The following is a 115343-nucleotide window of genomic DNA, read 5'->3' as shown; positions in this document are numbered from 1 at the left end:
CGCCTGCACGGGCGGCTTCAATTGCAGCGTTTAAAGCAAGTAAATTGGTTTGTTCTGCAATGCCATTTATCACATCAACCACTGAGCCGATGTTTTGGCTTTCGCCTTCAAGGTTAGTGAGGATATCAGCCGTATTCTCGATTTCTTCCATAAAGCTATTTAACAGTGATGAACTGCGCTGGCCAATGCTTCGGCCATCTTTACTGCGTGTTGTAGCTTGCTTGGCGGCTTCTTGGGCATCGTTGGTTGACTGAGCAATCTCTTGAATAGAGGCGGTCATCTCGTTCATGGCGGTTGCCACCTGGTCTGTTTCATTTTGCTGCTTTAATGTATTTTTGTTGGCTAAGTCTGATATGTTTGCCAAGCCTTTTGATGCATCTGACAGTTGTTTGCTGCTGCCATTGACTTCGCCCATTAGCATATTGATGCGTGACATCATTGTATTAAATACAGCGGTGGTTTGAGCTAATTCATCTTCACCTTTTATCGATATCTTTTGTGTGACATCTGAATCTTTTTCAATACTGTTCATGGTTAGGCTCATTTGATTGAGCGGCGTGGTGATAGACCTAGTGACAAGAACACTCGCGATGATTAATAATGTCGTCGCCAGTAACGTACCTAAAATATATGCCGCTGTTAAGGCGTCAGTTTGATCATGAACATCAATGCTGACTTGCTTTGCAACTTCAAGTTGTAAGTTAATAAGTTCGGTTATTTTGTCGCTAATGGGGTCAATTTGATCATAAAGGGTCCCATTAATATGGTTAAGCTTGTACTGAATTTTCCCGGTCTTACCTTTAAGAAAATCCTCTACTTTATGAATAGCGTTATTGGCTTCCGTAAAAAGGGGTTCAGCTTCACGCGCTAATCTTGCTTCTTCTGTTGTAAGTGTCGTTGCCAGATACTCTTTCCACGTTTTGGCGATTCTATCTTGTGCGGATATTAGATTTTTTTGGGCTTGCTCAACCGTCATACGACCTGTGTTGGTTTTATTAATGGTATCAATAATCAATACGGCGTAATCATCAGCAATGATTTTTAAATCACGCAGCGGAACAACTCGGTCTTTGTATAGGCTGTCTACGCCATTTTGAATGTTACCAAAGATACTAACAGCACTGGTAACCACTAAAATAAGAACGATAATAGGGAAAAAAGACGTAGCGATAAGCCGTGTTGATATCTTGAACCGTGAAAGCATGGCGTGAGCACTCAAAATTTCGTTATATTAAAAGTCTAGCCTAACCTTTAAAAAGTGCTTAATCGCGCCTAAAAAAATTTATTTTACGCTAGTTGATGGGTTTTTAAGTACTATCGACGACGAAAGCGACTGCGATAATCACTGGGGGTCACGCCTGTTTTACTTTTAAATAGCCGCCTAAAAGAGCTAGCGTCTTCATACCCTACGGTGTTCATTATGGTATCAATGTGCATGTCACTTTCTTCTAATAGCTTTTGTGCCCCTTCAACTCTTAAGCCTTGAATATACACATTCGGTGGCATATCAAGCGCTTGGTTAAACCGTCTTATTAAAGTGCGCTTTGATACGCTGAAACGTTGAGCTAAGTCGTCAATCGCAATACTGGTTGCGTAGTTTTGTGTCAGCCATTGCTGAACCTCTTTAATCAGGGTGTCTTTATGGGGCTTTGCTAGGCCCATCAGTGAGTAGGAAAGCTGGCTGTCTCTGCGGTAATCAATAACAAATGCTTTTGCGGTTTGAATGGCGGTTTCAAACCCCACAAAGCGTTCGATCATATGTAGGCCTAAATCAAACCAAGCAAGACCACCCCCTGCGCAATAAATATGCTCATCGCGGGTCAGCATGAATTCAGCGGTTAGGTTGACGTTAGGGTAGTGCTGTTTGAATTGATCTTTGAATCCCCAGTGGGTCGTGGCTTGCCGCCCATTTAAAATACCCGCTTGGGCCAGTAAAAAATTTCCCGTGCAGTTGCCTGCAATAATGCAGCGCTGGCGATCGGCGGCTTGAATTGCATTGATTAAGTCAGGATTACTCGCCAATACCTGTTCAATGGGGCCACCAATAGTGGGGATGATAAGAGCATCTGCGTTTTGTATTTCTGCAAAGCTAACATGAGCACCTAGGTTGATGCCGTTTATGCAGCGTATCGGTTCGCCATTTGCACTGGCTATTTTGACATCGAATATTGGGGTGGGCTCGCTACCTTGAATGCGGTTCCAAGTGACGCCCGCTAACGCAAAAAGATCTAATACACCTGTGATGGCGGATGCTAAGGCCTGATCAAAACCGAGTATGTAGATATTTTTCATGTTTGGCATAAATAGCTTTATTTGTGGCTATATTGACAATTACCGCGCTAAGTTACAAGGCTGATACTGAAGCTTAATGATACAAAGCCCGCTAAGGAGCCACCGTGGCCAATTTAATGAACCCTAAAGACATGGATTTTCTGCTGTATAACGTATTTGACGCGCAGGGGTTAACGCAAGCCGATCGCTTTCAAGACCATGATAAAACCACGTTTGATGAAGTGTTAAAAACCTCAGCACGTATTGCGGAAGAGCACTTTTTGCCCCACAACGCAAAAGCCGATAGCCAAGAACCTCAGTTTGACGGTGAAAAAGTGACCACCATTCCAGAAGTTAAAACGGCATGGCAGCACTTTGCACAATCCGGTTTGTTGTCCGCCCGCCATCAATATGAAGACGGCGGCATGCAGTTACCCGCGTTAATTCATGCGGCATGTAATGCCTATTTTATGTCGGCGAATCCATCGACGGCAGGCTATCCATTTTTAACCAGTGCGGCGGCTAATTTAATTCATGCATTTGGCGATCAAACACAAAAGCAAACGTACCTGCCGCATATGTTTAGCGGACGCTTCGCTGGCACCATGGCATTAACCGAGCCGGATGTGGGTTCGTCGTTGGGCGACTTAAATACGAAAGCACTTGCGCAGGCTGACGGCAGCTACCGCATTAAAGGCCAAAAAATGTATATCTCAGGTGGTGATCAAGATATCACCGAGAATATTGTGCATTTAGTGTTAGCACGTATTGATGGGGCGCCAAAAGGCGTAAAAGGCATTTCGTTATTTTTAGTACCGAAATTTTTAACCGAAGCGGATGGCACATTAGCCCAACGTAATGACGTTAATCTTGCAGGCCTATTACATAAAATGGGTTACCGCGGTACCACATCAACTGTTTTGAATTTTGGCGAAAAAGATAATTGTCATGGCTATTTAATTGGTGAAGCCAATAAAGGCCTGATGTACATGTTCAAAATGATGAACGAAGCGCGAATTGGCGTGGGTACAGGTGCCGCCATGATTGGTTACCGCGGGTATCTTGAATCATTAGACTACGCAAAAAATCGCCCGCAAGGCCGTGCGCCAGATGAAAAAAATTCGCAAAGCAAACCGCTTAATATTATTGAACATGCCGACGTTAAACGCATGTTGCTTGCGCAAAAAAGTTACGTTGAAGGGTCACTCGCTTTGTGTTTATTAGCCGCAAGGTTAGTTGATGAGCAAGAGGCGATGGGCAATGAAGACAGTGGCTTGTTACTGGATTTATTAACGCCTGTAGTGAAATCGTTCCCTTCTTCTTATGGATTAAAAGCAAACGATTTAGCAATTCAAGTATTAGCGGGTGCAGGTTACACCCGTGAATATCCGGTTGAGCAGTGTTATCGCGACAACCGTTTGAATCCTATACACGAAGGTACATATGGTATTCAGTCGCTTGATTTGCTTGGGCGTAAATTGTGGCAGGCCAATGGCAAAGGGCAGCAATTATTAATGGCTAAAGTGCAAACCACATTAAAAGGTGCCGGTAATAAGCCGCAATTAAAAGCGCTAGTGCTCATTTTTCAACAGCACTTGAATACATTTGTGCAAACCACGATGACATTGGGTAAAGTCTTACAAAGCGGCGATGTAAAAAAAGGATTGGCAAACTCTGCATTGTATTTAGATATGATGGGGAAAATAGTTATTTCGTGGTTATGGTTAGAAATGGCAGATAAAGCGATCGAGGCGTATACCGATTCGAACGATGAGTCCGATCACGCTTTTCTAGCCGGTAAGCTTCAAGCCGCACAGTATTTTATTAAATGGGAATTGCCAGAGATAGAACATTTGGCAGCATTGTTAAGTGGTTTTGATTCAACATGTTTAGATATGCAAGAAAATTGGTTTTAAAGGAGAGGTTGTTATGAGTGACAAAATAATTGTTGAAAGTCGTGATCATATATTAACCATTACGTTTAACCGACCAGAAAAATACAATGCACTAGACCCAGAGAGTTATCATATTCTGGCCAAAGCATTGTACCAATTACAAACGGATGATGATTTGCGTGTGGGTATCATTCAAGCCAACGGCGATCATTTTACATCGGGGTTAGAGCTTGATAAATGGGTGCCTATTTTTGCAAAAGGGGAGGCGCCTAAGTTACCGCCAGAGCACATAGACCCTTATGGTATTCAAGGTGAACAATTAACCAAGCCGGTTGTTTTGGCGGCACAAGGGTTGTGTTATACATCGGGTTTAGAGCTATTACTGAATACGGATATCCGCATTGCGACAAAAGATGCGCGCTTTGCTCAACTTGAAGTGCAGCGTGGTATTTATCCCTGCGGCGGCGGTACGATTCGCTTACCTGAAGAAATTGGCTGGGCCAATGCTCAGCGTTATTTATTAACAGGTGATGAGTTTTTTGCAGAGCAAGCTTTGCAATGGGGAATGCTACAAGAGATTGTTGATCGAGATCAGTTGCATATTCGCGCTCGCGAATTAGCGACAAAAATAGCCGATGCAGCGCCTCTTGGTGTACAAGCAGCGCTGCGTTCATCAAAGCTAGCACGCACGCAAGACCAAAACATTGCGTTACATTCGGTGTTTGATGACATGCCGAAGGTGATGCAAAGCGAAGATGCCAGCGAAGGTGTTCGTTCATTTTTAGAACGCCGTAAAGCACACTTCCAGGGTAAGTAAGTTCTTTGTGTTATGCGTCTATCATAAAGCGCTTAACCATGCATACCGCTTAAAGAGAAAGATAGAAACAAAATCGACTTGATTAAAGCCCGCTAAGCGGGCTTTTTTTTGCCTGATGTTAAGTGTGCGATAACGCATTTTATATGGTTTTAGGGCATAAAACTGTAAATAACAATCAATTTTTATCTTAATTCGATAATAATTGATTGTTTTTTAATGTCTAATGTGCCAATCTTCACCTACTCTCAAGCATGACTAAGGCGAAAGGCATATGAATAATAGATCCAGCGTTAAAAGATTTAGCTTATGGATACACAGGGCATTATCGGCAAGTTTTGTGATGACACCTGTGTATTATATCTTTTATTGGTTTTTGGTCGGTCACGATACCCGCTCTTTCGTGCTTGATACCTCAAACCCGGCTGCGGTTGGCTCTTATGAATTGCCACTTCAATTACAAATGGCGGGTTTCTTCTCAAGCTTATTTCCTATGATTATTCTTATGTGTGTGTTGTTTTATTTAAGAAAAATATTCTCATCCTATAAAGAAGGCATAATTTTTTCATTTGAGCACGTGGTCTTATTTAAAAAAATAGCCAAGTATTTAGCAATCTGGGTTCTTCTAACCGTTATATATGAAACGGTTAAGAGCGTATTGTTTTCATTAGGTAACCCAGTAGGGGAGCGTATGTTGACGGTCACTTTTGGCTCTGAAGAAATAACCGTAATATTGGTTTCTGTGTTTATCTACGTGATTGCCTGGGTAATGAATGAAGGTCGTGTGTTGGCTGAAGAAAACCAGATGACAATATAACGTGAGCTAATTATGACGATTAGAATTAATTTAGACCTTATGCTTGTTAAGCGAAAAATGAAGTCCAATGAGCTCGCAAAGTTGATTGGTATTTCTGAGCAAAACCTATCAATCTTGAAAAGAGAGAAAGCGAAAGCGATCCGAATCACAACACTGGATGCAATTTGTAAATATCTTGAATGCCAGCCAGGGGATATTTTAGAGTTCACAGACGAAGAGCTAACTGAGTAATATTATTTTACATTTATGTGCCTGAATAACATTAGGCCGCTGACAACTTAAAATATTTAAGCCCGCTGTGCGGGCTTTTTTTTGGCTGTTAATATATGGAATTTGACGAAACGGTCAGAAAAATATTAATTTACTGAAGCGAAAAAGTAATGACTTAGATCAGGGGTTGTTACAATGTTTGTCATGCATTCTCATACCGATCATCACGCCTGTAGCGATATTTTTCGTAGCCTTATTTTTACTGGATCAACTTATATTATTTGTAAGTTTTTGATATTACTCAATAATTATTATTTTTAGCTTTTTCTAGTTATTTTTTATGACTTTAACCGTCTAGTTTAAACGGCTTAGACCTAAAATGAGTCTGGTGCTTTAACTCTAAAGCAGTCTTTGATTTATTAAAATGATTCGATAACTATCTAAAACAGTTTGATGAGCTGCGTTTATTTTTTAATAATTATATGGCTGTCATATTAAGAACGGATATTTCAACAAAGGTGATATATGGAAGCATTAGAGAACAAAACCTACGATGAAATTGCACTGGGTGATCAGTGTGTTTATAAAAAAACATTAACCGAAGCCGATTTAATTTTGTTTGCTGTGGTCTCTGGTGATGTTAATCCAGTACACCTTGATGAAGAGTTTGCACGAAACTCTGTGTTTAAGGAGCGTATTGCACATGGTATGTGGTCGGGCTCATTGGTGTCCGCTACTTTGGCAACGGTTATGCCGGGGCCTGGTACTATTTATTTGAATCAATCTTTGAATTTCCTTCGCCCAGTAAAATTAGGCGATACCTTGTCGGTAAAGTTAACAGCCCAACAAAAAAATGATGAAAAGCATACGGTTGTATTTAATTGTGAAGTTGTAAATCAAGATGGCAAGCGTGTATTAGAAGGGGAGGCCAAAGTAATTGCCCCCACTAAAAAAATAATTATAGCCAAACCTGAGTTGCCAAAAATTACTATTGGTGGGCCAGTATTGAGCGAAATTGCATGAAAATAAATGTTGAATTTGATTTAACACCAGATGAGTTTCGTCAAGCAATGGGGTTGCCAGATGTGCAGGGATTGCACGAAGAGATCATCAGTACCATTGTTGAAAAAATGAAAAATGCTGAAGACGGATACGATGCTTTTTCATTGCTGAAGCCTTATTTAAATACCAGTATGCAAACAATGGAAAGTGCACAAAAAGGATTTTTTGACACACTATTTAATATGACCTCTAAGCACGAAAGTAAATGAATTTAAATTGATCTTGTTTTACTAAAACAAAGGACTGTCTTAGGGAGATCAATTTAAGCAATTAGGACTATTCTAAAAACCAACCTCAAGGAGAGGAAAATGCAAGAAAACATCATGAATGCGTTCACAGAGCAAGCAAAAAGCTTCTATTCACCACTTAATAAGCTGAGTGCTTTGATGGTTGAGAATATGGAGAAAATGACGGAGTTCCAATTGGAGTCAATTAAATCATATGCTGACATTACGATGTCACAAATGAAAAAAGCGGTTGATGTAAAAGATGCTGAATCATTACGCTCTTTTTCTACATCTCAAACGGAAGCAGCGGCTACCGTTAATAAAAAAATCATGGAAGATGCAAAATCATTGTCAGATTTAGCGAATGATTTTAAATCTCAAGTTGAAGCCGTTTGGCAAGAAGCGCGTCCTGCTTCAAAGCCGGCTGAGAAAAAAGCAACAAAAACAGCGTAAAGCAAATCAAGCCACATCTTTGATGTGGCTTTTCTTAATTAAATCAAGGATAGGGTATGTCACAGGAAAGTCTGAATATTGAAGAAACCGTTAATGATTTCATCGGTATGTCAGTGAAAGCAAGTGAGCAGTTCTCTGATATTTTAGAAAGTTTAACGTCTCGAAAAACATCAGAAGATGATCCTGCTGCTACCGTAATGTCTGATTTTAATGAGGCATTTTCTGAGTTTAGTGATAAGTTGATGCAAAACCCCGCTGCTATTGTCGGTCAACAAATGCAGCTAATGAATAAACAGATGGCGTTATGGCAACATACCGCATTAAAATTCATGGGGCAAGATTCTGAACCCGTCATTGAACCTGACTCTTCAGATCGCCGGTTTAAAGACGATGACTGGCGCTCAAATCCACTGTTTGATTACTTGAAGCAAAACTACCTGCTGCATGCTGATGCTATCCATAATATGGTTGATAGTGTTGATGACTTATCCGAATTAACCAAAAATAAAGTAGACTTTCTTGTTCGTCAGTATGTTAACGCCTTATCACCTAGTAACTTTGCAGGTACGAATCCAGAAGTCGTTCGCAAAACCATTGAAACTGGCGGCGCTAATTTATTGAAAGGTATGGAGCAGCTTTCCCATGATTTAAAAGACAGTTTTGGCGGTTTAAATATTGCAATGTCCGATAGCAGTGCATTTAAAGTTGGCCAGAATGTTGCAACAACGCCGGGATCTGTTGTTTATGAAAATGATTTAATTCAGCTCATTCAATATACACCAACCACAAAAAGCACATTCAAAACTCCGTTGTTAGTTATTCCACCTTTTATTAATAAATACTATATTTTAGATTTGCGGGAAAAAAATTCATTACTAAAATGGCTGGTTGATCAAGGTCATACTGTATTTTGCATTTCATGGGTTAATCCTGGTCCTAGCCTTAGAAACAAAGAATTCAACGATTACATGCAACAAGGACCACTAGCAGCACTAGACGCTATAAAACAAGCAACAGGTGAAGCTGAGGTAAACGCAGTGGGTTATTGTTTAGGCGGTACTTTGCTAGCGGCTACATTAGGCTATATGAAAAAAACTAACGATCATCGTATTAAATCGGCGACGTATTTAGCAACCCTCATTGATTTTTCTGACCCTGGCGAAATTGGTGTGTTTATTAATGAAACAGCAATCAGTGCATTAGAAAAACAAATGAATGCATTAGGCTATTACGATGGTCGTATGATGGCATTTAGTTTTAATTTGTTACGTGAAAATGATCTTTTCTGGTCGTTTTTTATTAATAACTATTTAAAGGGTGAGCGCCCAATGGCGTTTGACTTATTATACTGGAACACCGACGGTACAAACCTTCCTGCTACCATGCACAGCTTTTATTTACGTAATATGTATTTGCATAACAGACTAAAAGATAAAGATGGAATTCAATTAAATGGACAAGGGATTGACCTTTCTCAGGTGGATGTGCCGTCATACTTTCTCTCTTTAGCTCAGGATCATATTGCAAAATGGCACAACCACTTATAAAGGCGCTCAGCTTTTTAAAGGCGATGTTAAGTTTGTATTAGGTGGTTCCGGCCATATAGCGGGTGTAGTAAACCCACCAAGTGCCAATAAATATGAGTACTGGACCAATGATCAATTGGCCGCTAATTCATCAGAGTGGTTCAAGCAAGCTAAGCGTAACGAAGGTTCTTGGTGGGTGAATTGGCAAGAATGGGTTGCAAACAAAACAGAAGGCAATGTACCCGCGCGTACTCCGGGGCAAGGCGAAATTGACGTGATTGAGCCTGCGCCAGGACGTTACGTATCAAAACGTATTGTAGATGTTATAAACACATAATAAAAAGACATAATAAAAATTAGCAGTAGGCCTTTTTACCGAGCTTAATCAGCTCGGTTTTTTTATGTCTGTCGTTTAATTCACAGTTAAGGTACTTATTTTATTGAAAGTTAAAAAACCTCAATTGTTACTAATAGGTGCTATCTCTATCTAGGGCTAATCATTTACTAAGGAAGCGTTTTATGAAATAGGCGCTATAAAGTAGTCATTAAATGCCACCAAATTCTATGATGTGCTGTATTTAGCTGAACCCTTTAAAATGGTGGGTGCCTTTATGTAGGTTAATCATTAATTGATTTTCATGGTTAGAATAGGGCTTGCATCTATGTGTCAATGAAATGTGCCAGCATTATTTGCATAAATACAATGAGTTATTTGATTTGGTTGATATTGTGTCACTATTTTCATTTTTGATCAGTTTGACCTTAATGCCAAAATTGTCGATTATTGTGACGAGAGAGAAGCAATATAAAAGAGCGGAAAATGAAACGAGCGAGTATGATGCTCATTGTTTTATTGTAAAAAGCGCTGAAAGTTGTGATTCAGCTAGGACCAAACTCAAATTTTATATATTTAAAGGAAAACAAATGAAAATGTATTCGCTATTTATGTGTGCTTTATTAGTCTTGGCACCTAATGCCTTTGCAGATTGGACATTGCAAACTGAAGAATCACTGCTTAATTTTGTATCAATTAAGAAGGATGCAATCGCAGAAATTAGCCACTTTAAACAATTTAATGGCTCGATTGATGAAAAAGGTAAATTATCAGTATCGGTTGACCTCTCTAGTGTCGATACAAAAATAGGTATTCGTGATGAACGATTAAAAAATAATTTTTTCAATGTTTCTAAGTACGCGAATGCCATGTTAACAGGCAATGTTGAAATATCTCGTGCATCAAGCTTAGAGAATGGTGACTATTACACCGATTTAGTCAACTTAACGCTATCGCTTCATGGTGTTGATAAACAAGTTCAAGCCGAAGTGACCATTGTGAAACTAAATGAAAACAAATGGCTAGTGAGCTCGGCTAAGCCAGTTATTGTCAATGCAGGCGATTATAAGTTGGCAGAAGGTATCGAAACGTTAAAAAAATTAGCGGGACTACCGAACATCAGTTTAGCGGTGCCAGTTACCTTTGAACTTATATTTAAGAAATAACGCATATAAAAGCAGTGTTCAAATAAAGCACTGCTTTACTGATATTTATGAATGATCAATTTGAAAAAAATGGCTACATTTTATTAGAATCTTTTTTTTCTGATGATACGTTGGCTAGTATAAGAGAAATTCTTATATCTTTTCATGCAGCGTGGAAAAAGAAATACGAGAAATTCTATACAGAAAAAGCCATTAACTCGGCCTATATCACGAAACAAGGTGAGCTTGATGAGGCTTATCGGTTTGCTCTTTTTCAGTTTTTAACCAGTAACAAGTTTGCGTATGTCGTCAGGTCGATTTTTATTGAGCCTCCAATATTTATGAATACTCAATTGTTTTTTGATCCGTTTAATCATGGCCAAAAAAATTATTGGCATCGAGACCCGCAATATCACTTATCAATCGATGAGCAAAAAGCAGCCTTGTCAGGCCCAGAAGTCGTACACTTTCGCATTCCTTTGTTTAATGAGCCGGGTATCGAGTTGATTCCGAACACGCATAAACGTTGGGATTCCCCCCATGAGCAAGCGGTGAGGTTAGAAGAGTGTGGGCATAAGAGTAGCGAGAATTTAGGTGAGGGGCTTTCTATTGAGCTTAAGGCAGGTGATTTGCTTGTGTTCTCTGCCAATATGATTCATCGAGGCTTGTATGGCCAAGATCGGTTGTCATTGGATGTGTTATTTTGTGATAACCACCCAGATTTAATGGGCTTTATAGATAGGGATGGGTATCCAAAAGATGACGATTATGAGCGCCTTGATAATATATGGATGTTTATCCAGTAGTTGGGTAGAATGCCGAGAATAGGATATATGTTCTCAGGTAAGGGTTTGTCATGAGAGAAAGTTTAAAGAAAAAAATAATTGAAGTATGTGATAAAAAAATAGCATCAAAAGGGCCCACTGTCGGTCTTTCTTTTTATGCATTTTTTGCCAACAAGAATGACGACCCTGAGCTGTTGATGGAAGCAGCGACTTGGTGGATCATGACACACAAGTTAGACCATTTCGAAAAGGCGGTTAAAATCAAAAAAATGGTTCAAATTTAATTATCGGTTGATTCATAAAGCGGGCTTGTTAGGGCCCGCTTTGCTTTTTATTATCGTTGACTGTTATTTGTTAATACGCACCTAGTTTCTACCCCCCATAACACCACCATCAATGTCCCAAATAGCCCCCGTTACCCAGCTACTTTCTGCACTTAATAAAAAGGCTACAGTCATGGCGATATCTTTTGGCTGTCCAATGCGGCCAATAGGGTGAAACGAGTCAAAACCAGCTAAGGCTTCGTCAACGTCAGCTGGCTCAATAAACGCATTATAAATGGGTGTTTTTACAACCGCTGGCGATACCGCATTAACGCGAATATTGTGATCAGCGAGCTCCATTGCCATATGTTGAGTGAGGCTATGTAAGCCAGCTTTTGCCATTGAGTAGGCTGATGAGGGTGTTGCCTTAATGGCTTGCTGCGCCCACATAGAGCCAATATTAACAATGCTGCCACCACCGTTAGTGATCATATTTTTTGATACAGCTTGTGATATTTTGAATATGGCCTTATTTAGATCCATATAAATATCATAATCGAACTCAGAGTGGTCTAAGAATGGTTTAGGGTTGAAGTAGCCTGCTGCATTGACTAAATAATTGATAGAGCGTGATTCTTTGCCAATTTGGGATATAACGTGATTTAAATTTTCTTGTTTATGCAGGTCGGCTTTTATACCTTGAGTTTGTATGCCTTGAGCTTGGCCAATTTTATTGAGCGCGTCTAACGCGTCGTTTAGCTTATTTTGCTTGCTGCCCACAATAACAAGATTGATACCTTTGTGTGCAAGTTCAACTGCGGTGGCATACCCAATGCCGCTGGTACCGCCAATTATGTAAGCAACTTCTGATGTGTTCATTTTAATCTCCAAAATGACACCGCGATATTTGGTGACTATGGTAATCTTAAGGAAATGAACGTGTATTAAAACTGGGTACAAATCAGTGGGGTAGGTACTTTTTGGTTAGCAATGTGGATATACAAGAGAAAAAAATAATTCGTAAAGCGCCGCCTGAGCAAACAGCACGGATGGTCGAAACGATTTATGGTTGTAAGTGGTCTTTGACGGTTTATCAGTTGATTAGTAATGGTGTCAATCGGCCGGGGGAGATGGTGCGGCAAGTTGAAGGTCTTAGCACAAAGGTGCTCAATACTTGTTTAAAGCGTAATACTGATTTTGGCATTCTTGAAAAAGCAATTTATAACGAATTACCACCAAGAGTCGAGTATAGCGTAACAACCTTTGGTCAAAAATTTATTCGTATACTAGATGACATTGAAAAGCTACAGGCAGAACTTGATCAAGAACAGTTGGATTGAGGTAGTTCGAGTTAAGATGGTTTTCTAGTCAGTACCCACACAAAGCATAGTGGATGTGGGTACTGTTTCTAAAATTTAAAAGTAAGTGCTGCTGGTTTTATTGTGAACATCATTAAGGCCCAGTTGAATCTCATCAATAAATGCATGTAATTCATCTTGACCTAATTTTTCAGGTTCACTGGTTTCTAATGTCTTTCTCACAGACTGTACGCACGTAATAACACCTTCACCATTAGGCAACTCTTGTAAGCACTCTTCTACTTTTTTCAGAGTGTGGTTTAATGCCCGTGGGAACTTTAAATTTAATAATAAAAAGCGTAAAACATCTTGGCGTTTAATGCGTAAGCGCACTTCGCGGCGATACATTTGATAGCCTGTTAGCGATTTCAGAACACTCATCCATTGGATGTTTTCAAAAGGTGCTTGTTTATCTTCAATATCAGGCAGTAGGCTTGCTGAGCGTACGTCAATAATACGCGTTGTCATGTCAGCCCGTTCGATGTTACGCCCTAGTTGCAAAAACTCATAACCGTCATCATGTGTCATGGTGCCAGCCAAGATGCCTGTGATTGCTTGGTTACTTAAAATGATTTTATTTAAGTAAGAGTATCTGTGGCGTCTATTTAACGCATTGGCTTCACTCTCTTTTGCTAGTAAATACAGTGAGTTGATCTCTTCCCATGCTTCTCGTGGGATGATCTCTCGAATAGTGCGTGCGTTTTCACGAGCGCTATTGAGTGAGTTAAGAATAGAGCTAGGGTTATTTTTATCAGCAATAATGAAACGTGTCACATTTGCTTCATCTGCTGTTTCGTAATGCTCAAAGAAAGACTCGCCGGATGTATTAATGTCTAATATGGGCTTCCAGCCAAGCCTGATACTTTTAGGCAGGTCGAGTAATAAATTAGAGTTTACATTCATGATTCGAGCGGTGTTTTCAGCTCGCTCAAGATAACGGCCTAGCCAGTAGATATTATTCGCAACACGTGAAAGCATATTTATTCTGACTCCATATCGACAATCCAAGTATCCTTACTGCCACCACCTTGTGATGAATTGACAACAATAGATCCTTTGCGAAGCGCAACGCGGGTTAATCCGCCGGTTGTAACGGTTGTGTCTTTACCACTTAAAATAAATGGCCTTAGGTCCAAGTGACGCGGCTCTACATCGGTGCCTACAAGTGTTGGCGCGGTAGAGAGCATGAGCATAGGTTGGGCGATATAGTTTCTAGGGTCGGCTGTGACCAGTTTTTTAAATGCTTCATGTTCTTTTTTAGTCGCATGGGGACCAATTAGCATGCCGTAGCCACCTGACTCATTGGCCGGTTTTACAACCAGTTTTTCAATGTTGTTAACGACATATTCTAAGTCATCTGGGTTGATGCATTTATAAGTGGGTACGTTTGATAGGATGGGTTTTTCGTTTAGGTAGTACTCGATAATCTCTGGTACAAATGCATAAACCACTTTGTCATCTGCTACGCCAGAGCCGGGAGCGTTTGCCAGTGCCACTTTACCTGATTGCCAAGCTCGCATTAGGCCTGGTACGCCCAGTGTTGATTCAGGATCAAACACTTCAGGGTCAAGGAATGAATCATCAATACGACGGTAAATAACATCGACCTGTGATAGTCCATGAATGGTTCGCATGAATACAAAGTCGTTTTCGTCAACAATTAAGTCATCGCCGACAACTAACTCAGCGCCCATTTGTTGTGCAAGATAAGCGTGCTCAAAATAGGCTGAATTGTAAATGCCGGGTGTGAGTACGACGATTTCGGGCTCATCAATTTTTCTAGGGGATAATTGTGCCAGCATGTCATATAAGTCAGAAACATAATCATCAACGGGCAGAATGTTATAAGTGTCGAACATTTCAGGGAATACGCGTTTCATTACTTGTCTGTTTTCAAGCATGTAAGACACACCAGACGGCACACGCAAGTTATCTTCTAGGACATAAACAGTACCGTCATTATCTCGAACTAGGTCTGAGCCGCAAATGTGTGCCCATACACCGAAGGGCGGTGTGATGCCCTTACATTTAGGTAAAAAGTTTTTAGACTTTTCTAGTAAATTGGCTGGGAATACATCGTCTTTAATGATGTTTTGATCGTTATATAAGTCATTTATAAATAGGCTTAAGTGCTTTGGCCCTTTGCTTTAGGCCAACCTCAATGGTGTCCCATTCTTTTTTGTCAATCATACGAGGGATGATGTCAAACGGCCACGCTCGATCAATCGAGCCTTCTTCATCATTATACACTCGGAAGGTGATGCCCATGGTTTGAATAGCAAGATCGGATGCGGCTTTAAATTCGATGATTTCTTCGCTAGTAAGGCCCGCTAAAAACTCAGATAATTCTTTCGAAAAGGATCGAGGGTTGCCTGCCTTTTTGATCATTTCGTCGTGCAGGTTGTCAACCGTGTATTTTTCCCAGTTTATGGTCATCTATTCATACCTCACTGTATCCATGGAAATTCTATGACTGAATGCGTTTAAGCGTAAGAAGCATTGATGTGTGGTTTTATTCACAATTTTAATGCTGAATTCTTTATTACATTGTGCACAAATCGAAGTTTGTTTAATGCCGATATTGAAATCACAAAAGGATAAGCATCATCATGGCCCATGCTGCGGTTAATGGCATTGATTGCTTTTGTAAGTCGACACCAATCATCAAATAATTGTGTAAAACTGATAGCCGTGTACGTTGAGTCAACGTGATCGTATTTTACCAATGGGTTTTCTACATGTTGGTTTGAAATACTGAGCTTATAGTTATTGGCGGTTTCTAGTGTGTCCACCATGTGTAAATAGTGCGCCCAAGTCTCAGCCCAGTCTTCCCATGGGTGCATGCTGGCATATGCACTGATCCAAATGTCTTGCCAATTAAGATTCGGGCCGTTTCTATAATATTCATCTAGCGCAAATTTATAGCTTAAGCGGTCATCCCCAAAAAGCTCTCTGAATTCATCTATTAATGGAGTGTCTTGGATTAATAGATCCCAATAATAGTGCCCTGACTCATGGCGGAAGTGACCTATCAATGTGCGGTACTGTTCGTTCATTTGTTCTCGCATTTCAATGCGAGTACTGGGTTCAGCTTCGTTTAAATTGAGGGTGATTAAGCCAGAGCTATGACCCGTTACGACGTATTCCTTTACTGTGAGTTCGTTGCCGTATTCATCTTCTACTTGGTTTTCTAAAAACGAAAACCCTAGCCCTTTTCGTGGATCTGTACTGCGATCAATAACGGGTAGGTTTAATTTAAATAATGTGTAAAGCAAACGGCGTTTGGCTTGCTCCATGCGAAACCATAATTGGCTGTTTTCAGGTTTGTCTTGATTAGGGATGACAACATTCAGCCGACACGATGAGCATAGCTCGTTGTTGTCGTCAGCCGGAACCATCCAATTACAAACGTTATAAACCGTATAGTTTTTACACTTACGGTAAAGTTTTTTATTGGTTGAGTCATGATATAAGCCGTTACCAGCTGGGTAGACACTGCTTATTTTTAATACGTCAGGCAAAAAACCAAGTGTAGCGTTGCAGTTTACACAAACGCTGTTTTGAAAGTTAAGCGTATTACCACATTGACACGTGAACGTTTTCAAATAAATGCCCTGAAGCTTAAGTATTAGGGTGAAGCGTCTTCAATACTAACAGTAATTAGGGCTTTTGCTATAGAGAGTCGCATGTTTGGCTAAATTGAGAAAAAGGTCTGTTTATATAGGTATTTAAAGTCACAGTCAGGCTTATCTTGTATATGGAATGGTTGTCTTTACAATGAATTGTTCATTAAAGGGTACATTATGCTTACTTGGCTTTGGCAATACGTTAAACCTTATCGCGCGCGATTAACACTCGCTATCGTTGCGCTGATCGCAACTTCTGCGTTGACCTTGTCTATTGGTCAAGGTATTCGCTTAATGGTCGACGAGGGGTTTGGTGCGAAATCGTTTGAGGGTTTGGCTCAAGCACTTTCTTTATTTAGCGTGATTGTGGTGGCGTTAGCAACGGGAGCTTATTTTCGTTTTTATATGGTCTCGTGGATTGGTGAGCGGGTAGTAGCCGATATTCGTATTCGCTTGTATGAGCACCTAGTGAGTTTGCCACCTAGTTTTTTTGAAGACAATTTAGCGGGCGAAATTCAAAGCCGCGTCACAACCGATACCACACTATTGCAAACCGTTATCGGGTCGTCCTTTTCGTTTGCATTGCGTAATAGCCTTACGTTTATTGGTGGGCTAGGGCTTATGTTTGTGAGCAATATAAAGCTCAGTTTAATTGTTCTGACGGTTGTGCCATTTATCATATTTCCGCTGATTTATTTTGGTCGTAAAGTGAAAAAGCTGTCCCGCGAGAGCCAAGACAAAGTTGCCAGCGTGGGGGCTTGGGCTGGTGAAAGTTTACAGCATATAAAAGTGGTGCAAGCCTTTACACGTGAAGATTTAGTTATCGAGCAGTTTAGTTATTCTGCCGAGGGTGCGTTTGATGTTGCATTAAAACGTATACAGCAGCGTGCGATTTTAATTGCGTTGGTGATGGTTTTGGTAATGGGGGCTATTGCCGGCATGCTGTATGTGGGCGGTAACGATGTACTAACGGGTGAACTGTCGGCTGGTGAACTCTCTGCATTTGTATTTTATGCCATCATGGTGGCGGGATCATTGGCCGCTGTAACAGAGGTTTATGGTGAGGTGCAGCGTGCAGCCGGTGCCGCTGAGCGAATTCGAGAATTACTGGATACGCAGTCGGATATTCAATCACCTGAAAAAGGGCTTGAAAATGTTTTTGATGTCATTGATCAAGCCAATTTAATTGAATTCACAGAGGTCAACTATACCTATCCTTCTCGCCCTGATCACAAAGCGCTTTCTGGGTTAAATCTCACGGGAAAAGTGGGAGAGCGTATTGCCTTGGTTGGGCCTTCTGGGGCAGGTAAGTCGACACTTTTTGATTTGTTACTGCGCTTTCGCGACCCTCAGTCAGGGGCTATTTGTATCGCAGGGCAAAACATAAAGGATATGGACCTACAGCAATTACGTAACTTATTTGCTTTGGTGCCCCAGCAACCGGTCTTATTCAGTGCCAATGTTTGGGATAACCTGCGTTATGGGGCCCCAGATGCCACTGAAGATCAGGTGATTAAGGCGGCTGAAGCGGCTCATGCCCATGAATTTATCATGCAATTACCCAATGGTTATCAGTCATTTTTGGGGGAGCAAGGCGTAAAATTATCAGGTGGCCAGCGACAGCGTTTGGCCATTGCACGCGCCATTTTGCGAGACCCTAAAATCTTATTGCTAGATGAAGCCACCAGTGCACTCGATGCGCAAAGTGAGCACCTTGTACAGCAAGCGTTAAATGAGCTCATGAAAGATCGAACCACGTTAATTATTGCGCATCGATTGGCAACTGTGGTGCATGTCGATCGAATTATAGTGATGGATCATGGTGTGATTGTTGATCAAGGTACGCACCATCAATTGATGTCGTCGAGCAAGCTGTATCAGCGTTTAGCAAAATTACAATTTAACGTAGAGCACTTGAGTTAAGTGTTAATCACTTTATGCTTGATCATCGAGATGAGGTGTTTCCAAAAAAGCCAATTATCTCTAGTGGTGTGAATATATTTGATTGGGAACGATTTAACGCCCACGAAAATTTCACAGGCATTTTAGAGGGTATGGAGGTTGAGAAAAAATTAAGCTTAATTAAGCGTCTTCAACCAAAGGTGAATAAGGTTTTTTACTTGGTGGCATATCTGGCTTAAGTCTCAATATGGTCAATGAGACCAAAAAGATTAGAAGTACTTGGCCAGATAAAAACTTAACCATAGAGATATTGGACTCATTTTCCATGGCAGAGTTGTATGAGCGAGTCACACAATTACCCGCGACTACCGCCACTTTAATGCTAGCGATTCATAATGACTGCTTAGGCCACTATTTTTCATATTCGGATGATTTAAAAAAAACTGGCGAATAAAAGCGCGGTACCCATTTATGACATGTGGCGTGATGATGGGTAACGGTGTGATCGGAGGGTATATGAATGACCCTTACGAGCATGGTCAAGAGGTAGACTTTTTGGCGCTTGTGGTTTTAGCGTGTACGGCTATCAATGAAATTGAGGTGCAGGCCAAGTCAAAATTTATACCGATGTTCGATTTTAATGTGCTTGAGCGCTATCGGATTGACATGAGTGTTTTGCCTGACGATAGCGTGATCATAAATACCCCTACATCCACTTATCAAGCGGTATGTAATCGAATTCTGAAGGATCTCAGTCATCATGCGTTTGCCACAGTTGGGTTGGCTACAGTCAGTATTGGTGTATCTAGCTTAAATGGCACGGGTTCGAATGAGGAGCTGATTAATAGAGCGGATAAGCGCCTATATAAAGCCAAGGGAAATGGGCGTGATCAGGTGGTTGCAGGTGATTAATATACCTTATTTGGCCAGCTTTATATCTTATCTGGCCATTGTCTTAATTGGCCCCACAGATTGTCTTGTATTGTCATGATACTGTCTTATAACACTATCTACAATGATCTCAGCATAGCTATCACTGGCTATTAGAATGATAAAACATCGTGGATAAAATATGAAAATGCTTCGCTATCTTTTCTTAATGAGTCTGTTTGTTACAGCAAATGCTTTCTCAGAAAGCTATATGTACTTAACTAACAACACTCAAAAAACGTTAACCCTTCATACGATACAAACGGGTCATAACAATATTTCCCATGGCAATCAATGGGAGTTATTGGCTCGAGAAGTGCCGCCATTAGGTACGATAAAATTTTTGCGCTTTAATCGTGACAAAGGAATTAAATGGGGCAAGGAATATGAGTTTAATACGTATGTTTCTGGTTTAGATGAGCAAGTGGTTTTGCGCCAAAAATTACGCGGCACCATGACGTTCAGTAAAATGTGGTTGAGCGGCCAGCAAGATGCTTGGCATTATGATCGTGATATCCATAAAGTGAACCTAAATGGTACCCAAACACTGGCGTTCAAATCGCAATACGCACGTGCGTCAGGGGATGATATTCGTTATGTCATTCATGAGGACTTCCAAGTTCAAGAAAAAAGCCAGTATTCAAATGAGCTAAATGTTTTAACTTACAATACTTGGGCGTTGCTACCAGGAATAGAAGCCAAGAACACAGGTAACCGTTTAAATACCATCGCGCAATATATGAAAAACTATGATGTGATTGTATTCCAAGAAGTATTTGATCCTATTTTAACCGCACGCTTTAGAAAAAATATTTCAAAAGAATATCCATACCTAACTGAAATTCCTTGGAAGTTTGGCAAAATCTTAACCGGTGGTTCGTTCATCGCAAGTCGTTGGCCGATCGAAGCACAAGATGCGGTTGTCTATGACGCTTGCCGTGCGGATGGTTGTCTTGCCGGTAAGGGTGTGAATTACGCTAAAATCCGTAAGGGTAGTCATGCATACCATGTCTTTGGCACACACACTCATGCTTACACGGGTGCCGATGACATTGCTACGCGCTTTGCTCAGTTAGCGCAATTTAAAGCCTTAATTGATAGTAAAGACATTCCGTATGCAGAGCCTGTGATTATGGCTGGTGACTTTAATGTCGATAAGCTGCACTTCCCGCAAGAGCATGCTGATTTTTTAAGTTTGTTTGATGCTACTGAGCCTCAAGCGACAGGTGAATATCCGCATTCTTATGCCGGTCCTGTGAATGTGTATGCGGACGATGAGTACACTGAATACCTTGATTATATTTTATACAGTAACGCGCATTTAGCGCCGTATGATTCGAACAATGCACTGTTAACGCCAAGAAGCATTGCGTCAGAACATTGGGGTAGCTGGGATTTATCCGACCATTATCCCGTTAAAGCTGAACTGTCTTTCCCGCTACAACCTGAATACATGCCGTTTTAATACACTAAGATGCTTATTTTTTAAGCGTAATCTCTCTTTTATCCAACCCCGTAAGGGGTTGGATGCTTTTTCTTGCCTTATATTGCATTGTCATCAATACAAACCTCTAAAGCTTCGTTAAAATAGCCGCCTGTTCTCACAGTAATATAGGAAGGATATGACGGTACACATGAGTCGGCTCTTAGATATAAGAGCGGTAGATTCCATCAATGGGCTAAGTAAGGTATAACGGCCCAATGAAGATTCCAAAACGATTACAACCTCTTTATGAGGACGGTTTGATTGATGATGTTGTCAGTCAGCTAATGAGTGGTAAAGAAGCCACTGTTTATGTTGTGGCCAGCGGTGATGAAATTTTATGCGCCAAGGTTTATAAAGACGCGGACCAACGTAGCTTTAAACAAGCAGTGCAATATCAAGAGGGGCGAAAATCTAAAAATAGCCGTCGCCAGCGCGCCATGGAAAAAGGCAGTAAATATGGCCGTAAACAGCAAGAAGATGCGTGGCATAACGCTGAAGTTGATGCCTTATACAAACTAGACGCGGCCGATGTACGAGTGCCAACTCCGTATGGCTGTTTTGATGGTGTGCTTTTGATGGAGCTGGTCACCGATGACGAAGGCAATGTTGCGCCGCGTTTAAATGATGTAGGACTGAACGAAGCTCAGGCCGTTGAAGATCATGCCATGATGATGGAATACGTTAAACGCATGTTATGCGCGGGTATTGTCCATGGTGATTTATCTGAGTTTAACGTTTTAGTTGACGACTATGGCCCAGTGATCATTGATTTGCCTCAAGCTGTAGATGCGGCGGCTAACATGCATGCTAAATCTATGCTTGAACGTGACGTGAACAATATGCGTGATTATTACGCCCAATACGCACCACAACTTTTAAATACTAAGTATGCAAAAGAAATTTGGGCGTTATACGAAGACGGTGATTTAAAGCCGGATACGCCGATCACGGGTTTGTTTGAAGAAGACGAAAGCAGTGCTGATGTTGATTCTGTACTTGAAGAAATTAAAGCCGCTTTATTCGAAGAGCAAGAAAAACAAGCTCGCTTAAAAGAAGATGAAGAAGACGACTTTTAAACGACGTCTGGCTTCGAAAAAAACCATGGCTTTTAGTCATGGTTTTTTTGTTTTAGGCTCATGTTTTATAAGATAGTTTGATGACGTTCAAGTACCCAGCAGCGCTCGTTACGATTAAAACCAATGTGCTGGTAATATTCGTTAGCGGCGGGTGCCGAAATCAAAATCAACTTACATTTTTCATTTAACTTATTTTGAACACGAATTTGCAATTGCTTGCCTATGCCTTGTTTCTGGTAAGCCTCATCGACGGCTAAGTCAGATAAATAACAGGCATAGTGAAAATCAGTGACGCAGCGTGCAATACCAATAAGCTTGTTGTCATCCCATGCGGTGATGGTTAGGTTGGCGTGATCAAGCATGCCTTGCAGGCAAGCTCTATCTTCGATAGGGCGTCTGCGCGCCAAAGAAGAGTGCTCCAATAGCATCACAAATTGATCAACCGAAATAGGATGATTGATTTTATATTCAGCCTGCATAGTATTGTCCCTAATATATGTGCTGTTAAATTAGATGGGTGGCATAATATATCGGTTTTATGCGCGGTTATAAATCGTGCTTAGTTGTTTTTTCATTTTTTGATAATCGGATACGAAAATATGCAAGGCTATTTTGCAGGGCTGTCTTTGGGTTTTAGTTTGATTTTAGCAATTGGTGCGCAAAATGCCTTTGTATTGCGCCAAGGTTTAAAGCAACAGCATGTATTTTTAGTGTTTATAATTTGTGCGGTATCCGATGCATTACTCATCACCGCGGGTGTGGCAGGTTTCGCGAGTATTATTAAGCAGCTGCCATGGTTAGAGCCAGTGGCTCGCTATGGCGGTGTGGCTTTTTTAGCAGTATATGGTGCAAAGAGTTTATGGCAGGCTTTTAAAGCTCCCGAAAACTTAGTGGCCAGCGAAGAGGTGGTCACTTCTGCTACAAAAGTGGCCATGATGTGTTTAGCGTTTACGTGGTTAAACCCTCATGTGTATCTGGATACGGTTTTCTTGTTGGGTGCGATTTCGACACAGTACCCATTGCAGCAAGTTCAATTTGCATTAGGTGGCGTTACCGCTTCGTTTATATTTTTTGGCGCATTGGCTTATGGCGCAAGACTGCTGGCGCCAGTATTTGAGAAACCCACGGCTTGGCGTGTGTTTGATGTGATCATTGCATTGGTCATGTGGTTGATTGCACTTAAATTGTTATTGGTGTGATATTACAGGCAGCTTAATGCAGAGCTGCCATTAGGTGTTAAAGGCAAGATGAGAGTTCTGAATTGTAAGTACAATCGGGATTATAATTTTTTATTCAGCACTTAATTACGCGAACTCAATTCTGCTGAGTGATTTAGTTAGGCGTCTTCAAGATATTGTACATGGGGCGGTGCTAACTTTAAAAATACGCCTAAAGCCATTAATAAAAGGGCCGCACTGACTAAAATGGCAACAGGGTAATAAAGGTTGCCTGCTAAATCTAATTGGCTGTATTTAATTACCATGATTAGACCTTCTAGTGATAACGCAACGCACACTGTACCAATGAATCTAGGCAGTGTTCGGCGTAACATAATAATGACGTCATGATCGGCTTCTTGGCCATATTCTTTTCCAATAACCATTGCCAATTCAAACACCGCAATGGCGATGACGCTACCGTTAATGACTTTAATAATTATTTGAGTGATGTCGCCACCGCTTACAATTTCTTCAAACGCAACACCAATAGTAGACAGTAGAATGCTGGCAGCAAGAATATAAAAAACAAACGTGAATGCTTTGGCAAAGTATCGCTGAAAATTAATCGATAATATGGATTTCATCTGGTTACCTGTTACGACGATTTGATTGTCTATCTTCAATAAAATTGAATATAGATAAGATTCGACCGTAATTGTTGCAAAAGTTCAGGGGGGTGAAACGTGATGCGACAGGCTTCACAAAAGCCTGTCTAATATGAATGGTGGTTATTTGTTGGGCGCTTTAGGAGAGCTGGTTTGCCAAATTGATTCATTAGCGGGCTTTTTATCTGAGCTGTTTTTGTTGCTTGTTTTATCTTTTTTCAACGAAATAGTCGGGCGCTGTTTGGCTTTCTCTTCAGCGGGTTTGTCGTTTTCAAATTTAGGGTTTTTATAAACCACTTTCTCACTTTCTTTTTTCGGTTTTAGGTATGGCTTGGTATCTGGCTTGCCTTTATTCTTTTTGTACGATTCTTTTTTATTTTCGGTTTTGCTTTTGCTTACTTGGAATTCAGATTGTTTTTTGGCCGTAGAGTCGTTTGTGTGTTTCTTTTGCAAGCCTTGCAAGAAATTACGTAAGATTTGATCTTGGCATTCGCGGTAATGTCTGTGGTCAGGCTTACGGAAAAACGCCGTAAGTTCTGCTTTGCCCATTAAAAATTCAGCGCTTTCTAGTAAGTCTAAAATGTCTTGATCAATTAGATTAAGTGCAATTTTTAGCTTTCTAAAAATAATGTTGTTGTTGAGGCTAAATTCAGCCTTAGGGGCATCACCCTCTTTTTTACCGCGTTTTTCAATGATAAAGCCATTTAAGAATTGGGCCATTTCATGGTCTGAGCAACGCACGTAATCTGGGTCATCATCTTTTTTTAGCCAAGTATTAACAAGGGCAGGCGTTACGTCTAAACCACCGAGTGCACAAATGGCGACCATTTTTGGGTCATTGTAGTTGAAGGTGTAGCGTAAGCGTCGAAGAACGTAGTTATTGGTCACAAAAAGCCCAGATGAAATCGGATAAACAAAGCTTAATTCTAGCGGATTTTGCCGTAAATTTATTGGTAAATTTGCTTATGTTATCAATCGGTCTAACAAATCGCCCTAATTTAACCACTGTTTGCGTGCAGCGTGGCCATTATTGAAGCTTTTGTAGGAATTCTAGCCTGGCCTCATCTTGTGGGTCACTCCACGGGGTTGTGTCATATTGATTAAGAGCAAAGCCCTCAATTTTTTCTGCACTTATATTACTGTCGCCATAGCTTGTACGAATACCTGGGCGTTCGGGCAGTTTGGTGAGCGTCCAAGTATCAAGTATGTAGGGGCCTGGATTATTAGCGGCTCTTAGTACCTCGCTGTGTACTTGTAAGGTCCAAGTATTTTTGCCTTTTTTCAGATTTTGCTTGGCAGTTAGGTGGGCAATAGGGCTTTTGTCTTGGCTGAAAAAATTAGCCGTTAAGCGGTATCGTCCAGATTCATTGATATTGAGTTGTACGGGAATACTCAAATTTACCCCGTCTACATAAGCCTTGCTAATTGACAATATAGTGCCGTTATCCGGTGAGTATTTAATGGGCGATAAAATTGCCAATCGACCATGTTCTGCAAAATTAAATGTGGCTTTAATGTGTAAATCAACGGGCCAATCTTTGCCTTTTGAGTCCAATATTGCCAGATAGGCGTTATCTTTTTCAGTCACGCTAAATCGGCTGAGTGTCTTGTTGTTCTCAACTAGTTCGATGGAAACCTGAGTGGGTTGAATGCGCCCTGAAGACGAAAGGGTGGCTTTAATGATATCACCTTGCTTGTAGTTAAATTGTTCAGGTGACAGCTGTGCACTGTCATCAACATCTTTACCTAGGTTTAAGCTGACAGGTAGCGCTTTTAGTGGCTCTAAAAGATCGGTTTGGCCCTCATTAATGGGGGTAGAATAATGGGGGAAGCGAATATTTTGTTGGTAATGGCTAGCCAATACGGCCATTTGTTCGCCTAGTTCTTTTTCAAGTATTTTTACATCTGCTGCTGGCATATCTTGTTTCACCGCAGCAGTGGGCGTCGTTTGGGTGATGGACGCGGGTGTTGAATGCATTGAGTTGGACTCAATAATCCCAACGTCGCTTAACATAAACCCTAAAGTAGCCATCACTACGATGCCTATTATCCATAAACGCATATTGGACCTTTTAATGCTCGAAAACTTAAGGAGGCGCAAAGAAAAAGGCTAATGAGTATGACTTCATTAGCCTTTAGCTTCAGTGTAGATGACAGCTAGTTATTGAGTGTTTCGTATACTTTTTGGCTCATGGTCGAGTTTTTGCTGTTGGTCACATATAGGTAGTCAGCGAACCAGCCATCGTAGTACTCAGTTGAGAAGTCTACGTTGATGCCACCAGCATTGAAGTTGTTATCAACATAAGTCAATTGCACACCGGATTGATCACCGATGGTGCCGGTATGATGGGTTTTATTGCCCATTAATACCGCGAAGTGATTTGCGAACAGGTTGCTGGGTGCATTTGCATTGCCGTTTTTGATCTTGCCATTAAATTCGACATTTTTAGAGCAGCTATCGTACGCATTAGGTTGTACCGCACCGCAACTTGAGTGAGTTGGCACAACACCGTCGTCGGTACCCGTAATAAAGCCACCTGTGATGCCATAATATGCATTGCCGGCGCCAGCAAAACGTAAGCGCGGTACATTGCTAGGAGATGTGGCCAAGTTACGCGCCGCAGCCGGTTGTAGGTCGTAAAGAACACCTAGGTCTTGGTCACTTTCTATTTTGCCGCCCATAAACCATTCAACGGCTGATACAGCAACTGAAGAGGCTGAATTGTTGCTTGTGACGACGGATACCACGGTGTCGGCTATTTCAGTGCCACCACCGGCACCTGCAAAATCTAAAGAGGTAAGGATGTTTAATGGTGTATGGCCATTTGCTGACAGCCAATCCGCTTGGTTTTCGATAAAGTAGCGGGCGACTAAGTCACCGGTTGAGTGGGTTACGAGTACACAACCATCGTTGCATAGGCCAGAAAGCGATAAATCAACCGCTTTGTCGTATAAACGCTGTGCGGTCTCACCTTCGATTCGTTTAGATGAGTCCCAATCAAGTCGTGCTTCAGCACGTGAATTCCAGTAGTCAGACCAATAATCTTGGCCATTTTGAACGATTTCGGCGCTAGAGCCAGGTTGGTTTAAGACGTTGTCAGCTTGAAAGCCATGAACAAGAATAACATTGTGGCCGGCTAACTGCGCTTGGCTGCTAGCAGCAAGGCCTGTTAGAACCAAAGCGGAAAGGATCGTTTTAAATTTCATATGGGTGCCTACATGCATTATTTTTATTATTGCAAAGCTTGGGCATCCTTTTACCAAACTCAACGGCAAGCAAATTATCATAGGCGCACCATACGAAAATGAGTGTTTGCTCTAATTTGGCCAAATATGACATTTATAATACTTTAGCATGGTCAATGTTGGTCCATTTTTAATACATTTAGGGCCAAAATGGTACATGTGTATTGTAACTGACTGTTAAAGATGGCTTTAAAAGATGCGCTGAAACGGATGTTAGGCGGTTTGTGGTATTATTTGTCTACTTTTTACAGGTGTATTTATGACGTCTCAAGTAAACAATCCCCTTCACGGGGTGACATTGAAGCAGTTAGTAACCGACTTGGTTGATCATCTAGGGTTTGAAGAGATGGGGCGGATTGTGGATATTCGCTGTTTTACTCATGACCCAAGCATTAACTCAAGTCTTAAGTTTTTACGCAAAACACAGTGGGCCAGAGATAAAGTCGAAGGGTTGTACTTAGAGCATCAACGAGCGATTGAGCAGAAAAAGCAGATTTATACTCAAACTAAAGACGATTAAGCCTGCTCTGAATCGCTGTTGATGTCAGGCTGATTGCCGTCTTCTTCTAATTTAGCGCGATCCGCTTTAGAGACGTACTTCGGTTTGTGCTTAGGGTTCGCTTTTAAGTTCGACTTTTTTGCTTTTTGCGACAGTTTAGTAAAAATTTTCTTTTTGCGGTTCATATTAGCCTCGTTTACAGAGGTGCATTGTAACGGCTTTAGCCGTTATGTTCTATCTCAGGCATCGGCTAAGCGGCCAAGTGTTTTGATGGCCTGCTTCACTTCTGCATCAATCGGTATTGCGCAATTTAGGCGTATGTAGTGATCGAACTCATTTGTATTTGAAAACATTGCACCCGGGGCGATGTTAATCCCTTCTTTTAATGCATTTTTTTGCAGTGCCATAACATCGGTTTTTTCAGGTAACGCGACCCAAATAATAAAGCCCCCTTTGGGTTTGCTGATGCGGGTCCCTGCAGGGAAAAACTGCTTAACCAACTGTGAAATATCATCTATGTTTTGCTGGCATGTGGCTCGTATTTTTCGTAAATGTTTATCGTAGTGACCGCTTTCTAAGTAGCTGCTTAATGCATATTGCGACAAGCTAGAGGGCGAGAAAGATGAATAGGTTTGTGCCGCAATGATATTACTATGTTGCTTGCCAGCAATGCACCAACCAACTCGTAAGCCCGGTGATAGGGTTTTAGAAAAACTTGAGCAGTGCATGACACGCCCATCAGTATCAAAGGTTTTAATGACGGTGTTAATAGGTTGGTTAAAGCCAAGCTCGCCATAGATATCATCTTCTAAAATATGGGCATCGTATTTTTGCGCAAGTGTAAATAACTGTTGTTGTTTGTCGGATTGAATGGCCGCCCCGGTAGGGTTGCTAAATCGAGCACTGACGGCGATGAGTTTAATTGGCCATTGTTTGAGGGCCAGTGTTAATGCATCTAAGCTGATGCCATCTTGTGCATCGGTCGGAATCTCAATGACTTGTAAGCCTAATAAACCGGCTAATTGTAAAAAGCCATAATAGCAGGGGCTTTCTACGGCAATAATATCCCCTGTTTGGGTCACACTCTTTAAGCATAAGCTCAGTGCCTCAGAGCATCCCTGTGTAATGACAATATCGTTAGGGTGACATTTAACACCCACAGTGCGCATGCGTGTCGCAATTTGACGGCGCAGTGATTCAAGCCCAGGTGAGAACAAATAATTAAAAACCTGTGTGCTTTGAAAGCGTGAAACCTTATGGATGTGAGTTTGCAGAGCATGATGGGGCATAAGCGCTTCATGGGCGATGGCTGCGCCAAAATTAACCGATGTGTCTTTATGCACGGCGTGCAACATCATGGCAATAATGTCACTTTTTTTAAATTCGTTAGGTTTGCTGCCTTTTGATACCGGTGGTGACTCTATAGGGTCATTCGCCCCATCTTTTACGTAATAACCCGATTGCGGTTTTGCGGTGAGATAGCCCTGATCTTCCAGTAGCGCGTAAGCCTGAGATATTGTACTGATGCTAACGGTTTTCACTTTGGCTAGGTTGCGAACACTGGGTACTTTCTGCCCCGCGATGTACACCCCTTGGTGTATATCTGATGCAATATCGTTAGCTACTTTCTGATATAGGGTGCTCATGTTCGTCACATTCTTGAAGTCTGGGGTCTATCATAATGGCTAAACTGTATTGTAGTGCATAACAGTTAATCTGTAATGAACCAGTACAGATTATTTTGAGCGTTGAGGGCAGGCTTGGCAGTGAGTGTGTTGGGCTTTATTAGTGTGACTGGTTGTGAGGGGATGACGGTAGGGTCGGTTAAAATAATACGGTGGCGATTGATTGAGCTAATCAAACCTAGAGACAAGCCTTGTAGGGCTTATCTCTTTAGGTTGTTTTCAATTGTTGTTTCGATTTTTATGGTCTTATTTGTTAGGCGATTACTTACGATAGTGTATCGGCATTTTTACGTTTCTTGTGCCGCAACATCAGGGAAGCGTTTTTCCCACCCCGTAATTAATGCAGACTGATCAATGTCGTTGGGGTGAAAGTCTCGTCGAAAAAACTTTTTAACCCCATGAACATTTTCACGCAAAAGACCTTTTTTACCCCAGAAAAAATTTGTGGCCTCAAACCATTCTTTTGCACTTGGTAGGTGTTTGGTTTTCCACAGTATGCGTATTTGAAAAATGGCCAGGCGTGTAAATAATGACAGCATGGCCACGACCATGACGCGACGACGCATCCATTCATTATTAACCTGTTGGCGAAACACATTAAAAGCCACCGATTTGTGTTCAATTTCTTCAACGCTGTGCCAAAGCATCATTTGGCGAAAGCTTTCTGGGCCTTTATCTAAAATTTCTGGGTTCTCTAAAATGAATTCAGCCAAGCTGGCGGTAAAGTGTTCCATCGCGACGGTGAGTGCCAGTTGGCGAGCAGGGCTAAACCGTTTTTTTAACATTTTAACGCGGGCGGTCATGCCCTTTGATACCATTGTCATGGGGATGCCGAGTTTTTCTATTTCATCGTTGATCTCTTCATGACAACGACCGTGATGCGCTTCTTGCCCAATAAAGCCGCGTATATCTGCCAGCATTTTTGGATCGTCAATTGCTTTTTGATAGTGACGTACTGTGTGTATGAAAAAGCGTTCGCCTTCAGGAAACATAGCAGAAAGGGAATAAAAGAAAGTGCTGATTAATGAATTGTTTTCTATGGCAAATTGCGACATTTTCATGTCGTCTGTATTAAATTGCATACGGCGTGGTTTTATTGCACCATCGTTAGGCTTTGTCATCGTTTTGTCTCTTTTATTATTATGACTTAACTATGGCACATGGACGTTAGTTGCTATAGGTGAATTAGATGCAACTTTGGGTGTTTTGAGATCAGGTTTTAGGGGCCGTTCTATATGACGATACTGCCAATGAATGAAGCGACAAACATTAAAGTCGGTGACGGTAACCTTACGATCTCTTCTGATTATTTAATTTTATTGTTGGAATTAGGTGTTGAGCTTGGTTTAAAGCAAAGTGATTTGCTGTTGGGCAGCGAGCTTGATGCCAGCATTGTGATTCGCCCCGGTATTTTAGTGGGGCATCAATCTTTTTTAAAAGTGGTGTCTAATTTTAGGCAGCAGCAACCCGATATGTCATTAGCGGTTACCTATGGAAAACGCATGACTGTATCCAAGCATGGTGCGTTAGGGATTGCGGCTCGTCATAGCCGAACCACTAACGATGCAGCAAGTGCCGTGACGGCTTATATGAGTACACGGGAGCAATTATTCAGTGTGTACCGAGAACGTGATTCCGAAAGCCGTCGACTGTATGTTGATCTAGAAGTTGAAAGCAGCGACGAAATATATTTTTTGATTTTAGCGTACCTCACCAGCATTGAATTTATTATTCGGCAAATGCTGTCTTATCCCGATGAAATTAAAACCAAAATTGAGTTGCCCATTAGGCCTAATTTTTGGCAAGGGCAGCCATTGCTTGACGACAGTATTGACCTTGATAGTTTGGCCCCTGGCGCGATTATTCAGTTTTCTGCGCCGCGTTGTATGTTACTTTGGCCGTCGCAATTACTGGATGATTTATTGCCGCTATTTGATCAAGATTTAGTGAAAATGGCGCAAGAGGTGTGCGAAGATGAATTAAAATCCATGTCGCAATTTACCCGTGTGAGTCAGGCGGTGGCACTGGCATTTAAAAATGCCGAGGGCAGTTTACCAACGATTGATCGGATTTCAGCCTCGCTAAACATGTCATCGGCAACACTAAAGCGAAAACTTAAATCAGAAGGGCAAAGTTTTCGAGATATCAAAGACGAAATACTGCATAAAAAAGCCATAAAATTATTAAGAGAAACACCGCAATCAATCGAACGGATTGCTACTCAGTTGGGGTATAGTGATGCGAGTAATTTTGCCAAAGCCTTTAAAGGCTGGAGCGGTATGAGCCCTAGCGAGTTTAGACAAACGTTGTTATCGCATGAAGACAAAACCAGTTAGGAAAGATAGTGCCTGCGTATAAAAAATATTTAGTTGTTGTTTTTGTTGTTTTTTTACTCAGCTCTTATTACTTAGGGTACACACCTATAGCATTTTCGCTGATTGTTTTATGTTCGAGTATTTTTAGTTACTTGCTTTACGTAAAAGATAAAGCGGCTGCAAGGGATGATGCGTGGCGAGTACCTGAGAATACATTGCACCTGTCATCTTTGTTCTTCGGGTGGCCTGGTGCCATGATTGCTCAAGAGCGACTGCGACATAAAATGAAAAAACGGCGTTTTCTATTTGTCTTTTGGCTGACCGTTTTTATTAATACTAGCGCTATTTATATGTTACATACGCCTAAAGGCGCGCAGTTTATTCAATACTCAGTCAGCAGTGCTGAGAGTTTGATGAACCGTAATGCCAAATCTGATGACATGCATAACCTATTGTTAAGCCTGATTGAGCTACGCAACTAAGTACGCTTGAATATGCAGGCTTACATCGAATCCTTTTATCCTCTAACCGTTCTCTTTAGCGGGTAATTCGCCACCTTCTGCATACAACCATAAGGGCTTGTCATGAGCTCGTTGTGTCCTTACGCCTGTGTCAGGCGAGACTAACTGTATTGCATACATGACAGTTTGGCCTAAACAGTGCGGTACAGTTTTGTTTTTAAGGCAGATTGTACTGTATTTTAAGATGTGTACTGCTTCTACTTGCATGACAGTTATATTGGCAAAATGGACCTCAGATTAATAAGGAGGCCATTATGTCTTTATCCAGTAGTTCTACCCTTGATTCTCAAGACCTCAATAGTGCGCATATCTCAAAGCCTGTTATGCCAGCATGGCAGGGTTTGTTGGCGGTGGTGATTTTTAGTTTAACGGCACCGTTCACGGTTTTAGCACTTGATGCTTTTACGCCTGAGTTCATCGCATTTATGCGAGCCGTCGTAGCCGGTTTAGGCAGTATCGCGATGATATGGTGGTTTAAATGGCCAATGCCAAAAGCAAAAGATTTGATATGGCTTACGGCTGGTGGCGCTGGGATTAGCTTGCTGTTTCCGTATATGTTGGCGCAATCGCTGCAAAACTTTCAGGCTACCGATATTGGTATTGTGTTAGCGGGCTTGCCCTTAGTGACGGCATTAGTAGCGGTGGGGTTATTTAAAGAGACAACCACAAAACAATTTTGGATGAGTTTATGGGCGGGCACACTGTTACTTTTTTTCTTTGCTTATAGTCAATCTAATGGTGTGTTTCATTTATCTCTAATTGCGATGTTATTTGCTGCGGGTGTGGGTTATGCCATTGGTGGACACGTTGCAAAACGGTTAGGTGGTTTTCAAACAATTTGTTGGATGATGGCGTTGTATCTTCCCATTTCATTATTCGGTATGGGTTATAACGTAATGGATAATGCACAGGGGTTTAGGCTTGAAAATATCTCGGCGATACTTGCCCTTGGTTACCTTGCAGTGATGAGCCAGTGGATAGGATTCCGTTTTTGGTACGGCTCTATGGTAAAAATAGGCATTGCACAAACTGGACAGTTACAGTTGCTACAGCCTTTCTTTACACTCATGTTTGCTGTGTTACTGCTGGAAAGCACATTAACTGTAAACCATGTTGTGTTTGCATGCTTGGTAACAGGCAGTGTGTGGTTGGTGCGTAAATCACGTTAGGAGTGACAGTGTTTAGTAATAAGTCTTAAAACACGGTATATAAAATGTACCGTGTTTTAAGGTATTAAGCCGTTAAGAATTAAAAACCTTCTAATACAATTTTGCCGATGCTTTTATTGCTTTCAATTAATTGATGGGCAAGCTTTAAATTCTCAAGATTAATTTTCCCAAGGTTTTGCCCAAGTGTGGTGATAATTTTACCACTGTCGATTAGCTCGGCGATTTCATTAAAAACATGGTGTTGTTTAATCATGTCTTCGGTTGTAAACAGGCTGCGGGTAAACATGAATTCCCAGTGCAGGCTCACACTTTTACTTTTTAATAAATCAATATTAAGTGGCGCTGGCGGGTTATCGATTAAACAAATTTTACCTTGTGGTTTAATCACTTCAGCAAAGTCTTCAAAATGTAAATGGGTGTGAGTGATACTGGCAATATGACTTACATGAGTGATGCCGATTTTTTTAAGTTCACTTGCAATACCATTGTTATGGTTGATCACATGATCAGCGCCCATCTTTTTACACCAATCGAATGATTCCTCACGGCTGGCAGTTGCAATGATGGTGATCTCGGGATTGAGCACTTTGAGTAGCTGAATCATGATGCTGCCCACACCACCCGCGCCACCCGTAACTAAAACAGAGTTTTCAGTGCTTTGGTATTTATTTTTGATATCCACTTGTAAGCGATCAAACAGCATTTCATAAGCGGTGATAGCGGTTAATGGTAAAGCTGCGATTTCAGCATTAGAGATAGTTGAAGGCGCTTTACCCACGATACGTTCATCGACTAATTGATATTCTGCATTGCTACCTTGGCGGCTCATGTCACCGGCATAAAACACTTTATCGCCTACCTTAAAGAGCGAACATGCTTCGCCTACCGCGGTCACAATACCCACGGCATCATAACCTAATACCTTGGGTTCGCCTTTTTCTGGGCGCAAGCGCTGACGGAGTTTCGCGTCCACGGGGTTGATGCTAATAGCATCAACTTTCACTAATAAATCAGTGCCCGCTGCGTTGGGAATAGCTTGTTCAATGGCGATTAGGCTGTCGTTGTGTTCAATAGGCAAGCTGAGGTCAAAGGCGATGGCTTTCATAAGGAATAGAGCTCGTTTGATTTAGCAAAAAATAACGGGAAGAGTGTAGCGCAAATGACGCGGATGTACTGCCGCCTTGGATCAATAAGTATGTTCCGTTAGAATGTACTATCTTCTTTTTATCTCGGTGTTGCATGGCCCAATTGACCCCAGAGCAAATCTCAACCTTAGACCGGCAGCATGTATGGCATCCGTATTCATCTTTTACATCATCTTTGGCACCTTTTCCGGTGGCCAGTACATCCGGTGTGCGCATTAAACTGGCAGATGGTCGCGAATTAATCGATGGTATGGCGTCATGGTGGTCGGCGGTGCATGGTTATGGCCATCCTAAATTAAAGCAAGCGGCCCATGATCAAATTGAAACCATGAGTCACGTCATGTTTGGCGGTTTGACCCATGAACCTGCGGTTACCTTATGTGAAAAACTCGTCAAGCTTACACCTCAAGGTTTAAATAAAGTATTCATTAGTGATAGTGGTTCGGTGGCGGTTGAAGTGGCGATCAAAATGGCCTTTCAATACAGCTTGAGCCAAGGCAACAAACAAAAAAATAAACTGTTAACGGTTAAAAATGGCTATCACGGCGATACGTTTGCCACTATGGCGGCGTGTGACCCGGTGAATGGTATGCACCATATGTTTGAAAACGTATTGAGTAAGCATATTTTTGCCGAAGCACCACAATGTTTATTGGGTGAACAATTTGAAGAGCATCATATTGCCGACGTTAAGCATAAGCTTGAAACTCAACATGAAACGATCGCCGCTATTATTTTAGAACCCATTGTACAAGGTGCAGGCGGTATGCGCTTTTATAGCCCTGACTATTTAAAGCGAATACGTGAATTGTGTGATGAATTTAAGGTGTTATTAATCGCAGATGAAATCGCCACGGGCTTTGGTCGCACAGGCAAAATGTTTGCTTGCGAGCACGCCGGTATTTCACCGGATATTTTATGTGTGGGTAAAGCCTTGACCGGCGGTTTTATGAGTTTGGCCGCGACCTTATGTACCGACAAAGTAGCAAAGGGCATTTGTGAAGGGGAGGCTGGCGTATTTATGCATGGCCCAACTTTTATGGGGAATCCATTAGCATGCGCCGTGGCCAATGCCAGCTTGGACGTATTGATGGAAGATAAGTGGCCACAACAAGTAGCCAACATAGAAGCAGGATTAGAAAAAGGATTGGCACCCGCTCGTGAATTATCACCAGTGAAAGACGTTCGAATTTTAGGTGCTATCGGCGTCATTGAATTACACGAACCCGTTCATATGCCTACCGTGCAACCCATGTTTGTAGAAGAAGGCGTATGGGTGCGACCATTTGGGAAGCTGGTTTATGTATTGCCGCCGTTTGTTATTAATGATGATGATTTGGCTTTTTTGACTAATGCTATGGTGAGTGTGGTGTCTAAGCTTTAGTTTGGTTTGGTCGGGCGCGGGGCACCATCGTACTGAGTGTAATTGTAGGAGGGTGCCCCGCGCCCGAAAAATAAAACGACCTTGAAAAGGATTTCAATGATGAAAGTAGGTAAAGGCTATTCTGCTCTCAAGAAGGGGCGTTATTCTCAAATTGGTTTTGTTTACCACTTGGTGATGTCTACGATAGATCGCGAGCCTGTTTTTAATAACTTTGATCACGCTAGATGTATCATTCGAATTATAAAAGCAGATGAAGATTTAGGTTTCACTAAAACTTTATCGTTTGTAGTAATGCCAGACCATATTCACTGGTTGGTAACGTTAGAAAAAGGTGACATATCGCAAGCTGTACAGCGAGTTAAGTCCCTGTTTACAAAATATTCTGGCTTAAATGTTTGGAATGTTGGTTTCTATGACCATGCTATCCGCACTGATGAAGCTTTGATTGATGTTGCACGTTATATTGTTGCCAACCCTTTGAGGGCTGGTTTGTGTGAATCGATTAAAGAATACCCTTACTGGGATTCGGTTTGGTTGGAATAAGTAAGATTGGGTTATCGGGCGCGGGGCACCCTCGTACGATGTTTAGATTGTTTGGTGTGGGGCTCTCGCTTGGTGTTGATGCCTTGAACATTATTAAGATGAATTGTAGGAGGGTGCCCTGCGCCCGAACAGCAGAATGCAAAAATGGTCAAAGGGTGTATCCAGTGCATTCACTGAGTTCATGGGGGGATAACACCCCGCGCCCGAAAAAATATGAGTTTTAAAAATGAATGAGTCAAAAGTTAGTATTGGGTTAATTAACCCAAAAGATGCACAAAATGTAGGATCGGTATTGCGCGCGATTGGTTGTTATCAAGCTGATGATATTTATTACACCGGGAATCGCTATGCTTATGCGTTAAAGCATAATACGGACACCCACAATATTCAGTCGCAAACTCATATTACAAAAGTAGATGATTTGTTGCATGTGCCTAAAGAGCACATGAGTGAAAATACAAAAATTATTTGTATAGAGTTGGTAGAAGGCGCAACCCCGTTACCTGACTTCGAGCACCCAGAAAGCGCCCTTTATATTTTTGGCCCAGAAGACGGGAATATTTCCCAAAAAATAATCAATCAAGCGGATGAGGTCGTTTACATCCCCACCATTGGTTGTATGAACTTAGCGGCTACTGCGAATGTGGTGCTATATGATCGCATGGCTAAGTCCCATAGAGGCCAGGCACTAATTGAGCAGGGTGATACGCTAATTCGATCAAGTCGCGATGGTAATAATCACTTGCGTGTTAAAGAGTGACTCATATTTGTGGGGTGAGGTTTGGTAAGGTGGTAGGTTTTTTGTATGCTTTTTAGCAACAGGGATACCGTTTTAAAAAAATAAAAAAGGCGCTTGTGCGCCTTTTTTTATATTTAAAATTGGCCGTTTACGATACTTAAATGTGCCAATACTTCTTCAATTTCATGCTTTGCTTGGTGCCATTCTTTTTCTGTTTTAATGCCAATGCGCGCCATGGCCTGAACGGTAGCAGGGTGAACCAGTAAATCTTTCGCATGGTAGCAGTTAGAATCTTTAAGGGCGGGCAATAAACCGTCAGCATGATAACCAGATTCGATTTCTGCTAATGTTAAGTCTGCCATTGTGTCAGCCGCATTTGATAGTGCGGTAAAATATTCAGTGCATTGAGGTAAGCTTTTGTTCACAGATTTAATGATATCTTTGCTGATGTTAACCAGTTTTTGAGACTGCTTCTCAATGTTTTTAGTGTCTTTTTTTTCTAGTTGCCCAAGCAATACATTCGCTTCGGTTTTGTATTGCTTGATTGATGTGTTGTCTTCTTTGGCTTGGCTTGCTGCTGCACCTAAAGCCAGTGAGATGCTGCATATTATAGTAATAATTTTCATGCGGATTCCAAATTTGAAAGGATTGAAGGGTTAGGCTGTTGTATGTTTTTTTTGTGATTTTAGCGCGATATATTGCTCTCTAAATAAAAAGCAGTCGTAAAATAATATCCCCAAAAATAGGGGTGAGCATTGCCTGCGGATCTTTAACTGAGACGTAGGTGGTATGCATATGGTTGCGGATAATAGTACAGTAAAAAACTAAGTGCAAATAATAAGTATTAGCGTTTGTGTTGATTGAGGATGGAGGTGCTCTAGAGTAGAGCACCTAAATTGCAGCATTGTAATGGTTAAGCTTAAAGCTTAACGATTAATTTGCCTTTGTTACCGCCCGTAAAGAAAAGATTTAATCCGGTCATCGCGCTTTCTAATCCATCTAAAGTGTGTGTGCGGTGTTTGATTTTACCTTGCATCACATACGGCGCTAGCTTGCCAATTAATTGCGGTACTTCACCAAAGTGATCCGGCATGGTGTAACCCTGAATGGTTAAGCGTTTTTTAATGATTTGCATCCAGTTAGGGCCCGGAGCTGGGGTTTCGCTGGTGTAGTCAGCAATCATGCCACACACCGCAACGCGCCCATGGGCATTCATGCGTGCAAATATATGCTGCTGTATTGGGCCGCCTGTATTTTCAAAAAACGCATCGATGCCATTGGGTGTTAGCTCGGTTAATTTTGCTTCAAGGTCGTCAGTTTTATAGTTGATAGCGCCATCAAACCCGAGCGTGTTTACGATCCAATCGGCTTTTTCATCACTGCCCACTACGCCAATTACGCGCATGCCATCAGCTTTGGCCAATTGACCAACGATAGAGCCAACAGAACCTGCCGCACCTGTTACAACAAGCGTTTCACCTGTTTTAGGTTTGATGATTGTCATGCCTTGCGTGGCTGTTAAGCCTGGTAATGCGAAGATAGAAAGAGCCGTTTCTGCGTCTACACCGTCCATTACTTTATTAAAACCTTGGCCGTTGCTGACAATGTATTCTGCCCAGCCTGTCATGCCCATGACGCGGTCGCCCACTTTGAAATCTGGATTGTTTGACTCAACCACTTCACCTAAACCGCTTGAGCGCATAACGGTGCCGAGATCAACTGGAGGAATGTAGCTTTCAGTATCTGGGCTCATCCAGCCCATCATGGCTGGGTCCAATGACATGTGGGTTTGCTTGATGAGGATTTCATTTGGTCCGGCAGAAGGGACGTCTTTGTTAACCACTTCAAACATATGCGGGCCAATTGGGCTGCCATCAGGGCGTTTGGTTAGATTGATTTCGGTATATTGGGTCATCGTGTGGTTCCTTTATTTTAATTTGCGAAATAAGGCGCTAATCAAGTTAAGCGGTACGGCCATATTACCCAGATAAATTGTGAGATATAGTCCGCTATTTGCTAATCTTTATTGTCTTTATGACATTAATAGGGTGTTTATGGATCAGTTAAAGGCGATTCGCTATTTTATTAGTGTGGTTGAAGCGGGGAGCTTTTCAGCGGCCGCCAGTCAGTTTGATGTACCGGCATCGTCTATTTCACGGCGTATTAGTGATTTAGAAGTCAGCCTTGGTGCTCAACTATTAAAGCGTTCAACACGTCTGGTGAGCCTGACTGAAATTGGGCAGACTTACTACGGCGAAGTAAAAGATATCCTCATTCAGTTAGAACGCAGTGATCAAGTGGTGCGCAGTTACCAAACGCAGCCCATGGGTCGCTTAAAGATCAGCTCAATGGTGGGTTTTGGTGAAAATATATTAATCCCCTTAATGGATGAATTTAAACAAACGTACCCTGATATTGTGTTAGATGTTGTATTGAGTGATGAGTTATCTAGCTTGTCGCGGGATGATGTAGATATAGCTATACGTGGCGGTTATGCACCTAACGAGCGAGTACTGGCGGTAAAGCTCATGTCCAATCAGTTTGTCCCTGTGGCTGCGCCCAGTTACTTAAAGCAATACGGTACACCTAAAAGTACCGAGCAACTTAGGCAACATAAAGGGCTGTTTTTCAAAACCCCGATGGGACCAACACCTTGGCTTAGTGAGATTAATGGCCAGTGGCAAGACGTGACAGCGCCTGCTGAGCTTATTTCCAATAATGGTAAGTGGCTGGTGCAAGAAGCCATTGCAGGCAAAGGTATTTTGATGATACCAGTATGGGTTGTTCAGCCATATTTAGAGCGTGGTGAACTTATGCAGTTGGAATTTGAGCAGCCTTTAAATATTACAGAAAACGCTAACTTTGCGATTTATATGCTGTATCAAAAATTGGCCTACAGTACGCCCAAAGTGAAAGCCGCTGTGGATTTTATCAGTGTAAAAGTAAAAGAGCTGATGAGTGAGGGTGAATAGGTGGCCCGAACACTATTTACTCATTATGATGTTCACTGTGATGGTATGTTTTATATTTTAAGTAGGGATCGCTATGAGCATAACAAGGATTAATGAATTTAAATCGACTGCTGGTAAAGAAGATGAGTTATTTGAATTTTTAAAATCGTTAAAGACATATATCCAGTCATCAGATGGTTGCCTATCTTGTGAGGTTTTACAAAAAGATGAGGGTACTGGGTTCTTTGTTGTGATTGAAAAGTGGGAAACAAAGGAAAGCCATAAGCAGTCAATCGAATCATATCCGCAAGATCAAATGGCCAGCGTTATGCCGTTACTTGGTCAGCCGCCTAAAGGTGCTTTCTATCACGGATAGTTGTGGCTAATAATAGGGATAATGAGGGCGGAAATGAACGTACTTTACATACACAAAGCGTTGCATGAAGTATTGGGTGAAAAACAGACGGTAATTGAGGTTGTTATCACCATACTGTTTGCCCTATTGGGAGCACTGCTGATTTATTGGTTGTTGTTTCCCAAAGACAGTGGGGTTGCTTTGTGGGCATTAATATTCGGTTTTGTATTGGTTGGGGATGTGCTGGCGGGTTGTATTGCTAATGTTACGAAAGGCACCAACGATTATTACGCTGCACGAGCAATGTCACGCTGGGTGTTTATTGGTCTTCATTTTCACCTTGTCTTAATAGCATGGCTGCTTGATGGGCCGCTGGAATATTCGTGTATTATTTGGTTTTTTACTATTTCTTCTACTGTCTTGGTTAACTTATTGAGTGCACACTTTTTGCAATTATTTGTTTCTGCAAATTTATTATGCGTTGGCATATTAATAGCGGCAATTTTAGCACTGCCAGCGTGGTTTATGGTTGTGAGTGTCTTTTTTATGTTGAAACTCATATTAAGCTTTGCCGTTGATCATCATAAAACCAGTAGAGACTAATTCTATATTTATGTACCAAATTTTGAGATTTATATCATGAAAAAAATGTGTTTAATCGCCGTGCTTATTTCGTTAGTGGCTTGTGGCGGAGGTGGCGGATCAAATGATGCCGAAACAACGGTGCTGTGCAGTCTTATAGCCGATAACCTTGAATTTAATGATGTAGATCCTGCTGTTGGTAAAATAAGTGGGCAGCTATTGATTAGCATGCCAAATAATTGCAATGCCACTGCGTTGCTTGGGCGATGGACAGATGCGCAAGGTGATTTTATCGACACCGAACGTTTAATGGTTGATGTGAGGAGTAACACTCTGGTTACTCTTGAAATACCAGCAGAAACACCTGTTGCGACTGAAGGTATGCACCTACTCATAACGCCTGTAATTAATGAGAGCATGGGGATTTCAGTTCAATATGCTATTCAAGATATGGTTCATGTAACTGGCCCCGGTGGTACATATTTAACCCCTTGGGAATATGGCGATGAGCGCCCTCCGTTAGCGTTAACCGCTCAGAGACGTGGGGATCAAACTATATGTGTGTTCGATAATGGTAATGTATTGGTTCATGATTCAGGTTTTGAAGAGTACACCTCTCCAGCAGGCCAACCAAATACCCCTGATGATTTATTGTATCGACCATATGAATTTGACTGCACGACGTCACAGAGAAATGAACACAGAAAAACGCTAACAGAAGATGACGACGGCAATGAAGTTGTTCATAACTATTCAGCAATTAACGATGCAATGTACTATGGCAATGTCGTATTTGATATGTATGAAAAACTACTGGGTGTCAGGCCGTTAGATAAACTGAGAATTCGTGCACATTATGGTTATGAGTCAGATTACCGGTTGTCTGGCTTTTGGGATGGGGCCTATGTAAATTTAAATGATGACGTGTTTGAATCACTCGGTCTTGCCAACCTTGAAACCATTAGCCACGAAACAACCCATGCTATTTTGAATCAACACTCGGCACTTATTTATGTTACCGATGCGCAATATCACTCTGATGCACTCATGTTACATGAGGCATTTTCAGATATGTCTACGGTTATGGCGTATTACTCTTTGTATGGTGAATTGAACTGGGTGTATGGTGATGAAAATAACTCATCCCGTAAACGCTATCTTGATCGAGTCGAAACAGAAGATGGGGCGATTCCTAGCTACTTTGATTATGATGAGGCGGGCGCTAATTTTTATAAGCGTATGGGTATGATGACATATCCATTTTATTTGCTGACGCAGCAGTGGGGCGTAGAAAAAGCATTTGGTTTATTTTTAGAATCCGCTAGGTCTTGCTGGCAGCCTAGTAGTGAAATACAAGAATCTGCGTATTGTGTGTTACAAACAGCGCAGTCAAAAGGGTATGAAAGTGACACTGTTATAGAAGCCTTTCGCAGTGTGAAAATCAAATTAAAAAATAAAGATACTTTTTCACATTACCAAGTGAGTTCAGAAAAGCTACGCACACAATTTACGGCCAATCCTCAATCTGACAATACCGTTGTTTCGTATTATTGGGAGCTTGGTGACGGACAAACAAGCAATGAAGCATCACCTTATCATGAGTATGACGTTAAGGGGGTTTACACACCCAAGCTAACAATTGAAGATGATCAAGGTTTGACAGACAGTTTTTCTAGAAGCCATTCGGTTACGGATGAGTACTGTGCGCCGGGAAGTTTAGCCGTTAAGAAAAGAGAGTTTGATTCTGTCACCATTAATGGCGTAAATATTAACTTTGATGCCGATCGTTATGATTATTCTGACTTGGCTGCCATTGATGTGACAGCTGGCCAAGCCTTCACTATTAATGTTTCAGGTAGGGTGTTGAATACACAAAAATCTAAAACAACATGGTATGTGCGTGTGGACATAAATGATGATGGTAAGTATTCGTTTGACACTGGCACTGAAGAAGAGTTACTAAAGCTAGAGCAGGATGATAACGCCTACAGTTTTAATCAAGCAATTACGATTCCAGCAGGGTCTTCAGGTAAAACATTACACATGCGTTTGAGTGGCGATACACTGGGTAGTTTTAGTGCGTGCAGTGTTTATTTGGGTACGGTGGCCGATGTAAGGCTTAATGTACTTTAGTTTATGGTTTTGGCGCCTGTTTATATGATATGTAGAAACAGGCTGTCAGTATGAGCGCATATCTTGATGTATTTTTATTAACGAATCACATCGGCTAAAAAAGCAGATTGTTGTCGCAGAGTGATAAGTCGGTTTCATTAACCATTAGATCATTTTGGGACACCCAATGATGCAACGTCTTTCTTTTTTGTTTTTTCTTATATGCAGTTTAACCGCATGCAATAGTATGACAGCAATTAATCACCAACCTAAAGGTGATGAAAGCACGGCTAAAAATCTGGCTGTGTTTTTAGATGGCACGGCAAACAGCGAGTCCTCTTATACCAATGTTGCAAAATTATATAATTTAACAACCTTGCAAAATAATACCAACATACGTACTAGCTATATAAAAGGGGTTGGCACCGACGGCAAGGTATTGGGCATGGCCATGGGTTGGGGGGTAGGTCATGACGTAAGAGAAGCCTATTTATTTTTGGTAAACAATTATCAGCATACAAGGCATGACGAGATATATGTATTTGGTTTTAGCCGAGGCGCGTATGCGGCTCGTATTTTAGCTGCGTTAGTTTATGTGGCGGGTATACCTGACTTGTCATCACTAAAAAATGATAAAGAACGATACAACCTGATTAATGATATTTATGATGCATATAAAGGTGATAAGACATTGCAAGAGCGCCGAGACGCGGTTGCAAGTGTATTAAAATATCGCCCAGTGCCTCGTGATATTACGTTTTTAGGTATTTGGGATACAGTAGAGGCGCTGGGAACGCCGGATTATACCGAAAACTATAAAGAGCCAAATGCAAGGTATGAAGACCAGCTGTGTAATGTTAAAAAAGCGGCTCATGCTTTAGCAATTGATGATGATCGTGCGCGAATTTTTACGCCAATATTATTAACCAGCCAGCATTTAGTTAGTACATGTGATTTTATTGTAATCAATGATGTAGTTGATGAGGTATGGTTTTCTGGTGCCCATGCGGATGTGGGTGGCGGGTATGATGATACCAATATTAGTGGCGAATCATTAAACTGGATGATTACTAAACTTAAAAAATATGACTTATTACCAGAAGGTTCTAGCGTTTACGCCGACTACCTAGGTAAAACGCATGACCCTGAGGCAGGTCTATTTTCATTGGTGTATCGCCAGCGTAGTCGTGATTTAAGTGGCTATGTAGAGCACACCCCTTATTATAAAAATAAATTAAACATACATAGGTCGGTACTCAAAAGACTTGAACATAAAAAGCCCCAAGATTTTGAATTTCAGTGGATGGATAAACCCAGCTTTAAGAATTGCTTTACTCAAACAAGCTGTGGTTTAAATTATAAGCCAGAGTCCGAGTGTTTTAACATAATAGGCAATGAGACTGATTAATATAACTGGTTTAGTACGTCTAGATGTTAGCGTTTCAATTTACGTTTGAACACTAAAGGCTTGGTTTAAAAATAGTCGTTTTATATTCAAATGCTCCTAGGCTACCGGTTACGGCACCATCGCCTTCGTTTGCGGTGGTGTAATAATCAGTGATGGCTAACACGACGAATACAGCATTGCCTAATGGTAGTGCCGCGAATGGAAACAGCCCAGAGCTAAAGTTGTTTTGCGAGTAGGGTCTGTGCTAGTAGGAAGTGTCATTGCTTCATGACCTTGCATGATAGCGGGTAGCTGTCAGTGCTATGGTGATCCTTTTATCCGTGCTTATTTGAATACATGAACGTTAATTTCACTAGAAATTGAAGTGGGTGTTAGGCTGAAGTTCTTTTTTGTTGAGCGAGAGAAATGTGCTGCATCAGCAAAGCCTGCCTGCAAGCTGGCATCCGTAAAGGGTACGCCTTCTAGTGTTAGTAGTAAGGCCTTCCGCATTTTTTCTAATAAAATATAGTTCTTAATGGATACATCAAATGACTCGCGGAAAAGGTGAGATAGGCGATCAGAAGATAGATTGAGTTCTTCTGCGTAAACGGACAGCGGACTAACATTCGGCAATTCTTTTCGAATACGCTGAGCGATACATAACGCACGGCTGTCGAATTTTTTATTACTCACACGATAATCCTCTATCAATGTAAGAAGTTTGCCACAACCTTTTATCAATTGGCTGCTGTCGGCAATTCCCTTACGCGCAGTATGTATCCATGACTGCTCAGATAAATCCGTCTTAAATGAAATCGGGCGTATGCTCTCCCCGGCTAATAATTGGTTTAATGCATGGTATTCCATTGATACTGGGAAATATTGCAAGGCAATAAAATCCCCGTCGCTATGGATTATTATAGGCTGTGTGCGCTTTATTACCGCATAAGTCGCGGCTTCGTGTTCGCCAGATTCTTGTTCTAAGATGATTTTTGCTTCGTCTAGGGCAATCAATACCGTGATACGTGCTTTTGATTCATTGTGGTACGAGCCTGAAGAAAATACTCCAAAATAGAAGTCTTCCCAGACATAAACCTGACTCGGACTATTGTGCATCGTGACGGTATTCCTGATTTGGGTCTAGGTGCGGCTATTCATCTATCTTTATAAAGAATAGCCGTGTTTACAATGAATAGCCGTTGTTTGTCGAGATAAAATTATTTAGCAGGGTCAAGCAAGCGTGCTTTGATCATTGCATAGCATAAGGGGTTTCCTTGGATGTGATGAGTTAACCCAGAATCTGAACCTTGTGGTACTTGTACTAGCGTAGCCACATCAATAACGGGTACGGTGATACCCTTACTTTGAAAATATTGCTCTGCTTTTTCGGTGTTAAAGAAAGGCACTGTCCCATCTTCACTGCTGCCGCACATGATCATGGGGGCTTTAGGTACGAAATCATCCAATACTTCGTTCTTACGTAATGCAATGCGGAATCTATGATTAGCATTTTCAATAAAGGTGTTTAGATAATCTGGTTGTAGATATTGGTCTGCGGTTGTTGGAAAAATACCGCCCAAAATTAATTCAAAAACGCCACTATCGCCGGGGAATTTTGTGCTCACTACGTTGCTGTATTGAGGGCGAAATGTGTCGTCTAGGTCATGGTAAATGTTGTTGTAAATGTTCTGGTAAGATTGAATCGTATAAGACAGTAACGTACCGGCTGCGATATTGTGAATGTCGGGATTAACGCCATTTAAAAATGTCTCCTCTAATTTATAAGGCCCTGACATCGGGGCGCTCGCGACTAAATTAAATTCTTCGGCATAACTTGCCTCAATCAAACGTTGTGTCGCCATGACGGTATGGCCGCCTTGAGAATAGCCAGCGAGCATCACTTTACCTGAAAGCTCAACTTCATTATTTAGCTTACTAATCGTGGTCCGTGCAGCGCGAATGGCATCAATCATTGATTGTGCTTCGGTATCACGGTGCAAGTAGGGGTGGTAACTATAATCTGATTCGCCTAGGCCTAGGTAATCTGGGCTAATAACAACATAGCCGTGTGCTGCGAAAAAGCCATGGTCAGCAATGGCGTTGCCGATATCTGCTTCAGTATGGGTCGCTAAGGTTCGAGTTCCGTGACCTTTTGCTAACAATGGAAAAGGGCCTTGGCAGTCAGGGCCAGATGGAATAGATAAGGCTGCTGAAAGCATGACTGCCTCTCCATTTACGCCTTTACTAGGGTAAGTCACTTGATGAAGCTCTACGTCGCAAGCCGCTAAGCCGGTAAGGGTGATAATGCCTTTGTCCGTCATAGCGCTGTCAATTTGCTGCTGGGTTACAGTCGCTACTAATTCACTTGTTGTGGTGTCGCGAGCCGTTTGAGTCGTATTTGAGCGGCTCTTATTGTCACTGCCACAAGCACTCAGCATTATTATGCTGGCGATAATGCCGGTAGATAGTACATGCGATGGTTTAATACTGGCTTTCATACCGTGATACCTTTTTTATTATAAGATTGAGTAGGGTATCGGAGGTTGTAAAATATCTCTTGAATCTAGCTGCTAAAATGAATGTAGTGCCAGTTAAATGTGCAATTTAATGAGCCGGTATCTATGTACTCAACTTAGCTAAATAGCGATTTAATGCATTCGAAAAGCTCTATTTATCTTTTGCGTTCGCCGCAGCTTGGTCACCACTATGCTAGCCTGAGCTGCGCATGGTATTCATGAAGTTGCGCATGTTCAGTTTTGTTTGATGTTGCATTATCAAAATATCACTAGAGCGGTAATAACTTGTGCGCAATGTCTAGTTAATTGCACTGAGTGATTACGGAATTTGTACGGGGCTTATTTAGTGGACTTTATAAAACATGATTGGGTTGGTTTAAGTGAGTGGCTTTAAGCATCATTGCCCATGTTTACGTCAATATCAGATTCTAAATCAGTTTCAATTAGTGTGGGTTCATTAAGCCAAGAGGCTCTGATGCTTTCTATTTGTTGATTGAATTCGCTGTCTTCGCATTTGCCTTGTTTTTCAATCCAAAAAACAAAGTTACCAATCACCATGAATGAGCCCGATACCACAACGGTACCTGCACCAAAAATCGCGCCGCCGACTAAGCAATCTAACGTGCCGCAAGTTTGTCTAAGTGCGATGGCTTTTAGACGGTAGCGTTTGGTGATGAGGTCACACTGCTTATAACTGTTTTGGTGTATGACTTGAGGGTAAGCCACGCAACCACTTAACAATATTAATACACATATTGTTAAAATTTATTTCATCTTAGTTCCTTTGAGATAAAGGTGGTTAATGTTTGTGGTTGGTTAAAAAGAAAAAAACCTCAATTGAGGCTTTTTCTTTTATGCTTTATCTGCCTATTGTTTAAGCCTAGGCTTCTTCAGATGTCAGCAAATATTCCATTAACGCTTTTTGCGCATGCAGGCGGTTTTCGGCTTCATCCCAAACAACAGCACGCGGGTCATCTAACATGTCATGGCTGATTTCTTCACCACGGTGCGCCGGAAGGCAATGCATGAAGATGGCCTCTTTATCTGCAAGGTCCATCACGTCAGGGCTTACTTGATAAGATTTAAATACTTTTTCACGGGCTTTTTGCTCGTCTTCTTGGCCCATTGACGCCCAAACGTCAGTGACTAATAGATGTGCACCTTTAGCGGATTCTTTTGTGTCACGCACAATGCGTACGCGATCCTTGTTGGCTTCCATTAGCTCTGGCATTGGGTCAAAACCTTCAGGGCAGTTGACAACCAAATTGAAATCAAATTGGCGTGCCGCATTAATGTAGCTGTGACACATGTTATTACCATCACCCACCCAAACGACGGTTTTACCTTGAATACTGCCGCGGTGCTCTAAATACGTTTGCATGTCGGCTAACAGCTGACACGGATGATAGTCATCCGTTAGTGCATTGATTACAGGTACACGAGAATTTTTAGAAAATGTTTCGACAATGTCATGACCAAAGGTACGAATCATAATAATGTCGCACATGCGTGATAATACTTTGGCGCTATCTTCAATTGGCTCGCCACGACCCAGTTGCGTATCGCGAGACGATAAGAAAATCGCTTGGCCACCTAATTGTGCAATACCCGCTTCAAAGCTAACACGGGTGCGCGTTGATGACTTTTCAAAAATCATACCCAGAGTTTTATTTTTTAAAGGCTCGTATACTTCACCGCGTTGTTGAATGGCTTTTAATTCAACGGCGCGGTTAATAAGCATCTCTAATTCAGAGGGTGTGAAATCTAATAATGTTAAAAAGTGACGTACTGCCATAGTCTTGGCCTTTTTATTTTTGTGCGTCGAAGTAAGCAATGATTTGCTGTGCGGTTTTTTGTGCAATTAAATCCGCTTCTTCGTCGGTTAAAACAAATGGTGGTAATAAACGCACCACATTGCCGGCAGTTACGTTTAACAATAAACCTGCCTCTAAAGCAGACTTCATAATGCCTGCTGCGTTTTCCTCGGTATTAATCGCAATACCAATCATTAAACCTTTACCACGGTATTCTTTAACATAACCGGTTTGGTCAAGGTGTTTTTTAAGTTGCTCACGAATACGATCACCCAGTTGGGTAATGCGTGCGCATAAATTTTCTTGTGTAATGGTATCGATCACTGCGCAACCCGCGGCACAAGCCAGTGGGTTGCCACCATAGGTGCTGCCGTGTGAACCTGGTTGCAAAACCTCGGCGGCTTTACCTTTAGCCAAGCAGGCACCAATCGGTACGCCGTTGCCCAAGCCTTTGGCGGTGGTTAATACATCTGGGTGCCAATCAAAGTGCTGAAACGCAAAATATTCGCCAGTACGGCCATTACCCGTTTGGATTTCATCGAGCATTAATAGTGCATCATGCTTGTCGCACAATGCACGTAAGCCGTTCATAAATTCATCTGTGGCTGCGGTAACACCGCCTTCACCTTGAACAGGCTCAACCAGTATGGCCACAATATTCGAATTGTTGGCTAAAGCATGGGTTGCAGCATCTAAATCGTTGTAGTCAATACGCTCAAAGCCATCAAGCAGTGGGCCAAAACCCGCTTGCGCGGCTTTATTTGCGGTAGCGGTTAGGGTGGCCAAGGTACGACCATGAAACGCGTTCTCCATCACCAAAATGGTTGGTAACTCGACGCCTTTGTTGTGGCCGTATTTACGGGCAATTTTAATCGCCGCTTCGTTGGCTTCTGCACCTGAATTACTGAAGAAGACATTATCCATGCCGCTTACGCGGGTCAGCTTCTCGGCAAGTTCTTGTTGGCGACCGATACCGTATAAGTTGGAGGTATGTACAAGGTTACCTGCTTGTGCACAAATGGCTTCAGTAATAGCAGGGTGGCCGTGGCCTAAGCCACACACAGCGATGCCGCTTAACGCATCTAAATAAGCGCGGTCATCTGCATCGTAAACGTAAGCGCCTTTGCCTTTAGTAAAGGTGGCCGCTAAACGTCCGTAGGTGTTCATAATAGGTTGCATATCATTCCCCGGCAGCCTAAACGCAAAAAGGCAGCGATGTATGCCCAAACCCTTTAAATAAGGGGGCTTACTTAGATGCTGCCAAAAATTCAAGGCAAGCATAATACATAACTGGTCAATGAATACAAGCAGGCCCAAGGGGGTTTGGCTTCAATGTTGTTGATTATTTGATCGGATTAAATGCGACAAATGTCATCAGGTTTGCTTTTGATTAAACCTGTCCATTTAGTTAGGTTTTTGGTTTTAAAGCATATAGACAGGGCAGAGTGTGCTGCTACATGAGTGGCTTAGAGTTATAGACACTTAATGGGATTTTAAAAAATGACTGTACATGTGGAATATAGGAATGGGTGATGAAAGTGACTCCCGCATTTTGCTAATTTAATACAATCATCAGTTCAACGTAACACAACGTCATTCCCTCGAACGAGGGAATTCAACCCTAAGCTGCTTAAAGCAAAACCTTTTAATACACAAGACGTCTGATATGGGCTCTCATTCACGGGCTTCGACCTATGGGAGTGATGGTGTGATTTAATACGAATTACTGCGATTGGCCCAACTGTAACCAAGCGCGCCTGTGTTAGTAGCTTTCATTGGTATTAGCTCAATGCAGTACAAAATACAGAACGATATGCAGTAATAATAGGGCGTGGATTTAAGACTGGCCTGTTCCTTCCTTGGTCTAGGTGTGACTTTCTCCTTTCGATTGTAATTTATAAAAATGATCTGCTTGCTTGATCTAGCAGTATTTTCTTATCAAATATTTGGATATACGCCACTCGACATATATCCAAGAATTTAAGGTCACGTGACGGTGTATTAAGATAAATGGTCGCATGACGTATATCCCCGAAATTATGTATAAATATGGTGATAATCAGCTAAAAGTAGTCGTTACAAAAAAGACAAATAAATGAAGGAGTTATAGATGTACAAATGTTCTACCGTGACGTAAAAAAGGACAATTGGAATTGACGCCAGTGGGCTGAGTAGCCCATGATTACTGCCATATAAAAAATGAGTGGCGTAAAGAGCCCCGGCAAACACGTCACCGATAAAAAACGTCATGCGACGTTGAATAAACTGTTATGTTGTTGCATTGCTAATTACAAGTGAGGCTTATCGATACCAGATCCCAACAGTATCGTGGTATTATAATGCCTAATTTTAGTTACTTTTCGAGGTTCTGGTTATGTCGGGTATTAGTATTTGGCAATTGATTATTCTTCTGGTTTTAATTCCATTGGCTTTCCTGCCAACAATTATTGCACTGAAAAAAAATCACCCTTATAAGATTCCAATCATTTTTATTAATGTTTTCGGCGGTTTGGTATGGGGAGTTGGTTGGTTAATAGCTTTAATCTGGTGTTTTATTGTCCCAGAAAAGAAAGTGCTTTCAGTCGGCAGTGTTGCTGATGAAGTTGAAAAACTTCATGCTCTTAAAGAAAAAGGAGTTATTTCTGAAGCTGAATTTGGATTCAAAAAGAAAGAATTGATGCAATTGTAAATAATGAATGGGGGGTAATTACTTCTGAATTAGAATGCTTTTCCATAATTTAATATTATGTTTTTAAAAGCTGAAGACTAGGAGTCTAAATATGAAGAATAAGTTATTTATTGGGTTATTAACAATCTGTCTGTCGACTATTTCTCAGGCGGAGAGTATTTCGAAAGAAATACTGGCTAGCATAAAAGCGCCAATTGTGGCTCGCTATCCAGATAATTACTCAATGCAAAAAACTCTAATAAACAATCAGATAGATTCGTATTCATTTTTGAAAAATTATTCGCCTAAAAATATTAATAGTGAAACGCTTAAAAAAATAAAAGCCCCAATTACTTCACGTTACCCAAATAATTATTCAATGCAAAAAACTTTGATAAAAAATCAAGTTGAAGCATATGGCTATTTGAAAACATATTCTCCAGAAACAGTTCCAAAGGATGTTTTAGATAGAATAAAATCAAAGATTAAAGCTAGATATCCCTACAATTTTTCTATGCAAAAAACACTAATAGAAAACCAGGTCCAATCATACATAGAATTGTATGGATAAACATAACAATTAGTTGGTGTTCGCACCTGCGGTGCTGGGACGGTTACACTTCGCTCGTTCCTCACTGCGTTTCACCGCCCCACAACAAAAGCGTTACATGTATTTGGTGAGTAAATGTTAAAACTATTAAAAATAGTAGGATCAGTTTTTTTTGTTTTCGTCATAATTATTGCTAGTTTTGGATATTACTCTTTCCAAAAGGCAGCTAAATACGAAACTACAGCAGTCCCATATATTAAAGAGGTATTACCAAAGCTTTCATTCTGGGATGTTGATACATTTAAAATGTATTCTACTCCCGAATCAAATAGCTTAAATACTGATGAGGAGCTAGCTAAATTACTTAAATTTATGTCTAAGTTGGGTTCTTATAAAGGTATCAATGATATTCAAATTAAAACCATCTCAAACGGGTACTTGATAACTTATATCGTTAAGGTTCAATACGAAAACGGAGAAGCTACGATTACGATGCAGTTAGAAGACAAAGATGGCCACTTCTTAGTCAATCAATTTTATATGGACTCATGGGCCTTACTTGAATGACACGTAACAATGCAAGGCACAACCGCACAGCAAGCTGTGCTGGACTCGCTACGCTCGCCCGTGCTTGCAAGCGTTATGTGTAATAAATTATGAAATACGAAAACCTATCTGAAACTGAGAAAGATCAATATGCCAAAGATATTGAGAAAAGGTTATCGCTTTTAATTAACTCGCTTGAAGATACTATTGCAAATAAAACCATTAAAGAGGCGAAGCATTACCTTAAACATAGAGAATGGAAATTGTGCCTCCAGAACCTTGGTTACGATTATATTGAGCCAAAGATTCCGATTAGTGAGCATTCTTATAATGAAATGGTTTCATTATGCATCACGATGGGAATACCAAATGATGGCGGTGATAGCTGGTTTTACGAGAAGCTTCTCGAAAGGCACTCACAACAATAACGAAAAACACATAACAAGGCGCTCAAGCTATGGACGCAATAAATTGCGCCGCTTAGCATGAGTGCTATTTGTCAAGGAAGAGTCTGGTGAAGTTGATGATATTAGAGTTTTTGTTCCTAGTCAGGATTACGGAATATCCCAATCCTTTTATCAAGCATTAGGTTTTCAAATGGATTATATTACTGAGAACTTATCTGTATTTGAAAGCGGTAGTGTAGTTTTTCCCTACAAAGATTTTATAATGACGATCTAGCTAAAAATTGAATGTTCCAACTTTCTGTTTTAGATATAAATGAGGCTTTTGAAGTAATTTCTAATCTTGATGGTTTCGGCATAAAATACGAACCGATAAAAATAGAGAGTTGGGGTAAAGTTGTTTATTTGTGGGGGCTCTCAGGAGAGCTTTGGCATGTCACAGAGTTTAGCAGCTAACAAAAAAACAGGGCTAAAAACCGTGGACTGTTCGGTCAGCTCTATTTTAGTCCAATATTTTTAGCCCATTACTTGGGCGCTAGTGTTGCAATCAAACGATGGAGTGTAAAATGGAATTAGGTGCATTTTCAGTAAGTTTATCGGTTAATAACATCGAAGAGTCGAAAATTTTTTATCAACAAATAGGTTTCGAGATAGTTGGTGGGGATCAATCTCAAAACTGGTTGATACTTCGAAATGGTGATCACACAATAGGAATATTTCAGGGTATGTTTGAAGGTAATATCATGACGTTTAATCCTGGCTGGGATAACAAATGTCAGCCATTAGAATCATATACTGATGTCAGAGCGCTTTTAAAAGAATTTGAAGCTCAAGGTGTCAATATAATCCAAAATTCTATTAGTGGTGAAACTGGTCCTTCGAGTTTTTCTATTAAAGATCCGGATGGTAATTTGATTCTTATTGACCAGCATGTGTAAGCAGCACTAGCAAGTCATTTAAGCAGGACAAGAAAACAGTTGGCTTTTTTGTCTTTGTCGATTATTTTAGCCAATTATTTTTTGTCTCTTAAATGAGGTGTTAGCCATCAAGGAAAGTACTGTGCAATTTGATATAGATGTAGATTCAAAACATAAAGAACTCTTTTTAAACGCTAGGGAGTTTTTGCTCACATTTAGTCTTATTGAAACCAAAGAAAGAGCGAATCACAACATATTCTGATAAAAACGGTGGGATCTGTCATATGAGAACTATGCCGCATGGAATAGATATAGGCTTTTTAAAGGGCGCTCGAATGGAAGATCAGTTTGATGCTCTCACAGGCACAGGCAAAGTAATGCGAGTCCTTCCATTAACGTCAATAAACAAAGAAAAAATTGAGTACTACCTCAAGCAAGCACTGGCAATAAACGAAAAATGAAACTTGAAGACGTTATAAAAAGGCTTGAAGGGATGGCCGATCCTGAAAAGATAAGGTTAAAGCGTGAAAAATTCGGCATTAGTGCAAATAACTCCCTCGGTATTTATCATAAGGACTTAAAGGCAGTAGCCAAAGAGCTTGGGCAGGATAATGAGCTTGCGATTCAACTTTTTGAAACCGGTATTTATGAAGCTCGTATTTTGTGTAGTAAGATGTTCAAGCCTGCCGATATTACTGATGACTTAATGGAAGAATGGGTGAAAACATTTGAAAACTGGGAAATCTGCGATTCATTTTGTATGGGGCTGTTTGCTAAAAGTGTATTTGCACGGCAGAAAATACTTGAATGGACGTCAAGAGAGCCCGAATTTGAGAAGCGAGCAGGCTTTGTCATTATAGCCGCCTATTGTATGGCAGATAAGCATGCTGATAACGGCGTGTTTAGGCAATTTTTACCGCTAATTGAGAGAGAAGCAATAGACGACAGGCTTTATGTTAAAAAAGCCGTCAATTGGGCGCTTAGGAATATTGGCAAGAGAAACATTGACCTTAATGCTGAGGCAATCAATGTATCGAAAAAACTCTCTGGTTCTGAAAATAAGTCGGTAAAATGGATTGGTAACAATGCATTAAGAGAGCTTGAAAATAAGAATGTTAATATTCTTAGTTACCCTCGCACCGTATATCAAAAAAAGGCTAGCTAATCATTCAAAAAAAATGTAGTTGGTTTTCTCCTTTTTCATATATTTTAATCAGTTACTATTTGCTTCTTAGTGAAACGTTACATGTTCAATATATTACATGGAATCGCGCATAATGATTATTTGGCTTCTGGTTTTATTACTTTCTATTACTAGCTTGTTTGTACTTATATGGAAAAGAAACTGGAAGGTGTTTCTATTCTCTCTTTTGCCATTGATATATGCGATATTTGACGTCTATTTTGAATGTAGGTCTACGGGAAATCACTCAGAAGCGTGTGTGTGGGGGTATTTACGTTACATTTATGCTGCAGTAATTGGATGCACTTTTTATCTCCTGGTTACATTGTTTCAATCTATAAAATCAAAAATAACAACTAATAAAAATCAAATTAGAGCAGCACTTAGGTTTCGCTATACATTATAACTAAAAATATTATTTCCTTTGATCGGTGTTATGAATATAGTTAATGGATGCCATCATGAGGTTACAAATTGGTAGCAAGTTAGCAAGTTAGCAAGTTTAGGTGGCGGCGTAAAAAGCTAGGTACTAGCTAAAAACGTTAGTTATTATCGTAATTTTAAGTGAGGTGTGTAAGTGGATCTTATACAAGGTTTATTGTTGATTTCATCCATTCATTTGTTAGCAGCTGCATCGCCAGGGCCAGATTTTGTCTTGGTTACACAGCAAACGTTATCGTATGGAAAAAAGGCGGGGTTAATGTGCAGTATTGGAATCGCCTTAGGGCTTTCTATTCATATTGCATATTCTGCTTTTGGTTTGGCAGCCGTGATTGCAAGTTCATCAAGTACTCTTTGGGCAATCAAAATTTTAGGTGGTAGCTACCTTATTTACTTGGGCATTAAAGGTCTAAAATCTAAGCCCAGTAGTGAAATAGAAATGAGTGCAACAACTTTTATAAAGTATTCAGCGAAAAAAAGTATTGGCGCAGGCTTCCTATGTAATGCATTAAATCCTAAGGCTCCAATATACTTTGTGTCTCTGTTTACAGTGGTTTTATCACCTGAAATGCCTGCATATCAAATAGCTATTTATGGCGCATGGATTATGGTGCTTCAGTTTACATGGTTTTCGTTCTTGGTCAGTATGTTGTCGAGACCGTCAATTAACCTTCGTTTTAAAGAGTTTAGTCACTGGATAGACCGTGTTTTAGGCGGCGCAATGGTCGCACTTGGGATAAAAGTTATTGCTAGTCGCGCAAACTAACGGTTAACGAAGCGCTTAAACGAAAAATTAACAGTTGGCTAAATAGCTTGGTGATTATAGTTAATGATTAATCCGCTTAGGATGCAGATACTAGGATGGCACCGTTGATTAAATTATTAATAGATAAGCGAAATGACCATTACTCAATATTTAAATTTTTAGTTTAATGTATAGTTACTTAGAGCATTAGGCTCAGGGTGAGCATGGATAGAATCGTGAAACTGTGTGAATCAGATGAGTTTAGATTAAGCGCATTAGAGTGTGTCAGTTTACTTGATTTACCTGATTGTTATATCGCTGCTGGCTTTGTTCGTAATTTGGTTTGGGACGTTCTGCATGAGAAGTCGTCTATCACACCGTTAAACGATATTGATGTTATTTACTTTGATCTTAATGAGTCTAACCCTGATCAATATAAGAAATATGAAAATAAGCTAAATGTCATGTTGCCAAATATAAATTGGCAGGTGCGAAATCAGGCTTTTATGCATTTTCGAAATAATGATGCGCCCTATATAGACTCCCTTGATGCTATGAGTTATTGGCCAGAAAAAGAAACGGCAGTTGGTATTCGTCGATTAAAAGATGGAAGTTTAGAATGCGTTTCTGCATTTGGGTTTGATTCATTATTTAACCTTCAAATTACACATAATCCAAAACGGCTAAAGTCGATATTTGAAGAGCGTGTCAATTCAAAGGATTGGCTTGTAATATGGCCTCAGCTTAAAGTGACGTACTAATAGTAGGGGCTTCTTTTTTATTGCCTTGACTTTATTTTTGGTCTTACACATCAAGCTGATAACTATAAAATTCTAAGTCTCTTTTATAGCCTTCGCTTTCATAAAGCGTTTGTCCAATTACATTATCGTGTGCGGTTTCTAGGCATATAAATTTTGCACCAGAGTTTACGGCCAGTTTTTTTGCTTGCTGCATGAGTGCACGGCTGATTGATTTACCACGACCTTCTGGTGTTACAAATAGATCATATAGAACCCATCGTCTTGTAGCTCATTCCATGGGTTTGGTGATTGTTAGTCTTATATCCCATGTGCATTCATGGAATGGGATAGTCTATTCCTTATTGTGCTGGCTCGTCTTGAGCCCCCGTGGTTACTGCTCATAATGGGGGTCGGTATCACTAATCCATTAAATCTATGATAAATAAGAGTTGCCAAGTCTGCATAAAATTAATAGATTGTACGCAACTTAATTGTACTTAATATTAATTCGAAGAATCAGGAGAACAAAAATGACCTCTATTTATCACGTTGCCGCTAATGCTAAAGCTGGTCGTAATGGGCATGTTGCAACAGAAGATGATCAACTAACGCTAGAGCTGAGCTACCCTAAAGAAATGGGCGGCAGTGGTGCGGGTAATAACCCAGAGCAATTGTTTGCGGCCGGTTATGCGGCTTGTTTTTCTAATGCCATTCTTCATGTTGCGGCACAGAAAAAATTAAAAATTACAGAGGCCCCTGTTAGGGCTGATATCGGTATTGGGTCTCGTGAAGATGGTGGTTTTGCTCTTTCGGCCCAATTAGATGTGACGCTCGATCTTGAGCAGGACCAAGCACTTGAACTTGTGCGCACAGCACATCAAGTATGTCCTTATTCTCATGCCGTTAAAGGGAATATTGAGGTTGTTGTGAATGTAAATAATCAGTCAATTAACGGATGAGCAATATTATGGAAAAGTATTCATTGATAATCGGCCGCAGTTTAGTCGGCCTGTATTTCCTTGTACCTGGAATTATGAAGTTTGTTGCATGGGATATGCACATTGGACTAATGGAAAAACATGGGATGATCTTTGTGCCTGTATTGCTCGTGTTGGCAGGTGTCCACTCAGATAGCAGCCAGTGCTTGCATATTGGTTAATCGTTATGTGGCGCCTGCGGCTTTTTTGCTGGCACTGATGGTGGTTGCTATTAATGTCAACCTGCATGATTTTTGGAATTACACGGGTCAGGAGGGCGCGCATGAAATGCAAAACTTCATTAAAAATCTTGGAATATTGGGTGGGTTGCTGGTGTTAGCCGCTTACAACTTTAAATATCTTAATTATTTTAAGAAGTAACACTGCAAATATGTGATTTAAAAATGCAATAAAAAGGGGCTGTTAACTGTATTAACAGCCCCTTTTTTTTATGTGAGAATTAAATTAATTCAATTCAATCCAAGTGGTTTTCAACTCAGTGTAATCGTTCATGGCGTGTAACGATTTATCACGGCCGTTACCGGATTCTTTAAAGCCACCAAACGGTACAGTAATGTCACCGCCAAAGTAGTTGTTTACACCCATTGTGCCCGTGCGTACGCCTTTGGCTACCTTAAGGGCGGTGTTGATGTTATTGCTCCAAACCGCACCAGCTAGGCCGTAAGGTGAATCGTTTGCAATGCGAATGGCGTCGGCTTCGTCTTTAAATTTAATGACTGACATAACCGGACCAAAGATTTCTTCTTGGGCTATGCGCATGCTGTTATCAACGTCTGCAAAGATGGTGGCTTCGTGGTAAAAACCGCCTGTTTCACTTTGTGTGACTTTGCCGCCCAATACAAGGCGTGCGCCTTCTTCTTGACCGATGTTTACGTAACGTTGAATGTTTTCAAGTTGGCTTGGGTTAATGATGGCGCCCATGCGATTATTTAAATCTAATGGGTTACCTTCTTGCCATGTTTTAGCGTGTTCGACTACTTTCGCTAAAAACTCATCGTAAATACTTTCTTGAATTAACAAGCGGGTACCGGCGGTGCAGGTTTGACCACAGTTATAAAAACCGGCTACGGCGGCCATTTCGGCTGCGCTTTCTAAGTCAGCATCAGCAAATACAATGTTGGCACTCTTGCCGCCTAATTCTAAAAAGGTACGTTTAAGGTTTGATTGACCCGCATACTGCATTAGCAGTTTGCCCACGTTGGTTGAGCCAGTGAAGGTTTGGCCGTCGATATCTGGGTGCAAAGATAAATGCTTGCCTAAATGAATGCCGTCACCAGGTAGCACATTCAACACGCCGTCTGGCAAGCCCGCTTCGGTGGCCAGTTGCGCAATGCGCAATGCGGTCATTGGGGTTTTAGGGTCAGGCTTTAAAATAACCGAGTTACCGGTAGCGAGAGCAGGGGCCAGTTTCCAAGCGGTGGTTGAAAGTGGGAAGTTCCAAGGCACGATGGCCAATACCACGCCAAGTGGTAAGCGCTCAATCAACGCAATGGTGTTGTGGGCGGTTGGGGCGATTTCTTCGTACACTTTGTCGATGGCTTCTGCGGTCCAGCGAATAGTGTTGAGTGCGCTGGGTACATCAATATCAAAGGTGTCACTGATGGGTTTGCCCGCATCTAAGCTTTCAAGCAGGGCGATTTCAGCGTGGTTGTCTTCAATTAACTGTGCCCAACGTAATAGAATTTTTTTGCGCTCACCCGGTGCCATTTGTGACCATACGCCACTTTCAAATGTATCGCGGGCGTTTTTTACGGCGATGTCGGCATCTTCTGGTGAGCAGTCGGCCACTTGTGTAATCACCCGCCCGTTGGCTGGGTTGATTGTGGCTTCGGTTTTACCCGTTACAGAATCAATATTTTCACCATTAATGATGGCTTGGTTTGGGTACTGGGTGGTTTTTGCTAGCTCTTCCCAGTTGATGCTGTTCACGTCTGACATAATGAGTCTCGTATTGTCCGTTGACCGCTTAAAGGTTAACCCTTTTTGCAATGCGGCTTTTTTGTTGTTCTATCTTGCTGGTGCTGTTCGCCAGTGTCTATATAACTTGGTAGGTAGATGAATTCAGTTTAGTGCTTTTTATCTGTTTCGTTGTGGCTCTTTTAGGCTTTTTCTAATTCTTCTAAGTAAGCATCTAAAATCAAATTATTCATAGCCCCTTTACGGGTTATTGCTGAAAAATGTGTGTGAAATAATCGGCTGTGTTCGCCTATGGCGCGCAGCTTATCTTGTGCGACCCAACGTTCAGCAAAATGAGTAGGTAAAAAGCCCACAAAGCGGCCGGTTAATATTAAAAAGGCAATGCCTTCTCTGTCGCTGCTGGTGGCACCAATCTTCAACATGGTTTGCTGCTGTTTGATGTCAGCAGGTTGAGGGTAGTTGGGTAAAACGGCGTCGTATTGTGATAACGCGTGGTCACTGATTTGCTCTAATTCTTGATCGAATAATGGGTGTTGGTCAGAGCAATATAATAAAGACTTTTCTTTATAAAGCGGCACATAATTTAAGCCCGGTAGGGTGCGTAAATCGGGTACGACACCAATATGCAAATGGCCATCAAGCACGGCGGTTTCTATTTCACTGGGGGGCATCATACGGATATTAATGGTCACTTGAGGGGCACGATGTTTTAGCGTGTTAAGGGCTTGGGTGATGCGCATGTGGGGGATGGTGACCATGTTATCGGTAATGCCGATATTCAGGTCGCCTACTAAATCAGTATTGATGGCGTTGATTTGTGCTTTAAATGTTTCAAGACTGGTTAATAGCTGCAAAGCACTTTGGTAAACCTGTGAGCCTTGCTCTGTGACCGAGAAACCAGATCGACCACGCAGACACAGCTTCATATTTAGCAAAGACTCTAATTCGCTCATGGCTAAACTGATGGCAGGACGGCTGATATTAAGCTCGACCTCCGCAGGAGCAAAGCCGCCGGCTTCTACGACAACTTTGAAAACTCGCAACAATCGAATGTGGGCATCACCAATCTGGCGTGGCAGTAAGTTCTTGTTTTTACTCATAATATGAAAATTGATGGCTGTGTAATAAGGGTTATTGTTGAATAAGAACTTAGATAAGTAAATACTTAACTTAACTTTATAAATATAGGATTTATTAAACTATAGACAAAGATAATAATCGTTTTACAACTTAACTAACCTGAGTCATCTCGACGCTAGGAAACTGTGATGAGCGATAACAATAAATACGCCGGCTTAAGCCAAGAGCAGCTAGATAGCCATTGGATGCCATTTACGGGCAACCGCCAGTTTAAACAAGACCCACGCTTGATCGTAAGCGCCGAAGGCCGTTACTACACCGATGCCACAGGCCGCAAAGTGTTTGATGGTTTATCTGGGTTATGGACCTGCGGTGCAGGCCACAGCCGCCCAGAAATTACCGAAGCCATTGCCAAGCAAGCAAAAGAGCTAGACTACTCACCCGCGTTTCAGTTTGGTCACCCTAAATCGTTTGAATTAGCGCATCGTATGACACAGTTGATGCCTAACGGTTTGAATCGCGTGTTTTTTACGGGCTCAGGTTCTGAGTCAGTTGAAACAGCATTAAAGATTGCACGAGGTTATTGGCGTAAAAAAGGCCAACCCGCTAAGACCCGTTTTATCGGTCGTTCAAAGGGTTACCACGGTGTGAACTTTGGTGGTATTTCTGTTGGCGGTATTGCACCTAACCGTATGATATTCGGTCAGGGTATTGAGGCGGCTCATTTACCGCACACCATGTTAAGTGAAAATGTATTTTCAAAAGGCATGCCTGAAGAAGGTGCGTACCTTGCGGATGATCTTGAGCAAATGATTGCCGTTTATGATGCCTCAAACGTCGCCGCCGTGATTGTTGAGCCGGTTGCTGGTTCAGCAGGTGTGATTCCGCCACCAAAGGGTTACTTAAAACGCTTACGTGAACTATGCACGAAGCACGATATCTTATTGATTTTTGATGAAGTGATTACCGCATTTGGTCGTATGGGCGCGGATACTGGTGCAGAAGAGTTCGACGTGGTACCAGACATTATGACGGTGGCAAAACAGTTGACCAATGGTGTTATTCCAATGGGGGCGGTGATCGCCAAGCAAGAAATTTATGATACGTTTATGGAGCAGGGTGGCCCTGACTACATGTTAGAATTGCCACACGGTTATACCTATTCTGCTCACCCTGTTGCCTGTGCGGCGGGTTTAGCATCACTTGATATTTTAGAAAAAGAACAGCTACCACAGCGTGTTAAAACCATGTCTCCACAATTTGAAGAAATGCTACACGGTTTAAAAGGCACCAAACATATAACGGACATTCGTAACTATGGTTTTGCTGGCGCCATGACGGTCTCTGCAAAAGACGGTCAACCAGCATTGCGCCCATATGAGATTGCCATGAAGATGTGGGATAAAGGTTTTTATGTCCGTTACGGTGGCGACACCATTCAATTGGGTTTGCCGTTTACCACGGAGCTTGATGAGATTGATAGCTTAATAAATGCCCTTGGCGAAACATTTAACGAAGTGGATTGATTTTCTTAATTGGAATTTCAATCGGGCGCGGGGCACCCTCGTACAAATTTAAGAAAATATATTGTATCAAGGTGCCCCGCGCCCGATAGAAGAAACACAAAGTTGTAAGAGGGTGCCCCGCGCCCGACAAAAAAACAACAAAAGTAGGATGGGTTGGTAGCGAGTAATACGAGCGCGCAACCCATCAAATAAAAAACAGAATTTAATAATAGGTAAAGGATAAAAACATGAATGTAGTAGGTCATTTAATTAACGGCGAAATGGTAAACGACGCTGCCCGTACTCAAGACGTATTTAACCCAGCAACGGGTAAAGTTGAAAAACAAGTGGCGCTTGCATCAAAGCAAACTACCGAGCAGGCAATTGCCGCTGCACAAGCTGCGTACCCAGCATGGCGTAATACTCCGCCGATTAAACGCGCTCGCATCATGTTCCGCTTTAAAGAATTACTAGAAGCTAACGCCGATAAAATTTGTAAAATGATCGGTGAAGAGCACGGCAAAATTTCTCACGATGCCGCAGGTGAATTACAACGTGGTATCGAGAACGTTGAGTTTGCTTGTGGCGCGCCAGAGCTTTTAAAAGGCGAGCACAGCCGTAATGTGGGTCCTGGTATTGATTCTTGGAGTGAGTTTCAACCGCTAGGTGTGGTTGCGGGCATTACGCCGTTTAACTTTCCGGCTATGGTGCCAATGTGGATGTTCCCATTGGCTATCGTTTGCGGTAACACGTTTATACTTAAGCCATCTGAGCGTGATCCATCATCGACGTTATACATTGCGCAATTACTTCAAGAAGCGGGTTTGCCTGATGGCGTGATGAACGTTGTAAACGGTGACAAAGAAGCGGTTGACGTACTGTTAACAGACGTACGTGTTAAAGCGGTGAGCTTTGTGGGTTCAACCCCAATTGCGGAATATATTTACACAACAGCCAATGCAAACGGCAAACGCTGCCAAGCACTAGGCGGTGCAAAAAATCACGCGATTGTGATGCCAGATGCCGATATTGATAACGCGGTAAATCAATTGTTAGGCGCTGCGTTCGGTTCATCAGGTGAGCGCTGCATGGCGTTATCTGTTGCCGTTGCAGTGGGCGATAAAGCAGGTGATGCGCTTGTGAGCAAAATGAAAGAAGCGATGTCAGGTTTAACCGTCGGCGATCACACGAATGCGTCTAACGATTTTGGTCCTGTGATCACCGCAGCTCATAAAGAAAAAGTACAGGGCTATATTAGCAGCGCTGAAAAAGATGGTGCAAAAATTGTGGTGGATGGTCGTGATCCAAAAGTTGAAGGATATGAAGATGGTTTCTTCGTAGGCGCAACCTTGATCGACAACGTAACTGCTAATATGGACAGCTACGAAGCTGAAATTTTTGGCCCAGTATTGCAAGTAGTACGTGTTAAAACCATGGAAGAAGCCATGAAGCTGATCAACGATCACGAATACGGTAACGGTACGTGTATCTTTACCCGTGATGGCGAAGCGGCTCGTTATTTCTCTGATAATATTGAAGTGGGCATGGTGGGAATTAACGTACCGTTGCCAGTACCGGTTGCGTATCACAGCTTTGGTGGTTGGAAGCGTTCATTGTTTGGTGACTTGCATGCATACGGCCCAGACGGCGTACGTTTTTACACCAAGCGTAAAACCATTACTCAGCGTTGGCCTTCAAGTGGTGTGCGTGAGGGTGTGAGTATGTCTTTTCCTAGCTAGGAATTAGTCTAAAGTCGCCAGTGATCAATCGTGAGAAACCGCAGCCATGCTGCGGTTTTTTTATGTTTTTTAAGCCGCTTTTCTGCAGTCGTCTATGTTTTGTCTATAGTTAGAATACGTTGACGGGTAAATGTATGAATATTCAGAAAAAGCTTGTTTTTGGGGCCATGTTTATTGGCTTTGTCCCTATACTGATTGGGGCAAGTTACATCGGTTATAACGCCATTCATCAAGGTCAAAACTTGATACGCGAGCAAGTGCAGCAGCAGTTGATTTCGGTGCGTGAAATTACCGCTGAAAAAGTCGAGCACTATTTTTCGACCATTGAAAATCAAATACTAACCTTATCAAAGAGTCGTATGGTCATTGATGCCATGCAAGACTTTGAAGGTGTCTTTACCGCACATTCATGGGATGCAAAGTTAGACACTGAAGAAGTCGAAGCCAGTTTAAACCGTTATTATAAAGATGAGTTTGCTAAGCAATATAACGAATTGAATCCGTCTAAATCCGCCAATGTTCAACAACTTATTAGTGGCTTGTCAGCCGAAACCAAAGCGTTACAGTATTCGTTTATTAGTAATAACCCTAATCCGTTGGGTGCAAAAGATAAACTGTTGCACTCACCTAGCTTTACGCCTTACACAAAAATGCACGCGTATTATCATGAGTCATTGCATGACTTTTTGACTCGATTTGGTTTTTACGACATTTTTTTAGTGAGCGCTAAAACAGGCCATATTGTTTATAGCGTATATAAGGAGTTAGATTTTGCGACATCTTTAATTGATGGGCCTTATGCGCAATCTGGTATCGCGGATGTGTTTAAGCAAGTTAAAGACGCCAAAAGTGATACGGCAATTGCTTTAACTGATTTTTCGCCGTATTTACCATCCTATGAAGCCCCCGCGGCATTTATGGCCTCGCCAATATTTGAAAGTGGCGAGTTAGTGGGCGTGCTGATTTTTCAAATGCCAATTGATCGATTGAATCAAATAATGACTCACAAAGGGGAGTGGAACAATGTGGGGTTAGGGGACTCAGGGGAAACCTATTTAGTTGGGCAGGATTTTAATATGCGCAGCATGAGTCGTTTTTTACTCGAAGATAAAGATGCCTATGGCGAATTATTAGCAGGGATGGGTGTTGAGCCTAACCTGATAGCTAATATTATTGCCAAACACACAAGTGTTGGCTTACAGGCAGTGAAAACAAAGGGTACGCAGGCGGCCCTTAGTGGTAATACAGGGTATGAAGCGTTTCCTGACTATCGAGGTGTTCGAGTATTTAGTGCGTACAGGCCGATTAAAATAAAAGGTTTTACGTGGGCGCTTATGAGTGAGATTGACGAAGCAGAAGCTTTTCAGTTTTCGGATCAATTAAAAGATTCAATCATCACCACTTCGATCATTACGATTATTCTTGCACTGATGCTGGCGGGGGTACTGGGTTTACTGTTCTCGAAGTCGATTGTTGGCCCAATTAATCGTACGGTTAATATGCTTAAAAATATTGCCAAAGGCGATGGTGATTTAACTCAGCGGCTTGATGCTACTAATAAAGATGAAATGGGCCGGTTGGCCTATTGGTTTAATCATTTTATTGAGGATATTCAAAATTTAATTTCAGATTTAAATAATATTATTATTACATTATCTGAATCATCTTCATCGTTTAAAAATGATGCATCAGCGACAGAAAAAGCCATTGACCAGCAAAATACATTAACGCGTTCGATTTCAGAATTAATGAATAACTTACAAGGTATTGTTGATGAAATAGCGCAAAGCAGTTCAGATACATCTGAGCTGGCGATTAAAACATCAGATGCGTCATCAACGGGCTTGAAAACGGTTCATGCGTGTACCACTGCTATCGAAACGCTTTCAAAAGATATTCAGCAAATGGTATCGAGCATTGATTCATTGAATCAAAGCAGTAAGCAAGTTGGCGAAGTGGTTACGGTAATACAATCCATTGCAGAGCAAACCAACTTACTGGCACTTAATGCGGCTATCGAAGCAGCAAGGGCAGGTGAAAGCGGACGCGGATTTGCAGTGGTGGCAGATGAAGTCAGAAACTTAGCGCAACGTACTCAAGAATCAACGCTTGAAATCAGCGAGTCCATCAACTTTATTACAGAAGGCATCAGTAAAGCTGTAGATCTCGCCTCTCATTCTCATGAAAGCGTACAGTCTGGTTTAAATAGCGCACAAGAGGCTGAGCATACATTTAAGTTGATTAATGAGTCTGTGGGTGAGATTCGTGAAAATGGTCAACGTATGGTTGGCGCGGCTAAAAATCAAGAGACCGCAGCACGAGAAGTGAACACAGGCGTTCAATCTATCGAGAACGGCGCACAAGGCACCACTCAGCTAATAAAAGGCGTTGCTGTGCGCAGTGTCGAACTAGAGTCACTTAGTAAAAACTTAAACGGCATGGTTGGGCGGTATAAAACCAAGTAGTAGATTGGGCCGTCATTAATAGGTGAATATTTATTAGTATTGTAGGTCGGGCACGGCCCGACGCAGAAGATAAATGGTGGGCAGTGCCCACCCTACATAGCAATCTGGTGTTTTTAAAGGTATGTATGTAGGGGGTTAAGAGTAAATAGAGCATAAATTTTATAAAAAAAACGAAACAATAAAGAATTCATATTTTGTAGGTCGGGCATTGCCCGATGTAGAAAAGAAATGTTGGGCAGTGCCCACCCTACATAGCAATCCGGTGTTTTTAAAGGTATGTATATAGGGGGAGTTAAGAGTAAATAGAGCATAAATTTTATAACAAAAACGAAACAATAAAAAATTCATGCCTTGTAGGTCGGGCACTGCCCGACGAAAAATACGGCCGTGAAATTCATGCCCTAGATGAAGGTGTTTACTCAATAACCATAAATGTTATTAATTTAATCACTTACTGTTCATCATAATTTACCTGTTTAGACATGCCGCCAATCCCTGCATTGAGTGTATTGGTTGGGTCTAGGTTTTTGTAGTTATCGGCTAACGCAGGCTTGGCATGATAGTGGTGTCCTACATTATGCTCGGCAGGGTATTCAGCACCGCGTTTTTCAAGAAGCGCTAGCAACTCCTTTTTGATGTCTGCAGCATTTTCCCCTTTACGCACTAAATAATCTTGATGAAATACATGGCATAAAAAGTGACCATAATAAAGTTTGTTAACTAACTTACTGTTTAGTTCTTTTGGTAGGGTTTCAAACCAATCGGTATCATTACGTTTTAATGCAATATCAAGCGCTACGATTGATTCTACTTCTTGATGATTGATCGCTGCATATTGAACCGCTGCACCCGCGGCGGCAAATCGTAATAAATAGGCAGATTTTGCATCGGCTTCATTGCATGTGAAATAATTTAAACCATGTAGCTCTTTTATTTCCGCCAGTAGTGAATCGGTCTCTTCTTTTGCGTGACTCTTTACGGTTAAAATCAAATGATGCTCATACTCTTCATTCCATTTGTGCAGTTTTCTTGGGGTTTGACTGGGGAATAGTTTGGCTAATGTATAAACGGCCTTGTCTACTAAACCTTGCTTTAAAAAAGGAAAGCGGCCACATAATGAATCTAATTGGCGCTTAATGTTAAAGAATGTTGGCAACCAATTTGTGCCTAAAAATTTGATGAGCAATACGGTATCGCGGCCATAGTCATCGGCTAGTGTAAAAATATCGCGATGCAGGTACTCGGCGTAAACAGGTAAGCTGGTCGCTTTTTCAAGCAATGATAGTCTAACGGCTTGCAATGCTGACGTGGCATTGGTGCCTAAATAATAAGTATGCTCTTTATTATTTTTTACAAAGGTATCCACTCGCACAGCAAATACAGCTAATTTACCGGCACAGCCACTGGCTTTATGTAAACGCCTAGGATCTGCGTTAAAGCGTGCAGGGCTATCGTCCGTTGTTTTACGAACCCAATTTGTATATTCACGGTCTGAGGCCAGTTTGTTTGTGGTTTTTATATCGCTTAATGAATAGGCTTTGTTTTGCAGATTGGTCAAAATGTCTTTCGGTGTATCGCCCAGTGTAATGTCCAGTTCATTGATTAAATGTAATGTACCATCACTATTAATTTGAGCGTACAGTGCTAGCTCGGTGTAGGCTGGGCCGCGTTCAACCAATGCGCCACCTGAGTTATTGCATATACCACCCACAATAGATGCGCCAATACAGGATGAACCAATCACAGAATGTGGTACGCGCCCATAAGGTGCCAACGTTTTTTCTAAAGAAAACAAACTGGCCCCAGGAAAAGCAACGATCTGATCTTGCGACGCTAAAACATGAATGTCGTTAATGCGCGTGGTATTAATGATTACAGTGTCTCTGTCGCAGTCTTGGGTTGGCGTTGAGCCACCGGTTAGCCCAGTGTTAGCCGCTTGCATTATAACAATCACATTTGCGTTTACGCAGGCCTCTAATAGTTGCCATTGCTGCCAAAGGGTTGCAGGTTTAACAACGGCAAGGGCTGGGCCTTGCCCTTCACGAAAAGCTTTTCGAAAAGGCGCGGTTGCTCGTTCACTGGTCAGTACATAGCGTGAACCAACAATTTTTTTAAAGCGTGAAATGAGTGACCTGTGCGACATTATTTTATTAAACCTGCGCCGACTAGTTAATAGAAGGCTTATCGTTTGGCGAACTAAAAAGGATTTTGCGTTGACGGTTTCGTAGCTGTTCTTGCTCTATGATATTGGGTGCATCCATATCACCCAGCGGCAAGTTATCTTCCCGGGTGAGGTTGCCATCTGCCACTAATGATAAATAGCGTGAACAGCAGACTCTTAAAAAAGAGGTGAAGTTGCTAATGTCATGATCCGCATCGAGAGATTCAAGGTACAGTTTGGTAATCATTTGATTTACGGTCATTTGATCGCGAAAGGCTATTTCTTCTAGCGTATCCCAAAAGAACTCTTCTAATCGAATAGAGGTAACCACACCATCGATGCGAAGAGACTTGGTGCGATAGGTCCATAAATGGCTATCGGCACTAATAAAAAGCTGACACATAAAAATGCTCTCGATGTTAATGAAACTTACAACAATGCCACAAATTGTTTCAACATGGCAGGATGAGCTGGCCATGCAGGGGCGGTTACCAATTTGCCATCAGTGATTGCGCCATCCATTGGTAATTCAATATACTGTGCACCCGCCATGACCATTTCTGGTTGGCAAGCCGGATAAGCCGATACTTTTTTACCGTCAATGACACCGGCAGCGCTGAGCATTTGAGGGCCGTGACAAATGGAGGCAATGGGTTTTTCACGTAGTGCAAAATACTGAATAATTTCAATAACCTTTGCATTTAAGCGCAGGTATTCAGGCGCACGGCCACCGGGCAAATAAAGGCCATCATAATCTTCGATATTAATATCAGCAAAAGAGGCGTTAAGTACAAAATTATGCCCGCGCTTTTCGGTATAGGTTTGGTCGCCTTCAAAATCATGGATTGACGTGGCAATTAAATCGCCAGCAACTTTGTCAGGGCAAACCGCATCCACTTCATGGCCCATGGCTAATAGCGCTTGAAAGGGCACCATATTTTCATAGTCTTCAACAAAATCACCTGTGATCATGAGTACTTTAGCCATTATAAAATCCCTATCGATATTTGTATGTGTTTGCATCTCATAGATGAGTGCGTGATTGAATGGTTATTGGATCATGAAAGGCAATTGCCTAGGTAATATGGCAATACTACATTTTCATCATCGAGGCTTAGAAGCCTACTTTTATGAGGGTTGATGGGGCCTTATGCATAGACTTACTCTAATTTAAGTACGTCAAAGACATTAAAATAAAGGATAAAAAGTACTTGGTTTAATCTGGCGAATGTCTTAAACATATCCTAAGTTTAAGTATTGGCTAAAAGACAAAAATAAATAATGATCCTCATTTTTTTAATGACAATCAAAGTCTTTGATTTCATCGAGTTAATAGATGATTTTAGATTCAAAAATCATTAAATATTAGTAGCTTAGAGGATTTAGGTGGGTATCTTAAGCTTCGCAAAACGAACGTGAATATAATCCATATGTAATGTTAAAAAGGTGGAAAGATTATGACCATTAAATCAAAAGACGATATGGGTGTATGTGCAGAGTGCCCAAATTGCCATGCAGTTATCATGCATGGATTTCAAGTCTGCCAAGAGTGCGGGCATCTTGTCAGTGCTGAAGACCAGCAGACACTCAAAGATAGCCTAAAGAATAATGTTGTTTCTTTTATGATCGTTGCTGTTTTTTGCATTGCTTTGATTATCTACGTTGCCAATATTTATACAGCCTAAATATGTGATTATCACAGCATTTAAACACCGTACACTAATATTGTGTAGTGCAATGCTACTGGATGGCAACTGTTGTTTTATGTGCTTTTTAGAGAATCAATGTCGAGTCATCGTACAATATATGTAGGCTTTGGTCTTGCATTGTTAGGGCGCAATAAATAGACATTTTTTTGTTGTTGAAGCACTATCGCTAGACATTTCTGGGTTGTAATTGTTTAAAGGAGTAAACAGTCAGTGTCAGGTAAGTACCCTAGTAGGATTAAAGCACTTCCATTATACGATGGCCGTTTTGATGCTTACAAATTAGAAGCAAAAGACAGTGATGTATTGTTTGCATCCTATCCAGCAGGAACCATAATCCCACCTCATACACACGATACCGATAATCATGGCGTGATTACTCGTGGGGAATTAATTTTAACAATGCATGGTGCTGAAACTCGGGTCAGTGTTGGTGAATGGTACCATGTGCCGGCTAACACTGTGCACGCTGCCGCATTTGAGGTTGAAACCGATGAGGTCGAATTTTGGTTTCGTTATACGGAATGACGAATATTCAAAATTAATGATTCAGACATACATAATGTCCTGACTTAGATGTTGCTTTTACAATAGAGCAGTTTAAAGAAAGGTGGCTTGAGTGTGTTTTTTGCTTGGAGAGTCAAGCAAGTATAATAAGTAAGTAATAAATATAGTATTACATGGGCATGTCTTGTTGTTGAAAAATGCGACTGCATAATGTTTTTTTTATAAATAGAACCCGTGCCGTATCGAGAGAGAAAAACCTATTATTGAAAATTTCACCCAGTTTTCGATTGACATAGATTAATCCATCAAGCTGCATAAAAGTATGAATATAAATCTTACACATCAAGTCGCTCGAATTATCATCGATCCATAGGAATGGTGGGATTTTGATGCGTCTTTAATTTGTCAAACCCGCCCAAGAGGCGGGTTTTTTATTGCTGCCTCATGGGGTTTTCTCAATTAATGGAGGTATTATGAAAAAAATAGCTGTTTTTGGTAAGCCCGGTAGTGGTAAATCAACCTTAAGCAAAAACTTGGCATTAGCGACAGGTATACAATTGCATCAACTGGACTCAATTGTATATGAGAAGAATGGCGATCTGGTCGATCGAAAGACATATGATAGTAAGCACGAAAATATACTGTCGTTTGATAGCTGGATCATCGATGGTTTCGGGCCAATGGCATCCTTCAATAAACGGTTGGATGTGGCTGATACATTAATCTATATAGACTTACCTTATGTTGTCAGTTATTGGTTAGTGACAAAGCGACTTCTAAAAGGTTTGTTTGTTAAACCGGAAGGCTGGCCAGATGGCAGTTCAGTTTTTAAGGGAACACTTGAAAGTTACAAAATATTAAGGCTTTGCCCGAAGTTTTGGGATGATAATTTTTTACAAAAACTAGAAGAAATGTCGGTGGGGAAATCGTTGTATGTTATTCGGTCAGTGTCGGAATTAAATGGCTTTGTGCAATCTAACGTAAAACCTAATTAATATAGCGATAATAGTACGCTCTACTTCAAAAACCAGAGTGCTAAAGCGAAGTGCTGTGAGGCATGCCTATATGATGTGTGGAGCCTTGCTGCTAAAAATTTACAACCATTTTTATATTGTTTCATACTGCTTACATTGTATTCTGGTTAATTATATTGTATTTCTATCTGTCTAAATGTTTCAGTGTAAGTGAACGTTTAACCTGAAATCCACACTTAACTTAAGGAAAAGTTATGTCTGCACCAGCGTATCCACACGGTGAGTTTATTAAATTGTATGATAGCGTCTATTTGTTACGTGGCAGTATAAAAATGGGCCCAGGTATGCGGATGAATCGCAACATGGTTGTGCTAAAAGAGAACGATGTACTGACACTTATTAATCCTGTTCGCATGAATGAGCAGGGCCTTGTTTCTCTTGATGCATTAGGCCTAGTGAAGCGTATAGTAAGACTTGGCGATTTTCATGGTTTGGACGATGCGTTTTATCTAGCCCGCTATGAATGTGAGTTTTGGGCACAAGAAGGTCAGGGTACCTATCATTCTCCTACTCCCTCGACGATCATAACCCCTTCAACATTGAGTCCTGTTAATGACTCTGAATTTTTCATATTTAATTCAGCTAAATATCCAGAAGCGGCGTTGCTGATGCACAAACACAAGTTGCTCATTACCACTGATAGTATTCAATACCACAGTGATTGGCTTTATTTTACATGGTTTACTAAGCAAGTATTTAAGTTGCTGGGCTTTAAGGTAGGCATAAATATAGGTGGGCCATGGCTTAAACGAGTGACGCCTAAAGGTGCGACTCTTGAAAATTATTTTAGGCAACTGTTAGCTCTAAAGTTTGATGCAGTGGTTGCGGCACATGGCTCGCATATGCCGTCGGGTGCGAAAGAGGCACTTCGAATGGAGTTGGCTCAAGTTTTAAAGTGGTAAGTGAATGCACACCACTTACTTTATTAATGTGAATGGTGTGTGAATTAGCAATATACTTTAGTTAAATGAGAATTTGAGATTTATATGTCTATCGAATTAGTAGTGGCGGATTATCTAAACGACAATCATGCAGCGGATATCGTTTACTTATTGAATGACTATGCGCAAGACCCAATGGGTGGTGGTGAGCCATTAACAGAAGCGGTATGTGAAAATTTGCCAGCGCAATTATCTAAGTTGCCACATGCGTTTAGTATTATTTGTTATGCAGATGAGAAACCGGCTGGTTTGGTTAATTGTTTCATGGGGTTTTCAACGTTTAAGTGTAAGCCGTTAATCAATATACATGACTTAACCGTTGTTAAAGCATTTAGAGGGCGAGGTATCAGTCAAGCATTGTTGACTAAAGTCGAAGAGCAAGCAACGTTAAAAGGCTGCTGCAAAGTTACCCTTGAAGTATTAGAGGGTAATGAAGCTGCGCGTCGCTCGTATCTAAAATTCGGTTTTGATGGTTATGAGCTAAACCCTAAAATGGGCAAAGCCATGTTTTGGCAGAAAATAATTTAACTTTTACATGTCTATTCTTAATGTATACCGATGATGTAAGTTGTTTATGATTTGCTTATTGTCTAGTCCATTGCTTAGAATTTCTTTTTAGATTTCCGTTTAGAAAATCACATAATAAGGTTTTATATGAGTGATAGCTTAACATTTAACCACTTAATGTTTGTAACCGAACGTTTGAATGTCGAACCCATTGATCATTATTTGCGTGGGAGTAAGGTGTCCAGTGAATTTCTATTTGAGATAATATCCATCTTATCTTCCGTTGTGGTTAAGTCTTTGCCGCCTTATTTTCATGGTGTTAATGGTATTGAGCAAGCTGAGGCTTGGCTGAATAAAATGCGCAGTGAAAGTCATTTTTATATAATATCGAATTCAGGTGCGAATAGAACAATGGGCTTTTTGTTTTTGTATGAAGCGGATGGCGGTGCTGTGCATATCGGGTATTTATTGGGTGAGCAATACTGGGGGCAGGGCTATGCCACTGAATTGTTGGTTGGCTTAGTTGATGAAGTTAAGGTCAATAACTTAGTGAAGACATTTGTTGCTGGGGTTGAAGAGGAGAATGTTGCTTCTATAAAGACGTTACGTAAAGCAAGTTTTGTTGAGTGCTCTAAAGATAAAAGCGACGGACTGTTTTATCAATATACGTTTTTAATGTGAGGCTCTAAATAAAAAAACCGGTGTTTAAATCCGGTTTTTTTATGTTTGTTTGTTAGTTATTCGACCTAATGATGTTTAGCGGCTTGTAGTTGATTGAATTTCTCTCGAATTTCATCGGGTATTTCACAGCTTTTACTTTGTTGATAATCGTAGTACACCACCATGCCTTCACCTTTGGCGGCGAGTGTATCTTGTTGTTCACTGTAAACGCCATATTCCATGGTAAAGCGCTTTTCAGATATTTCTTTAATGCGTGCCCCTATTAATATGCGATCTGGATAGTTGATGGGTGCACGGAATTGGCATTGTGTGCTGGCGAGTATAGGGCCAATGTTAGTGGTTTCCATGTGCCCCATGACGCCGGTTTTTTCGAAAAAAGCCATGCGCGCGTCTTCAAAGTACCGAAAATAAACGGTGTTGTTTACATGGTTGAATGCATCCATGTCCCCCCAAATGACGTCTTGCTTAACAGTGACGGCGTATTCTTCTAAAAAGCGTTGCTTGGGTGTCATGCTGCTTCCTTATTGAGCGAAAGGCTTTCGATCACAGGCCTGTTTATATTCGGTTGTTAGGTTATCAACTAATTGTTTCACACTTACGACGTCGTGTATGCCGCCTACGCCATGGCCTGCGCTCCAAATCTCTTTCCAGCTATTGCCCGATCCTAAGTCTAAGTCGACTTTATCTTTTGCGGTTAGGGCGCTGACGTCAATGCCAGCATTTTCAACGGATGCTTTTAAATAGTTGGCGTGCACTCCGGTAAAATGGTCACTGTAAATGATGTCGTCTATTTCACTGTTGATGAGCATCTCTTTGTAGTCTTGAGGGACTTGTGCCTCTTGTGTGGCGATAAAGCGCGTACCCATATAAACCATGTCTGCGCCCAGTACTTCGGCAGCGCGTATGCTGTGACCGTCGTTAATGGCTCCCGCTAATATGAGTGGGCCTTGCCAGAACTCACGTATCTCTCGGATAAGTGCAAAAGGGTTTAATGTACCCCCATGGCCACCTGCACCTGCGGCCACCACAATGATGCCATCAACACCCGCAGCGACTGCTTTTTTAGCGTGCTGGGTTTTGATTATATCGTGAAATACCATACCGCCCCAGCTGTGTACGTCTTTTACAATGGCGGTTGGGTCCCCTTGGCTTGTAATCACAAGGGGGACTTTGTGTTTTTTAATAAGCGCATGGTCGGCCATCAAACGTGAGTTTGATGGGTGAACTACTTGGTTAACCGCAAAAGGTGCAACGTTTGCCATTGGGTTTTCGGCTGCGTAGTCGCTAAGCGTGCTTGATATCTGCGTGAGCCATTCATCAAGTTTCTCTTGTGGTCGAATATTCAATGCTGGAAAACTCCCAATAACCCCATTTTTGCAACATTCGATAACAAGTTTAGGCGTGCTGACCAAAAACATGGGGGCGCAAATGACGGGTAAGTTTAGGTGGGATGTAAGTTCAGTAAATGCCGACATATTGAGGTGACTTCTTATTTTAGTAGATGACTCACTTTACCTTGTTCGGTTTGCTTTGATAATTGGCTATATCTGACAATTCGCTTTGTATTTTGTTATGGGCCGTTAATTGTCTTTAGGCGATATAGCTTTTAACACTGAGAGGCCATACTTTTCAAGTAATAGGGCAAGAGAGCTATTGTTTCTTATTTTACTTAATAGCGTGTTAATCGTTTTCACATTTAGAGGGTGGCTTCTTCTAATTAAAATGGTGTGCTCGTAAATTTGATCAAACTCATCGCTAATGAGGAGGCTATCGATTAATGTTGGATCTAACTTAATTTGTTGCTGTAAATATGAGTGTGCAGCGATACCAATATCCGCTTTATCATTAGTAATTTGATTCATGACGGTCTTGGGGGAGTTTGACCAGAGTAATGTCGAAATGCTTTTTTAGGGTTTTAACATCGGTGATGTTGTTTAAAAAATGGTAATGGTAACCCAGTATCGCGACAATATTTTTGCCTTTAAGGTCTCTTAAGTAGCTTTTATTTCGGTTTTCGGTTTTTTGTGTAAAAAAAGCTTCACCGCCGGATAAAAATACGTTGCTAGCGTTGATGTCATATTGCTGCCAGCTCCAATTAATGTTTTCAAAAAATAACGCATCAAAGACATTATTCTTGAAATCTATATAGCGGCGCTTGGGGCTGGTTGGTATGAATTTAAAATGATATTCAGATTGCTGCTGGTTCAGTAGTTCAATGAGGTCAATGGTGAGGCCATATGTGTTTTTACCGTCCATATCAATAAACGGCGGAAACAAATAGCCACCTACTTTTACCTCAATTTGGTTCGCAAAGGTCAGTTGGCTGTTCAGTATGCAAATGATAACAGCAAGTTTGATTAGGTATTTAATCATTAATCATTTTCTTAAGCACAATCATTAAGTTTAGCAGCTGCGCTATAAAGTATGGAAGCGAACTGACTTTGGTGGCTAAACGGATTCAGTCTTTTTGCCACTGACATTCCATAGGCCTGCCACAATAATAAGCGCACTGCCGATAACAGTGGTGAGCAATAATGCTTCACCCCAAAAAATCCAGCCTAAGGTAGCACCATACACTACTGAGCTATACACGTAAGGGCCAATTTGGCCGGGGTTTGCTATGCGATAGGCCCGTGTGAGGGCAAGTTGACCGCAAGTGGCGACTAAGCCCATTAGAGCAATCCAAGGCCAATGATCGGCTGTTGGCCAAAACGGAGTCCAAAAAAGTGGAATCATAGACAGTATCGTACCAATTGCCCCGAAGTAGAACACAATGCGCACGCTGGACTCAGTCATGCTCATCCGACGAATACAGACCTTAGCTATGCTGGCCAGCGCTGCGGCACCAATACCGATCAAGGCCACTGGCGTAAATTGGTCTGTGCCTGGGCGTAAAATAAACATCACGCCAATAAAGCCAATTGCAATTGCCCAGCCTGTTTTTGCTTTAATCGATTCACCTAGCCAAATAGCGGCGACGATTGGCATGAAAAAAGGACTGGTAAGTTTTACCAAAAACGCTTCTGCCAATGGCATGTTGCCAATGACATAGAAAAAGCCATACATGGCACTAAGCCCGACAGCTGCGCGTAAAAGATGCAGGTGCCAAACAGAGGTTTTAAGTTGTGAGATACCGTTATGCATAATAATAGGCACCAGCATGATTAGGCCAAATAGGTTGCGATAAAACACAATGTGCTCGGTTGGCATGTCATGGCTTAGGTGTTTGATGATGGCGCCCATGATAGACAATAGAGCTTCACCTAGCAGAATAAGTAAGGCACCTTGGATCACATTGTTTGGCATAGACAGCAGCACATTCGATAGATGGTAGAAGGGCGACTATTATACAGAAATCCCTATTATTTGATGCAGGTCAATGGCTGTTCCTTGAAAAAGATCGTCAGTGCCACCATTACTAAGCTAACGAGAAATGCATGAGGAATATTTAGATGCGAATGGATAAATTTACAAGCTCTTTACAGCAAGCACTTTCTGACGCGCAGTCTTTGGCTTTGGGTCAAGACCATAACCAAATTGATACATTACACTTATTATTGGCACTACTGGATCAAACCCCAGGCGGTATTCGTCCCTTATTACAAGGCTTAAGCGTTCAGGTAACGCAGTTAAAGACAAAGCTAAATGAAAAGCTTGATCAGCTCGCAAAGGTGTCATCACCTGATGGTAATTTAAGTTTGGCACCCGAGCTTGGCCGCGTTTTAAACTTAACCGATCGTTTGGCACAAAAACGAGGTGACCAATATATTTCCAGTGATCTTGTTCTGTTGGCCGCATTAGAAGACAAAGGTGAAGCAGGCAAAGTATTAGCCGAATTTAATTTAAATAAAGAAAATATAGAGCGTGCTATTGATGCTGTACGCCAAGGTGAATCAGTGAATGATCCAAATGCGGAAGATAACCGTGAAGCGTTAAATAAGTTTACAGTGGATTTAACCGCACGAGCGGCTGAAGGCAAACTGGATCCTGTTATTGGTCGTGATGACGAAATTCGTCGTACCATTCAGGTATTGCAACGTCGCACGAAAAATAATCCCATTTTAATTGGTTCACCAGGTGTAGGTAAAACCGCAATCATCGAAGGACTTGCACAGCGCATTGTGAATGGCGAAGTGCCTGAAGGCCTAAAAAACAAACAAATATTATCGCTTGATATGGGCACTTTACTCGCCGGTGCAAAGTTTCGGGGTGACTTTGAAGAGCGCTTGAAAAATGTATTAAAAGAAGTAAGTAAGCAAGAAGGCAATATCATTTTATTCATTGATGAAATTCATACTATGGTTGGTGCAGGCAAAACAGATGGTGCACTGGATGCTGGTAACATGTTGAAGCCAGCATTGAGCCGTGGTGAATTGCATTGTGTGGGCGCGACCACGTTAGATGAATACCGTGAATACCTTGAAAAAGATGCGGCGTTAGAGCGCCGTTTTCAAAAAGTCATGGTCGATGAGCCTAACGAAGAAGACACCATTGCTATTTTACGTGGCCTAAAAGAGCGCTACGAAGTTCACCATGGTGTACAAATTACCGATACTGCCATTATTGCTGCGGCAAAGTTATCGACTCGCTATATTACTGACCGCCAATTACCTGATAAGGCCATTGATCTGATTGACGAAGCCGCATCTATTATTCGAATGGAAATAGACAGCAAGCCAGAAGAAATGGATCGGTTAGAGCGCCGCTTAATTCAATTAAAAATTGAACGTGAAGCGCTTAATAAAGAAAACGATGCCAGTTCAATAAAGCGGTTAAGTGAAATAAACCAAGAAATCAATCGTCTTGGCCATGAATACATTGAGCTTGAAGAAGTCTGGAAAAAAGAAAAGCTTATTTTAGAGGGCTCTAAGCAAGCCAAAGAAAAACTTGAAGAAGCCAAAGTAGAAATGGAGCAATCCCGTCGCGCAGGTGATTTACAGCGTATGTCGGAATTGCAATACGGCACCATTCCTGAACTTGAAAAACAAATTGATTCAGCCGAAGAAGCGGCAAAAGGCAATAACGATTTCACCTTGCTGCGTAACCGCGTCACCGAAGAAGAAATAGCAGAAGTGGTTTCAAAATGGACAGGTGTGCCCGTTACCAAAATGCTAGAAGGGGAGCGTGATAAATTACTGCGTATGGAAGAAGAGCTGCATAAGCATGTTGTGGGTCAACATGATGCCATTGTTGCGGTATCCAACGCGGTACGCAGAAGCCGCGCCGGTTTAAGTGATCCTCGTCGTCCTAATGGTAGCTTCTTGTTTTTAGGCCCAACGGGCGTGGGTAAAACAGAATTATGTAAAGCGTTGGCGAATTTCATGTTTGATTCACAAGACGCCATGGTTCGTGTTGATATGTCGGAGTTTATGGAAAAACACAGCGTGGCGCGTTTAATTGGAGCGCCCCCTGGTTATGTGGGTTACGAAGAAGGCGGTTACTTAACCGAGCACGTACGTCGCAAGCCTTATAGCGTAATTCTGCTAGATGAAGTGGAAAAAGCGCACCCAGATGTGTTTAATATTTTGTTACAGGTTCTGGATGATGGTCAGCTAACCGATGGGCAAGGTCGCACGGTGGATTTTAAAAATACCGTGCTGGTGATGACATCAAACCTTGGCAGTGATGTGATTCAAACATTGAGTCAAGCAAATGAGAGCAAAGAGCAATCAGAGAGCGAATACGAAGATATGAAGATGGCGGTGATGGATATTGTTGGCGGCCATTTTCGACCTGAGTTTATTAACCGTATTGACGAAGTGGTGGTGTTCCATCCATTACAGCGCTCGCAAATTAGAGGTATAGCCGATATCCAGTTGGATCAACTGCGTAAGCGATTAAAAGAGCGTGAGTTAACCATGGAGCTAAGCAATGAAGCTATCGAGCGTTTAGTCGAGCAAGGTTATGACCCTGTGTATGGCGCACGACCTCTACGACGCAGTATTCAGCGTTGGATTGAAAATCCGCTGGCTCAAGACATATTGTCGGGCAAGTTTGTCAGCGGTGATCATATCGTGGCGGATGTTGAAGGCGATGCATTAACCTTTGTGGTTAAGCAAACCGTTCATTAAAAGTACGTACGTCTCTTTTAGTAACCCGTAAAGCTCAAACTTTGCGGGTTTTTTTATGTTTAATAAGGGTAAAACAGCTAAAAGTCATCTAAAACCTGCCTATAACGAATAAGTGGTCTATACCTAAAGGTAGTCTTTTTTTGTTTTAGAGATTCGCTATGACCATACGATTCCGCTTTCTCATCTTATTAGTTTCAGCTGTGGTGCTACCTGTGGCCATTGTGGCGTTCATGGCTGCCCACGAATTTAGAGCCAATGCCGTTGACGGCTTTAAAGAAAGCAGTATTGCTGAAATTCAAAAAATTGATCAGACCTTTAGTTTGTATTTAGGCGGCCTGGCTGAAGATGTAAAATTTTTGGCGAATTCTGTGCCTATTAAGGCGCTAGATAATACGATTACCAACTATAAGGGGGCGAACATGCCACCTATGAATGCGCTTGGTAACTCAGAAATTGAAGCCAGTGCGTATCGTTTGCTTGCCACATTTGGTGAAACACACAAAGATCTTACCTATGTATACCTAGGGCTAGATGACGGTGGCTATATTCAATGGCCACAAGAAGACATGTCCACTTATGATCCGACTGTACGCCCTTGGTATTCATCGGCTAAATCAAAAATGAATAGCCCTGTGCGTACGCCTGCATATCGAGACTTTACCAGTGGCGCGCCCATTTTAGGCTATACACATACGTTTACAGCGGTCGATGGTTTGATTGGTGCCGTGGGTATTGATGTCACCTTAAGCAAGTTAACCAATATGGTTAATGAAATCAAATTTGGGGATGAAGGCTACGTGATTTTGGTTGAAGAAACCGGTCGAGTGCTTGCAGACTCGGCGGTGCCGGATAACAACTTTAAAATACTGTCGGAGATCAATGACGATTACAAAAGACTTGCAACAACGTCTGACTTCACTGAAGTAGAATTAGCCGGCAGGTCTTGGTTTGCATCTGTCCATACTTCACCTGTTATTGGTTGGAAATTTATCGGGTTAAAACCGACCAGTGAAGTGTTCGCTGCTACTAATGTTTTAGAGTTATCCATGTTGATCATTAGTATTGTGTTGGTAGTGGTATTTACCTGCTTAGGTTATTGGATGACAGGCATCATAACTAAACCAATGCAACGTGTCACCGAAGGTATGGATGAAGTCGCGCAAGGTGAGGGGGATTTAACAAAGCGCATGATGATTAAATCTAATGATGAAACGGGCTTAATGGCAAAAGCTTTTAATCAATTTATTAGTATTGTGCATACCTTGGTAACTGAAATAAGGGACAGTGCCAGCGGTGTTAAAGAACAAGCGGATCAAGCAAATGAATTATCGAATCGTTTAGACACCATTGCGAATCAGCAAGTAAAAGCCATTGAGCAGGTTTCGACAGCCTTTGATGAAATGGTCGCGACGTCAAATGAAGTCGCAAAAAATTGCGGCGAGACGGCTACTGCTGCCGACGAGAGCCAGAAATATGTACAGGAAGGTCAAGGTTTTATTGAAGGCACGGCTCGTTCGGTAGATAGTTTAGTGGCTGTGATTAATGATTCAAATCAAGCCATGAGTGCGCTGGTGGATCAAAGCGCAAACATCACCAGTATCTTAGATACCATTCGTGGTATTGCAGAACAGACGAACTTATTGGCGCTGAACGCGGCTATTGAGGCCGCTCGCGCAGGTGAGCAAGGTCGAGGTTTTGCTGTGGTGGCAGATGAAGTAAGAACACTGGCAGGTAAAACGGCTGAATCCACAGAAGAGATTGATAATTTATTGTCTAACCTTACGAGCCAAACACAAAATGTATCCGGCAAATTAGCCAGCAGTATTGAGCATTCGCGTGAAACAGTTGAAGCCACTGAAAATACGCGCAAAGTGTTTGAATCAATTCAATCGTCGGTTTCGACAATTCGTGATATGACCACTCAAATCGCTGCAGCAGCGGAAGAACAATATCAAGTAGGTGAAGAAATTCAGCGTAATATTGTAAGCATTAATGAAGGCGCAGTGAATGCGAATGAAAGCTCAGATCAACTTAAGCAAAACTCGGCGGCCTTAGGGAATTTGTCGTTTGAATTATCCGGGTTGGTTTCAAGGTTTAAGTTATAACAATTGAGCCATAAGGTTTTACTAGGGTCATATTTGTTCTTGATGGTGAATCAATCATGTATAGGCATGATGACTTGAATAAATTGACTCTTAGTGCCATTTTGCTTTAATACGGTCATGAAACATGACCAGTCGCAGTTCTCCCCCAAAACCGCTATCCAGCTTGTACGCTCTGTGATTAATTTTGGTGAGCGCCATGGGTTAGCGCGTCATAATATGCGTAAAGTATGCAGTTTATCAGAAGACCAATTGAACGATAGCCGCTTGCTAATTGACGTGCAGCGCTATGAAGCGTTGCTGGCTTATCTGAGTAAACACTTGGATAACCCTATGTTAGGCTTTGACCATGGGCAACAAGTTGAGGCAGGGCGCTGGGGGGTTTTAGGATTTATTGCTTCAACTGCCCAAAACTTTCAGGCGGCCATTGAGGCACAATATCGCTTTCAGTCACTTTCTGGAAATATGGGCGCGCCGTTACAATTTTGTCAGGGTGGGGTGACTACGCTACAGTGGGTACCAGCCTATAACTGTAGTTATCATTTTGCTGAGCAAATTGTCACTGGTTTGGTAAGTCTTGCAAGGGACGTGACCAATAATCTTAATTATGCCCCCAACGCCGTTTATTTTACTCATAAAGCTCACGCGAATGTATCCAACTATGAACGCTATTTTCAATGCTCAGTTTTGTTTGATGCTGAATTTAATGGTCTTGAAGTTCATAATGAATTACTCGAAGTTCCGCTTCGAAAAAGTGATACCGAAACTCACAATGTTTTAGTCAAACACGCCCAATCTCTGCTTGAAGAGCAAACCTTTACCTCACCTCTTGAGGTCATTAAAGACTATGTTGTGAAGACACTGCCAAGCCATGTACCAGATATTGAAGAGGTTTCAAGCTACTTAAACTTAAGTGTGCGCAGTTCCCAAAGAAAATTACAAGAATACGGCACCAGTTATAGCCAAGTATTAGATGCCATTCGCAAAGAGCTGGCTTTAACGTATTTAAGGCAAACTCAAAATAGTGTTTTGTATATCAGTGAGCGTTTGGGGTTTTCTGAGCAAAGCGCATTTCAACGTGCATTTAAGCGCTGGACGGGTACAACGCCTAAGCGTTATCGCAATACTATACTGATCAAATAGAGTGATTTTCACTAAAAATTGACTCCCCATGCCAATTATTGACCTCTTTAGTCAGTATTTAATAAAGCTATTTGCTTTACAGTGGCTTAATCAGATATTGGGAAGTGGCAATGACCGAAATTCATTACGATGCAGCGCAGCAATGGATGCTTAGCCTTACCTTGGCAATGATGGTACTTGGGTTGGCACTGGATATTCGGCCTAAAGATTTTTTGCGTGTCGTGCAAACCCCCAAAGCGCCCTTAATTGGTTTGTTTGCTCAGTTTTTATTATTACCGGCTTTTACTTGTTTACTGACATTGCTGCTCGATTTACCTGCGGGTGTTGAGCTTGGGATGATACTCGTTGCAGCTTGTCCGGGCGGTGCTTTATCAAATTTCATTACGCACCTTTCGGGTGGTAATACTGCCTTGTCTATTTCGATCACTGCGGTATCGAGCATGGTCGCTGTTGTAATGTTACCGATTAATTTTGTCTTTTGGGCGGGCTTAAATCCGGTCGCCAATCAATTGTTACTTGACGTGAATGTGAATGGTTTTGATATTTTAAAATCGTTGTTCATAGTGTTGGCCATACCATTATTACTGGGTTTTGTTATTCAGCAATATTTACCTGTACTGGCTAAATGGCTACATAGCATTTTGAAGTATTTAAGCTTACTGGCATTGGTTGTGTTTATTTTTGTTGCAGTGTGGCGTAATCAAGAACACTTTTTGAATCATTTTTTCATGTTATTTAGCGTCGTTTTAGCGCACAACGCATTGGCATTAGCCATAGGGTATTTTTCTTCAAATGCAGCAAAACTTAATCTAGAGGATAAAAAAGCGGTGACGCTAGAAGTTGGTATGCAAAACTCGTCACTTGCTATTACCATTGTTTTTACGCAGTTTAATGCCGAATATGGCATGGCATTAATTAGTGCATTTTGGGGGACGTGGCATATTGTTTCTGGGCTTACATTTGCTGCTTTTTGTCGAATTAAAATGAATAAAAATAATAAAAAGGTTGCCTTATGAGGATTTTAATTACGGGGGCCGCAGGGGATATTGGCTCGCGTTTGGTTGATTTTTTTCAGCACGATAAACAGGTTGAATTGTATACCACTGCATTGGAAGATTTAAAGCCAGATACCGTTAGTACTCATAAAGTTTTTGATGTACGCGATGCGCAGTTTATAAGCTGGGTTAAAGATATTTGCCCTGATGTCATTATTCATTTGGCGTCCATTATTCAATTACCAGAATCCATGTCCCGTGAAGACGCATTTGATATTGATGTCGTGGCGACACAGGCGCTATTAGATGCATCAATTGAGTCGGGCGTAAAAAAAATAGTGGTTACATCAAGTGGTGCCGCTTATGGCTATTGGCAAGATAACCCTGAGTGGTTGACAGAAGATATGCCAGTAAGAGGCAATGAAGATTATTTTTATTCTTCTCATAAGCGTCAAGTAGAGGAAATGTTGGCACGTTATCGCATGCGCAATCCAGAGTTGAAACAGGTGGTACTAAGACCTGGCACGGTGCTTGGCCCGAATTTTAATAATCCAATTACTAATATGTTTAGTAAGAATAAGATTATGGGAATAACCGGTTCAGATTCTCCTTTTGTTATTATTTGGGTGGACGATCTTGTTGCGTATTTAATAGAGGCCGCTAAAACAAAAGTAGAAGGTGTGTTTAACGTAGCAGGCGATGGTGCGTTAACGCTTAAGCAAATAGCGCATTATTTGAATAAACCTTATTTTGCGATACCTTCTTGGTTTTTACGAGCAGCGCTGGCACTTTTAAAGCCGTTGGGCTTATCTCAGTATGGCCCTGAGCAAGTTAAATTCATTGAGTATCGCCCAGTTTTAAGTAATAAAAAAATAAAACAAATATTTTTGCATCAGCCCGAAAAAAATACTGAACAAGCATTCTTTGCGTTTCTTGAAGAAAGTGAAAAGGAGTACACAAGGTCATGAATATACATCCAATAATTGTAATCACGTTGTGTGGGCTGTTGAGCCAAATCAGTATTGCCGCTGATGTGGTTGTAAAGGATAAAAGCGGGAACCCGTTATCCGTTGTTATGGTAAGCCAAACACCAGTTTCTGGGTTTATCCTTGATCGCAGTGACAGTGGCTATCCACCAGTTGGGGTGATGAGCCGTTCAACGTTGACGCAATCACAATTTACCAATAAAAACGGACGCACAGCCTTTACTGGCTTAGGCAATGATATGGTTCGCTATCGTATTAGAAAACCCGATTACAAAGACGTCACTATTGAAATGCCAGCTGATGAGGATTGGGTGGTGACGATGGAAAAACAGCTAGACCCTATTTTATTAGCGGCATCGCGTCCTGCAAACACATGGTTGGCTGCATTGGATTTAGAAGAAGGTTTAAAAAAGCATTACATCATGCAATGCGGTTTTTGCCATCAGCAGGGTTCTATGTATCTAAGGCGTGATCGTAGCATTCAAGAATGGGATGAAACCATTTATCGGATGGTTAATTATGGTGCTCGCTTAGCCGACGATGCACAAGATTCACTACCAAAATTGCTACACGAAAAATATGGAAACTTAAATGCTGACCCAACTAAAGTCAAATCAGGTACTCATTGGGATGGCTACTTAAGTCAAGTACAAATAAAAGAATGGCCGATCGGTGATAGTTTTTCTCAAATGCATGACTTGCTATACCATTCAAATGGCCTAGTTTATATCGGTGATAATTTACAAGATCGCATATATGAAGTTAACCCTGATACGGGTGAGTATCGTGTGTATAAGTTGCCCAGAGAAAAAGGGGATCAGCTAGGTGGTTTACTTGGTGCACGATTAAAAGAATTCCCTAAACATGAAACATTTGCAGGCATACATTCATTCGCACAAAGTCCTGTTGATGGTCGTATCTTTATTACGGCATCGTATCAGCAAAGAATTATTGAGTTTAATCCTGAAACAAAAGAATTGAAAAACCATTTAATGGATGACGGTTATTACCCTCATACCTTACGAATCGACGCGAATGATAATGTGTGGTTTACCTTGGCTCTATCTAATCAAGTGGGCATGTTTGATCGTAGTCGTCAGCAGTTTGAGTTATTTGATTTACCAAACCGTTCATTTAAGGAAACCATCACTGTTAACTTAATGGGTGTATTGCTAAAACTGATGAGTTGGGGGCTACCCGTTGCAAATTGGGCGGCAGTTGATCGTGATTCTACTGGTGTGCCGTTACCCTACGGGTTGGATATTGCGCCTGATGGTGGTGTTTGGTTTGCACGTCTACATGCCGATAGTATTGGTCGTATTGATCCGCAGAGCCATGAAATTAAAATGTACGACACACCCTTTCATGGCCCTCGTCGTTTGCGGATTGATGATCAGGGCGGTATTTGGATTGCGGCTTTTCCTGAATCAAAAATTGTACGCTTCGATCAAGATAAAGAAACGTTTGAATACTTTGACATCCCCGTCAAACCCATAGGTAGTGAGACGCCATACTCACTCAATATTGATAAGCAACGACAAATTGTTTGGGTCAACGGTAATACGAGTGATGCGCTATATGCATATTATTATCGCGAAAAACGTTGGCAGCATTACCCTATGCCAAAGCGTGTCACATTTACGCGTGATGTTGAAATTGCCCCTAATGGCCAAGTATTTACCACTAACTCAAGCTTTCCTAGTTGGCATATTGAAGATGCGCAACCCACTTTAATTGTGCTTGACCCTGTTTTGAATTAAATCATTTTATAAGTGGGCAGCATCATGCTCCCACTTAAGGTGTTCGATGAAATTAATTATTTTTTATATGTCCTGTTTTTTAGCATTTGTAGCAGGGCACATGGTTAATTATACGGCCATTTTGTATAGTTTAGCTGAGTTTGAGTCGTCATCATTAGCGGGTTTAGCCTATGGTTTTTGTTTTGGCCCCCCAGTGTTTTTTGGTTGGATTGCTGGCGCGTATATAGATCGATACAGCCCTAAACGTGTATTGCTAATAGCGCAGAATTTTTTCATCGTTGGCGCACTCGGTATGTTGTGCGTGATGGTATTTAAACCTAACTATGCAATCGCATTTTTTTTATTATCAAGTTTTTCTATTGGTATAGGTTGGGCATTTGTAGCACCCGCACGGCTATCGTCAATGGGTAACTATGTTAAAGGCGATCAGTTAGCGCAAGCAACGATTACCTTTAATTTGTTGGTGATGTTGGGATTTGGTTTGGCGCCTATTATTATTACACAGGTGCAAGCTTGGCTTGATTGGCAAGGCGTTGCGGGTTTAAGTATTGGTATGTTTATCTTATCAAGCTTACTGTTGGTTAATGCCCCTAATGTTCATAAACGATTATCCCATGAAAAATTAAAACAAGAATGGGCAGAATGTTTTGAACAAATGAAGCGAACACCTGTAATCGCCCAGTTATTGTTTGCAGCCATTATTGGTTATCTCATGATGGGGCCAATGCAAGTTGTATTGCCACAAATAGCTGAAACACAATTAGGCTTAGATGATCAGCAAAAAGGACAATATTTAGGTTTGATTGCATTGTCGTTAATTATTGGCGGCGTTGCGGCCATGAAGCTTAAATCGTATGTGCCAATTGGGCGCTCAATTATTATGTTGCTTTTTGTGTGTGGTTCATCGCTTGTATTAATAGGTGGTATTACGAATGTTTGGCTTAGTTGCGCGGTCTTAATAATTGGCACATCGCTAGCGGGTATGATTGTGAGCTTTATTGTAGGTGGGCTGCAACATGTTACGCCTGTGGCGATTCGCGGGCGAGTGATGAGTATTTATACGATTATTTCGCAAGTAGTGTCTGCAATGGCGGGTGTGCTGGCGGGCGCGATAGCACAGGGCTTAAATGTGCCAAGCAGTTTATTTTTTATCGGTGGTTTTTTTATATGTTTAACCTTTATTTTGATGATAAAGGGCAAGCATTTACTGGGCTTTAAAGCGTTTACTTAAATAAAACCCAATTAACTGGGTTTTATTTGCGAACAAAAGTCAGTCCTACTTTAGTTTGAATTGAGAGACCATGTTTGTCAGGCGCCCAGAAGAACCAGTTAAGTTTCGGCATTGATCATTGATCGTTTTTGTTTCTTGGGCGGTATCGTCTGACATGGTTTTGATATTTAAAATATGATTATTAAGCTCGTTAACCACTGAGCTTTGCTCTTCCGTTGCGGTTGCCACTTGTATACTTAAGTCCATGATGGCGCCAATGGAGTCTGTTATCTTTAATAGGAACCCTCCTGCGGTATCTGCGCTTTCAACCGAGTCTTTAGCGGTTTCGATACCACTGTTCATGGCGCTAACCGCATCTTGTGCACCGGTTTGAAGTTTTAAGACCATCGAATTAATTTCTTCTGTCGATTCATGTGTACGTTGTGAGAGTGTGCGTACTTCATCGGCGACGACGGCAAAGCCTCGGCCATGCTCACCCGCGCGGGCGGCTTCAATGGCAGCGTTAAGAGCGAGTAAATTAGTCTGCTCCGAAATGCCCTTGATGACAGCAAGTACGTTGGTGATTTCGCCCACATCGTTGGCGAGAGTGGCGATGACTTTTGATGCCGTTTGCATTTTTTCAAATAAACTATTTATACCGGTGACGGTATGGTTAACGACGGTTTGGCCTTCTTGGCTTTGTTTACTAGCTTGTTTAGCCGCATTTGCGGTTTCGTTAGCATTTTGTGCAATCTCTTGTACGGTTGCGCCCATTTCATTGATTGCAGCGGCCACCATATCGACACTTTGTTGTTGGTTTTCTGTATTTTTTTCGGTTTTAGATGCAGATTGGTTTAGTTCAGATGCGGTGCCGTTTACTTCAAGAGCGGTGTCGCCAACCGATTGAATCAGGACTCTTAATTGACTTACAAAGTGATTAAATGATTTGGCGAGCTGACCGACTTCATCTTGTGTATCAACTGGCATTTGTCGAGTCAAATCCGCATCCCCTGATGCTATCTGGTTGAGCATCTCCGATGCTCGGTGTACTGGTTTCGCCACGCCCATGGCCACCCATAAACCAATGACAATTAAAACGGCAGCTACTAATAAATTTAATAGAATTAGGCTTAATGATGACGCGTTAATAGGGCCTTGTATCTCTTCGGTTGGAATATCGACAACCACATACCAATCTAATGCAGGTAAATATTTGGCCGCTAAGATGCTGTCTTTTGCTGAATGTGTTTCAAAAATTGTTATTTGTTCTTTGTTTAAAAGCTTTGCGCTGACACTGTCTTTCATTAGTGTGTCAATGGCGGTCCCTGCGGTTACTTTTTCGTTAGGGTGAATTTGAATTTCACCTTTTGTATTGGTGATAAAAACCAAACCGTCTTCACCAATTTTATAGGATTTAATTAAGTCAGTAACTTGGTTGATGCCCATACCGATACCCGTAATGGATTTGCCATCTTGGGTGCGATAATTGATAAACAGCGCCAGCTTGTCTAGCTTGGCGTCGAGATCAATATCAAGCGAATATTCTTTTTTACTGCTTAAGAAATTGAAAAACCAACCATCATTAGGCTGGCTGACCTGGCGTGATAAACCTTGTGCGGTGTAATAATTTTTGGTGTTACCCGAAACAATAAATGATGTGATGGCGTTGTTCTGGCTTTGCATGTTTTTTAGGTAAGCAATGACACTGCTGAGGCTTTCTTCTGATTCACCTTGGGCTAACCATTCATTAGTGAAATGATTTTGTGCCATCGCTTTTGAAATCGAAATAGGAATATTGATTTCCTTTTCAATGGCGTTAGCGACCGCGTTAAGGGATGCTGGAATTTCTTGCTCTTGAATTCGACTCATTACCATGTCACGCATGGCGCTGTTGCTGATGAGTGTTGAGGCGATTAGGCTAACAAGTAAGGCACCTCCGATGACGATGGAAAGCTTTATTCGTATGGGGAGCGCATTCCACATGATTCGATCCTGAAAGTATGGCTTATATACTTAGAATAGAATGAAAATGTAGAAATGCATGTTCCCCCGCGTAATACTTGAAACTAGGGCGTTAGGCGACTAATGCCTGAGTTGCTAAGCATTTATTACATGCAGTCACTATGGCTATAAAGCTCGCTTTAAGGCTGTCTTGTTCGATGGCGCATGCTTTGTACAGTTGGCCGTCAATATTCATTTCGAGGCTAGCCAGTGCTTGGGCTTGTGTATGGGTTCCAAGGGCGCTTTGGCTGTACTGCATCACATCAATATTGATATTTAAGTGTTGAGCCAGGGCTTGGCAGAATGCCTCAAGTGCACCATCGCTGTGGCTTTCGATCATCAAATTTTCTTGATGGCTTTGCAATTGAACATGCATACGTTTGTTGCCGTCTTTGCCCTTTGCTTGAATGTCATAATCTATCAATGACAGCGGGCCACTTGTGGCTAAATATTCCTGTTGGAAGATTTCATGAATGCGTTGTGATGATATTTCACCATTGCCTTCACTTGCCGCTTGCACTTTTTGGCTTAGGTCAATTTGCATCCAGCGGGGAAGTTGAATGCCAAATTCATGCTCTAAGATGTAAGCAACCCCACCTTTACCGCTTTGACTGTTCACACGAATAACAGATTGGTAATCGCGCCCAATGTCGCGAGGGTCAATTGGCAAATACGCCACGTCCCACGGTTCGCTTTCGGTTTGAACGGCTAAGCATTTTTTAATGGCATCTTGATGTGAACCACTGAAGGCGGTGTAAACCAAATCCCCCATCCAAGGATGGCGCGCATGGGTTGGAATGTTAGTGCATTCTTCAACGGTGCGGGTAATGCGCTTGGCATCGGATAAATCCACTTCAGGGTCAATGCCTTGGCTATACAAGTTCATGGCCATGGTGATTAAATCCATGTTGCCAGTGCGCTCACCATTACCCATTAAAGTGCCTTCTATTCGGTCTGCGCCAGCTAAAATAGCCATCTCTGCCGCGGCTACTGCGCAGCCACGATCATTGTGGGTATGAATACTGATTACGACGTTCTCACGTTGATGAACGCCTTCGCAGAATGTTTCAACTTGGTCGGCAAATACATTGGGGCCTGCGCATTCGACAGTTGCTGGTAAGTTGATAATGGTTTTGTTGTCAGGCGTTGGCTGCCATACATCAATGACAGCGTTGCATACCTCGATCGCAAAATCGGTTTCTGTGCTCGAAAAGCTTTCAGGGCTGTATTGGAATGTCCATTTTGTTTGTGGAAATTTTACCGCTTCACTGGCTACTTTTTTGGCACCATTAATCGCGATGTCTTTGATGCCTTGTTTGTCCAAGTTAAAGACTTTTTTACGCTGCACGGGTGATGTTGAATTATAAACATGAACAATTGCTTGCTTCGCGCCGATCAAAGACTCATATGTGCGCTCGATCAACTCATCCCGTGCTTGTACTAATACTTGAATGGTTACGTCATCAGGGATCTGATTTTCTTCGATCAGCCAGCGGACAAAGTCAAAATCTGTTTGTGAGGCGCTCGGAAAACCGACTTCAATATCCTTAAAGCCGATGTCGACTAATAGCTGCCACATTTGTTGTTTCTGCGACACATTCATAGGTTCAATCAGAGCTTGATTACCGTCACGCAGATCCACGGCACACCACTTAGGTGCACATTGAATACTGTTTGCAGGCCATTTGCGATTTGCTTTTTGAATGGCGGCAAAAGGGCGGTACTTGCTGTGATCAAACATGGTGACTCTCTTGAAGTAATAAATGTGTCGTGACTTGGAAAAGTTGATTCACTTGTGGTGATTCATGTCTGCTTTTAACACTTTTGGTGTTTAAGCCCTGTTTAGCTTGTGGCTGTCTAGGTGTTTCCAAGTGATAAGAAGTATAGGGCAGGTCGTTGAGTGAATGGTTGCGAATGTGCTACTTATTTGGCTTTTTAGTTTGTCTTTATTGCTTTTAATGGTCCAAAATTAGAGATATATTGCTAATAAGATTGTTTTATTGAAATAGTGAGAGTGACTGTGCATCAAATAGACCGTACTGATAGGCGGATTTTGCAAGAAATGCAGAAAAATGGGGCGATCAGTAATTTAGAGTTAGCTGACAAAGTCGGTTTATCGGCGAGCCCATGCTCAAGGCGTGTAAAGGCATTGCAGGATGCCGGTTATATTCTGAATACAGTGACCTTATTGGATGCCAAAAAATTGGGTTTGGATTTGTTAGCCATGATTTCCATTAGTATGGATCGTCACACACCAGAGCGCTTTAGTAATTTTGAAGACACGGTTATGGGTTTTGAAGAGGTATTAGAGTGTTATTTAATCACAGGTCAAAGTGCCGATTATGTACTGAAAGTCGTAGTGGCAGACATGGAAGGTTATCAGCATTTTCTACTGGGTAAGCTCACACGTATAGAAGGTGTTACAGGGGTTCACTCTAGTTTTGTGATGCGAAAGGTGATCGAGCGCAGCTATCTGCCAATTTAATGGTCTGGGACCTAAACAGATGTTTAATTTGTATACTTTTTATAATAGAGTGCGGCTGTCTCAGGCTTTAGTGCTAGCTCTGAATAAAAAATAACGTATACAAGTGAGCGGGGTGGCAGGTGTTTGCCAATTTTGCAGCAAAACGACATTTTAGTGGCCCACTAAGAGCGGTGAGTCCCGTTGCAGATAATGATGCTGAGATCAACTGGAAACAAGCCAGTAAACAGGTCGAGGAACGATTAGTTGACCGCACGCCTCCCAGTGCGAATAGCGCAAAGTTAATTCAATATATTCAGGCCAGTTTCAAAGGTCAAAGCCAGCCAGATACCCTTACATTTAAAGAGTCCTGTCAATTGATGTATGTTGAAGCGGTTAGCTTATTGATACCGCTTTTGTATATTGGTGCGGTTTTATTCGGTTTTGGCTTTGCGGTTTTGTTCTTTAGTGAGCCCATGATTGTTAATTATATGGAGGCTGATTACCTTGCGGCAGCCCATTGGTCTTGCCCGTTAGTGCTTAGTCTTGGTTTGTTGTATGTTTTATTACGGCCTATCTTTGGCGGTTTTCGTTCTTATCATGGCCGAGTTTTGTTGCATCACGAGGCCCCTGCGTTATTTGAATTAGTGGAACAAATGAGTAAGCACTTAAACGTGCGCCCGCCCAAACGCATTGAAATCAATAATGAAACAGCCCTTAGAGTGGATGCCTATGCTGGTGTTAACAGTATTTATCGTGATGAATATAAAATCATTATTGGCGTGCCTTTATTGATGTCACTTAGTTTGAATGAGCTGTCCGCCATGATTGCTCATGAGCTTTCACACTTCAGATGTAAACAAAAGAAAGTGGCCTTTTATTTAATGCACCATGTGAGCGAATGGCTATATTTTCGCGCATCTGGGCAAGACAAGCGTCATCAAACACTATTAAAGCGTATGCAAAAAGAGAATATCGCGTTTTATGAGTACATTGAACTTTGGGTTTGGCAGCGCATACATTTATTACAGCAATTGTCTTTTACCTTTTTATATCAAAGCCATCATAAGTTAACGGCATGGAAATGCCGCCAAATTGAATTTGAAACAGATCATCAGGCAATAAAGTTAGTGGGTACGGTTGCATTTAAGGGATATGTTTACAGCTTTACGTTGTGCGCAATTTGCGCAAAAAGCAGTCAGTATTCAAAATGACTGGGCCTGGAAAGAAGGCTTTTTATTAGATGATTACGCTAAGGCCGTCGCGTTAGAAGCGAAAAAGATAAAAAGTTCAGATTTAAAATTGATTAAAGCAAGCTTCAATAAGCACATTAGTTTCTTTTGCCCTAATGATGCGCAGCGTATAGCTCAGGCGGTAAAAGCGCCTGGTGTATTAAAAGCCAATGTGGCTGCTTGGTTTTTGTTAGAGCAATCCCATGTATTATCAAAAGAACTGACGCTATTAGATTACCAAGCAAACCATATTCAGCATGCTCATAAATTTTGCGTGTCTTCTGAAAAAATTAGAGCGCTAAAAGCGCGAAAAGAATCAGGCATTAATAGTGCTAAGCGCTATTTTGATGGGCGTGGTGAAAACAGAATCTTTAAATTCGAGCCCACCGGTGAGCGAGATGTGGCTCAGTTTGATATTAAAACCAGTATTGAATTTATTCGCAATAATCGAGTTGAAGATCGAAAACAAAATACAGCCGCGTCTAATTTATTTAAGCGTATTGAGAAAACCTACATCATTGAGCGATTAAGGGCATCTAAATTACCTTTATATCGCTACATACCGCAAGATGTTGTGCCTAAGAAAGATGCTCAAGCTTATTTAGAGTATATGCAGCAACAATACGACGGTGTTGTAAAACAAATGGAGTCCATGGATCAGGTTTTTTATCAGCGAGCCCATGAGTGTATGAACGTGCTGGATCATCAGTCCCGTGCAAAAGTGAGCCAAGCTTTTCATAATCTAGAATTGTATTGTCAGGTTCGCCATTTAATCGCCAAGCTTAAATTACATAATAAACCTCTGGTGTTAATTGCGAATGGTTTGCACAGCGGAGCGAGCACACGAATATTGCAAGCTGGAGTAAAAGAAAAACAGCTTGTTTGGGATGCATTGCAGACCTTAAGAAATGGGTTGGCAATACGACCTATTAAGGTGTCGATTCATGGAAAGTCCGCTCAAATAATAAAGTACATTGATTATAAATTAGGCGAATTACCCGAGCGCTCGACCCAGATGTCAATTATGGCAACGGCCCAATACCTTGAACAATTCATCGAGCTACTGGATTTTCAGTGCCATAAGTGGCAAGGTCAGCTTGCTGTTATGTTTACTCAATTTGAGCATGACAATGGGATTGCCCAAGTGAATTTATTAAATCGTTATTAATGCTTGGGTTCAGATAAGTTGATCGTGTTAGGTGAGTTGATGTTACCAGATCATACGTTGCAAACGTCTTTGCAAAAAATCAAACAAACAAAACTAAGTGAGCACCCGCCAAAGGTGCTTATTTTATATGGCTCGCTGCGCCCTGAGTCGTACAGTAAGAAAGCCGCACTAGAAGCCGGGCGAATTCTAGAGTCCTTCGGTGCCGAAGTAAAAGTCTACGACCCTGAAGGCTTGCCGGTATTTGATCGTAAAACCTATGACCACCCTAAAGTGCAAGAGCTTCATGAGCTTGCTTTATGGTCAGAGGCCATGGTGTGGTGCAGTCCTGAAATTCACGGCAATATGACATCGGTCATTAAAAATCAAATTGATTGGATCCCACTCACGATTGGTGCGGTACGCCCGACTCAGGGACGAACATTGGCTGTCATGCAAGTCAGCGGTGGTTCGCAATCGTTTAATGCAGTGAATAGTTTGCGTGTATTGGGTCGTTGGATGCGGATGTTTACGATTCCAAATCAGTCATCAGTGGCCATGGCGTGGAAAGAGTTTAATGATGACGGTACTATGAAACACAGCAGTTACCGTGATCGTATTGTGGATGTAATGGAAGAATTATTTCACATGACATTAATGCTGCGTGATCATACTGATTTACTGACTCACCGTTATAGTGAAAATAAACCTGACGCTTCGTAATTTGTTTTGTTAATGGATGCCCATATGCGTGTTTTAAGTGTGTTTTTGTGTTTGTTGTTTTTATCGGCATGTTCGAGTTTGTCGCCCATTGAGCAGCAGAACTTGTTACAAGCCGCGCCTGTTTCGCAGGCTTATGAATTTGAGCCATTGCCCGTGGGTATGCAGGGTGACCCTGAACTTTCGGATGGTGTGATAGAAATTGACGGCAAAAAGAGTTTCTATAAAGGTTATCAATTGCCTTATGGCCACGGCAGTTTTGTGATTCAGTTGCGAACCTATATTGAAAAGACAGAGGTGGGTGAAGGGTTTTTCTATCCCGTGATTGAAACGTATGACGCAAGCATGAAGCAAATTGACGTGTTACGGCCACAATTACGGTTTACTCAGTTTAGCTCTGACGGCCGTTATGCGGCGGTGCCGATTCGATTAAACCCAGAAATAGGGTATTTTGTTATTCGTACTGAGCCTAAATTGTTTGGTCAAGAAGCCTCGTATACAACCTCGCATGAAGGGGCAAGTTGGAGCTACAGTGTGACGCCGTTTAATAAACGTAAATCGGCCGCCTACTTAGCACTTGGCCGAGTTGAATTGCTGACGCCAGATGAGGGGTTTAATCAACCATTTGAAAAAATGTCAGGTACTTTTTGGCAGTTCTCATTTGATCGTGGTGGTGAAGAGCTGGCTGTTGCCGAAGATTATTTACCTAATTTAACCTTAGGGGGCGGTCCTATATTCTCCTTGGGTTATGCGTTGGCGATACCTCAGCGACCATCTTCGTCATTTCGTGCAAGTTTAGGGTATAGCTATCTGTCGGTTTCAGATAAGTCTGGCAGTAGCCATAAACAGCAGTTTGCAGTGGGTGATCTTATGTGGGTCGAGTCCAACCTGATGAGCAGCGTGGGGATTGGTTTAACGTATCGTGGGGCTCACGAATACACAACGGGTGGTGTGACGACAGAATTTGACCCGACGTGGGGGCCAAAAGTCATGGTTGAGATTCGCGGTTCTATGGGTGTTTCATTAGGGGCACAATTGAGCTGGTTAGAATTCACCGACGAGCAGGGTAATGATCAGTCGAGTAATCAGATCGGTTTGTTTTTAGCTAAGCTGTATTAAAAAATACTTATTGGTTAACAGAGAGTAATGACTGAAAGCGGCTTCATTTATATGAAGTCGCTTTTTTTGTGCGATATCTTAATGTACTAATCTTCATCGATATCAATTACACCATCTTGTGGTTTGATGGCTAAAACATCGCTCTGGGTCGAATCGAGTACATGTTCGACGGTGCTGCCCAGAATAACACTTTGCATATCCTCTTCGCTTAAAATGCCAACAACGATCACATCGGCATCGAGCTTTTCAGATGTTTGAGTGATGGCTTCTTCGGGTTCGCCTTCAATGATATGAATATTGTCATCCGCAACATTGTATTTTTCAGCCAATATTTCACAGGCTTGAGTGTGCTGATCAACCACATACTGTTGCAGGTCTTCTGGTATTGGCGCATCAGGTAAGCTGGCTAGGGTTAAGCTCATCATGGGGTAGCTGTTCACCATGTGTACTGTGTAGTTGTTATCTTGGTTGATGATCTCTACAAATTCGAAAATATGCTCGTTAATGATTTTATGTGCATTGTCTAGGGATGTTGCATCTACCGCGGCAATAATCGTGCGCGCTTCCCAAGCGGCTTTTCCTTTGACCAGCAGCAAGGGGGCAGGGCAATGCTTTAATAGATTCCAGTCTTGATGCTGCAAGACACGTTCAACAATGTTGTGATGTTTTGCCGCAGCTTTGATCACTAAATCGAAGCTAGCATCTTCAGAGTTATCAATGACCGCTTGATACGCATGGCGACACCAACAAATGGAGAGTGGTGTGTCGGCAGGTAGGTACAGTTCTTTGAATAAATTTTCGGCCCATGCTTGTGCTTGTTCTAGCAACATTGACTTTAATTCGTGGCGCATCTCTAAATCACTAAGAGAGCCTTCTTCACAGGCATGGTTGTACACATAAGTTGTGACAAATAAATTTGCATCATGCTCTTTGCAAATTTGCATGGCACGTTTTATGGCAGTGTGGTTATCTACTTCTTGATCAAGCAGTAAAAGCACGTTTTTAATGGCCAGCATGATGCGTCTCCCCGTTGGGTGTCATTGGGTTTTACGGTTTAAGTTTAGTCGTTATTCATAATTATGAGGGTTAATCAAAAACATTCATTGTTTTACGTCAGTTAACGGCTGGGAAGTATGGCTAAAAAAGCTTTGCCAGCGGTCCCTAGGGTTTTACCTTTGCGTTGCAAGACACCCAGTTCTCGATATAAATTTTTAGGGCCTACTTGTAACTTGATTAAATCTTTATCGTTTGCCATGTGTTCAGGTAGAACGGCCCAACCTAGTCCTACACTTGCCATCATCTTAATGGTTTCCATGTAGCTCGACATCATACTAATGGTTTCACGATAACGGCTGGGCAGTGCGCTTTGCAATGATAAATTTTCGTATTTAAACGCATCTTCTATTATTTCGAAGGTCACCGTATTAGGCTCTGGCAAGAATTGCCTCATGCTTTGTAAGGTCTTCTAATGTTAGTTTCTTTTTTTTGCTCAGCGGGTGTGTGAAGGCACAAACAAAACTTAATGGGTCACGCCAAATAGGTTGCATGTCTAGTTTTGGATGATTTTCTTGGGGAAGTGTGGCGAATGCAATATCCAGTTCCCCTTGTGCGAGTGCCTCACATGCGGCTTCTGATCCTAAAAACTGCATGGCTAACTTTACTTGTGGGTAAGCCGAATGAAACTGTCTCAGTAAATGAGGCAAGTGATGTAAGCCGATATGATGGCTAGTGCCGATTCTTAAAGTACCGCTGACATCACCTGTTAAACTGGCCAATTCAGTTTTAATTTCTAAAAGCTCACTTAAAATATGTTTTGCCTTGGGTAAAAGTGCTTCACCTGACGGCGTTAAGACGGCTTTGCGTGGCAAGCGATCAAATAGCTGGCTATCGAGGCTGTCTTCTAAAATAGCAATGCGTTTACTGACAGCGGGCTGGGTTAGATGTAAGCGCTGCGCCGCTAACGAAAACGACTCAGTTTCAGCCACCGCAATGAACGCTTGTAGGGATTGTGTGTCCATGGGATATATCCTGTATTCCTAAATGGAATCCAATTTATAAAAAATATGAATTTGTGTTATTTGTAGCCTGATCGTAAACTTGCGTCAAGTTACTTATACCAATAAGAAAAAGCGTCAGTGAAACTGCCAGTGGCAGATTAGAACGTTTTTGGAGAGAGAAATGGCTAAGACATTATACGATAAACTTTGGGATCAGCATGTGGTGAAAACCCGTGATGACGGCACCGCATTGATTTACATCGATCGTCAATTGCTGCACGAAGTAACATCACCTCAAGCCTTTGAGGGTCTGCGTATTGCTGATCGTAAGCCTTGGCGCTTAGATGCTAACTTGGCAACCCCTGATCATAACGTGCCAACCACCAAAACAGAGCGTGATGTAGGCATCGAAGGCATCATTGACCCCGTGTCAAAAATTCAGGTGAAAACCTTAGATGATAACTGCGATGAGTTCGGCATTGTTGAATTCAAAATGAAAGACATTCGTCAGGGTATTGTGCATGTGGTTGGTCCTGAGCAGGGTGCAACATTGCCGGGTATGACCGTTGTGTGTGGCGATTCCCATACAGCGACACACGGTGCGTTTGCGGCATTGGCTCATGGTATTGGCACCTCTGAGGTTGAGCACGTCTTAGCCACCCAGTGCTTGATTCAGCGTAAAATGAAAAACCTTTTAATTAATGTAGAAGGTGAATTGGGCGCAGGCATTACAGGTAAAGATGTTGTGTTGCATGTGATTGGTTTGATTGGTACAGCAGGCGGCAATGGTTGTGCCATGGAATTTGGTGGCAGTGCGATCCGGTCTATGAGCATGGAAGGCCGTATGACCATGTGCAACATGGCAATTGAAGCGGGTGCTCGTGTAGGCATGGTTGCATTTGATGAGATCACTGCGCAATACGTTAAAGGTCGTCCATATGCACCAAAGGCGAGTGACTGGGAGCAGGCGGTAGCCGCTTGGTCTGAGTTAACGTCGGACGCCGATGCGGTGTTTGATAAAGTGGTTGAAATCAAAGCAGAAGATATTCAACCACAAGTAACGTGGGGTACGAGCCCTGAAATGGTAACCACCATTGATGGTTTTGTTCCTAAGCTAGAAGACGCAAAAGACGATGTAGAGCGTAGCGGTTTTGAGCGCGCTTATAAATATATGGGTTTAGAGCCCGGCCAAGCCATCACTGATATCGAATTGGACCGCGTATTCATTGGTTCGTGTACCAATAGCCGTATCGAAGATTTACGTGCCGCAGCCGCTGTTGCAAAGGGCAATAAAGTAGCTGGCAGCGTCAAGCAAGCTTTGGTTGTGCCTGGTTCTGGTTTGGTAAAAGAGCAAGCTGAGAAAGAAGGTTTGGATAAAATCTTTCTTGAAGCTGGCTTCGAGTGGCGAGAGCCAGGTTGTTCTATGTGTCTTGCCATGAACGCAGATAAGTTAGGTAGTGGTGAGCATTGTGCGTCTACTTCAAACCGAAATTTTGAAGGTCGTCAAGGTTATGGGGGTCGTACCCATTTGGTGAGTCCAGCTATGGCAGCTGCCGCTGCAATTGCAGGGCATTTTGTTGATGTTCGTCAGTTCGAATTGGTTAAATAAGGCGTTATAAGATGGAACCTTTTGTTAAGCAAAGCGGTATCGTGGCTCCTATGGATCGTGCCAATATCGATACAGATATGATCATTCCTAAGCAGTTTCTAAAATCAATCAAGCGCAGCGGCTTTGGCCCAAACTTATTTGATGAGTTACGTTATTTGGATGAAGGTCAGCCAGATGCGGATAACTCAGGCCGCCCGTTAAACCCAGATTTTGTATTGAATAAGCCTCGTTACAAGGGCGCGTCTGTTTTAATAGCCCGTGAAAACTTTGGTTGTGGCTCATCACGTGAGCACGCGCCTTGGGCATTAGAAGATTTTGGTTTTCGCACCATTATTGCATCAAGCTATGCTGATATTTTCTTTAATAACAGTTTTAAAAACGGTTTGCTGCCAATCGTTTTGGATGAAGATGTTGTAGATGGCCTATTTAAAGACGTCGAAGCCAATGAAGGTTATGAATTAACCGTTGATTTAGAAAACCAGCAAATCTTAAAGCCAAATGGAGATGCGATTGCCTTTGAGGTGGATTCGTTTCGCAAGCACTGTTTGCTAAATGGTTTAGATGATATCGGTTTAACCTTGCAAGATGCTGATGACATTAAAGCGTATGAAGATAAGCGTCGTCAGTCGTCTCCTTGGTTGTTTGATCAGGTTAAATAGCTAAATGTAATATGTAATATGTGAGATGAGAGACGTTAGACGTGCTTGTCTCATGAAGTTTAAAAGTGTTATGGGTTTTGTGCGTTGTAAATTTATAGTCTTACATCTCCCATTTCACATCTATCGTTAAAGAGCGAAGCGAAATAATGACTAAAAAAATTCTAGTATTACCGGGCGATGGTATTGGCCCAGAAATCGTAACTGAAGCGGTTAACGTTCTAAATACAGCAAAAGAAAAATTCAATCTTGGTATTGAATTGGATAACGCCCTTGTGGGTGGTGCGGCTTATGATGAGTTTGGCTCACCATTACCAGACGTGACAATGGACAAAGCCCGTGCTGCGGATGCTATTTTGCTTGGTGCTGTTGGTGGGCCTAAGTGGGATAACCTTGAAAATCGTGAGCTGCGTCCTGAAAAAGGCCTGCTTGGTTTGCGCTCTGGTCTTGAGTTGTTTGGTAACTTACGCCCAGCTATTTTGTACCCACAGCTGGCGGATGCGTCTTCATTGAAGCCAGAAGTGGTTTCTGGTTTGGATATATTAATCGTACGTGAACTAACCGGTGGCATTTACTTCGGTAAGCCGCGTGGTATTCGTGTATTAGAAAATGGCGAGCGCGAAGGTTACAACACGTATGTGTACAACGAGACTGAAATTCGTCGTATTGCCAAAGTGGCATTTGAGTCTGCACAAAAACGCGGTAAAAAATTATGCTCTGTTGATAAAGCCAACGTACTTGAAGTAACGGTTCTGTGGCGTGAAATCATGGAGCAAGAAGCGAAAAACTACCCAGATGTTGAGCTATCTCATATGTATGTTGATAACGCAGCCATGCAGCTTGTGCGAGCGCCAAAGCAGTTTGACGTAATGGTAACCGGTAATATGTTTGGTGATATCTTGTCGGATGCAGCTGCGATGCTAACGGGCTCAATTGGCATGTTGCCATCCGCTTCTTTAGATAAAGACAATAAAGGCATGTATGAACCTTGCCACGGCAGTGCGCCTGATATAGCAGGCCAAGGCATTGCAAACCCATTGGCGACTATTTTGTCGGCTTCAATGATGTTGCGCTACAGCTTAGCTGAAGTGGCGGCGGCAGATGCCATCGAACAAGCAGTCAGTAATGTATTGGATAAAGGTTTACGTACTGCGGATATCTTCTCTGCAGGTATGGAAAAAGTATCGACTGCTCAAATGGGCGAAGCAGTGGTAGCGGCATTAAAGGAGCTTTAAGTTATGAGTGCTAATCTAAAAGTAGGTTTAGTTGGCTGGCGTGGCATGGTTGGCTCTGTTTTGATGCAACGCATGCAAGAAGAAGGGGACTTTGATTTAATTCAGTCTACCTTTTTCACTACCTCTCAAAAGGGTTTACCTGCACCGGGTTTCGCGGGAAAAGACGCAGGTTTATTAGAAGACGCGTTTGATATTGAAGTATTAAGCGCGCAAGACGTGATTATTACGTGTCAGGGCGGCGACTACACAAAAGAGGTTTATCCGAAATTGCGCGCAGCAGGTTGGGAAGGCTACTGGATTGATGCCGCGTCTTCTTTGCGTATGGATGACAACGCGATCATCGTGTTGGACCCCGTTAATAAAAACGTGATCGATGAAGGTTTGGCGTCTGGCGTTAAGACGTACGTTGGCGGTAATTGTACGGTTAGCTTGATGTTATTGGCGTTAGGTGGCTTGTTTGAGAAAGACTTGGTTGAGTGGGTTTCACCAATGACCTATCAAGCGGCTTCTGGTTCTGGTGCTAAGCATATGCGTGAATTGATCAGCCAGATGGGCGCCGTTCGCGATAACGTTAAGGGTTTATTGGATGATCCTGCCTCTGCAATCTTAGAGATTGATAAAAGCACTGCTGAGTTTATTCGCAGCAAAGAGTATCCGGTTGATCAGTTTGGAGTGCCATTAGCGGGCAGCTTGATTCCGTATATTGATTCTCAGCTCGAGTCAGGCCAAAGCCGTGAAGAGTGGAAAGCCGAAGTTGAGGCTAATAAAATCATGGGCACAAGTGATGCGCCAACACCAATAGATGGCTTGTGTGTGCGTGTAGGTGCCATGCGCTGTCACTCGCAAGCAATGACTATTAAGTTGAAGAAAGATTTGCCAGTAGCAGAGATTGAGTCAATTTTAGCCGGTGCAAACGATTGGGTGAAAGTGATACCCAATGATCGCGATGCCACTATGCAAGAGCTTACGCCTGCAAAAGTAACGGGAACCTTAAGTGTGCCCATTGGCCGTATTCGCAAACTGAATATGGGCCCTGAATATATCTCAGCCTTTACGGTGGGTGATCAATTATTGTGGGGTGCAGCAGAACCGTTACGTCGCATGTTGAGAATCTTGCTGGCGCGTTAAAAATCTTCATCTATGGTGAGTCTATAGCGCCATAGATGATATTTTCTCTGGAAAAGCGAAGGAATAGCCCGAAAAAATGTGCTCAAAGTCTCCGCAACCCCTTATTAATATTGATAAATACTTGGAATTACTTAATACTTGGCCGCTTAATGACACAATCATATAAATGGATTGTTTAGATAGGGCTAATTTATACCCTGTCGGCCCAAAGTATTAAAAAAATAAAGGATACATTGCTATGTTGCGAAAGCTCGCGATTGCAATTGCCGCATCTGGGGCGATGATGAGTGCTACAAACGTTCTTGCCTTAGGCATGGGCGATATTGAGCTGGAATCTGCGTTGAACCAGCCATTAGATGCACGAATCAAGCTCTTAAAGGCAAGTGAGCTCGAAAATTGGGAAATGAAACCCAACTTGGCGTCTACTGATGAATTTGAGAAGTCAGGCGTTGAGCATGTATTCTTTCTAAATAATTTGCAGTTCGCCATTGAACGCTCTGGTGATGATGTTTTTGTACATGTCACCTCAAATCAAGCCGTGGTAGAACCCTTCTTGAATTTCCTTGTGCAAGTCGATTGGCCAAACGGTCGTCTATTGCGCGAATACACTTTGTTGCTTGATCCTCCGGTTTTTAACGAAGAGCCAACAGAGCCTGTTAAACCTGCACAGTCAGATGCGTATGCTGATGGCAATGATGATGTTGCACCTGAGTCAATGGCATTGCCAGGCACTGCGCCAGCCATGACAGGCGAGCCAGAATCAATGGCGATTCCTGTTGAGAAAATGGTGCAAGAAGCGCCTAAAGCTCAACCAAAGGCGATGCCGAAACCATCTACTTATAATGTTCGTGCAAATGACACGTTATGGGAAGTGGCTATTCGTACTCGAGGCAATCGCAGCATTAGTCCGCAGCAAGCGATGCTTGCGATTCAAGATTTGAATCCAAGTGCGTTTATCAATGGCAATATTAACCGCTTAAAGAAGAATCAAGTATTACGTGTGCCAGACGAACAGCAAATGCTGTCTCGCTCATTTGGTGATGCCGTTGCTGAAGTGGCTGTTCAAAACCAAGCCATTGCAAAACGTAAAGCACAGCTTGATGCAACACGTAAAGATACAGCCATGCAACGTGATGATAAGTTGTCCGGTACGCAGTTAAAATTATTAGCAGGCGGCGAAGCCACTACTGATAACGAACGCAGTGCCAGTGGACAGGTTGCCGCTAAAACCGCAGGCGATCAATCTAAGTTAGAAAAAGATTTATCGATTACGCTTGAGAACTTAGACAAAACAACTCGTGAAAATCAAGAATTGCGTAGCCGACTTGATTCTTTAGAAGAGCAAATTAACACGCTGCAGCGCCTAATTAATCTTAAAGATGAGCAGATGGTTGCGTTGCAATCAGGCATGGCAGCCAAGCCTGATAACGCAATAATGGATGCACCAGCGCCAGCAGTTGAAACAACAAAACCAGCTGAAGATTTAAACTTTGCGGGTGCCAAGCAAGAAGCGGATAAAGTGGCTGCTCAAAAAGCCATTGCTGACAAGAAAGCGGCTATGGATAAAAAGGCGGAACCCGTTAAACCTAAGCCAACCACAGTGGCTCCGGTTGAAGAAGAGTTTGATGCCATTGCTTTTGCCATGGAAAATCCACCTATTTTGGGTGTTGGCTTAGGCGCATTGTTGTTTACATTATTGGGTATTAATTACGCACGTAAGCGTAAGGCAAATCAGCAAGATGATAGTGCAGAGTCAAATAGTCTTAGTGGTAAAGACCCTTTAGACGATGTTGACCTAGGTGATGACTTTAACGAAGACTTTTCAAGTTCTGATCAAGATTCAGACCTAAACTTAGACGGCTTCAATGATGATGGTCTGTCTGACTTTAACGATGCCGATGCGGACTCTGGTTTGTTGGGCGGTGATGATTTAGATTCTCAAAGCGAAGACGTATTGGGTGAAGTTGATGTTTATATGGCTTACAACCGTCTTGAACCTGCTCGTGCTTTGTTAGAAAAAACACTTGAATCGCAGCCTGATCGGATGGATCTTCGTCTTAAAATGGTCGAAGTTTTATCGTCAATGGATGATAAAAGTGCGCTTACAGAGCACGTGAATTATATCAATGCTAATGGTTCTGGTGATGATAAGGCGTCCGTTGCCGAGTTTGAATCTGGCCAGTTTAATGAAGAAGTAAACGAAGATTTTGCAATGGACTTTGGTTTAGATGACGATTTATTATCGACACCGGAAAAAGCGTCCAGCACTAATGAAATTGACGTGTCTTTAAACGAAGAGCCAAGCGATCTAGATTTTGATCTTGATGGTTTAGAGTTGAATGATAGCGAAGAGCTTGATACAGACTTAGACTTCAGCTCTGACTTAGATTTTAATGAGTCATTAGACTCGGACCTCGATACGTCAAATGATTTGTCTTTGGACTTTGATGCTTCTACTGATGATGATTCAACCGATTTAGATATTACGTTAGATGAAGCAGTCGACAGTAATAGTATGGACTTTGACTTAAGTGACTTTGATTCATCTTCAAATAAAGAAGTTGCATTAGATGATATTGAAGAGCCTGTAACGGCTGGTTTAGATCCATCGTTAGATGCTTTAAGTTTAGATTCGACCGATACAGACTTAGATTTTGAGTTTTCAGAAGCCCCTGAGTTAAATGATTCTGACTTAAGTTTCGAGCTGAACGAAAGCTTAGATGAAAATGCGCTGGATCTTGAGTTGTCAGGAGCTGACTCTGCCGATATCCCTCAGCTTTCTAGCAGTGATGAGCTTGAAGAATTATCGTTTGAAAGCTCAGATGATAACGAAGAAATAGCACTAGACCTTAGTAATGAAAGTGATGACTTTGAATTCTCATCGCTAGAATCCGGTTCTTTAGATGATTCATTGCCAGATTTTGAAGAAGGACTTTCACTTGATGAAGATGAAATGGAATTACCGGAATTAACGGATGAAATTTCTTCTGATTTAGACAGTGAGCTAAATGCATTGGCGGGCGATCATGTTGATCTTCCAACGTTAGAAGCTGGTTCAAGTGACTTAGATGAACTGCCTGACTTAGATGATGATTTTGATCTGTCGGTTGCTACAGAAGAGTTAGAGCCAGTTGACGATGTGGTTGCTGAGTACAAAGAAGAATTGCCTTCTTTGGATGATGCCGTAGAAGGGGATGACTTTCCGCCTTTAGGTGACATTGATGATATTGATCTAGATAATTTAGACAGTGATTTAGATTTCTTAAGTGGTACAGACGAAAGTGAAACTAAATTAGATTTAGCGCGCGCGTACATTGATATGGAAGATCAAGAAGGTGCTCGTGAGATTCTTCAAGAAGTGTTGGATGACGGAACCGATGAGCAAAAGCAGGAAGCAAACAAGCTCATGGATAGTTTAGTTTAAGCCGATTATTGTGCTTAAAATGACCCCGAGTATGGCAACATGCTCGGGTTTTGTTTTTTTGGGTAGTAGGTATGACAGATCAAGAACCGATTCAGCGCTGGGTGGCTGGCGTTGAATATAATGGGGCTCGCTTTAAAGGTTGGCAAAAACAGAAGCATCACCCTGGGCCAAGTATTCAAGAATCTCTTGAAATAGCGATTTCTGAAGTGGCGGACCATGAAGTAAAAGTGGTATGTGCCGGTAGAACCGATGCGGGTGTGCATGCTAGCGCACAAGTCATCCATTTTGATAGTAATGCGGTGCGTACAGACCGTGGTTGGAAAATGGGCATCAATACTAAGTTGCCTGATGGCATCTGTGTTAATTGGGTTCAGCCGATAACAAGTGATTTTCATGCGCGCTTTAGTGCAGTGGCCAGACGCTATCGCTATTTTATAATGAACAAGCCAGTTAAGCCGGGTTTAATGCATGATCAAGTGACTTGGTGGCGCAAGCCCCTAGACGCCGACAAAATGCATGAAGCTGCTCAGGCATTACTAGGCGAGCATGACTTTACCTCTTTTCGAGCGCGAGACTGTCAGGCCAATCATCCTAGGCGCACAATGAAGGACATTAGTGTGAAGCGCATGGGTGAATGGGTCATGTTAGAGGTGTGCGCTAATGCTTTCTTATATCACATGGTGCGTAATATCGCGGGCGTTTTACTGCCAATTGGGCATGGCTCAAAGCCAGTTGAATGGTGTAAAGACGTACTTGAAGCGCAAGACAGAACAAAAGCGGGTGTGACGGCACCAGGTGAAGGCTTATATTTTGTTGATGTTGAATACCCTGAATACCCAGAGCTGCCGATTTATCGTGAAGGCCCGCCATTTTATCAATTACTGCAAATGAAAAAATAAAGATGAAACGAACGCGAGTAAAAGTCTGTGGTATCACCCGAGTAGAGGATGCACTAAAAGCCGTAGACGCGGGTGCGGATGCCATTGGTTTAGTATTTTATGAACCAAGTCCACGTTATGTGCGTATAGAACAAGCAAGAGCAATCGCGGCAGCTGTGCCGGCGTTTGTCTCAGTGGTTGCGTTATTTGTGAATGCCTCTGCACAGCAGGTGCAAGACGTTTTGAATAGCGTTAGAATAGACTTACTCCAATTTCACGGTGACGAAGAAAATGACTTTTGCAGTCAATTCCAGCACCCCTTCATTAAAGCCCTCCGTGTCCGGCAAGCGTCGGATGTGGTGGCGTCGAGCCTGCGGTTCCCAGACGCCTTGGCCATTCTGCTAGATAGCTATAAGCCTGGCGTGCCTGGCGGCACAGGTGAGACCTTTGATTGGTCCATGATCCCAGCAAAAAATACAAAACCTTTAATACTCGCAGGGGGGTTAACCCCAGATAATGTGGCTTTCGCAATTGAACAAGTTAAGCCGTTTGCAGTGGATGTAAGTGGTGGTGTTGAGCAAGCAAAAGGCATTAAAGATCCTGCGAAAATAGATGCATTTTTAAGTGAGGTATATCGTGTCAACAACCGATAAGACAGCGATTGATCTTAAAGCAGTTACACAACTGCCAACAAAAACAGGTCATTTTGGCCCTTATGGCGGCCGCTTTGTTTCTGAAACATTGATGTCAGCATTGGATGATCTTACAGAACTGTATGATCGCTTAAGCCAAGACCCTGAGTTTCAAAAAGAATACGATTACGACTTGGCCCATTACGTGGGTCGCCCATCGCCGTTGTATTTTGCTGAACGTTTAACAGAAAAAGCAGGCGGCGCAAAAATTTATTTAAAGCGTGAAGACCTAAACCATACTGGCGCGCACAAAGTTAACAACACCATTGGCCAGGCATTATTGGCTAAGTACACGGGTAAGCCAAAAGTAATTGCAGAAACCGGCGCTGGTCAACACGGTGTTGCAACGGCGACGGTTGCTGCTCGCTTAGGTTTGCAGTGTACTGTTTTTATGGGTGCCACAGACGTTGAGCGTCAAAAGCTTAATGTATACCGTATGCGGTTACTGGGCGCTGAAGTGATCCCGGTGACATCGGGTACGGCGACATTAAAAGACGCGATGAACGAAGCCATGCGTCACTGGGTAACCAATGTTGACGATACGTTTTACATTATTGGTACAGCTGCTGGCCCGCACCCTTATCCAAAACTTGTGCGTGATTTCCAATCGATTATTGGTCGCGAAACCAAGCGTCAAAGCATGGAGCATGAAGGGCGTCTACCTGATGCTTTGGTTGCTTGTGTGGGGGGTGGATCAAATGCCATTGGTATGTTTTACCCATTTATTGAAGATGAATCCGTTGCTATGTATGGCGTAGAAGCGGGCGGTCACGGTTTAGAGGGCAATGATCACGCTGCGCCATTATGCAAAGGTAAGCCTGGTGTCTTGCATGGTAACCGTACTTATTTAATGGAAGATGAAAATGGTCAGATCATGGGTACGCACTCTGTTTCAGCTGGTTTGGATTACCCAGGTGTTGGTCCAGAGCACTCATACCTAAAAGATATTGGTCGCGTAAATTACGTAGCCGCAACAGACCAAGAAGCATTAGATGCCTTTCATACCTTGACTGAAATTGAAGGTATTATGCCAGCACTAGAGTCTAGCCATGCCGTGGCCTATGCCATGAAGCTAGCTGCAACAATGGATAAAGATAAAATTATCGTAGTGAACCTTTCTGGTCGTGGCGATAAAGATATCCATACAGTTGCTGGGCTTGACGGTATCGAAATTTAATTGCTTAAAGCCAGTTGCATTATGAATGCGGCGCTAAAAATCGCTTAGGGTTGTTATTTGTACGGCATAACGCCCACCCCCTTTGCGATTTTTTGCTTAGTCTTAACGACCTTGATGATAGGCCATTTTCTGCAAGGTTTGGTTAGGGTTTTATAGATATTTATAGAGTTGAAAGTTGTCAACTCTAAGGGATAAAAAATGAATCGTGTTGATCAATGTTTTGTCGATTTAAAAGCGAAAGGCAAAAAAGCACTTATTCCGTTTATCACCGGCGGCGACCCTAAGCCGGGTTTAACGGTTGAGTTTATGCACACACTGGTTGAAAGTGGTGCGGATATTATCGAACTAGGCGTGCCATTTTCTGACCCGATGGCAGATGGGCCGACGATCCAATTAGCGTGCGAGCGTGCTTTAAAACATAACACTAGCTTAAAAGATATCTTAGGTATGGTGAAAACGTTCCGTGAAACCGACACTAAAACTCCCGTGGTTTTGATGGGGTATTTAAACCCAGTTGAAGTCATGGGGTATGAGGCGTTTGCAAAGTCTGCCAGTGAATCAGGTTTAGATGGTGTGTTGTTGGTGGATATGCCACCAGAGGAGTCGGAAGAGCTAGCTGGTTACTTTAAACAGTATGATCTAAAAGTTGTATTCTTAATGGCACCGACAACACCGGATGCACGCGCGACGACTATTTGTGAGCATGGTTCTGGTTACCTTTATTATGTGTCTGTAAAAGGCGTGACAGGCTCTGCGGAACTGGATATTGATGATGTTAAAGCCAATTTGGATCGCATTCGTGCAAAAACCGAGCTGCCTTTGGGTGTGGGTTTTGGTATAAAGAATGGCAAAACAGCCGCCGCTGTTGCGAGTATTGCTGACGCCGTTATTGTGGGCAGTGTGCTTGTGCGCTGCATTGAAGAAAACGAAAATGAGCCAGATGTCATTAAGCAACGTTTAGCGGCTTTGATGACAGAAATGCGCACCGCCATGGACGCATAATTGATAATTAGGGTGAGCCTATGAGTAACTGGCTAGATAAAATTGTTCCAGCCAGCATTAAAGCCAGTACACAGGAGAGAGCGAGCCAAGTGCCTGAAGGTCTTTGGACTCGCTGCCCTGATTGTCAAGCGGCACTTTATCAAGCGGACTTAGAGCGCAGCTTGAATGTCTGTGATAAGTGCCATTATCACTTTCGCATTTCGGCGCGTAGACGGTTGCATTTAATGCTAGACGTTGAGCCAAGAACAGAATTGTTTGCGGATATCGAGCCTGTCGATAAGCTGAAATTTCGTGACTCAAGAAAATACAAAGATCGCTTATCTTCTGAGCAAAAGAAAACCAATGAAAAAGATGCATTAATCGTGATGCAAGGCAAACTTGAGGGTTTGTCTGTGGTTGCGTGTGCTTTTGAGTTCTCTTTTATGGGGGGCTCAATGGGGCAAGTAGTAGGTGAAAAATTTGCCTTAGCGTGTGAAAAAGCGCTAGCAGATCGTATGCCTTTGGTTTGCTTTGCCGCAAGCGGTGGTGCGCGTATGCAAGAGGCACTTTTCTCTTTGATGCAGATGGCAAAAACCAGTGCGGCGATTGAGCGTCTGAAACAGAATAAAATTCCTTATATTTCCGTGCTAACTGACCCTGTTTATGGCGGCGTTAGTGCCAGCTTGGCAACGTTAGGGGATGTGATATTGGCTGAGCCAAAAGCATTGATTGGTTTTGCTGGCCCGCGAGTTATTGAACAAACTGTGCGCGAAACGTTGCCAGAAGGATTCCAGCGCAGCGAATTTTTATTAGAGCATGGCATGTTAGATAAAGTCGTCAGTCGTGAAAGTTTGCGCCCCACCATTAAACGTTTATTGCAGTTGTTAATGCCTTCATGAAAAAAAATTTAGACCAATGGTTGGCTTTTTTAGAGTCGAATCATCCTACCGAAATTGATATGGGTTTAGACCGTGTGCAAACCGTTGCGCAACGTCTTGATCTTTTTAAACCTGCACCATTAACACTTTTGGTGGCGGGCACAAATGGTAAAGGTTCGACTGTCACCATATGCAGCCGTATTCTCAATAGTGCCGGTATGAATGTCGGCAGTTATATGAGCCCACATTTACATGTGTACAACGAGCGGGTTCGCATTAACGGTGAGCCCGTGTCGGATGAGATAATTGTTGAAAGCTTTGAGGTGATTGATCAAGTCCGTGCTGAAATCAGTTTGACCTATTTTGAGGTTGGCACATTGTCGGCACTGTATATTTTTAAAAAATGCAAAGTTGATGCAGCCGTATTGGAAATTGGTTTAGGTGGGCGATTAGATGCAGTCAATATTGTTGAGCCTAATGGTGCCGCTGTTACCAGTATCGGCCTTGATCACCAAGACTGGCTTGGAAGTGATATCAATAATATCGCATTTGAAAAAGCAGGGGTTTATCGTTCAAATCAGCCAGCCGTTTGCGGCCAGCGCGATGTGTCGCCTCGATTAATTGAGCATGCGCAAAAGATCGGCGCACACTTATTAATAAAGGGTCGAGATTTTGATTTTCAAAAAAACACGGTTGATTGGTCTTGGAATGGGGTGGCTCATGACGGGCAAGCATTGCAGTTAGATAACCTTAGTATTCCTACGTTACCGCTTGAAAACGCTGCGACCGCATTGCAATTGCTTGTGCAAGTTTGCCCGCAGCTTTCGGTTGATCAAATTAACCAAGGATTGCGGGGCGCTCAGCTTGAAGGGCGACTGCAGCAATTTGATTACCCTTATGCAGGTATTATGGATGTCGGTCATAACCCGCAGGCGGCTAACTTACTTAATGACTCTTTATGCTCAGCGCCCATAAAAGGTAAGCGTTTTGGTTTGCTGGCTATGTTGAAAGATAAAGATGCGTTATCCGTTGTTCAATCTATGAGTATCATTGATGAATGGCATTTGGCCGGGCTGGCTGGTTATCGGGGTCAAACTGCGCAAGATTTACAACTGAAAGTGTGTGAGGCTATATCCCCCGTAATGCTGCATAATAGCGTGGCAGATGGATTGGATGCGTTGCGAAATATTGTATCAAAAGATGACCAAGTGGTTATCTTTGGTTCATTTGTTACGGTTGCTCATGGGCAAGATTGGCTCAACATGGTTGATCAGCAACAGTATCAACCAGTAACAGAAGTAGAAGGGTAAACAGATGGATGAGGGTTTAAAACGCAAGCTGGTTGGTGCAAGTGTTCTGGTCACGGTGGCGTTGATTGTTTTGCCTCAGTTATCGACCACCGCAGATGACGCCTCTTATTTGGCGGACAGTGTGCCCTATGAAAAAAATATTCCCGATATGTCGATGCCGCTGCCCAAGTCTCTTGCTATTCCTATGTCTGAGCCAGGCCTAGTTGCGATGCAGTCAACCGACAAAATAGCACTCAATGACATCAAGGTAGATAAGCAAACGTTAAAGCTAAAGGACTTTGAAAAGCCAGTTTTGGATAATACGGGTCAATCTGTGATCTGGCATATTCAAGTGGGTAGCTTTGCAAAGGCAAAAAATGCGTTTGAGTTAAGAGATAAACTGCGTAAAGCGGGTTATGTTGCATTTGAGGCTGTTTCCAATGATGGCGCTTATACGCGTGTGTTTGTCGGCCCTAGTACACAAAAGCAACAACTAGAAGCGCAAATGCTGGCTATAAAACAAACATTTAAGATTCAAGGGCAATTAGTTGTCTTTGAAGATCAATGATTCCCTTTGCGCTTGGAATTCCCTTTGCTAGAATGCGCCCTTTCTCAAAGGGCGCTCGTTTTTATGTTCTTCAAAACGGCTCAAAATAGCGGACTTATATATGCTCATAGTTGATTGGGTCATATTGGCCGTTGTATTGATTTCTGCCCTTATCAGCATCAAACGTGGCTTTGTTAAAGAGATGTTGTCCCTTGCCAGCTGGATCGCGGCTTTTGTGATTGCGCGTATATTCAGTGGTCATCTTGATGTTCTATTGGTCGGTTGGATCGAAACCCCCTCAGCTCGCTATGGCGCCGCATTTGCCATATTGTTTGCAGCGACCCTCATCGTAGGGGCTATGATTAATAATCTAGTGGGCGAATTAATTAAAGTGACAGGCCTTGCCGGTACTGATCGCATATTTGGTATTGTATTTGGTGTGGCCAGAGGTTTGATCCTCGTAACAGCTGCCGTATATGGATTGCAAATGACGGCGTTTAGCGCAGACCCTTGGTGGAAAGAGTCTGCGCTAATACCGCATTTTGAATTAATGGTGTCTTGGTCAAAGAACATTTTGCCAGGCGCTGCCGAAACCCTTCTGACACTGGGTAAAGCCAGTGACTAATTGTATTTTAAAGAGGTAACGCCATGTGTGGCATTGTTGGTTTGGTTGCTAAAAGCAATGTGAATCAGGCGCTGTATGATGCACTGACGGTTTTGCAGCACCGTGGTCAAGATGCCGCAGGCATGGTGACATGTGACGAAGGCCGTTTTTACTTACGTAAAGACAACGGCTTAGTAAAAGACGTATTCCGTACACGTCACATGCAACGCCTAGTGGGCAATATGGGCATTGGCCATATTCGTTACCCAACGGCCGGCAGTTCCAGTTCAGCCGAAGCACAACCTTTTTATGTGAACAGCCCATACGGTATTGTGTTGGCTCACAACGGTAATTTAACCAATACTCAAGACTTGGTTAAAGATGTGTATCGTGAAGATTTACGTCATGTAAATACCAATAGTGATTCGGAAGTACTACTGAATATTTTTGCCCATGAGTTGCAAGAGAAAAAACAACTTAAGCCTGTGGCTCAAGATGTATTTGATGCTGTTAAACGCGTTCATAAACGTATTAAAGGCGGTTATGCTGTAATTGCTATGCTAGCTGGTTATGGCGTGGTTGGGTTTCGTGATCCTAATGGTATTCGCCCAGCGGTATTTGGTAAGCGCACAACAGAAAAAGGCGATGAGTATATGATCGCTTCTGAAAGTGTCGCCTTAGATGCCTTAGATTTTGAATTGGTTCGAGATATCGAGCCAGGTGAAGCGGTTTATATTGATGTTGATGGCAATTTGCATACGCAACAATGCGCAGAAAATCCAAAACTGACACCGTGTATCTTTGAGCACGTTTACTTTGCGCGCCCTGATTCAATCATCGATAAAATCAGTGTGTACAAGGCTCGCTTAAAAATGGGAGCCCGCTTAGCTGAAAAAATCTT

Annotated in this window: 112 protein-coding genes and 8 pseudogenes (2 of these 120 running past the window's edge); 80 read left to right on the top strand and 40 right to left on the bottom strand. The window is 42.0% G+C overall.

What is annotated here, in order from left to right:
• The 3 genes and pseudogenes from ACU6U9_RS18155 to ACU6U9_RS18145 all read right to left on the bottom strand — a co-directional run.
• Positions 1–415 carry the start of a methyl-accepting chemotaxis protein gene (locus ACU6U9_RS18155; RefSeq protein WP_446737196.1) on the bottom strand. Its footprint begins 431 nt before the window's first position, so 415 of the gene's 846 nt are visible here — the first part of the coding sequence; it begins with the start codon at positions 413–415; its stop codon lies beyond the left edge, outside the window.
• An 18-nt stretch (positions 416–433) separates the two neighbouring features.
• Positions 434–1204, bottom strand: a pseudogene (locus ACU6U9_RS18150) (MCP four helix bundle domain-containing protein); the annotation flags it as partial.
• Positions 1205–1314: 110 nt separating this feature from the next.
• Positions 1315–2301 carry a GlxA family transcriptional regulator gene (locus ACU6U9_RS18145; protein WP_446736406.1) on the bottom strand — a complete coding sequence of 329 codons (987 nt, stop codon included), beginning with the start codon at positions 2299–2301 and terminating at the stop codon, positions 1315–1317.
• A gap of 107 nt (positions 2302–2408) precedes the next feature.
• On the opposite strand from ACU6U9_RS18145, the gene ACU6U9_RS18140 reads away from it, so the two are divergent.
• The 12 genes from ACU6U9_RS18140 to ACU6U9_RS18085 all read left to right on the top strand — a co-directional run bounded on the left by ACU6U9_RS18140 (position 2409) and on the right by ACU6U9_RS18085 (position 11823).
• Positions 2409–4187 (top strand): acyl-CoA dehydrogenase, encoded by a 1779-nt coding sequence (locus ACU6U9_RS18140; RefSeq protein WP_446737195.1) that lies wholly within the window; start codon positions 2409–2411, stop codon positions 4185–4187.
• A 13-nt stretch (positions 4188–4200) separates the two neighbouring features.
• A complete protein-coding gene (locus tag ACU6U9_RS18135; RefSeq protein WP_446736405.1) occupies positions 4201–4983 on the top strand; it encodes a crotonase/enoyl-CoA hydratase family protein in 783 nt (260 codons plus the stop codon).
• A gap of 271 nt (positions 4984–5254) precedes the next feature.
• On the top strand, positions 5255–5797 hold the full coding sequence (locus ACU6U9_RS18130; RefSeq protein WP_446736404.1) for a DUF2975 domain-containing protein: 543 nt from the start codon (positions 5255–5257) through the stop codon (positions 5795–5797).
• Between the two features lie 12 nt (positions 5798–5809).
• Positions 5810–6028: a helix-turn-helix domain-containing protein gene (locus ACU6U9_RS18125; protein ID WP_446736403.1), complete on the top strand. Its 219-nt coding sequence runs from the start codon at positions 5810–5812 to the stop codon at positions 6026–6028.
• Positions 6029–6532: 504 nt separating this feature from the next.
• On the top strand, positions 6533–7030 hold the full coding sequence (locus ACU6U9_RS18120) for a MaoC/PaaZ C-terminal domain-containing protein (RefSeq protein ID WP_446736402.1): 498 nt from the start codon (positions 6533–6535) through the stop codon (positions 7028–7030).
• Positions 7027–7278: a DUF6489 family protein gene (locus ACU6U9_RS18115; RefSeq protein WP_446736401.1), complete on the top strand. Its 252-nt coding sequence runs from the start codon at positions 7027–7029 to the stop codon at positions 7276–7278. The genes ACU6U9_RS18120 and ACU6U9_RS18115 overlap by 4 nt, the downstream gene beginning before the upstream one ends.
• Positions 7279–7377: 99 nt before the next feature.
• The gene (locus ACU6U9_RS18110) at positions 7378–7749 is read left to right on the top strand and encodes a phasin family protein (protein WP_446736400.1); all 372 of its coding nucleotides are present in this window, start codon (positions 7378–7380) and stop codon (positions 7747–7749) included.
• Positions 7750–7805: 56 nt separating this feature from the next.
• Positions 7806–9296: a PHA/PHB synthase family protein gene (locus ACU6U9_RS18105; protein WP_446736399.1), complete on the top strand. Its 1491-nt coding sequence runs from the start codon at positions 7806–7808 to the stop codon at positions 9294–9296.
• Positions 9271–9612, top strand: a complete 342-nt coding sequence (locus ACU6U9_RS18100) for a hypothetical protein (protein WP_446736398.1) — start codon at positions 9271–9273, stop codon at positions 9610–9612. Before ACU6U9_RS18105 ends, ACU6U9_RS18100 begins: the two co-directional genes overlap by 26 nt.
• Before the next feature lie 587 nt (positions 9613–10199).
• Positions 10200–10775 (top strand): YceI family protein, encoded by a 576-nt coding sequence (locus ACU6U9_RS18095; RefSeq protein WP_446736397.1) that lies wholly within the window; start codon positions 10200–10202, stop codon positions 10773–10775.
• 47 nt (positions 10776–10822) lie between these two features.
• On the top strand, positions 10823–11560 hold the full coding sequence (locus ACU6U9_RS18090; RefSeq protein ID WP_446736396.1) for a phytanoyl-CoA dioxygenase family protein: 738 nt from the start codon (positions 10823–10825) through the stop codon (positions 11558–11560).
• A gap of 50 nt (positions 11561–11610) precedes the next feature.
• The gene (locus tag ACU6U9_RS18085; protein WP_446736395.1) at positions 11611–11823 is read left to right on the top strand and encodes a DUF6500 family protein; all 213 of its coding nucleotides are present in this window, start codon (positions 11611–11613) and stop codon (positions 11821–11823) included.
• A gap of 81 nt (positions 11824–11904) precedes the next feature.
• Here ACU6U9_RS18085 and ACU6U9_RS18080 read toward each other — a convergent pair whose 3' ends face one another.
• Positions 11905–12681 (bottom strand): SDR family NAD(P)-dependent oxidoreductase, encoded by a 777-nt coding sequence (locus ACU6U9_RS18080; RefSeq protein WP_446736394.1) that lies wholly within the window; start codon positions 12679–12681, stop codon positions 11905–11907.
• Between the two features lie 113 nt (positions 12682–12794).
• Between ACU6U9_RS18080 and ACU6U9_RS18075 the strand changes: the two genes are divergently transcribed.
• Complete coding sequence (locus tag ACU6U9_RS18075) at positions 12795–13142, top strand: winged helix-turn-helix transcriptional regulator (protein ID WP_446736393.1); 348 nt, start codon at positions 12795–12797, stop codon at positions 13140–13142.
• Between the two features lie 75 nt (positions 13143–13217).
• Here the strand turns inward: ACU6U9_RS18075 and ACU6U9_RS18070 are convergent, their stop codons facing one another.
• From ACU6U9_RS18070 to ACU6U9_RS18060, 3 genes and pseudogenes are all read right to left on the bottom strand, one after another.
• Complete coding sequence (locus ACU6U9_RS18070) at positions 13218–14138, bottom strand: alpha-E domain-containing protein (RefSeq protein ID WP_446736392.1); 921 nt, start codon at positions 14136–14138, stop codon at positions 13218–13220.
• 2 nt (positions 14139–14140) lie between these two features.
• Positions 14141–15596 (bottom strand): annotated as a pseudogene (locus ACU6U9_RS18065) (circularly permuted type 2 ATP-grasp protein).
• An 80-nt stretch (positions 15597–15676) separates the two neighbouring features.
• Positions 15677–16765 (bottom strand): zinc-binding metallopeptidase family protein, encoded by a 1089-nt coding sequence (locus ACU6U9_RS18060; protein WP_446736391.1) that lies wholly within the window; start codon positions 16763–16765, stop codon positions 15677–15679.
• Positions 16766–16963: 198 nt separating this feature from the next.
• On the opposite strand from ACU6U9_RS18060, the gene ACU6U9_RS18055 reads away from it, so the two are divergent.
• The 6 genes from ACU6U9_RS18055 to ACU6U9_RS18030 all read left to right on the top strand — a co-directional run bounded on the left by ACU6U9_RS18055 (position 16964) and on the right by ACU6U9_RS18030 (position 22180).
• A complete protein-coding gene (locus ACU6U9_RS18055; RefSeq protein ID WP_446736390.1) occupies positions 16964–18709 on the top strand; it encodes an ABC transporter transmembrane domain-containing protein in 1746 nt (581 codons plus the stop codon).
• Between the two features lie 14 nt (positions 18710–18723).
• The gene (locus ACU6U9_RS18050; protein ID WP_446736389.1) at positions 18724–18927 is read left to right on the top strand and encodes a hypothetical protein; all 204 of its coding nucleotides are present in this window, start codon (positions 18724–18726) and stop codon (positions 18925–18927) included.
• Positions 18928–18935: 8 nt separating this feature from the next.
• Positions 18936–19142, top strand: a complete 207-nt coding sequence (locus ACU6U9_RS18045) for a hypothetical protein (protein WP_446736388.1) — start codon at positions 18936–18938, stop codon at positions 19140–19142.
• A 62-nt stretch (positions 19143–19204) separates the two neighbouring features.
• Entirely contained in the window at positions 19205–19600 is a 396-nt protein-coding gene (locus ACU6U9_RS18040) for a GGDEF domain-containing protein (RefSeq protein ID WP_446736387.1), read from the top strand.
• A 160-nt stretch (positions 19601–19760) separates the two neighbouring features.
• A complete protein-coding gene (locus ACU6U9_RS18035; RefSeq protein WP_446736386.1) occupies positions 19761–21083 on the top strand; it encodes a sphingomyelin phosphodiesterase in 1323 nt (440 codons plus the stop codon).
• A gap of 236 nt (positions 21084–21319) precedes the next feature.
• Positions 21320–22180, top strand: coding sequence for a PA4780 family RIO1-like protein kinase (locus ACU6U9_RS18030; RefSeq protein ID WP_446736385.1), 861 nt, complete (start codon positions 21320–21322; stop codon positions 22178–22180).
• A 65-nt stretch (positions 22181–22245) separates the two neighbouring features.
• Here ACU6U9_RS18030 and ACU6U9_RS18025 read toward each other — a convergent pair whose 3' ends face one another.
• The gene (locus ACU6U9_RS18025; protein ID WP_446736384.1) at positions 22246–22659 is read right to left on the bottom strand and encodes a GNAT family N-acetyltransferase; all 414 of its coding nucleotides are present in this window, start codon (positions 22657–22659) and stop codon (positions 22246–22248) included.
• A gap of 120 nt (positions 22660–22779) precedes the next feature.
• Between ACU6U9_RS18025 and ACU6U9_RS18020 the strand changes: the two genes are divergently transcribed.
• Complete coding sequence (locus tag ACU6U9_RS18020; protein ID WP_446736383.1) at positions 22780–23379, top strand: LysE/ArgO family amino acid transporter; 600 nt, start codon at positions 22780–22782, stop codon at positions 23377–23379.
• Between the two features lie 137 nt (positions 23380–23516).
• Here the strand turns inward: ACU6U9_RS18020 and ACU6U9_RS18015 are convergent, their stop codons facing one another.
• From ACU6U9_RS18015 to ACU6U9_RS18000, 4 genes are all read right to left on the bottom strand, one after another.
• The gene (locus ACU6U9_RS18015) at positions 23517–23984 is read right to left on the bottom strand and encodes a hypothetical protein (protein ID WP_446736382.1); all 468 of its coding nucleotides are present in this window, start codon (positions 23982–23984) and stop codon (positions 23517–23519) included.
• A gap of 144 nt (positions 23985–24128) precedes the next feature.
• The gene (locus ACU6U9_RS18010) at positions 24129–24893 is read right to left on the bottom strand and encodes a DUF1456 family protein (RefSeq protein ID WP_446736381.1); all 765 of its coding nucleotides are present in this window, start codon (positions 24891–24893) and stop codon (positions 24129–24131) included.
• Positions 24894–25032: 139 nt separating this feature from the next.
• The gene (locus ACU6U9_RS18005; protein WP_446736380.1) at positions 25033–26067 is read right to left on the bottom strand and encodes a DUF4785 family immunoglobulin-like domain-containing protein; all 1035 of its coding nucleotides are present in this window, start codon (positions 26065–26067) and stop codon (positions 25033–25035) included.
• Between the two features lie 95 nt (positions 26068–26162).
• Entirely contained in the window at positions 26163–27212 is a 1050-nt protein-coding gene (locus tag ACU6U9_RS18000; protein ID WP_446736379.1) for a hypothetical protein, read from the bottom strand.
• A gap of 298 nt (positions 27213–27510) precedes the next feature.
• On the opposite strand from ACU6U9_RS18000, the gene ACU6U9_RS17995 reads away from it, so the two are divergent.
• On the top strand, positions 27511–27771 hold the full coding sequence (locus ACU6U9_RS17995) for a VF530 family protein (protein ID WP_446736378.1): 261 nt from the start codon (positions 27511–27513) through the stop codon (positions 27769–27771).
• On the opposite strand, the gene ACU6U9_RS17990 is transcribed toward ACU6U9_RS17995, so the two are convergent.
• The 3 genes from ACU6U9_RS17990 to ACU6U9_RS17980 form a co-directional block, all read right to left on the bottom strand.
• Positions 27768–27935, bottom strand: a complete 168-nt coding sequence (locus ACU6U9_RS17990) for a DUF2986 domain-containing protein (RefSeq protein WP_446736377.1) — start codon at positions 27933–27935, stop codon at positions 27768–27770. The genes ACU6U9_RS17995 and ACU6U9_RS17990 overlap by 4 nt on opposite strands.
• Positions 27936–27989: 54 nt before the next feature.
• The gene (locus tag ACU6U9_RS17985) at positions 27990–29396 is read right to left on the bottom strand and encodes an aminotransferase-like domain-containing protein (RefSeq protein WP_446736376.1); all 1407 of its coding nucleotides are present in this window, start codon (positions 29394–29396) and stop codon (positions 27990–27992) included.
• Between the two features lie 326 nt (positions 29397–29722).
• Positions 29723–30556: a metal-dependent hydrolase gene (locus ACU6U9_RS17980; protein ID WP_446736375.1), complete on the bottom strand. Its 834-nt coding sequence runs from the start codon at positions 30554–30556 to the stop codon at positions 29723–29725.
• A gap of 114 nt (positions 30557–30670) precedes the next feature.
• Between ACU6U9_RS17980 and ACU6U9_RS17975 the strand changes: the two genes are divergently transcribed.
• The 3 genes from ACU6U9_RS17975 (at position 30671) to ACU6U9_RS17965 (ending at position 33440) form a co-directional block, all read left to right on the top strand.
• The gene (locus ACU6U9_RS17975) at positions 30671–31771 is read left to right on the top strand and encodes a helix-turn-helix domain-containing protein (RefSeq protein WP_446736374.1); all 1101 of its coding nucleotides are present in this window, start codon (positions 30671–30673) and stop codon (positions 31769–31771) included.
• An 8-nt stretch (positions 31772–31779) separates the two neighbouring features.
• Entirely contained in the window at positions 31780–32232 is a 453-nt protein-coding gene (locus ACU6U9_RS17970; RefSeq protein WP_446736373.1) for a DUF1294 domain-containing protein, read from the top strand.
• A 293-nt stretch (positions 32233–32525) separates the two neighbouring features.
• On the top strand, positions 32526–33440 hold the full coding sequence (locus ACU6U9_RS17965; protein WP_446736372.1) for a DMT family transporter: 915 nt from the start codon (positions 32526–32528) through the stop codon (positions 33438–33440).
• A 79-nt stretch (positions 33441–33519) separates the two neighbouring features.
• Here ACU6U9_RS17965 and ACU6U9_RS17960 read toward each other — a convergent pair whose 3' ends face one another.
• Positions 33520–34545, bottom strand: a complete 1026-nt coding sequence (locus tag ACU6U9_RS17960; protein ID WP_446736371.1) for a zinc-binding alcohol dehydrogenase family protein — start codon at positions 34543–34545, stop codon at positions 33520–33522.
• A gap of 134 nt (positions 34546–34679) precedes the next feature.
• Between ACU6U9_RS17960 and bioA the strand changes: the two genes are divergently transcribed.
• The 3 genes from bioA (at position 34680) to ACU6U9_RS17945 (ending at position 37272) form a co-directional block, all read left to right on the top strand.
• Positions 34680–35969 (top strand): adenosylmethionine--8-amino-7-oxononanoate transaminase, encoded by a 1290-nt coding sequence (gene bioA, locus ACU6U9_RS17955; RefSeq protein WP_446736370.1) that lies wholly within the window; start codon positions 34680–34682, stop codon positions 35967–35969.
• 96 nt (positions 35970–36065) lie between these two features.
• Positions 36066–36512 (top strand): REP-associated tyrosine transposase, encoded by a 447-nt coding sequence (locus ACU6U9_RS17950; RefSeq protein ID WP_446736369.1) that lies wholly within the window; start codon positions 36066–36068, stop codon positions 36510–36512.
• 226 nt (positions 36513–36738) lie between these two features.
• Complete coding sequence (locus ACU6U9_RS17945) at positions 36739–37272, top strand: RNA methyltransferase (RefSeq protein ID WP_446736368.1); 534 nt, start codon at positions 36739–36741, stop codon at positions 37270–37272.
• A gap of 113 nt (positions 37273–37385) precedes the next feature.
• On the opposite strand, the gene ACU6U9_RS17940 is transcribed toward ACU6U9_RS17945, so the two are convergent.
• A complete protein-coding gene (locus ACU6U9_RS17940) occupies positions 37386–37877 on the bottom strand; it encodes a hypothetical protein (protein WP_446736367.1) in 492 nt (163 codons plus the stop codon).
• Between the two features lie 293 nt (positions 37878–38170).
• Positions 38171–39166 (bottom strand): NADP-dependent oxidoreductase, encoded by a 996-nt coding sequence (locus ACU6U9_RS17935; RefSeq protein WP_446736366.1) that lies wholly within the window; start codon positions 39164–39166, stop codon positions 38171–38173.
• A 139-nt stretch (positions 39167–39305) separates the two neighbouring features.
• Here ACU6U9_RS17935 and ACU6U9_RS17930 point away from each other — a divergent pair, with 139 nt between their 5' ends.
• The 5 genes from ACU6U9_RS17930 (at position 39306) to ACU6U9_RS17910 (ending at position 44659) form a co-directional block, all read left to right on the top strand.
• Positions 39306–40223, top strand: a complete 918-nt coding sequence (locus tag ACU6U9_RS17930; RefSeq protein ID WP_446736365.1) for a LysR substrate-binding domain-containing protein — start codon at positions 39306–39308, stop codon at positions 40221–40223.
• Between the two features lie 73 nt (positions 40224–40296).
• Positions 40297–40578, top strand: coding sequence for a putative quinol monooxygenase (locus ACU6U9_RS17925; protein WP_446736364.1), 282 nt, complete (start codon positions 40297–40299; stop codon positions 40576–40578).
• A 33-nt stretch (positions 40579–40611) separates the two neighbouring features.
• Positions 40612–41160, top strand: coding sequence for a hypothetical protein (locus tag ACU6U9_RS17920; RefSeq protein WP_446736363.1), 549 nt, complete (start codon positions 40612–40614; stop codon positions 41158–41160).
• Between the two features lie 36 nt (positions 41161–41196).
• Positions 41197–43272: a PKD domain-containing protein gene (locus tag ACU6U9_RS17915; RefSeq protein ID WP_446736362.1), complete on the top strand. Its 2076-nt coding sequence runs from the start codon at positions 41197–41199 to the stop codon at positions 43270–43272.
• 226 nt (positions 43273–43498) lie between these two features.
• Entirely contained in the window at positions 43499–44659 is a 1161-nt protein-coding gene (locus tag ACU6U9_RS17910) for a phospholipase effector Tle1 domain-containing protein (RefSeq protein WP_446736361.1), read from the top strand.
• A gap of 324 nt (positions 44660–44983) precedes the next feature.
• On the opposite strand, the gene ACU6U9_RS17905 is transcribed toward ACU6U9_RS17910, so the two are convergent.
• From ACU6U9_RS17905 to ACU6U9_RS17885, 5 genes are all read right to left on the bottom strand, one after another.
• The gene (locus tag ACU6U9_RS17905; protein WP_446736360.1) at positions 44984–45754 is read right to left on the bottom strand and encodes a helix-turn-helix domain-containing protein; all 771 of its coding nucleotides are present in this window, start codon (positions 45752–45754) and stop codon (positions 44984–44986) included.
• A 101-nt stretch (positions 45755–45855) separates the two neighbouring features.
• Positions 45856–47136, bottom strand: coding sequence for a lipase family protein (locus ACU6U9_RS17900; RefSeq protein ID WP_446736359.1), 1281 nt, complete (start codon positions 47134–47136; stop codon positions 45856–45858).
• Between the two features lie 408 nt (positions 47137–47544).
• Positions 47545–47880: a hypothetical protein gene (locus tag ACU6U9_RS17895; protein WP_446736358.1), complete on the bottom strand. Its 336-nt coding sequence runs from the start codon at positions 47878–47880 to the stop codon at positions 47545–47547.
• Between the two features lie 154 nt (positions 47881–48034).
• Positions 48035–48949 carry an ornithine carbamoyltransferase gene (gene argF, locus ACU6U9_RS17890; protein WP_446736357.1) on the bottom strand — a complete coding sequence of 305 codons (915 nt, stop codon included), beginning with the start codon at positions 48947–48949 and terminating at the stop codon, positions 48035–48037.
• A gap of 13 nt (positions 48950–48962) precedes the next feature.
• Positions 48963–50147 (bottom strand): acetylornithine/succinylornithine family transaminase, encoded by a 1185-nt coding sequence (locus tag ACU6U9_RS17885; protein WP_446736356.1) that lies wholly within the window; start codon positions 50145–50147, stop codon positions 48963–48965.
• A gap of 1195 nt (positions 50148–51342) precedes the next feature.
• Between ACU6U9_RS17885 and ACU6U9_RS17880 the strand changes: the two genes are divergently transcribed.
• The 9 genes from ACU6U9_RS17880 to ACU6U9_RS17840 all read left to right on the top strand — a co-directional run bounded on the left by ACU6U9_RS17880 (position 51343) and on the right by ACU6U9_RS17840 (position 57183).
• A complete protein-coding gene (locus ACU6U9_RS17880; RefSeq protein WP_446736355.1) occupies positions 51343–51657 on the top strand; it encodes a superinfection immunity protein in 315 nt (104 codons plus the stop codon).
• Positions 51658–51748: 91 nt separating this feature from the next.
• Complete coding sequence (locus ACU6U9_RS17875; RefSeq protein ID WP_446736354.1) at positions 51749–52207, top strand: hypothetical protein; 459 nt, start codon at positions 51749–51751, stop codon at positions 52205–52207.
• 114 nt (positions 52208–52321) lie between these two features.
• Positions 52322–52753 (top strand): hypothetical protein, encoded by a 432-nt coding sequence (locus tag ACU6U9_RS17870; protein ID WP_446736353.1) that lies wholly within the window; start codon positions 52322–52324, stop codon positions 52751–52753.
• An 89-nt stretch (positions 52754–52842) separates the two neighbouring features.
• Positions 52843–53160: a hypothetical protein gene (locus tag ACU6U9_RS17865; protein WP_446736352.1), complete on the top strand. Its 318-nt coding sequence runs from the start codon at positions 52843–52845 to the stop codon at positions 53158–53160.
• A gap of 542 nt (positions 53161–53702) precedes the next feature.
• On the top strand, positions 53703–54074 hold the full coding sequence (locus ACU6U9_RS17860; protein WP_446736351.1) for a VOC family protein: 372 nt from the start codon (positions 53703–53705) through the stop codon (positions 54072–54074).
• A gap of 314 nt (positions 54075–54388) precedes the next feature.
• The gene (locus ACU6U9_RS17855; protein WP_446736350.1) at positions 54389–54514 is read left to right on the top strand and encodes a hypothetical protein; all 126 of its coding nucleotides are present in this window, start codon (positions 54389–54391) and stop codon (positions 54512–54514) included.
• On the top strand, positions 54511–55218 hold the full coding sequence (locus ACU6U9_RS17850; protein ID WP_446736349.1) for a DNA alkylation repair protein: 708 nt from the start codon (positions 54511–54513) through the stop codon (positions 55216–55218). The genes ACU6U9_RS17855 and ACU6U9_RS17850 overlap by 4 nt, the downstream gene beginning before the upstream one ends.
• A gap of 619 nt (positions 55219–55837) precedes the next feature.
• Complete coding sequence (locus ACU6U9_RS17845) at positions 55838–56443, top strand: LysE family translocator (protein ID WP_446736348.1); 606 nt, start codon at positions 55838–55840, stop codon at positions 56441–56443.
• Positions 56444–56646: 203 nt separating this feature from the next.
• Entirely contained in the window at positions 56647–57183 is a 537-nt protein-coding gene (locus ACU6U9_RS17840; protein WP_446736347.1) for a nucleotidyltransferase family protein, read from the top strand.
• Between the two features lie 43 nt (positions 57184–57226).
• On the opposite strand, the pseudogene ACU6U9_RS17835 reads toward ACU6U9_RS17840, so the two are convergent.
• A pseudogene (locus tag ACU6U9_RS17835) lies at positions 57227–57433 on the bottom strand (GNAT family N-acetyltransferase); the annotation flags it as partial.
• 259 nt (positions 57434–57692) lie between these two features.
• On the opposite strand from ACU6U9_RS17835, the gene ACU6U9_RS17830 reads away from it, so the two are divergent.
• Positions 57693–58121 carry an organic hydroperoxide resistance protein gene (locus ACU6U9_RS17830; RefSeq protein WP_446736346.1) on the top strand — a complete coding sequence of 143 codons (429 nt, stop codon included), beginning with the start codon at positions 57693–57695 and terminating at the stop codon, positions 58119–58121.
• A 159-nt stretch (positions 58122–58280) separates the two neighbouring features.
• Positions 58281–58520, top strand: a complete 240-nt coding sequence (locus tag ACU6U9_RS17825) for a hypothetical protein (RefSeq protein WP_446736345.1) — start codon at positions 58281–58283, stop codon at positions 58518–58520.
• A gap of 84 nt (positions 58521–58604) precedes the next feature.
• Here ACU6U9_RS17825 and ACU6U9_RS17820 read toward each other — a convergent pair whose 3' ends face one another.
• Positions 58605–60098, bottom strand: a complete 1494-nt coding sequence (locus tag ACU6U9_RS17820; protein ID WP_446736344.1) for an aldehyde dehydrogenase — start codon at positions 60096–60098, stop codon at positions 58605–58607.
• A gap of 161 nt (positions 60099–60259) precedes the next feature.
• Positions 60260–61177: a LysR family transcriptional regulator gene (locus ACU6U9_RS17815; RefSeq protein WP_446736343.1), complete on the bottom strand. Its 918-nt coding sequence runs from the start codon at positions 61175–61177 to the stop codon at positions 60260–60262.
• A gap of 168 nt (positions 61178–61345) precedes the next feature.
• Between ACU6U9_RS17815 and ACU6U9_RS17810 the strand changes: the two genes are divergently transcribed.
• The 4 genes and pseudogenes from ACU6U9_RS17810 to ACU6U9_RS17795 all read left to right on the top strand — a co-directional run bounded on the left by ACU6U9_RS17810 (position 61346) and on the right by ACU6U9_RS17795 (position 66866).
• Positions 61346–62683 (top strand): aminotransferase class III-fold pyridoxal phosphate-dependent enzyme, encoded by a 1338-nt coding sequence (locus tag ACU6U9_RS17810; RefSeq protein ID WP_446736342.1) that lies wholly within the window; start codon positions 61346–61348, stop codon positions 62681–62683.
• Positions 62684–62910: 227 nt separating this feature from the next.
• Complete coding sequence (locus ACU6U9_RS17805; protein ID WP_446736341.1) at positions 62911–64401, top strand: CoA-acylating methylmalonate-semialdehyde dehydrogenase; 1491 nt, start codon at positions 62911–62913, stop codon at positions 64399–64401.
• Positions 64402–64535: 134 nt separating this feature from the next.
• Positions 64536–66005: pseudogene (locus tag ACU6U9_RS17800) on the top strand (HAMP domain-containing protein); the annotation flags it as partial.
• A 144-nt stretch (positions 66006–66149) separates the two neighbouring features.
• Positions 66150–66866: a methyl-accepting chemotaxis protein gene (locus ACU6U9_RS17795; protein WP_446737194.1), complete on the top strand. Its 717-nt coding sequence runs from the start codon at positions 66150–66152 to the stop codon at positions 66864–66866.
• A 451-nt stretch (positions 66867–67317) separates the two neighbouring features.
• Here ACU6U9_RS17795 and dld read toward each other — a convergent pair whose 3' ends face one another.
• From dld to ACU6U9_RS17780, 3 genes are read right to left on the bottom strand one after another with little or no spacing between them, the layout of a single operon-like run.
• Complete coding sequence (gene dld, locus ACU6U9_RS17790) at positions 67318–69009, bottom strand: D-lactate dehydrogenase (RefSeq protein ID WP_446736340.1); 1692 nt, start codon at positions 69007–69009, stop codon at positions 67318–67320.
• 22 nt (positions 69010–69031) lie between these two features.
• Positions 69032–69430, bottom strand: a complete 399-nt coding sequence (locus ACU6U9_RS17785) for a ribbon-helix-helix domain-containing protein (RefSeq protein WP_446736339.1) — start codon at positions 69428–69430, stop codon at positions 69032–69034.
• Between the two features lie 26 nt (positions 69431–69456).
• Positions 69457–70014 (bottom strand): DJ-1/PfpI family protein, encoded by a 558-nt coding sequence (locus ACU6U9_RS17780; protein WP_446736338.1) that lies wholly within the window; start codon positions 70012–70014, stop codon positions 69457–69459.
• Positions 70015–70484: 470 nt separating this feature from the next.
• On the opposite strand from ACU6U9_RS17780, the gene ACU6U9_RS17775 reads away from it, so the two are divergent.
• The 6 genes from ACU6U9_RS17775 to ACU6U9_RS17750 all read left to right on the top strand — a co-directional run bounded on the left by ACU6U9_RS17775 (position 70485) and on the right by ACU6U9_RS17750 (position 74403).
• Positions 70485–70712 (top strand): hypothetical protein, encoded by a 228-nt coding sequence (locus ACU6U9_RS17775; RefSeq protein WP_446736337.1) that lies wholly within the window; start codon positions 70485–70487, stop codon positions 70710–70712.
• 234 nt (positions 70713–70946) lie between these two features.
• Entirely contained in the window at positions 70947–71261 is a 315-nt protein-coding gene (locus tag ACU6U9_RS17770; RefSeq protein WP_446736336.1) for a cupin domain-containing protein, read from the top strand.
• 452 nt (positions 71262–71713) lie between these two features.
• Entirely contained in the window at positions 71714–72235 is a 522-nt protein-coding gene (locus tag ACU6U9_RS17765; protein WP_446736335.1) for a hypothetical protein, read from the top strand.
• Between the two features lie 233 nt (positions 72236–72468).
• Positions 72469–73176, top strand: coding sequence for a hypothetical protein (locus tag ACU6U9_RS17760; protein ID WP_446736334.1), 708 nt, complete (start codon positions 72469–72471; stop codon positions 73174–73176).
• Between the two features lie 84 nt (positions 73177–73260).
• Entirely contained in the window at positions 73261–73743 is a 483-nt protein-coding gene (locus tag ACU6U9_RS17755; RefSeq protein ID WP_446736333.1) for a GNAT family N-acetyltransferase, read from the top strand.
• A 126-nt stretch (positions 73744–73869) separates the two neighbouring features.
• Positions 73870–74403, top strand: a complete 534-nt coding sequence (locus ACU6U9_RS17750; protein ID WP_446736332.1) for a GNAT family N-acetyltransferase — start codon at positions 73870–73872, stop codon at positions 74401–74403.
• Between the two features lie 65 nt (positions 74404–74468).
• Here the strand turns inward: ACU6U9_RS17750 and ACU6U9_RS17745 are convergent, their stop codons facing one another.
• The 5 genes from ACU6U9_RS17745 to ACU6U9_RS17725 all read right to left on the bottom strand — a co-directional run bounded on the left by ACU6U9_RS17745 (position 74469) and on the right by ACU6U9_RS17725 (position 77709).
• On the bottom strand, positions 74469–74915 hold the full coding sequence (locus ACU6U9_RS17745; RefSeq protein WP_446736331.1) for an acyl-CoA thioesterase: 447 nt from the start codon (positions 74913–74915) through the stop codon (positions 74469–74471).
• Between the two features lie 9 nt (positions 74916–74924).
• A complete protein-coding gene (locus ACU6U9_RS17740; RefSeq protein ID WP_446736330.1) occupies positions 74925–75878 on the bottom strand; it encodes an NAD(P)H-dependent flavin oxidoreductase in 954 nt (317 codons plus the stop codon).
• A gap of 105 nt (positions 75879–75983) precedes the next feature.
• Positions 75984–76265 (bottom strand): hypothetical protein, encoded by a 282-nt coding sequence (locus tag ACU6U9_RS17735; protein WP_446736329.1) that lies wholly within the window; start codon positions 76263–76265, stop codon positions 75984–75986.
• On the bottom strand, positions 76249–76776 hold the full coding sequence (locus ACU6U9_RS17730; RefSeq protein ID WP_446736328.1) for a hypothetical protein: 528 nt from the start codon (positions 76774–76776) through the stop codon (positions 76249–76251). Before ACU6U9_RS17730 ends, ACU6U9_RS17735 begins: the two co-directional genes overlap by 17 nt.
• Before the next feature lie 75 nt (positions 76777–76851).
• Positions 76852–77709, bottom strand: a complete 858-nt coding sequence (locus tag ACU6U9_RS17725) for a DMT family transporter (protein ID WP_446736327.1) — start codon at positions 77707–77709, stop codon at positions 76852–76854.
• Between the two features lie 146 nt (positions 77710–77855).
• Between ACU6U9_RS17725 and clpB the strand changes: the two genes are divergently transcribed.
• The 8 genes and pseudogenes from clpB to ACU6U9_RS17685 all read left to right on the top strand — a co-directional run bounded on the left by clpB (position 77856) and on the right by ACU6U9_RS17685 (position 88691).
• Positions 77856–80474: an ATP-dependent chaperone ClpB gene (gene clpB / locus ACU6U9_RS17720; protein WP_446736326.1), complete on the top strand. Its 2619-nt coding sequence runs from the start codon at positions 77856–77858 to the stop codon at positions 80472–80474.
• 158 nt (positions 80475–80632) lie between these two features.
• Positions 80633–81709, top strand: a pseudogene (locus ACU6U9_RS17715) (cache domain-containing protein); the annotation flags it as partial.
• 351 nt (positions 81710–82060) lie between these two features.
• Positions 82061–82579: pseudogene (locus ACU6U9_RS17710) on the top strand (methyl-accepting chemotaxis protein); the annotation flags it as partial.
• Positions 82580–82696: 117 nt separating this feature from the next.
• On the top strand, positions 82697–83719 hold the full coding sequence (locus tag ACU6U9_RS17705; protein WP_446736325.1) for an AraC family transcriptional regulator ligand-binding domain-containing protein: 1023 nt from the start codon (positions 82697–82699) through the stop codon (positions 83717–83719).
• Positions 83720–83829: 110 nt separating this feature from the next.
• The gene (locus ACU6U9_RS17700) at positions 83830–84735 is read left to right on the top strand and encodes a bile acid:sodium symporter family protein (protein ID WP_446736324.1); all 906 of its coding nucleotides are present in this window, start codon (positions 83830–83832) and stop codon (positions 84733–84735) included.
• Positions 84732–85682 (top strand): NAD-dependent epimerase/dehydratase family protein, encoded by a 951-nt coding sequence (locus ACU6U9_RS17695; protein ID WP_446736323.1) that lies wholly within the window; start codon positions 84732–84734, stop codon positions 85680–85682. The genes ACU6U9_RS17700 and ACU6U9_RS17695 overlap by 4 nt, the downstream gene beginning before the upstream one ends.
• On the top strand, positions 85679–87460 hold the full coding sequence (locus tag ACU6U9_RS17690) for a Vgb family protein (protein ID WP_446736322.1): 1782 nt from the start codon (positions 85679–85681) through the stop codon (positions 87458–87460). Before ACU6U9_RS17695 ends, ACU6U9_RS17690 begins: the two co-directional genes overlap by 4 nt.
• 46 nt (positions 87461–87506) lie before the next feature.
• Positions 87507–88691, top strand: coding sequence for an MFS transporter (locus ACU6U9_RS17685; RefSeq protein ID WP_446736321.1), 1185 nt, complete (start codon positions 87507–87509; stop codon positions 88689–88691).
• A gap of 45 nt (positions 88692–88736) precedes the next feature.
• On the opposite strand, the pseudogene ACU6U9_RS17680 reads toward ACU6U9_RS17685, so the two are convergent.
• The 3 genes and pseudogenes from ACU6U9_RS17680 to leuA all read right to left on the bottom strand — a co-directional run.
• A pseudogene (locus tag ACU6U9_RS17680) lies at positions 88737–89336 on the bottom strand (methyl-accepting chemotaxis protein); the annotation flags it as partial.
• Positions 89337–89597: 261 nt separating this feature from the next.
• Positions 89598–90116 (bottom strand): annotated as a pseudogene (locus ACU6U9_RS17675) (HAMP domain-containing protein); the annotation flags it as partial.
• Between the two features lie 628 nt (positions 90117–90744).
• Positions 90745–92412, bottom strand: coding sequence for a 2-isopropylmalate synthase (leuA, locus tag ACU6U9_RS17670; RefSeq protein ID WP_446736320.1), 1668 nt, complete (start codon positions 92410–92412; stop codon positions 90745–90747).
• A 279-nt stretch (positions 92413–92691) separates the two neighbouring features.
• Between leuA and ACU6U9_RS17665 the strand changes: the two genes are divergently transcribed.
• The 5 genes from ACU6U9_RS17665 to ACU6U9_RS17645 all read left to right on the top strand — a co-directional run bounded on the left by ACU6U9_RS17665 (position 92692) and on the right by ACU6U9_RS17645 (position 97347).
• Positions 92692–93156, top strand: a complete 465-nt coding sequence (locus ACU6U9_RS17665) for an Lrp/AsnC family transcriptional regulator (RefSeq protein ID WP_446736319.1) — start codon at positions 92692–92694, stop codon at positions 93154–93156.
• A gap of 119 nt (positions 93157–93275) precedes the next feature.
• Positions 93276–94346 (top strand): M48 family metallopeptidase, encoded by a 1071-nt coding sequence (locus tag ACU6U9_RS17660; RefSeq protein WP_446736318.1) that lies wholly within the window; start codon positions 93276–93278, stop codon positions 94344–94346.
• Positions 94288–95532 carry a hypothetical protein gene (locus ACU6U9_RS17655; protein ID WP_446736317.1) on the top strand — a complete coding sequence of 415 codons (1245 nt, stop codon included), beginning with the start codon at positions 94288–94290 and terminating at the stop codon, positions 95530–95532. The genes ACU6U9_RS17660 and ACU6U9_RS17655 overlap by 59 nt, the downstream gene beginning before the upstream one ends.
• A gap of 39 nt (positions 95533–95571) precedes the next feature.
• Positions 95572–96231 (top strand): arsenical resistance protein ArsH, encoded by a 660-nt coding sequence (gene arsH / locus ACU6U9_RS17650; RefSeq protein WP_446736316.1) that lies wholly within the window; start codon positions 95572–95574, stop codon positions 96229–96231.
• Positions 96232–96255: 24 nt separating this feature from the next.
• The gene (locus tag ACU6U9_RS17645; RefSeq protein WP_446736315.1) at positions 96256–97347 is read left to right on the top strand and encodes a hypothetical protein; all 1092 of its coding nucleotides are present in this window, start codon (positions 96256–96258) and stop codon (positions 97345–97347) included.
• Positions 97348–97433: 86 nt separating this feature from the next.
• Here ACU6U9_RS17645 and ACU6U9_RS17640 read toward each other — a convergent pair whose 3' ends face one another.
• The 3 genes from ACU6U9_RS17640 to ACU6U9_RS17630 all read right to left on the bottom strand — a co-directional run bounded on the left by ACU6U9_RS17640 (position 97434) and on the right by ACU6U9_RS17630 (position 99365).
• On the bottom strand, positions 97434–98363 hold the full coding sequence (locus ACU6U9_RS17640) for a universal stress protein (RefSeq protein WP_446736314.1): 930 nt from the start codon (positions 98361–98363) through the stop codon (positions 97434–97436).
• A 101-nt stretch (positions 98364–98464) separates the two neighbouring features.
• Entirely contained in the window at positions 98465–98785 is a 321-nt protein-coding gene (locus tag ACU6U9_RS17635) for a LysR family transcriptional regulator substrate-binding protein (protein WP_446736313.1), read from the bottom strand.
• Complete coding sequence (locus ACU6U9_RS17630) at positions 98772–99365, bottom strand: LysR family transcriptional regulator (protein ID WP_446736312.1); 594 nt, start codon at positions 99363–99365, stop codon at positions 98772–98774. The genes ACU6U9_RS17635 and ACU6U9_RS17630 overlap by 14 nt, the downstream gene beginning before the upstream one ends.
• Positions 99366–99525: 160 nt before the next feature.
• On the opposite strand from ACU6U9_RS17630, the gene leuC reads away from it, so the two are divergent.
• From leuC to purF, 14 genes are all read left to right on the top strand, one after another.
• Positions 99526–100953, top strand: a complete 1428-nt coding sequence (leuC, locus tag ACU6U9_RS17625; RefSeq protein WP_446736311.1) for a 3-isopropylmalate dehydratase large subunit — start codon at positions 99526–99528, stop codon at positions 100951–100953.
• A gap of 11 nt (positions 100954–100964) precedes the next feature.
• Positions 100965–101612, top strand: coding sequence for a 3-isopropylmalate dehydratase small subunit (leuD, locus tag ACU6U9_RS17620; RefSeq protein ID WP_446736310.1), 648 nt, complete (start codon positions 100965–100967; stop codon positions 101610–101612).
• A 146-nt stretch (positions 101613–101758) separates the two neighbouring features.
• Positions 101759–102844, top strand: coding sequence for a 3-isopropylmalate dehydrogenase (leuB, locus tag ACU6U9_RS17615; protein ID WP_446736309.1), 1086 nt, complete (start codon positions 101759–101761; stop codon positions 102842–102844).
• A gap of 3 nt (positions 102845–102847) precedes the next feature.
• Positions 102848–103972 carry an aspartate-semialdehyde dehydrogenase gene (asd, locus tag ACU6U9_RS17610; protein ID WP_446736308.1) on the top strand — a complete coding sequence of 375 codons (1125 nt, stop codon included), beginning with the start codon at positions 102848–102850 and terminating at the stop codon, positions 103970–103972.
• Positions 103973–104210: 238 nt separating this feature from the next.
• Positions 104211–107396 carry a FimV/HubP family polar landmark protein gene (locus ACU6U9_RS17605; RefSeq protein WP_446736307.1) on the top strand — a complete coding sequence of 1062 codons (3186 nt, stop codon included), beginning with the start codon at positions 104211–104213 and terminating at the stop codon, positions 107394–107396.
• A gap of 71 nt (positions 107397–107467) precedes the next feature.
• Entirely contained in the window at positions 107468–108295 is an 828-nt protein-coding gene (gene truA / locus ACU6U9_RS17600; RefSeq protein ID WP_446736306.1) for a tRNA pseudouridine(38-40) synthase TruA, read from the top strand.
• Between the two features lie 2 nt (positions 108296–108297).
• Positions 108298–108927, top strand: coding sequence for a phosphoribosylanthranilate isomerase (locus tag ACU6U9_RS17595; protein WP_446736305.1), 630 nt, complete (start codon positions 108298–108300; stop codon positions 108925–108927).
• The gene (trpB, locus tag ACU6U9_RS17590) at positions 108911–110143 is read left to right on the top strand and encodes a tryptophan synthase subunit beta (RefSeq protein ID WP_446736304.1); all 1233 of its coding nucleotides are present in this window, start codon (positions 108911–108913) and stop codon (positions 110141–110143) included. Before ACU6U9_RS17595 ends, trpB begins: the two co-directional genes overlap by 17 nt.
• Positions 110144–110341: 198 nt before the next feature.
• A complete protein-coding gene (trpA, locus tag ACU6U9_RS17585; protein ID WP_446736303.1) occupies positions 110342–111145 on the top strand; it encodes a tryptophan synthase subunit alpha in 804 nt (267 codons plus the stop codon).
• A 20-nt stretch (positions 111146–111165) separates the two neighbouring features.
• On the top strand, positions 111166–112023 hold the full coding sequence (gene accD / locus ACU6U9_RS17580; protein ID WP_446736302.1) for an acetyl-CoA carboxylase, carboxyltransferase subunit beta: 858 nt from the start codon (positions 111166–111168) through the stop codon (positions 112021–112023).
• Positions 112020–113312 (top strand): bifunctional tetrahydrofolate synthase/dihydrofolate synthase, encoded by a 1293-nt coding sequence (gene folC, locus ACU6U9_RS17575; RefSeq protein WP_446736301.1) that lies wholly within the window; start codon positions 112020–112022, stop codon positions 113310–113312. The genes accD and folC overlap by 4 nt, the downstream gene beginning before the upstream one ends.
• A gap of 4 nt (positions 113313–113316) precedes the next feature.
• Positions 113317–113859, top strand: a complete 543-nt coding sequence (locus tag ACU6U9_RS17570; RefSeq protein ID WP_446736300.1) for an SPOR domain-containing protein — start codon at positions 113317–113319, stop codon at positions 113857–113859.
• Positions 113860–113959: 100 nt separating this feature from the next.
• On the top strand, positions 113960–114463 hold the full coding sequence (locus ACU6U9_RS17565; protein ID WP_446736299.1) for a CvpA family protein: 504 nt from the start codon (positions 113960–113962) through the stop codon (positions 114461–114463).
• A gap of 23 nt (positions 114464–114486) precedes the next feature.
• Positions 114487–115343 carry the 5' portion of an amidophosphoribosyltransferase gene (gene purF / locus ACU6U9_RS17560; protein ID WP_446736298.1) on the top strand. It continues 658 nt past the right edge of the window, so the window shows 857 of its 1515 coding nt (coding positions 1–857); its start codon is at positions 114487–114489; its stop codon lies beyond the right edge, outside the window.

This window comes from Pseudomonas sp. HK3 (assembly GCF_052920985.1).
This window is presented reverse-complemented; position numbering and strand designations above follow the sequence as displayed.

What these genes read in the sequence shown, in the direction of transcription:
- ACU6U9_RS18145 (WP_446736406.1), bottom strand. Translation starts at nt 2,301, where the DNA reads ATGCCAAACATGAAAAATATCTACATACTCGGTTTTGATCAGGCCTTA.
- ACU6U9_RS18140 (WP_446737195.1), top strand. Translation starts at nt 2,409, where the DNA reads ATGAACCCTAAAGACATGGATTTTCTGCTGTATAACGTATTTGACGCG.
- ACU6U9_RS18135 (WP_446736405.1), top strand. Translation starts at nt 4,201, where the DNA reads ATGAGTGACAAAATAATTGTTGAAAGTCGTGATCATATATTAACCATT.
- ACU6U9_RS18130 (WP_446736404.1), top strand. Translation starts at nt 5,255, where the DNA reads ATGAATAATAGATCCAGCGTTAAAAGATTTAGCTTATGGATACACAGG.
- ACU6U9_RS18125 (WP_446736403.1), top strand. Translation starts at nt 5,810, where the DNA reads ATGACGATTAGAATTAATTTAGACCTTATGCTTGTTAAGCGAAAAATG.
- ACU6U9_RS18120 (WP_446736402.1), top strand. Translation starts at nt 6,533, where the DNA reads ATGGAAGCATTAGAGAACAAAACCTACGATGAAATTGCACTGGGTGAT.
- ACU6U9_RS18115 (WP_446736401.1), top strand. Translation starts at nt 7,027, where the DNA reads ATGAAAATAAATGTTGAATTTGATTTAACACCAGATGAGTTTCGTCAA.
- ACU6U9_RS18110 (WP_446736400.1), top strand. Translation starts at nt 7,378, where the DNA reads ATGCAAGAAAACATCATGAATGCGTTCACAGAGCAAGCAAAAAGCTTC.
- ACU6U9_RS18105 (WP_446736399.1), top strand. Translation starts at nt 7,806, where the DNA reads ATGTCACAGGAAAGTCTGAATATTGAAGAAACCGTTAATGATTTCATC.
- ACU6U9_RS18095 (WP_446736397.1), top strand. Translation starts at nt 10,200, where the DNA reads ATGAAAATGTATTCGCTATTTATGTGTGCTTTATTAGTCTTGGCACCT.
- ACU6U9_RS18090 (WP_446736396.1), top strand. Translation starts at nt 10,823, where the DNA reads ATGAATGATCAATTTGAAAAAAATGGCTACATTTTATTAGAATCTTTT.
- ACU6U9_RS18085 (WP_446736395.1), top strand. Translation starts at nt 11,611, where the DNA reads ATGAGAGAAAGTTTAAAGAAAAAAATAATTGAAGTATGTGATAAAAAA.
- ACU6U9_RS18080 (WP_446736394.1), bottom strand. Translation starts at nt 12,681, where the DNA reads ATGAACACATCAGAAGTTGCTTACATAATTGGCGGTACCAGCGGCATT.
- ACU6U9_RS18070 (WP_446736392.1), bottom strand. Translation starts at nt 14,138, where the DNA reads ATGCTTTCACGTGTTGCGAATAATATCTACTGGCTAGGCCGTTATCTT.
- ACU6U9_RS18055 (WP_446736390.1), top strand. Translation starts at nt 16,964, where the DNA reads ATGCTTACTTGGCTTTGGCAATACGTTAAACCTTATCGCGCGCGATTA.
- ACU6U9_RS18050 (WP_446736389.1), top strand. Translation starts at nt 18,724, where the DNA reads ATGCTTGATCATCGAGATGAGGTGTTTCCAAAAAAGCCAATTATCTCT.
- ACU6U9_RS18045 (WP_446736388.1), top strand. Translation starts at nt 18,936, where the DNA reads ATGGTCAATGAGACCAAAAAGATTAGAAGTACTTGGCCAGATAAAAAC.
- ACU6U9_RS18040 (WP_446736387.1), top strand. Translation starts at nt 19,205, where the DNA reads ATGAATGACCCTTACGAGCATGGTCAAGAGGTAGACTTTTTGGCGCTT.
- ACU6U9_RS18035 (WP_446736386.1), top strand. Translation starts at nt 19,761, where the DNA reads ATGAAAATGCTTCGCTATCTTTTCTTAATGAGTCTGTTTGTTACAGCA.
- ACU6U9_RS18030 (WP_446736385.1), top strand. Translation starts at nt 21,320, where the DNA reads ATGAAGATTCCAAAACGATTACAACCTCTTTATGAGGACGGTTTGATT.
- ACU6U9_RS18025 (WP_446736384.1), bottom strand. Translation starts at nt 22,659, where the DNA reads ATGCAGGCTGAATATAAAATCAATCATCCTATTTCGGTTGATCAATTT.
- ACU6U9_RS18020 (WP_446736383.1), top strand. Translation starts at nt 22,780, where the DNA reads ATGCAAGGCTATTTTGCAGGGCTGTCTTTGGGTTTTAGTTTGATTTTA.
- ACU6U9_RS18015 (WP_446736382.1), bottom strand. Translation starts at nt 23,984, where the DNA reads ATGAAATCCATATTATCGATTAATTTTCAGCGATACTTTGCCAAAGCA.
- ACU6U9_RS18005 (WP_446736380.1), bottom strand. Translation starts at nt 26,067, where the DNA reads ATGCGTTTATGGATAATAGGCATCGTAGTGATGGCTACTTTAGGGTTT.
- ACU6U9_RS18000 (WP_446736379.1), bottom strand. Translation starts at nt 27,212, where the DNA reads ATGAAATTTAAAACGATCCTTTCCGCTTTGGTTCTAACAGGCCTTGCT.
- ACU6U9_RS17995 (WP_446736378.1), top strand. Translation starts at nt 27,511, where the DNA reads ATGACGTCTCAAGTAAACAATCCCCTTCACGGGGTGACATTGAAGCAG.
- ACU6U9_RS17990 (WP_446736377.1), bottom strand. Translation starts at nt 27,935, where the DNA reads ATGAACCGCAAAAAGAAAATTTTTACTAAACTGTCGCAAAAAGCAAAA.
- ACU6U9_RS17985 (WP_446736376.1), bottom strand. Translation starts at nt 29,396, where the DNA reads ATGAGCACCCTATATCAGAAAGTAGCTAACGATATTGCATCAGATATA.
- ACU6U9_RS17980 (WP_446736375.1), bottom strand. Translation starts at nt 30,556, where the DNA reads ATGACAAAGCCTAACGATGGTGCAATAAAACCACGCCGTATGCAATTT.
- ACU6U9_RS17975 (WP_446736374.1), top strand. Translation starts at nt 30,671, where the DNA reads ATGACGATACTGCCAATGAATGAAGCGACAAACATTAAAGTCGGTGAC.
- ACU6U9_RS17965 (WP_446736372.1), top strand. Translation starts at nt 32,526, where the DNA reads ATGTCTTTATCCAGTAGTTCTACCCTTGATTCTCAAGACCTCAATAGT.
- ACU6U9_RS17960 (WP_446736371.1), bottom strand. Translation starts at nt 34,545, where the DNA reads ATGAAAGCCATCGCCTTTGACCTCAGCTTGCCTATTGAACACAACGAC.
- bioA (WP_446736370.1), top strand. Translation starts at nt 34,680, where the DNA reads ATGGCCCAATTGACCCCAGAGCAAATCTCAACCTTAGACCGGCAGCAT.
- ACU6U9_RS17950 (WP_446736369.1), top strand. Translation starts at nt 36,066, where the DNA reads ATGATGAAAGTAGGTAAAGGCTATTCTGCTCTCAAGAAGGGGCGTTAT.
- ACU6U9_RS17945 (WP_446736368.1), top strand. Translation starts at nt 36,739, where the DNA reads ATGAATGAGTCAAAAGTTAGTATTGGGTTAATTAACCCAAAAGATGCA.
- ACU6U9_RS17940 (WP_446736367.1), bottom strand. Translation starts at nt 37,877, where the DNA reads ATGAAAATTATTACTATAATATGCAGCATCTCACTGGCTTTAGGTGCA.
- ACU6U9_RS17935 (WP_446736366.1), bottom strand. Translation starts at nt 39,166, where the DNA reads ATGACCCAATATACCGAAATCAATCTAACCAAACGCCCTGATGGCAGC.
- ACU6U9_RS17930 (WP_446736365.1), top strand. Translation starts at nt 39,306, where the DNA reads ATGGATCAGTTAAAGGCGATTCGCTATTTTATTAGTGTGGTTGAAGCG.
- ACU6U9_RS17925 (WP_446736364.1), top strand. Translation starts at nt 40,297, where the DNA reads ATGAGCATAACAAGGATTAATGAATTTAAATCGACTGCTGGTAAAGAA.
- ACU6U9_RS17920 (WP_446736363.1), top strand. Translation starts at nt 40,612, where the DNA reads ATGAACGTACTTTACATACACAAAGCGTTGCATGAAGTATTGGGTGAA.
- ACU6U9_RS17915 (WP_446736362.1), top strand. Translation starts at nt 41,197, where the DNA reads ATGAAAAAAATGTGTTTAATCGCCGTGCTTATTTCGTTAGTGGCTTGT.
- ACU6U9_RS17910 (WP_446736361.1), top strand. Translation starts at nt 43,499, where the DNA reads ATGACAGCAATTAATCACCAACCTAAAGGTGATGAAAGCACGGCTAAA.
- ACU6U9_RS17905 (WP_446736360.1), bottom strand. Translation starts at nt 45,754, where the DNA reads ATGCACAATAGTCCGAGTCAGGTTTATGTCTGGGAAGACTTCTATTTT.
- ACU6U9_RS17900 (WP_446736359.1), bottom strand. Translation starts at nt 47,136, where the DNA reads ATGAAAGCCAGTATTAAACCATCGCATGTACTATCTACCGGCATTATC.
- argF (WP_446736357.1), bottom strand. Translation starts at nt 48,949, where the DNA reads ATGGCAGTACGTCACTTTTTAACATTATTAGATTTCACACCCTCTGAA.
- ACU6U9_RS17885 (WP_446736356.1), bottom strand. Translation starts at nt 50,147, where the DNA reads ATGCAACCTATTATGAACACCTACGGACGTTTAGCGGCCACCTTTACT.
- ACU6U9_RS17880 (WP_446736355.1), top strand. Translation starts at nt 51,343, where the DNA reads ATGTCGGGTATTAGTATTTGGCAATTGATTATTCTTCTGGTTTTAATT.
- ACU6U9_RS17875 (WP_446736354.1), top strand. Translation starts at nt 51,749, where the DNA reads ATGAAGAATAAGTTATTTATTGGGTTATTAACAATCTGTCTGTCGACT.
- ACU6U9_RS17870 (WP_446736353.1), top strand. Translation starts at nt 52,322, where the DNA reads ATGTTAAAACTATTAAAAATAGTAGGATCAGTTTTTTTTGTTTTCGTC.
- ACU6U9_RS17865 (WP_446736352.1), top strand. Translation starts at nt 52,843, where the DNA reads ATGAAATACGAAAACCTATCTGAAACTGAGAAAGATCAATATGCCAAA.
- ACU6U9_RS17860 (WP_446736351.1), top strand. Translation starts at nt 53,703, where the DNA reads ATGGAATTAGGTGCATTTTCAGTAAGTTTATCGGTTAATAACATCGAA.
- ACU6U9_RS17855 (WP_446736350.1), top strand. Translation starts at nt 54,389, where the DNA reads ATGGAAGATCAGTTTGATGCTCTCACAGGCACAGGCAAAGTAATGCGA.
- ACU6U9_RS17850 (WP_446736349.1), top strand. Translation starts at nt 54,511, where the DNA reads ATGAAACTTGAAGACGTTATAAAAAGGCTTGAAGGGATGGCCGATCCT.
- ACU6U9_RS17840 (WP_446736347.1), top strand. Translation starts at nt 56,647, where the DNA reads ATGGATAGAATCGTGAAACTGTGTGAATCAGATGAGTTTAGATTAAGC.
- ACU6U9_RS17830 (WP_446736346.1), top strand. Translation starts at nt 57,693, where the DNA reads ATGACCTCTATTTATCACGTTGCCGCTAATGCTAAAGCTGGTCGTAAT.
- ACU6U9_RS17820 (WP_446736344.1), bottom strand. Translation starts at nt 60,098, where the DNA reads ATGTCAGACGTGAACAGCATCAACTGGGAAGAGCTAGCAAAAACCACC.
- ACU6U9_RS17815 (WP_446736343.1), bottom strand. Translation starts at nt 61,177, where the DNA reads ATGAGTAAAAACAAGAACTTACTGCCACGCCAGATTGGTGATGCCCAC.
- ACU6U9_RS17810 (WP_446736342.1), top strand. Translation starts at nt 61,346, where the DNA reads ATGAGCGATAACAATAAATACGCCGGCTTAAGCCAAGAGCAGCTAGAT.
- ACU6U9_RS17805 (WP_446736341.1), top strand. Translation starts at nt 62,911, where the DNA reads ATGAATGTAGTAGGTCATTTAATTAACGGCGAAATGGTAAACGACGCT.
- ACU6U9_RS17795 (WP_446737194.1), top strand. Translation starts at nt 66,150, where the DNA reads ATGAATAACTTACAAGGTATTGTTGATGAAATAGCGCAAAGCAGTTCA.
- dld (WP_446736340.1), bottom strand. Translation starts at nt 69,009, where the DNA reads ATGTCGCACAGGTCACTCATTTCACGCTTTAAAAAAATTGTTGGTTCA.
- ACU6U9_RS17785 (WP_446736339.1), bottom strand. Translation starts at nt 69,430, where the DNA reads ATGTGTCAGCTTTTTATTAGTGCCGATAGCCATTTATGGACCTATCGC.
- ACU6U9_RS17780 (WP_446736338.1), bottom strand. Translation starts at nt 70,014, where the DNA reads ATGGCTAAAGTACTCATGATCACAGGTGATTTTGTTGAAGACTATGAA.
- ACU6U9_RS17775 (WP_446736337.1), top strand. Translation starts at nt 70,485, where the DNA reads ATGACCATTAAATCAAAAGACGATATGGGTGTATGTGCAGAGTGCCCA.
- ACU6U9_RS17765 (WP_446736335.1), top strand. Translation starts at nt 71,714, where the DNA reads ATGAAAAAAATAGCTGTTTTTGGTAAGCCCGGTAGTGGTAAATCAACC.
- ACU6U9_RS17760 (WP_446736334.1), top strand. Translation starts at nt 72,469, where the DNA reads ATGTCTGCACCAGCGTATCCACACGGTGAGTTTATTAAATTGTATGAT.
- ACU6U9_RS17755 (WP_446736333.1), top strand. Translation starts at nt 73,261, where the DNA reads ATGTCTATCGAATTAGTAGTGGCGGATTATCTAAACGACAATCATGCA.
- ACU6U9_RS17750 (WP_446736332.1), top strand. Translation starts at nt 73,870, where the DNA reads ATGAGTGATAGCTTAACATTTAACCACTTAATGTTTGTAACCGAACGT.
- ACU6U9_RS17745 (WP_446736331.1), bottom strand. Translation starts at nt 74,915, where the DNA reads ATGACACCCAAGCAACGCTTTTTAGAAGAATACGCCGTCACTGTTAAG.
- ACU6U9_RS17740 (WP_446736330.1), bottom strand. Translation starts at nt 75,878, where the DNA reads ATGTCGGCATTTACTGAACTTACATCCCACCTAAACTTACCCGTCATT.
- ACU6U9_RS17735 (WP_446736329.1), bottom strand. Translation starts at nt 76,265, where the DNA reads ATGAATCAAATTACTAATGATAAAGCGGATATTGGTATCGCTGCACAC.
- ACU6U9_RS17730 (WP_446736328.1), bottom strand. Translation starts at nt 76,776, where the DNA reads ATGATTAAATACCTAATCAAACTTGCTGTTATCATTTGCATACTGAAC.
- ACU6U9_RS17725 (WP_446736327.1), bottom strand. Translation starts at nt 77,709, where the DNA reads ATGCCAAACAATGTGATCCAAGGTGCCTTACTTATTCTGCTAGGTGAA.
- clpB (WP_446736326.1), top strand. Translation starts at nt 77,856, where the DNA reads ATGCGAATGGATAAATTTACAAGCTCTTTACAGCAAGCACTTTCTGAC.
- ACU6U9_RS17705 (WP_446736325.1), top strand. Translation starts at nt 82,697, where the DNA reads ATGAAACATGACCAGTCGCAGTTCTCCCCCAAAACCGCTATCCAGCTT.
- ACU6U9_RS17700 (WP_446736324.1), top strand. Translation starts at nt 83,830, where the DNA reads ATGACCGAAATTCATTACGATGCAGCGCAGCAATGGATGCTTAGCCTT.
- ACU6U9_RS17695 (WP_446736323.1), top strand. Translation starts at nt 84,732, where the DNA reads ATGAGGATTTTAATTACGGGGGCCGCAGGGGATATTGGCTCGCGTTTG.
- ACU6U9_RS17690 (WP_446736322.1), top strand. Translation starts at nt 85,679, where the DNA reads ATGAATATACATCCAATAATTGTAATCACGTTGTGTGGGCTGTTGAGC.
- ACU6U9_RS17685 (WP_446736321.1), top strand. Translation starts at nt 87,507, where the DNA reads ATGAAATTAATTATTTTTTATATGTCCTGTTTTTTAGCATTTGTAGCA.
- leuA (WP_446736320.1), bottom strand. Translation starts at nt 92,412, where the DNA reads ATGTTTGATCACAGCAAGTACCGCCCTTTTGCCGCCATTCAAAAAGCA.
- ACU6U9_RS17655 (WP_446736317.1), top strand. Translation starts at nt 94,288, where the DNA reads ATGTTTACAGCTTTACGTTGTGCGCAATTTGCGCAAAAAGCAGTCAGT.
- arsH (WP_446736316.1), top strand. Translation starts at nt 95,572, where the DNA reads ATGTTACCAGATCATACGTTGCAAACGTCTTTGCAAAAAATCAAACAA.
- ACU6U9_RS17645 (WP_446736315.1), top strand. Translation starts at nt 96,256, where the DNA reads ATGCGTGTTTTAAGTGTGTTTTTGTGTTTGTTGTTTTTATCGGCATGT.
- ACU6U9_RS17640 (WP_446736314.1), bottom strand. Translation starts at nt 98,363, where the DNA reads ATGCTGGCCATTAAAAACGTGCTTTTACTGCTTGATCAAGAAGTAGAT.
- ACU6U9_RS17630 (WP_446736312.1), bottom strand. Translation starts at nt 99,365, where the DNA reads ATGGACACACAATCCCTACAAGCGTTCATTGCGGTGGCTGAAACTGAG.
- leuC (WP_446736311.1), top strand. Translation starts at nt 99,526, where the DNA reads ATGGCTAAGACATTATACGATAAACTTTGGGATCAGCATGTGGTGAAA.
- leuD (WP_446736310.1), top strand. Translation starts at nt 100,965, where the DNA reads ATGGAACCTTTTGTTAAGCAAAGCGGTATCGTGGCTCCTATGGATCGT.
- leuB (WP_446736309.1), top strand. Translation starts at nt 101,759, where the DNA reads ATGACTAAAAAAATTCTAGTATTACCGGGCGATGGTATTGGCCCAGAA.
- asd (WP_446736308.1), top strand. Translation starts at nt 102,848, where the DNA reads ATGAGTGCTAATCTAAAAGTAGGTTTAGTTGGCTGGCGTGGCATGGTT.
- ACU6U9_RS17605 (WP_446736307.1), top strand. Translation starts at nt 104,211, where the DNA reads ATGTTGCGAAAGCTCGCGATTGCAATTGCCGCATCTGGGGCGATGATG.
- truA (WP_446736306.1), top strand. Translation starts at nt 107,468, where the DNA reads ATGACAGATCAAGAACCGATTCAGCGCTGGGTGGCTGGCGTTGAATAT.
- ACU6U9_RS17595 (WP_446736305.1), top strand. Translation starts at nt 108,298, where the DNA reads ATGAAACGAACGCGAGTAAAAGTCTGTGGTATCACCCGAGTAGAGGAT.
- trpA (WP_446736303.1), top strand. Translation starts at nt 110,342, where the DNA reads ATGAATCGTGTTGATCAATGTTTTGTCGATTTAAAAGCGAAAGGCAAA.
- accD (WP_446736302.1), top strand. Translation starts at nt 111,166, where the DNA reads ATGAGTAACTGGCTAGATAAAATTGTTCCAGCCAGCATTAAAGCCAGT.
- folC (WP_446736301.1), top strand. Translation starts at nt 112,020, where the DNA reads ATGAAAAAAAATTTAGACCAATGGTTGGCTTTTTTAGAGTCGAATCAT.
- ACU6U9_RS17570 (WP_446736300.1), top strand. Translation starts at nt 113,317, where the DNA reads ATGGATGAGGGTTTAAAACGCAAGCTGGTTGGTGCAAGTGTTCTGGTC.
- ACU6U9_RS17565 (WP_446736299.1), top strand. Translation starts at nt 113,960, where the DNA reads ATGCTCATAGTTGATTGGGTCATATTGGCCGTTGTATTGATTTCTGCC.